This window comes from Methylobacterium organophilum (assembly GCF_022533465.1).
GTDB classification, from domain to species: domain Bacteria; phylum Pseudomonadota; class Alphaproteobacteria; order Rhizobiales; family Beijerinckiaceae; genus Methylobacterium; species Methylobacterium organophilum.
This window is the reverse complement of record NZ_CP092848.1, coordinates 1,177,501-1,289,827: the sequence shown is the minus strand read 5'-3', so window position 1 is coordinate 1,289,827 and position 112,327 is coordinate 1,177,501. Positions and strand designations below refer to the sequence as shown.

The window sequence follows — 112,327 nt, the reverse complement described above, 5'->3', positions numbered from 1 at the left end:
GCCTGCCGGTGCACGTCGGTGAGCATCACGTCCGGCTCGGCCTCGGTGAAGAAGCCGCCGCCGCGCACGGGGGGCAGCTGGGCCGGGTCGCCGAGCACCAGCACCGGCTTCTCGAAGGAGAGAAGGTCGTTGCCGAGATCGGCATCGACCATCGAGCATTCGTCGATGACGATGAGGTCGGCCTTGGCCGCCGGGCCGGAGCGGTTGAGGGTAAAGGTCGGGCCGCCCTCGTCCGCCTCCCGCGTGCGGTAGATCAGGCTGTGGATCGTGGCCGCGTCCGGGCAGCCGCGGGCACGCATCACCGAGGCGGCCTTGCCGGTGAAGGCGCCGAACACCGTCGCGCCCTCGAAATCCTCGGCGATGCGGCGGGCCAGCGTGGTCTTGCCGGTGCCGGCATAGCCGAACAGGCGGAAGACCTGCTCGCCGCCGCCCTTCATCCAGGCGGCGATGGCCTTCAGCGCCGCCTCCTGCTGGGGGGCGAAGCCGTCCATCACGGCCAGCGGACGGTCGGGGGCAGGGAGGACAGGATCGAGGCGACGTTGCCGCCGGTCTTCAGGCCGAAGATGGTGCCGCGGTCGTAGAGCAGATTGAACTCCACGTAGCGCCCGCGCCGCACCTGCTGCTCCAGCCGGTCGGCCTCCGTCCAGGCGGTGGCGAGGTTGCGCCAGACGATCTCGGGATAGGCCTTGAGGAAGGCCTCGCCCACGTCGCGGGTGAAGGCGAGGTCGGCATTCGGGTCGCCGGTCCAGTGATAGTCGTAGAAGATGCCGCCGATGCCCCGGGGCTCCTTGCGGTGCGGCAGGTAGAAGTACTCGTCGCACCAAGCCTTGTAGAGCCCGTAATCGGCAGCCGGGGCATGGGCCTCGCAGGCCGCACGCATCGCCGCGTGGAAGATCTGCGTGTCCGCATCCTCCTGGTTGCGCCGGCGGTCGAGCACGGGGGTGAGGTCTGCCCCGCCGCCGAACCAGGTCTTGGTGGTGACGACGAAGCGGGTGTTCATGTGCACGGTGGGCACATGCGGGTTCCAGGGGTGGACGATCAGCGAGATGCCGGTGGCGAAGAAGCGCGGATCCTCCGCCGCGCCCGGCATCTGCGCCCGGAATTCGGGGGCGAACTCGCCGTGCACGGTGGAGATGTGCACCCCCGCCTTCTCGAAGACCCGGCCCTTCAGCATGGACATGACGCCGCCGCCCCCGGGTGCGCCGCTATGGTCGGTGCGCTCCCAGGGCGTCTTCACGAAGCTGCCCGCCTCCTTCGGCGCGTCCGGGTGGAACGGCCCGGCGGCCTGGTCCTCCAGGGTCTCCAGGGCGGTCACGATCCGGTCGCGCAGGGTCGCGAACCAGGAGGCAGCCTCGCTCTTCAGGGCCGCGAGATCGTCCGCGGCGAGCGGCGCGACGTCGCCGAAGCGGGTCGCGTTGGGATGCGTCTTGGAAGGCTGCGTCATGGCCCAGGCTTTCCCATCAAGGGGGGAGGCCGTCAATTCGCCGTCACGCCGGACCACCGATCTGCCGCAGGGCCTCGCCCAGGATCATCGCCGCGCAGACCGCGACGTTGAGCGAGCGCATCCCTTCGCGGATCGGCACGACCACGCGCGCGTCGGCCGCCGCATGCACCGCCTCGGGCACCCCGGCCGATTCGCGCCCGACCATCAGGCAATCCCCGTCCCGGAAGCCGAAGCCCGTATAGGACGACGAACCCTTGGTCGTGGCGAGCACCAGGCGGAGCCCGGCCCCGCGCCGCCACTCCTCGAAGGCCGCCCAGGAGCGATGCCGGGTGATGGCGACATGGTCGAGATAATCGAGCCCCGAGCGGCGCAGGTGCCGGTCGGACACATCGAAGCCCGCGGGCTCGATGATCTCGACGGCGATGCCTAGGCAGGCGGCCATGCGCAGCATGGTGCCGGTGTTCTGGGGAATGTCGGGCTGGTAGAGGGCGAGGCGCAGCATCGCCCGGGGAATAGCGCGATCGGCGGCGCCGGAGGAGGGCTTCCTCCGTCGGCCTCCGCCCGATCCGTCCCCGCTCCACGGCGTGGGACTGCCTCGCCCGGAACGCAGCACATCAATCTGCTAGGAACAGGATCGCCTTGATCCTGCGCGCCGTGAAAGGCGTGGAGCATCTCGGCTTAAGCAGCAAATGCAACAAGGAGTGGAATCATCAACTTGACGGCTCCCCAATTGGGGACAGCCGATGATATCGTACGTTCGTGCTCTACGAACTGTGCTCGGACTTCCTCATCTACGTTCAAGCCATTGGACCGGCTTGGTATAGCGTCCTTGCCTTGTCGGTTCCGTTCGTCGTGAACAAGGCGCTTAATAGCTCGGAGCGTTATCGTAAGTGGGCAAGCAATCTTGCTCTTCCCGCTGTCCATCGGGCAATATTTTTCGGGCTGTTGCTTGTAGGTATGTTTTGGGCTGGATTCATCGCTTGGAGAGATGAGCGCACAGCTAGAATCAAAGCAGAATCAATTTACTCCGACCTAGTTGCAAGAGAAAGATCGGCAATCTTACCTGTCTCCCGCCTTGAAGCCAGGATAATTGGTCAGTCTACGATCCCCAACGCCCTCGATATTGAGCTACGAAATAGCGGCACTATACCTGCCGAGATATACTTATCCGTACTCACACTGCAGTATGTAGACGAAATCCCCACATCAGAAAACTCTACTTCGGTGATGAGATCAATTGAAAATTTCATCATGAAGACAACCCTGAAGGATGGGGCGGAAATGCAAATACTGCCAAATCATTGGCAAAAATATACATCAAAAATAAAATACAAAGATGGAACCGCAGAGGAAGATGGCGCGCACTATCAAAAATTTTTAACCGGAAGTAGTCGTGTTTTCTTAGGACTAGCAGCCTTGTTCAAGGACGAATCCCTATTGATAAAAAATCAATATAGACTTGTAAAATATTGTGCCTATTACCAAAATGGCGATTTCTCAAACTACTTTCTTTGTCCAGGAGAAAATAAGACAATAATCATAAATAGGTAATTTTGGCATATATATTTTAGTATCTCACTCCCTCTGCTCCAATTCGGTCTTTCATGGTTTCTTCGGGCAGGTCAGATCGCTGATTAGGGTCTCTGCCAGAACCACCTTCACGCGGGTTTGTCCTTGTCGCTTATGCCCAGCGCCGCCCAGATGCGCGCGAAGGCGTCCTGGACAGCGACGACCCGACCCACTTCGGCCTCGGCGATTCCCTCTGTTAGAACCTTATCGAGGGCGCGAAGCTTCGCCTCCCGATCCCGTTCGACCAGATATTGTCCCCTGACGAGATCCCGGATGTATTCGCTCGGCGTCGCTAAGGTGCCCTTAACGCACCTTGGCGCTCACAGAGTGAGCAAGCTCGAGGGTGAGGGCGATGGTCATCTGACCGCCAGGTTATCGGCCTGATCAGGCCCCGCGCGTCTCTCAAGTACCGTACAGCGATCGTGACTGTTTGACAGTGCGGGTCCCCGGGAGGCCTTGCTCTGGCGGCAGGTCCACGGGGAGCGGGCAGCGGGACCGAAGCGCCTCTCGTCCCCATGCGCCGGGCGGGAGGCTCCGCGGCATTGTCCCCGGTTGGTCGGGGCGCGGATCGACTTATGTGAAGGCGGGTCGCCCCCTGAGTCGCTCCCCCCGAGACACGTGTGGTCCCCATGTTCCTCGACTGGCTCGAGCGCCGCATCGACCTGTTCGCGCCCTTCGACGACCGGGCGATGCCGCCCCGGACGGTGCTGGGCTTCGCCGCCTTCTACCTGCAGCCGATCCGCGGCGCCCTGCTGTTCCTGTTCCTGGTCGCGGTGGCCGCGGGTTCGGTGGAGGCCTCGCTCTACCTGCTGATGCGCTGGTTCATCGACCTGATGAACACCACCGACCGGACGCGCCTGCTCGCCGAGCACGGCACGGCCCTGGCGCTCGCCGCCGGCCTGCTGATCGTGGTGCGCCCCCTCACGATCTGGCTGCACGAGGTCGCCTCGAACCAGCTCTTGGTGCCGCAATCCACCAACCAGATCCGCTGGCGCACCCATCTCTACACGCTCGGCCACGCCCTCTCGTATTTCCAGGCGGATTTCGCCGGGCGGCTCGCCAACCGCGTGGTGCAGGTGGGCCCGGCGGTGCGCGAGCTCGCGGTCGTGTTCATCGACACGCTGCTCTATGTGGCGATCTACGCCGTCACCGCGATCGGGCTGTTCTCCTCGATCTCGGGCTGGCTCGCCCTGCCGGTGCTGGTCTGGGTCGGGGCCTATGCGGCGCTCACCGCCTGGTTCGTGCCCCGCGCCCGCACGCGCTCGCACAAGACGGCCGAGACCCGCTCGACCCTGATCGGCCGGGTGGTCGACACCTACACCAACATCCTCACCGTGAAGCTCTTCGCCCGCGACCGCGAGGAGCGCGCCGCCGTGCGCGACGCCCTGGAGACGCATAACCGGGCCTATCTCCGCCAGTTCCGGCTGGTGACGCTGACGACGAGCCTGCTCGGCCTGCTCAACAGCCTGCTGATCCTCTCCACCGCCGCGGCCTGCCTGACGCTCTGGCAGCGGGAAGCCATGACCACGGGGGAGGCGGCGGCCGGCCTCGCCCTGATCCTGCGCCTGATGGCGATGTCGGGCTGGGTGATGCAGACGATCCGCGGCGTGTTCGAGAATGTCGGCGTGATCCAGGAGAGCATGCAGACCATCGCCCGGCCCCACGCCCTGGTCGATGCGGAAGGGGCCGGCACGCTCCGGGTGAGCGGCGGCGAGATCCGCTTCGACAAGGTCGATTTCCATTACGGCCGGGGCGACGCCAGCATCATCGAGAACCTCTCGTTCCGCATCCAGGCCGGCGAGAAGGTCGGGCTCGTGGGCGTCAGCGGCGCCGGCAAGACCACGATCACCGCCCTGCTCCTGCGCCTGCACGACCTCGAGGGCGGGCGCATCACCATCGACGGGCAGGACATCGCCGGTGTCAGCCAGGAATCCCTGCGCGGCGCCATCGCCGTGGTCACGCAGGACACCTCGCTGCTGCACCGCTCGATCCGCGACAACATCGCCTATGGCCGCCCCGACGCGACCGATGCCGAGATCGAGCGCGCGGCCCGGCTCGCCGAGGCCGACGGCTTCATCCGCAGCCTCGTCGACCACCAGGGGCGGCGGGGCTACGAGGCGCATGTGGGCGAGCGCGGGGTGAAGCTCTCCGGCGGCCAGCGCCAGCGCATCGCCATCGCCCGCGTGATCCTCAAGGACGCGCCGATCCTGATCCTGGACGAGGCCACCTCCGCCCTCGACAGCCAGGTGGAGGCGGCGATCCAGGACAGCCTCGACACGCTGATGCAGGGCAAGACCGTGCTCGCCATCGCCCACCGCCTCTCGACCATCGCGGCCCTCGACCGGCTGATCGTGATCGACCGCGGGCGGATCGTGGAGGAGGGCAGCCATGCCGAGCTGATCCGCCGGGGCGGGCTTTACGCCGCCCTGTGGCACCGGCAATCGGGGGGCTTTCTCGGCTCCGAAACCCCGGGCGAAGGCTTCGAGGCCGGCTCCGAGGCCGCCCCCTCGTAGCCTCGGAGCGGCCGGCAACCAGGAACCTTCCCATGACGACCCCGTACCTCGCGGAGCCGGCCAGCCTGCGCCCCGGCCGCCGGACACCCTGGCGCGCCGAGTTGCGCGCGACCCTGGCCCTCGCCGCGCCGCTGGTGCTGACCAACCTGGCCCAGCTCGGGCTCACCGCCTCCAACACGGTGCTGCTCGGGCGGCTCGGCGCCGAGCCCCTGGCCGCGGGGGCGCTCGCCACGGGCCTGTTCACCCTGCTCCTGATCGGCGGGATCGGGCTCACCTCCGCGGTGCTGCCTTTGGTCGCGGAGGCCGCGGGCGGCGACGGCGACGCGGCCGGGATCCGGCGGACGGTCCGGGCCGGCTTCTGGGCGGCGGCCCTGTTCACGGCCCCGCTGATGCCGGTGCTGTGGCAGGCCGAGCCGATCCTCCTGCGGATCGGCCAGGACCCGGCCGTGGCGCGGGATGCGGGCGCTTACTTGCGCGTCCTGCAATGGTGGATGGCGCCGGCCCTGCTGTTCATGGTGCTGCGCGGCTTCCTCTCCGCCCTGCAGCGGCCGGCCTGGCCGATGGCGGTGAGCTTCGCCGCCCTGCCGGTCAATCTCGGCCTCGGGCTGTTCCTGGCCTTCGGGCCGCCGCAGCTCGGCATCGTCGGCGTCGGGCTCGCCACCACGCTCACGGAATGCGGCTCCTTCGCGGCCCTGGCCCTCGTGGTCTCCCTCGATCCGCAGCTCGCCCGCTACCGCCTGTTCGCCGGCCTGTGGCGGCCGGATCGCGCGCGCCTGCGCCACCTCCTCGGGCTCGGCCTGCCCATGGCGGCCACGGGGCTCGCCGAGGCGGGCCTGTTCGAATCGGCAGCGATCATGGTCGGCGTGTTCGGCGCGACGCAGCTCGCCGCCCATGCCGTCACCATCCAGATCGCCGCCTGCTGCTTCATGGTGCCGAACGGGGTGGGGCAGGCCGCCTCCGTCCGGGTCGGCCGCGCCCTCGGGGCCGGCGACCGCGCCGCCCTGCGCCGGGCCGGCGCCGTGGCGCTGGCCCTCGGGCTCGCCTTCATGGCCCTGTGCGCCCTGGCGCAGGTGACGATCCCCGAGAGGCTGATCGGCCTGTTCCTCGATGCGGACGCGCCGGGTGCGGCGGCGGTGCTGCCGGTCGCGGTCTCCTTCCTGGCGATCTCCGCGGTGTTCGCCATGGCCGACGGCACCCAGACCGTGGCGCTCGGGGCGCTGCGCGGCCTGCAGGACACCCGGGTGCCGATGCTGATCGCGCTGGCCGGCTACTGGGGCGTCGGCGTGCCCGCCGGCGCCCTCCTGGCCTGGGGCGCGGGCCTCGAGGGCCGGGGCATCTGGATGGGCTTCTGCGCCGGCCTCCTCGTGGTCTCGGTGCTGCTCGTCGCCCGCTGGCGGCGGCTCAGCCGGTCGGAAGCGGGGCTACGCGCGGACGCCTGACAACCCGGAACAATCCTGCCGGTTTTGCTGTCGCACCGCACCCTCTCAGTCTGGACACATTCGTATCTGGCATGGCAGACACGCCACACAAACAGACAAGCAGGCGGGTTCACCCCCCGCTTCGCAGTGCGAAAGGGTGCTCGGCGGCATCCGCCGTCGTGAAAGGCCGATCGTCACGGACGTGACGCGCACGATCCTGCCCGTTCGATTCGGCAGGACAATGCAGGTGCGTCCGGGCGGTCCGAAGCGACTGGGGAGTCGAAACTTGGCGAACAGCTCGGCCACCGCCACGCCCGAAGCCGTCGACGGCGGCAAACGCGATTTCCTGTTCCTGGCGACCGGCGCCGGCCTCGCCGTGGGCGCGGGCGCCGTCGCCTGGCCGCTCGTCGCCTCCATGTCCCCCGATGCCGCGACCATCGCGGCCGGCGCCCCGATCGAGGTCGATCTCGCGCCGATCAGCGACGGCCAGATCGTCAACGTGTTCTGGCGCGGCAAGTTGATCTTCGTGCGCAAGCTGACGGAGAAGGAGATCACGGACATGAAGGCCGTGCCCCTCTCCGAGATGATCGACCCCGCCCCCTTCGACAAGCGGGTGAAGGCCGGCCACGACCAGTGGCTCGTGGCCTACGGCAACTGCACCCATCTCGGCTGCGTGCCGATCGGCCATTCCGGCAATTACGAGGGCTGGGCCTGCCCCTGCCACGGCTCGCAGTTCGATGCGGTCGGCCGCGTGCGCCGCGGCCCGGCGCCGATCAACCTGCCGATCCCGCCCTACGCCTTCGAAACCGACACCAAGCTGAAGATCGGCGAGGAGGGCGGCAAGGCGGCCGCCTGAGGACCCCGAACGACGCGACAGACAGAGGCGGGTAGCCCAGGAGCAGCGCACCCCATGAGCAGCGCACACGCGACCTCGACCTACATCCCGAAGAGCCGTCTCGCGAAATGGTTCGAGTCGCGCCTGCCCCTGGTCGGGCTGGTGCACTCGTCCTTCATCGCCTACCCGGTGCCGCGCAACCTCAACTATTTCTGGACCTTCGGCGCCATCCTCTCGGCCTTCCTCGGGATCCAGATCGTCACCGGCGTCTGGCTGGCGATGCATTACGATCCGAGCGCCGCCAACGCCTTCGAGAGCGTCGAGCACATCATGCGCGACGTGAATTACGGCTGGCTGCTGCGCTACGCCCACGCCAACGGCGCGTCGATGTTCTTCGTCGCCGTCTACGTGCACATCTTCCGGGCGCTCTATTACGGGTCCTACAAGGCCCCGCGCGAGGTGCTCTATCTGCTCGGCGTCATCATCTACCTGCTGATGATGGCCACCGCCTTCCTCGGCTACACCCTGCCCTGGGGCCAGATGAGCTTCTGGGGCGCCACCGTCATCACCAATATCCTGGCGGCGATCCCGGTGGTGGGCGACACCATCCAGAGCCTGCTCTGGGGCGGCTACTCGGTCGGCAACCCGACCATCAACCGCTTCTTCTCGCTGCACTACCTGCTGCCCTGGATGATCGCCGGCGTCGTCGTGCTCCACATCTGGGCGCTGCACGTCACCGGCCAGAACAACCCGGCGGGCATCCCGATCAAGTCGAGCAAGGACGCGGTGCCCTTCACCCCCTACGCGACCATCAAGGACGTGTTCGCGACGGTGGCGTTCTTCATCCTGTTCGCCTGGTTCATCTTCTTCCAGCCGAACTATCTCGGCCACGCCGACAACTACGTCCCGGCCAACCCGGCCGTCACCCCCGCCCATATCGTGCCGGAATGGTACTTCCTGCCCTTCTACGCGATCCTGCGCGCGGTGCCGGACAAGCTCGGCGGCGTGGTGCTGATGTTCGGCGCGGTGATCATCCTCGCCTTCGCCCCCTGGCTCGACACCTCGCGGGTGCGCTCGACGAATTACCGCCCGGTCTACAAGGTGTTCTTCTGGGTGTTCGTCTTCAACGCCATCCTGCTCGGCTGGCTCGGCGCCAAGCCGCCGGAGGGCGCCTACGTGCTCGTCTCGCGCATCTGCACCGTCTACTACTTCGCCCACTTCCTGATCGTGATGCCCCTGGTCGGCCTGTTCGAGACGCCGGATCCGGTGCCGGGCTCGATCCTCGAGAGCGTGACCGGACCGGGCAAGCAGGTGAGCGGGTCGGGCCTTCCGGCGGGCGCGGCCGCCGAGCCGGCGAAGAAGGGCTGAGGGTGAGGATGATGCGTATCGGACATCTCGCCGCCGCCGCCCTGCTCGCCGCAGGCCTCGGTCTCTCCTTCGGCCTCGCCCCGGCGCGGGCCGAGGAGGGCCACGGCGCCAACCCGCCCCGGGAGCACTGGAGCTTCGCCGGCGTGTTCGGCCGCTTCGACCAGGCCCAGCTCCAGCGCGGCTTCCAGATCTACAAGGAAGTCTGCTCCAACTGCCACGCGATGAAGCTCGTCGCCTTCCGCAACCTCGCGGAGGAGGGAGGCCCGGGCTTCTCCGAGGGCCAGGTCAAGGCGCTGGCCGAGACCTACAAGCTCAAGGAGCTGAACGACAACGGCGAGGAGGTCGAGCGCCCGGCCCGCCCGGCGGACCGCTTCCCGCCGCCCTTCCCGAACGACAAGGCGGCCGCCGCCGCCAATGGCGGCAAGACCCCGCCGGACTTCTCGGTGCTGGCCAAGGCCCGCACCTTCGAACGCGGCTTCCCCTGGTTCCTGGTCGATGTGCTGCCCTTCGTCGGCTATTCGGAGCAGGGGGTCGACTACATCCACGCCCTGCTCACCGGCTACGAGGAGCCCCCGAAGGGCTTCGAGATGCCGGCCAGCGGCCACTACAACAAGTGGTACCCGGGCCACATCATCGCCATGCCCCCGCCGATCTCGGACGGGCAGGTGGAATACCCGAAGAACGACAAGGGCCAGCCGGTGGTGCCGGAGACCGTCGAGCAGTACTCGCACGACGTCGCCGCCTTCATGGCCTGGGCGGCCGAGCCGCACATGATGGCCCGCAAGGCCCTCGGCTTCCGGGTGATCCTGTTCCTGATCCTCCTGGCGGGCCTGCTCTATTACGTGAAGAAGCAGATCTGGAAGAAGGTCGGCGGCGAGGTGCACGGGCTCCAGCCGGAGCTGCACAAGGCCTATTGAGGCCCGCGCCCCGCACATCGACGATCGATCGGCAACGGGCCCCGCGCGGGCCCGTTCGCTTGCGCGGCGGCGCGTCCGGCGCCAGAAGGTCCCCACCCGATCCGGGCCTTCCCCTCGGGAGGGCGGATCCGGGCTTCGCTCAGGCGCCGCGCGGGCCGGGCAGATGCGGGATCGAGAGGTCCCCGATGACGCGGAAGGATCAGGCATGACGGCAGCGGTTCTCGGCGTGATGGGCGGCTCCGGCGTCTACGAGCTGCCCGGTCTCGAGGACGTGCGCGAGGCGCGCATCGAGTCCCCCTGGGGCGAGCCCTCCGACGCCCTGCGCATCGGCCGGATCGGCGCGACCAAGGTGGTGTTCCTGGCCCGCCACGGCCGCGGCCACCGCCTCTCGCCCTCGGGCATCAACTACCGGGCCAATATCGACGTCCTGAAGCGGGCCGGGGTCACCGACCTCGTCGCGCTCTCCGCCTGCGGCTCCTTCCGCAACGAGCTGCATCCCGGCCTGTTCGTCCTCGTCGACCAGTTCGTCGACCGCACGGTGGGGCGCCCTTCCTCCTTCTTCGGGAATGGCTGCGTCGCCCATGTCTCCTTCGCGCATCCCGTCGGGCCGGGGCTGCAGCGGCGCATCCTGGCCGCCGCCGAGGCCGAGGAGATCCCGGTCCACAAGGGCGGCACCTATGTCTGCATGGAGGGGCCGCAATTCTCCACGGTCGCCGAGTCGAAGGCCTACAAGGCGCAGGGCTTCGACGTGATCGGCATGACCAACATGCCCGAGGCCAAGCTCGCCCGCGAGGCGGAGATCACCTATGCCACCATCGCCATGGTGACGGACTACGATTGCTGGCACCCGAACCACGACGTGGTCGACGTGGCCGCGGTGATCGCGGTGGCCCGCGCCAATGCGGACAAGGCCGCCCGCCTCGTCGCCCGCGTCGCCCGCGACTTCCCCGCCGAGCGCGAGGATTGCCCCGCCGGCTCCCACCGGGCCCTCGACGGCGCGATCATGACCGCCGCCGGCGCCCGCGACCCGGAGCTGCTCGCCAAGCTCGACGCGGTGGCCGGGCGGGTGCTGAAGGCCTGACCCGGCCCGCCGGGCGCTACCCGGCCTTCAGCGCCAGCGTCCGGTCGGGCTCCCGGCCGAAGCCCCGGATCGCCATGCGTGCCCCCTCCACCGTGACGAAGGCATAGGCGGAGGTGGTCGGCGTATCGACCATGCCGTGCAGATTCACGAAATGGACGCCGCCGGCCTCGCCGTAATTGCCGGCATGGTTGTGCCCGCAGAAATAGGCCAGCACGTGGGGCTGGGCGGTCAGCAGGCTCACGACCCGCTCCGAATCCCACAGATTGTGGGGATTGGCCGGATAGACCGGGTAATGGCCCATCACGATCACCCGCTCGCCGCGTCTGGCCGCGGCCGCGAGCGTCTCGCCGAGCCAGGCGAATTGCCGGTCGCTCAAGGAGCCGTTCCAGGGCTTGGCGTTCTCCGCCCCCGCCTCGGCGAGCTTGCGCAGGCGCTCGGCGGCGAGCTCCCGGCGCGGATCGCCCGGGGGCGGGGCGAAGAGCGAGACCTCGTTGCCGTCGAGGACGACGAAGCGGAGGCCGCCGACCGCGAAGTCGTAGTAGCTGCGTTCGAGCCCGAGCAGGGTCATCGCCGCGTTCAGCTCCTCGGCGGCGACGGAGAAATCGTGGTTGCCGAGGAGGAAGACCTTGTCGTGGCGCAGGCGGCCATAGACCTGCAGGATCGGATCGAAGCTCGCCCGGTCGCGGTCGATCACGTCGCCGAGGGTCGCCACGAAGCGCAGGTCCTGCCCGTTGAAGGCGTCGACGGCCTCGCGCAGCTTCCACAGGCTCTCGGAATAGTAGCGGTTCAGGGGCAGGTTGGGCGGCGCGGGGGCGTATTGCGGATCGGCGACGAGGCCGAAGCGCACCGGCCCCTCCGCCGCCGCGGCCGGGCCGGGATAGGACGCCGCCAGCATCGCCGCGCCCGCGGACAGGATGGACCTGCGCGACACCATTCCGCTCCTCCGGTTTTCCGCGGCGCGCCGCGCCCGGAACGGGCGACACTCGCCGCCCGCCGTGACCGCCCTGTGACGATCCCGGCGCGGACACCCTTCCCCCCGCCCGGGAAAGCGCTCTAAAAGGCGGACCCGGCCGAAAAGGCCGCCCGTTGGTCCCGAAGGCTCCGAGTTCATCCGATGCGTGCCGCCAGCATCAGCCGCAAGACGGCGGAAACCGACGTCGCCGTCTCGATCGCCCTCGACGGCACGGGCAAGGCCAGCATCGACACGGGCGTCGGCTTCCTCGACCACATGCTGGAGCTGCTCGCCCGGCACGCCCTGTTCGATCTCGACGTGAAGGTCGAGGGCGACCTGCATGTCGACCAGCACCACACCACGGAGGATGCGGGCATCGCCCTGGGCCAGGCCTTCGCCAAGGCGCTCGGGGACAAGCGCGGCATCGCCCGCTACGCCGACCTCCACCTGCCCATGGACGAGACGCTCTCCCGCGTCGCCATCGACATCTCGGGCCGGCCCTTCCTGGTGTTCCGCACCCAGTTCCGCGTCGAGAAGATCGGCCAGTTCGACACCGAGCTCGTGCGCGAGTGGTTCCAGGCCTTCGCCATGAATGCCGGCATCACCCTCCACGTGGAGACGCTCTACGGCGAGAACGCCCACCACATCGCCGAGAGCTGCTTCAAGGGCCTCGCCCGGGCCCTGCGCGCGGCGGTGGCCGTCGACCCCCGCGAGGAAGGCCGCGTGCCCTCGACCAAGGGATCGCTCTGATGGGCCTCCGGATGCGCACCTACACCCTGCACCTGCCCGAGGGGGCCTTGCGCGGCGATGCCCGGGCCCTGGACCGCGCCCACATGGTGCCGGACGGCTTCTCCTGGCCGGCCTTCGCCTTCACGGCCCTGTGGTTCTTCTTCCACCGGCTCTGGCTCGCCGGCGCCCTCGTCCTCGCCTTCCTGGTGGCCCTGGCGGTCGGCGGGCGCCTGCTCGGCCTCACCCCCTGGGCGGGTATCCTGGTCAGCCTGCTCGCCGCGATTCTGATCGGGCTCGAGGCCGCGAGCCTGCGCCGCTGGACCTATGCCCGGAACGGCCGCCCGGCCCGGGACGCGGTGATCGCGGCCTCGTCCGAGGAGGCCGAGGCCAAGGCCGTCGCCCGCTGGCTCGATCCCGCCGGCACCGGCATCCCGGTCACCGTGCGCCCCGCCGCCCGGCGGCGCGACGAGGAGGTGATCGGCCTGTTTCCCGCCAGCGAGGGTTCGCGGTGAGCACGCAGACCGTCGCGATCATCGATTACGGCTCGGGCAACCTGCATTCGGCCACCAAGGCCTTCGAGCGGGCGGCCCGGGAGGCGGGGCTCGACGGCACCCGCATCCGCGTCACCGACGAGCCCGAGGTCGTGGCCGCGGCCGACCGCATCGTCCTGCCGGGCGTCGGCGCCTATGCCGATTGCCGGCGCGGCCTCGACGCGGTCTCCGGCATGGTCGAGGCGATGACGGAGGCCGCGCAGCGCCGCGGTCGCCCCTTCCTCGGCATCTGCGTCGGCATGCAGCTGATGGCGAGCCGCGGCCTCGAATACGAGACCACGGAGGGCCTTGGCTGGATCCCCGGCGACGTGGCCCCCATCACCCCCGCCGATCCCGCCCTCAAGATCCCGCATATGGGCTGGAACACCCTGCGCCTCGACCGGGAGCAGGCCCTGTTCGAGGGGATCCCGACCGGCGAGGACGGCCTGCATGCCTATTTCGTGCACAGCTTCGCCCTCGTGCCGCAGAACCCGCAGGACGTCGTGGCCCATGCCGATTACGGCGGCCCCGTCACGGCGGCGGTGGCCCGCGACAACCTGGCGGGCATGCAGTTCCACCCGGAGAAGAGCCAGCGCCTCGGCCTTGCGCTCATCGCCAACTTTTTGCGCTGGCGGCCCTGAGGCGAGGGAGCCGACACTGGCTCCGATTCGGTCCGCAACCTGAAGGTATCTCGACCCGTGATCCTGTTTCCGGCGATCGACCTCAAGGAGGGGCGCTGCGTCCGCCTCGTCCAGGGCGACATGGCCCAGGCCAAGGTGTTCAACGACGATCCGGCCGCGCAAGGCGAGGCGTTCGAGCGGCAGGGGTTTTCCTGGCTGCACGTGGTGGATCTCGACGGCGCCTTCGCCGGTGCCCCGCGCAACGCCGCCGCGGTGGACGCGATCCTCGCCCGGGTGCGCCTGCCGGTGCAGCTCGGCGGCGGCATCCGCGAGATGCGCACGCTGGAAGCCTGGCTGGAGAAGGGCGTGAGCCGCGTCATCATCGGCACCGCCGCCGTGCGCGACCCCGCCTTCGTGCACGAGGCGGCCCGGCGCCATCCCGGCCGCATCGCGGTCGGCATCGACGCCAAGGACGGGCTCGTGGCGGTGGAGGGCTGGGCCCAGACCTCCAGCATGACCGCGGAGGATCTCGGCCGCCGCTTCGAGGATGCGGGCGTGGCCGCCATCATCTACACCGACATCGCCCGGGACGGCATCCTGAAGGGGCTCAACATCGAGATGACCCTGGCCCTCGCCGAGGCGGTCTCGATCCCCGTCATCGCCTCGGGGGGCCTCGCCTCGATCGACGACGTGCACCGGCTGCTCGAGCCCGATTGCGCCAAGCTCGCCGGCGCCATCACGGGCCGCGCCCTCTATGACGGGCGCATCGACCCGAAGGAGGCCCTCGACGCCATCGCCCAGGCGGCCAAGCGCCTCGCTTCGTGATCGCCGACGCCCGAGGGACCTCCGTTGCTCAAGACCCGCATCATCCCCTGCCTCGACGTCAAGGACGGCCGCGTGGTCAAGGGCGTGCAGTTCCTGGAACTGCGCGACGCCGGCGATCCGGTGGAATCGGCCAAGGCCTATGATGCGGCCGGGGCCGACGAGCTCTGCTTCCTCGACATCACCGCGAGCCACGAGGACCGCGGCACCCTGCTCGACGTGGTGAGCCGCACCGCAGAGGCCTGCTTTATGCCGCTCACGGTCGGGGGCGGGGTGCGCACCGTCGCCGACGTGCGCACGCTCCTGCTCGCGGGCGCCGACAAGGTCGGCATCAACACCGCCGCGGTGAACAACCCGGACGTGGTCGCGGCGGCGGCGGAAAAGTTCGGCGACCAGTGCATCGTCGTCGCCATCGACGCCAAGCGCGTCTCGGGGTCGGGCGAGACGCCGCGCTGGGAGATCTTCACCCATGGCGGCCGCAAGCCGACGGGGATCGACGCGGTCGCCTTCGCCCGGATGATCACCGAGCGCGGGGCGGGCGAACTGCTCGTGACCTCCATGGACAAGGACGGCACGCGCTCGGGCTACGACATCGCGCTCACCCGGGCGATCGCCGACGCGGTGCGGGTGCCGGTGATCGCCTCCGGCGGCGTCGGCGGCCTCGACGACCTCGTGGCCGGGGTGCGCGACGGGGGCGCCAGCGCCGTGCTCGCCGCCTCGATCTTCCATTTCGGGCAGCACAGCATCGGCGAGGCCAAGGCCCACATGGCCGCGGCCGGGCTGGCCATGCGGCTCGACCCGTAACCCACGGACCGCAACGCTCAGGCCCGAGGCGATAGGATGGACCGTCGTCGTCAATTCGGCCCCTTGACCCGGGCCACGGGCCTCATCAGGGTCCTGAGCCGGCAGCACGCCTCCGCGTGCCCATCTGCGCGGATGGCATGACTCGCTACACCCTGAACGACCTCGCCGCCCTGATCGATCGCCGGGCCCAGTCGCCCGCCGACGAATCCTATACGGCCAAGCTCCTCGCCGCCGCCCCCGTGAAGCCCGCCAAGAAGCTCGGCGAGGAGGCGGTGGAAGCGGCCATCGCCGCGGTGCAGGGCGACCGCAAGAACCTCGTTCTGGAGGCGGCGGACGTGCTCTACCACCTCCTCGTGGTGCTCAAGGCGGGCGGCGTCACCCTCGACGAGGTGATGGCGGAGCTGGAGCGGCGCACGGCCCAGAGCGGTCTCGCCGAGAAAGCCGCGCGGAGGGGCACATGATCGGGGCCCCGATCCCGGAGACGGGCGTCGCGCCGGGCGATGCCCAGAATCCGGTGACGGGGGAAGGCCCGAGCGGCCTCTCGCCCTACCGCATCTTCGCCCGGGAGGAATGGGCGCAGCTGCGCGCCGACACGCCCCTGACCCTCACCGTCGACGACATCACCCGGCTGCAATCGATCAACGACCCGATCTCCATCGAGGAGGTCGTGGCGATCTACCTGCCGCTCTCGCGCCTGCTCTCCCTCTACGTCGCGGCGACGCAGGGCCTGTTCAAGGCGACCCAGCGCTTCCTCCTGGCCGAGCGCGAGGCCAAGGTCCCCTACATCATCGGTCTGGCCGGCTCGGTCGCGGTGGGCAAATCGACCACCGCCCGCGTGCTCAAGGCCCTGCTCGCCCGCTGGCCGAACACGCCGAAGGTCGACCTCATCACCACCGACGGCTTCCTCTACCCCAATGCCGAGCTCCAGCGCATGGGCGCGATGGAGCGCAAGGGCTTTCCCGAGAGCTACGACAGCACGGCGCTCCTGCGCTTCCTCTCCGACATCAAGGCCGGCCATCGCCGGGTCTCGGCGCCGGTCTATTCCCACCTCGTCTACGACGTGGTGCCGGGCGAGGAGCAGGTGATCGAATCGCCCGACATCCTGATCGTCGAGGGACTGAACGTGCTGCAGCCCGCCCGCCTGCCCCGGGACGGTACGGCGATCCCCTTCGTCTCCGACTTCTTCGACTTCTCGATCTATCTCGACGGGCACGAGGACGACCTGCACCGCTGGTACGTCACGCGCTTCCTGAAGCTGCGCCAGACCGCCTTCCGCGACCCGCTCTCCTATTTCCGCAAATACGCGGAGATCGGCGAGGAGGAGGCCCTGGACACCGCCGACCACCTCTGGACCACGATCAACCTGCCCAACCTGCGCGACAACATCCTGCCGACCCGCCAGCGGGCCAGCCTGATCCTCGCCAAGGGCGCGAGCCACCGCATCGAGAGCGTGGCCCTGCGGCGGTTGTGAGGAGGGGCCGCCAGGCCATCGTCATCGCGACCGCCGCGTCGCCCTACGGAATTTCCATCGGCACGGCCTTCTCGCTGGATCGGCGAATGGATGTCAGGGTTCGTCGCCGGATCAGGCCGCTGACCGGACGGATGAGATACCAGTAGGGCGTGAAACGAGCCCGGGCACCGGCATCGACACAGACGACCCGTGTCTCGGTCGAGAGCCGGCAGAGGCCTTGCCCTCTCGGCTCCACGGCGAAATTGAGCACGAGCTTGGCAATCCCCGGCTGATCGAGCGCCCGGAACGCGCTTCCACTTGCGATGGGCGTGAGGTCGAAATCGGACCGCCAGAAACGCCCGGCCAGTCCGTAGACGATCTCCTCGTCGTTGCTGTCCAGCAGGGTAAAGGTGTCGAGCCCGAAGGCGCGCCGATCCGTCAGGGGCCGCGGCGAGACACGCCGACCGATCCGCAGGGGCAGTTCTCGCAGGCCCATCATGGCTTTGAAGAACGGATCGGTCTCGGTGCGATAGGAGCGCGCGGCCAGTAGGATGGTCCGGGGAGGGGCTTCGATCTCGAGACTGTGCCGTTCGCGAAATTGCGGATGGGGCAGGTAGGTGTCGATCAGCGCCATCACGACTCTCGATGGGAGGGGAGCGGGATCCTTACGGGGGCATCCCCTCCTGCAGCCAGTGTTTCATGCCCCTGCGCAGATGGCTGTGTCAGGCGCGCGCCCTCCGACCGAAACCATCTTCTGCCGCCGCGGGCACATTGGCCGCGGCATAGCAGACGTTTCTCTCGAACGGCTCGGCTTGCCCGCAAATCGCCGCGGCCTGCCCTGGGGATGCCACAAGCGCAGCCGTGTTTGCGCCACATCTGTCAACGAGCTTTCGACCTGTGAAGACCGGGGGCAACGGTCACAACAGGGTGAGTCGGGAGACGATGCAGGGCCGCGCGATCGGATCGACGCAGACCGCCTCCGCCATGGGCGGACGCACCAGGCCGCAGGCGCGGCGCGACGTGATCGCGCTGGGTGGCGGCATCGGCAGGCTCCACGGCAACCGCGCCGCGCTCCTGCGCTCGATCCTGTCGATGACGCTCCTGGCCGGCGGCCTGAGCGCGGTCCTTCTCAATGCGGGCACCGATCTCGGCCGGGCCGAGGCCTCGACGACCCATCTGGCCGAGATCTCGATGCCCAGGCCCCGCCTCCAGGCGCTCGCGCCGGAGGCGCCCAAGCCCGTGGTCCTGAAGGCCTCCGCCAGCTTCGCCGCCGTGCACGACCTCGACACCGAGCTCGGCGCGGGCACCGTCGACCGGGTCTCCTACGACTTCCTCCTGTCGCAGACCTCCACCGGCGACCCGAACGACATCCTCGAATTCGGGCCGATGAAGATCCGCCGCCACCTCGTGCAGAAGATCGTGCGGGCGGCGCAGGAGGTGCAGACCGATCCGGTGCTGCTGATGGCGGTGGCCGACAAGGAATCGAGCTTCATCACCGCGGTCCAGGCCAAGACCTCCTCGGCCACGGGCCTCTACCAGTTCATCGAGCGGACCTGGCTGAGCGTGGTGCGGGATTTCGGCGCCCAGCACGGGCTCGCCGCCGAGGCCGCCCTCGTCACCAGCGACGCCAACGACAAGCCGGTGATCGCGGATCCGGGCGAGCGCGCCCGGGTGCTGGAGCTGCGCCGCGACCCCTATCTCTCCGCCGTGATGGCCGGCGAGATGCTCAAGCGCGACGCCGCCCGCATCGCGCTCACCATCGGCCGCGAGCTGACGCTCGGCGAGATCTACCTCGCCCACTTCCTCGGCCCGGACGATGCCGAGCAGTTCCTCGCCACCGTGGTCGACAAGCCGAAATCCGCCGCCGCGGCCCTGCTGCCGGGGCCGGCCAAGGCCAACCGCTCGATCTTCTTCGGGGCCGCCGTCGGCCGCGGCCGTCACCGCAAGCCGGTCAGCCTCTCCGTCGCCCAGGTCCACGAGAAATTCGAGGCGATGATGAGCGCCCGCGGCGACCGCTACCGCGACGTCACCACGGTGGCCGGCATCACCCCGAAGGACGTGCTCGCCTATGCCGATGCCGCCGCCGTGCGGGCCGAGTGAGCCGGGCCTCGAACGCCCGACTTGGCTAGTGAACAAGCCGTGAAACGGCCGCCGTCCCGCAACTGACGGCGTCCTGCCGACTTTTTAAGAGGCATCCCGCGTCCTGCGGGGCCTCGCATGTCGGAGGAACCCGGTGCTGAAAGCCAACGGCACGCCACCCGATCACCCCGTCCAGGCCGCCGGCGGCGACCCGCTGCTGCCGGGCCTGCGCCTCGACCAGATCGGCCAGGCGCTGGCCTCCTTCTACGACGATCTCGTCGCCGAGGGCGTGCCCGAGCACCTCGCGGTGCTGGTGCGCCGGGTCAAGCAGGCGGGCGCACGGGTGCCGGGGCAAGAGACGCGCCTCGCCATCGTCGTGGAGGACGAGCCGGAGATCCGTGCGCTGGCCGAGGGCCTGCTGGCGGAGACCGAGCTCGCGGTGATCGGCTGCGACACCGCCGAGAAGGCCCTGGCCGTGCTGCAGGAGCGCGGCGCCCATGTCGCCCTCGTCTTCGCCGATATCCGCCTCGCCGGCGCCATGGACGGGATCCAGCTCGCCCGGGCGGTGGCGACCCTGTGGCCGCGGGCGCGTTTGGTGGTCACCTCGGGCGCGGCCCACGAGCGCCGCGACGAGATCCCGGACCAGGCCGTGTTCATCCCGAAACCCTGGCGGGCGGACGACATCCTCGGCGAGGCCGAGCGCGCCGCCCGGGAGTCCGCACCCCTCATCGCCTGAGGCGGACGATTGTATTCCCGCCCCGATCGGGACTAGCTGCGAGCATTCGTGGCGCGCATCGTCACGGCTCCGTGCGGCCTCACACGACGACGCGGTGACGAAACAGGCGATAGGCGTGGAACCGCGTGCCGACGGTCACGCTTGTATAGCAAAGATTATTGCACAGGTAGGCAGACCATGAAGTCCCTGGCCTCTGTTCTCGCCGGCGCGATCGGCGCGTGTCTTCTTGCGACCACTGCGGCTCAGGCCGTCCCCTACGACCCCTTCGCCGGCAACGACGCCGACGATTACTACGCAGAGGATGGCGGCCAGGGCGGCTGGCCCGTCCAGGGCCCCTATGGCGGCCAGGGCGGCTATTACGGGCAGGGCCAGCAGGCTTCGCCCCAGGCCCAGGTCGCGCCGATCCCGCGGGAGGTCGTCGCCTTCGACGGCAACTACGCCCCGGGCACCATCGTGGTCTCCACCGCCGAGCGGCGCCTGTATTTCGTGATGCCGGGCGGCCGGGCGATGCGCTACGGCGTCGGCGTCGGCCGGCCGGGCTTCACCTGGTCGGGGGTGAACAAGATCACCGCCAAGAAGGAATGGCCGTCCTGGACGCCGCCCAAGGCCATGCTCGCCCGCCGCCCCGACCTGCCGCGCTACATGGCCGGCGGCATCGAGAACCCGCTCGGCGCCCGCGCCATGTATATCGGCAATTCCGAATACCGGATCCACGGCTCCAACGAGCCGGACACGATCGGCCAGGCCGTCTCCTCGGGCTGCATCCGCATGACCAACGACGACGTGACCGATCTCTACGAGCGCGTGAGGATCGGCGCCAAGGTCGTCGTGCTGAACTGAGGCCCTGAGGTTCCTTTAGAAAAAGAGCCGCGCCGGGCGCAGGGCCCGGCGCGGCTCTGTCACGGGCCGGCTCAGGGCACCACGCGCCCGACCGCGGTCTGCGGGCCGCTCAGCGGCGCGACCGGCGTCTCGCAATAGCAGCGGGCGCCGAGGGGGCGCGGGCCGGGGAGGGGGCAGGAGAAGGGCTGCAGCCCGGTCAGGCCGTTCTGCACCGCGTCGCAATTGAGCCCGGTCGCGCGGTAGCGCGGCGGGGGCGCGTAGCGGCGGGGCGGCGGCGCGTCGTAGGGATCGCGATACTCGCGGTAATAGCCGCGCGGGGGCGGCGGGTCGTCGTAGTACTGGGCTTGCGCGGCCTGGGAAGCGAAAACGGCGGACAGGGCCGCGATCGCCAGGCCGAAGCGAGAGGCTGATCGCATCGGGATCGATCTCCTTCGTGTCGAGCCGCGCCTCGTAGCGCGGACAGGGGTGAACGGCTAGGCCGGGTCGATCCCGATCCCGTGCGCGACGCCGGATCGGTGCCGGCGGCACCGGATCATCAGTCGTCGAAATCGTCGTGGTGAGGGTGGTGGTGACGGTGCCGCCGCTCGAAGAAGGCGGGGCGGTCGTCGTCGTGATGGTGGTGACGGCGGACCATCACGTGGTCGTGGTCGCCGTGGTGATCGCGCCGGATCTCCTCGTGATGGTGATGGCGCGGGCCGAATTCGAAGTCCTGGGCCGCGGCCGCCAGCGGGCTCAGCAGGCAGGCCGCGGCGGCGAGGGCGACGAGAGACCTTTTCATGCGGATTCTCCCCGGGATCGGATCGGGGGAGGCTGGGTCGGCGGCCGTGAACCCGCCCTGAAGGCGCCGTTCAGTGATCCCGCGGCTTGTGAGGCACCGCCCGAGTGCCCATAAGAGGCGCGATGAGCAGGGCGCGACGCCAGCGGGCCTTCGGAGCCGGAACGGGATGGAGGGCCATGGCCCTCCGTGCCCTCGCGCTCGTCCTCGCCCTGGCCATCGCCGCGCCGATGACGGGGCTCGCCCAAGACATCGCCTTTCACCAGGACCTCGCCTTTCATGAGGGCCATGCCCACGGGCAGGGCCTGGTGACGGCGGAAGCCGGCCCGGCCGAGAGCCCTTCCGTCGATCCCGGCATCGCCTCCCACGCCCATTGCGGCTGCCATCTCGTCGCGACCCTCGATTCCGGCGGCACGGTGCCGATGCCCGCCGCCACCCGCCGCTATGCGACCGCGGCGATCCTGGAGCCGGCCTCGGCCGATCCGGTCTTGCCCGCCCGGCCACCCCGCGCCTGACGCCGGCGCGCTTCGGCGCGCATCCGGTCCGCAGGCCGTCCCGGCGGCGGATCCGCCCATCCCTCCCGATCCCAGGGGCCGCCCGGCATCCCCCGTTCCGCCGCGGCTGGCCCCGTCGTGAGTGCGGCTCATGCGCATCGTCAACACCCTGATCCTGTCCCTGTCCCTCCTCGCCGCCGGCCTTGCCCTCGGGAGCACGGTCCCGGCCGTGTCCGAACGCGTCCGCGCCAGTCTCGGCTTCGAGACAGGCGGGACGCCGCCGATGCCCGCCGCGTCCGGCCCGAACCCGGATGCCGCGCGGCACGAGGTTTCCGCGGACGGCCACAGCCAGGCCGGGCACGTCCACTCAGAAACCGAGGGCGAGGAGGGGCATGTCAGGATGACGCCCGAGCAGGTCGAGGCCCAGGATATCCGGGTGGCGAGGGCCGAGGGCGGGGTGCTCGCCCGGCACATCCTCGTGCCCGGCACGATCACGCCGGATGCCGACCGGATCGCCCGGGTGCCGGCCCGGGTCGTGGGCACCGTCGCCGAGATGCGCAAGCGCCTGGGCGACGCCGTGACCAAGGACGAGGTCGTCGCCGTCCTCGACAGCCGCGAGGTGGCCGATGCCAAGAGCGAATACCTGACCGCCTCCGTGAAGGCCGAGCTGGAGAAGACGAATTTCGAGCGGCAGCAAGCGCTCTGGGACAAGCGCATCTCGGCCGAATCCACCTTCCTCAACGCCAAGGCCGTCTTTTCGGAAGCGACCCTGCGCCAGGACCTCGCCCGGCAGAAGCTCTCCGCCCTCGGCCTGAACGCGGCGGAGGTGGCCAAGCTCGCCAAGCAGGACGAGACCACGCCGAACAGCTCGACCCTGCGCCAGTACGAGCTGCGCGCGCCGCTCACCGGCCGAATCGTCGAGCGCAAGGTCGATGTCGGCACCGCGGTCGGCAAGGAGGGCGACCCGGCCGATCTCTACACCGTGGCCGATCTCTCCACCGTCTGGATCGAACTCTCGGTGCCGACCGCCGACCTCGTCCACGTGAAGGAGGGGGCGAACGTCACCGTGACCCCGCGCCAGGAGGGATCGGGCCGCCACGAGCAGGGAAAGGTAATCTTCGTGAGCCCCCTGCTCAACGCCGAGACCCGGGCCGCCCGGGTCGTGGTCGCCCTGCCCAACGGCGACATGGCCTGGCGCCCCGGCACCTACGTTACCGCCGAGGTCGAGATCGCGCAGGACAGGGTGCCGGTGCGGGTGCCGAAATCCGCCCTGCAGAGCATCGAGGGGAAGCGGGTCGTCTTCGTGCGCACGGAGGAGGGTTTCGAGAGGCGCGCGGTCGAACTCGGACGCTCGGACGACGACGCCTTCGAGGTCGCCGCCGGATTGAAGCCGGGCGAGGACATCGCCGTGGCCAACACCTTCCTCCTCAAGGCCGAGCTCGGAAAGAGCGAAGCCGGCCACGCCCATTGAGGAGAGGCGCCATGATCGGCCGCATCCTCGACGTCTCGGTCCACCAGCGCTGGCTGGTGCTGCTGCTCTCCCTGCTCGCCGCGGCCTTCGGCGGCTACGCGGTGACGAAGCTCCCCATCGACGCGGTGCCGGACATCACCAACAACCAGGTGCAGATCAACACGGTCGCGCCCTCGCTCTCGCCGGTCGATATCGAGAAGCAGGTGACCTACCCGGTCGAGACCGCTTTGGCCGGCATCAAGGGGCTCGAATACACCCGCTCGCTCTCGCGCAACGGCTTCTCGCAGGTCACCGCCGTCTTCGCGGAGAAGCTCGACATCTATTTCGCCCGCCAGCAGGTCGCCGAGCGCCTCGCCCAGGTGAAGCAGGATCTGCCCCCCGGCGCCGAGCCCAGCATGGGCCCGATCTCGACGGGCCTCGGCGAGATCTACATGTGGTCGATCCACTACGCGAAGCCCGGGGAGCGTCGGGTCTCGTCCGAGGGCCAGCCCGGCTGGCAGGCCGACGGCAGCTACCTGACGCCGGAGGGCCAGCGCTTGAGGACGGCGCTGGAACAGACCGCCTATCTGCGCACGGTGCAGGACTGGATCATCCGGCCGCAGATCAGGACCGTGCCCGGCGTGGCCGGGGTCGACGGCATCGGCGGCTTCGAGAAGCAGTACCACGTCCAGCCCGACCCCAATAAGCTCGCCTCCCTCGACCTGTCCTTCAGCGACGTCGCCCGGGCGCTCGAGGCCAACAACGCCAACCAGGGCGCGCGCTACCTGGAGGATAACGGCGAGGGCTATGTCGTGCGCGCCGCCGGCCGCCTGGAGAGTATGGCGGCGATCGCCGACGTGGTCGTGGCGACCCGCGGCGGCGTGCCGGTGCGCATCCGCGACATCGCCGAGGTCCGGATCGGGCGCGACCTGCGCACGGGCTCGGGCAGCGAGGACGGCCAGGAGGTCGTGATCGGCACGGCCCTGATGCTGATCGGCGAGAACAGCCGCATTGTCGCCGCCGCGGTCGATGCGCGCATGGAGCAGATCCGCAAAAGCCTGCCGCCGGGCATCGAGGTCCAGACCGTCCTCGACCGGACCCGCCTCGTCGAGGCGACCATCCGCACGGTGGTGAAGAACCTGTCCGAGGGCGCGGCCCTCGTCATCGTCATCCTGTTCCTGCTGCTCGGCAATGTCCGCGCGGCCCTCATCACCGCGCTGGTCATCCCCGTGGCCATGCTGATGACGCTGACCGGCATGGTCGAGGCGAGGATCTCGGCCAACCTCATGTCCCTCGGCGCCCTCGATTTCGGGCTCATCGTCGACGGCGCCGTCATCATCACCGAGAACGCCCTGCGCCATCTCGCGGAGAAGCAACAGGAATACGGACGCAGGCTCGCGACCGAGGAACGCCTCGCGACGGTGCGGGCCTCCGCCGAGGAGATGATCAAGCCCTCCCTCTACGGGCAGGCGATCATCATCCTGGTCTACGTGCCGCTCCTCACCTTCACGGGGGTCGAGGGCAAGATGTTCCAGCCGATGGCGCTCACCGTCATCATCGCACTGGCCGCCGCCTTCGTCCTGTCCCTGACCTTCGTGCCGGCCCTGATCGCGATCGCCATCACCGGGCGGGTCACCGAGACCGACAACCCGATCGTCCGGGGGCTGAAAGCCGCTTACCGGCCGGTGCTGGAAGCGGCCCTGCGGAGGCCCTTCGCCTTCATCGGGGGGGCGTTGTTCCTGCTCCTCGGCGCCGGCCTGCTTTTCACGCGGCTCGGTACAGAGTTCATCCCCCAGCTCGACGAGAAGAGCATCGCCCTCAACGCGACCCGGATTCCCTCGACCTCCTTGACCCAGTCGCAGGCGATGCAGCTCAAGGTGGAGAAGGTGGTCTCGACCTTCCCGCAGGTGGCCTATGTCTTCTCGAAGACCGGCACCGCCGAGGTCGCGACCGACCCGATGCCGCCCAATTCCTCCGACACCTTCGTCATCCTGAAGCCGCAGGGGGACTGGCCGGATCCGAGCCTGTCCAAGGCCGAGCTGCAGGAGCAGATCGAGGCGGCGGTCGAGAGGCTCGCGGGCAACACTTACGAGTTCTCCCAGCCGATCCAGCTGCGCTTCAACGAGCTGCTCGCCGGCACCCGGGGCGATCTCGCCGTGAAGGTGTTCGGCGAGGAATTCGCGCCGATGCTGAAGACGGCCAACCGGATCGCGGCCCTGCTCAAGGGCATCCCCGGCGCCGAGGACGTGAAGGTCGAGCAGATCGCCGGCCTGCCCTTTCTGGAGATCGGGATCGACCGGGCGGAGGCGGCCCGTTACGGGCTCAGCATTGGCGCCGTCCAGGAGGTGATCGGCGCGGCGATCGGTGGCCGGAATGCCGGTGTTGTCTTCGAAGGTGACCGGCGCTTTCCCATCGTCGTGCGCTTGACCGATGAGGTCCGCGAGGACCGGGAAGCGCTCGAGAACATCCCCGTCCCGCTTCCCCCCGGGCCGAACGGGCGTGCGGCTTCCGTGCTGCTGAAGCAGGTGGCAAGCTTCTCGGTGACGGAGGGCCCGAACCAGATCAGCCGCGAGAACGGGAAACGCCGGGTGGTCGTCACCGCCAATGTGCGCGGACGCGACATCGGCTCCCTGGTGGCGGAGGCGCAAGCCAAGGTGGCCAGAGAGATCGCGTTGCCCCCTGGCTCCTATGTGACCTGGGGCGGGCAGTTCGAGAATCTTGCCTCGGCCAAGCAGCGCCTCATGGTCGTGGTGCCGGTCTGCTTCTTCCTGATCTTCCTGCTGCTCATCTCGGCGCTGGGATCGGCCCGGGACGCTCTCCTCGTGTTCAGTGCCGTGCCCTTGGCCCTGACGGGGGGCATCCTCGCCCTGTGGCTGCGCGGCATGCCGGTCTCGGTGCCGGCCGCTGTCGGCTTCATCGCGCTCTCGGGCGTGGCCGTTCTGAACGGCCTGGTGATGCTGACCTTCATCAAGCAGCTGATCGCGGAGGGCCGACCGAAGCGGGAGGCGATCCTGGAAGGAGCCATGACCCGGCTGCGACCGGTCGCCATGACGGCGCTGGTCGCCTCCCTCGGCTTCGTGCCCATGGCGCTCGCCACGGAGACCGGCGCCGAGATCCAGCGGCCGCTTGCCACCGTGGTGATCGGCGGCTTGATCAGCGCCACCCTGCTGACCCTGGTGGTGTTGCCCGCCCTCTATGCCCGGTTCGGCCGGGCGGAGACGGTACCGACCGAGGGCTCCACGGAGCGGATGCCGAGCTCCCTCGAACCTGCCGAATAGGCCGAACGAAGCTCGGTCCGCGACCGGCTCAGCGGAATTCGGGCTTCACCACCACGAGGATCACGATCAGGATCATCAACAGGGTCGGGACCTCGTTGACGATCCGGAAGAAGCGGCCGTCATGCCGGTTCGCATCTCGGGCGAAGTCCTTGCGCAGCCGGGCAAGCCAGCCATGCACGCCGCTGAGCACCAGGACCAGAGCGAATTTCCCCTGGAGCCAGCCCGTCTGGTAATATCCGCTCCAGAATGCAATGGTCAGTCCCGACAGCCACGTGACGATCATGGCCGGCGTCATGATGAAGCGCAGGAGACGATATTCCATCGTCTTGAACAGTTCGGACTGTTTGGCGTCCGTTGCGCTCAGACCTGCGTGATAGACGAAGAGGCGCGGCAGATAGAGCATGCCGGCCATCCACGAAATCACGGCGATGACGTGGAGGGCTTTGATCCAGGGATAGAGATCGGGCATCGCTCAGCCGCGCCGGATCCGGGCGAGCATCTGCTCGACATGCGCCACCGGAGTCTGCGGCAGGATGCCGTGGCCGAGATTGAAGATGTGCGGCTTGCCCGCGACCGCCTCCAGGATTTCGTCCACCGCTCGGTCGAGGGCCTCGCCGCCGGCGATGAGGATGTCGGGATGGAGGTTGCCCTGGGTCACGGCACCGGCCGGTAGGGTCCGGCGAAGCTGGTCGAGGGCGATCGACCAGTCGACGCCGACGACATCCGCGCCGGTCTCGGCCAGGACACGGGCATGGCCGTCGAGGCCGCTGCCGCGGGCGAAGACCACGATCCTGGCCTCGGGCCGTTCGGCCCGGATACCCTCGATCATCCGCCGGATCGGCGTGAAGGACCATTCGCTCAGGGCATCGCCTGCCACGCCGGTGGCATCGGGCAGCATGCCGGCATGGGATTCGAAGATCTGGACGATGTCGGCACCGGCCTCGAATTGTCGGAGCAGATAGCGGGCCTGAACCGTGACCAGCCGATCAATCAGGTCCTTGACGAGTGCCGGTTGCATCGCCGCCAGCGTTCGCGCCGGCAGCTGGTCGGCGCTGCCGCCGCCATTGATCATGTAGCTCGCCACGGTCCAGGGCGCGCCGCAGAAGCCGAACAGGGTGGTCTGCCGCGGCAGAGCGGCTCGGATCAGGCTCACCGCTTCGAAGACCGGTGCGAGATGTCCCAGCACGCCGGGATTCTCGGCATCGCGCAATTGCGCGAAGGCTTCGCCGTCGCGGATCGGCTCGAGCTTCGGTCCTTCCCCTTCGACGAAGGTCACCGCCTGGCCGAGGGCATGAGGAACGACGAGAATGTCGGAGAACAGGATCGACGCATCGAAGCCGAAACGACGGATCGGCTGCAGCGTCACTTCGGTGGCAAGCTTCGGAGTATAGCAGAGATCGAGAAACGACCCGGCCTGGGCGCGTGTCTGCCGATATTCCGGCAGGTAGCGACCAGCCTGACGCATGAGCCAGACCGGAGGTGCCACGAAGCTCTTTCCGGAGAGGACATCCAAGACGACTTTCTCGGATGAAGGGTTGCTCGTCATCTTGAAAATAAAACCCTTCTTCCTGTCTTTACTTGGTTTTCTTCGGTTCGACTTGAAGGTGCTCGCCAACCGGATTCGAACACACCCCTATCTTACATAGAAAATGAGAGAATCGAGGTTTTTTTCTTTTTCTAGAGGCTGAGTCCTGCGGATCCAACGTTGTCCACAGGATGCCCCCACGGCGTCGCGATTAACCGGGCTTTAACGGGTCCCGTCTAACTTTTCGATTCATGACGGGGTGGCAGGTCCTTAGCGGGCCAAACACCACCGTGGCGCAGTCTCGTGCTGCGTTTTGCAAAGCGGCTCGTTCTCACGAGGCCGTCGGGACGCCGTTGTGGACGAATCGGTTTCCGATTCACAGCCCCAAACCCAGTCTGCATCCGCTGTCCGAATCCATCCCCAAGCTGCCGGTGCTTCCGAGACCGTGATTCCGGTCGGATCTCCGCCTTTCAAAGCGGCCGTGAATCCTTCGCAGCCGATTGTTGCAAATGTGGAAGTCGGCGAAAAAACGGATACGCTATCACCGCCGATGGTGGTTGGATCGTGATAAACGATCAAGTGATCTTCCGATCTTCGCCACATTTGACCGGACGCATTACCGTCATATCGTAGGCGAGATAAGTCAACGATGGGAAGGGCAGCGCCCAGAAATGAAAAAGGCCACTCAGTCGAGCGGCCTTCTGAATGTTATCGTCGATATCTTAAAAACGGCTAGGAAATTTTCGATCTAATTCTTTGAAGGCCTGCCTCCGCCAGATTTAGATGTTCTTCTCTTGCCGTACAAAGGTAGTTGAGAACGCGCGCTCCGACGTTCTGAGCGAGCCAGTCCTGCGCCGAAGATCCGTCGTACGGCTTCAGCGAGATGCTCTCATCGTCGATCGCGTAGATCTTGTAGCCGTACTCATCAAGGATCGCATGGCAGGCAGCGAATTTTTCGACACCTTGGATTTCGAGGAAAAGCGTCGGAAGCCCCCGGAGCGTATTTCTTGCTCCGGCGAGCACGATGTCCTCCAAGCCCTCCACGTCGATCTTCAGCAAATCCGGATCAGGGATTCCTTGCTGTGTCAGGATCACATCGAGAGGGGCCGCCGTCACCACTTCCGTCCTGACCGCGACATCGGCGGCGTTCTCGCTGTATCCTGCGAGAGAGGCGCCGGTATCAAGCACGTCCGGTCCCCAGGCGACCCGCAGCGTTAGCGTACCCACTACGTTCGACACTGCGAAAGGGCATACCTTGAGTTTCGGATAACAGCCATTGGCGACGAGGTTGGTGAACAGCCGCGCCCGCGTCGCCGGGTTAGGCTCTACCGCCAGAACGGTGGCTTCCGGAGCGGCGAGCTGGGCTAGGATCCCGTAGAGGCCGGTGAAGGCGCCGACATCCGCGACGGCTCTCGCGGTGCGCGCGATCTTGAGCCAAGCCGCCACGCTCGCGGCCTCATAGCTGTCGGGGCCGTAGGCATGGTAGACCATGGCCACGCCATCATCATTGGTCGATAGCATCGTAAAATCGATGTGATCAACAGAGCAGGCTACCCAACCAAAGTATGGGCGCTCTGCTCTGAACCTATGACCATCGACATCATGCTGGCTTGCTGGTCGATATTGATAGCCCGGCTGCCGCCATGGTCTCGCAGCCAACGAGGCATCGTTCAGCGAATTGAGCCACCCGGCTCGCGTCCCATCGAGATGCATCCCATGCCCCGCTCTTGCGTCGAGGCACCAATAAATCAGAGGTAGTTGTCGGAGCAAGACATCAATTTAAGATTGCATCCCGCTCACGAGACGCCCAAAGCATACACCGGATTGCCGGAGCGCGATCGCAATCTGGGCTGCGCCGCCTCACCAGGTGCCGGTTCACGACCTGGGACTGACTGCCGCTCGCCGGCATTCCGATCATGATCCTCGGCGTGATCGCGCACACCATTGACCGGCCGGTCGGGTGGCTGCCGTAACGATTTACGCCCAAGCGGTCGGCACCTCGGCGACCTGCGTCGTGTAACGGGGCGAGCACATCTCGAACTTCATCGACCACCTGCAAGCGCGATCCAGCCCGGCCTGGGCCGGCACGACGGTGCCACGGTCCCAGCGTGCGTTGCAGGCGTCCAGCGCCGCCATCATCCCGCACATCCTGCGGCACACCGCGGCGACATGGCTCATGCTCAACGGGACCGACCTGTGGGAAGCCGCCGGCTATCTCGGCATGACCACGAGACGCTCGAGCATGTCTACGGCCATCACCACCCGGACCACCAGAAGCAGGCCGCGGCGAACATCGTGCGGAAGATCGGATGAAGCCCGGTCCACGGGCTGAAGCGGTCCACCAATCGGTCCACGCTTAGAGCAAGGGCGCTTGGCTTAACCGGCAAGTATCGAGAAGATCTCGGGAATCTTGGTCGGAGTGGCAGGATTTGAACCTGCGACCCCCACGTCCCGAACGGGGGGACGTGCGCCTGACGGGCTCTCTACAAGGCGGGTTTCCGCAGCGTAGCAACCCCCTTCATCGTCTTTCTCCGTCGCCCGTCGTCGTCCGCGATCCGTGGCCCGCGAGCCCCAATCTGTGGCCGACCTGTGGCCGGGAACATGGGGGGAACGCCGTATCCCGTTCCAGGTCACGCCGCGGGAGGGAGCCGCTGGCAATGGTACGTGAACCATGGGCCCGATCCTCCGGTGGGCGGCCGGGACGCGGTTAGTCCCCAGGTAAGGTGCGGGGCCCGAGGTTGCGCGTGACGCAATCCACAGGGGACCCACAGGATGCCCACCCGCTACGAGATCGCCGACGCCGTATTCGCGGCCCTGACCGACCGGGACAAGCAGCACCTCGCCGAGGCCGTCGCGGCGGCCGCCCTCTCGGAGGACGGGGACTGCAGGGACACGTTCTACATCAACCTTTCGAACGCCGGGGTCCCGACCCCCGGCCGCGTCGGCGAGCCCGTCACCGAAGACGACCTCCGCCTGGCCTGCCTCTACCTGGCGGACGCGAAGGCTGACCACACCACCGAAGATGTCGACTGGTTCTGCCTGCTGAGAGACGCGTTCGGCAACGCCAACATCGAGCGTTTCCAGGCGCTCTACGCCGAGATCCCCCTCGGTGCGGACCACTACGCCGCGTCCCAGCGCTAGGAGGTCGCCATGCACCCCGCCCCCTACCGCAAGCAGCGCGGCGTCTACGACACGTACATCTGGTACGCCCGTGCCGCCCGGCACGCTCCGGGCGTGAGTCCCGAGCGCGTGGCGGCGATCGCCGACGACTCAGCCGCCTTGTCCGGCCGGTTCCGGCTCGTGCTGCCTCACGACACCGCGTGCGCCTTCTACCTCCGGGAGGACCTCGAAGCGCGGATCGCCGCCTTCGAGGCCGAGGGCATCGACTGGCATGAGGGCGTCGACTAGCCCTCGTCGAGTACGGTCGTCGATCCTGCCGGGCAGAGCCTTAGGCTGCCGACCATGCCCTCGACGGTCGCGCCTTCCGGCGGGGTGAACTCGCCCGCATCGATCGCGGCCTGCAGGAACTGCCGCAGGCACTCCGCAACCCAGGGCGCAGGCTCGGCCCTGGGGGCGGTCTCGATCACGGGGTGAACGTCGGCCAGCTTGACGGACCAAGACCCGTCGGCGGCGTCCTCGACGCCCGTGACCGTGCCCTGCAGCCTCTGGACAGCCAGCCATGCCGGGGGCGGCTGGAGCGCCACCCGCCCGAGGTGCATCCTGCCCGTGGACAGGGCGAACGTACCATCGCCGTTCGGCGTCAGGGTTGCCTTCGTCACGCCCGGTTCTCCATCAGTTCCCACCGTGGCATCGCCCCGCTGAGCTCCACCAGCCCTAGGGCCATGAGGGACAGCTGCAGGATCGGGCCATCGATGGGATCGGTCGGGGGCTTGGGCTCCCACAGCCCCAACAGGCATTCCTTCCCGTCGAGGCGCAACATCGACAGGTCCATGAGCTCGACGTCGGCCTCGTGGGCGAACACCGTCGCCGTGGCCCGAAGCTCCCCCTCCTTCTGCACCACACGGCACCGCACGACGCCGCCCAGGTGCAGCTTGCATACGTCTATCGACAAGGGGCCCTCGGTCCGCGCCGGGACCCCGACCTCCTTGGTGCTCCTGTAGATCCGTCTCTCGGTCATGGTCAGCCCTTCCGCGTCGGGGTGGTGGCGTCGCGAAGTCGCGCGAGCTCGTGGTCGGCGCGCTCCAGCGTGAAGATCACGCCGGTGATCAGGACGGCTGCTGAGAGGACGACGACCATCCCGCAGCAAACCCACAAGGTGAGCTCGCCCATGGTCAGGCCGCCTCCCTCGCGAGGAGGCCGTGGCTCTCCAGGACGACGAGAACCCCGCCGGCGAGCTGGCGATCGTCAAGCCGATCGGCGCGCCCGCGGGCGAGGACCTCCTGCACCAGCGGCGCGGGCCCCGGCGGGGTGAGCGCCTGCCCGAACAGGCCGACCTCGATCGCCGGGCGATCGGCCTCGGGGAGATCGGCGAGCGCGGCCGCGACCGAGTCGTAGACGATGACCGCAGGGCGCATCAGGTTCGAGACGCCCACCGCCGCAAAGGCGGCGACGGCGTCGGGCTCCTCGCACCGCGCCTCGACGACCCGGCGCTTGAACGCCACCTGCGCCGGCCGCGGCAGTCGGTAGAGATCCCACGCTGCCCGGTGCCGCTCTGCCTCGCTCGCCATCGCCTCGCCCCTCCGATGCCTCTTCGGCCGAGGGTACCACCGCCGAACGATTCGCGACGGGACGGGGGCGGCCCCCGACGCCCAGGGATATCTTCACCACGGCCGGCGGATCCCCTTGCCGCGGGAGTCCCCGCCTGCCACGTTGGCTGCCTCACCGAAGGGATCGCCCCCGTGAACGCTCGCACCTTGAAACGGATAGCCCGCACCGCCTGAGCCCTGCTCGGCGCCCGCCCGCGTGCCCCCGTTCCAGCGAGCCTTCCCGTGACCGATGACATCCTTCGCCGTGCGCGCCGCCGTGCCCGCATCGAGACCTACCGCGATTCCGAGGCCCGGCACCGGCGCGCCATGGCGATCCCGCCGACGCGGACGCCGACCCTCGACGAGTTCCTGACCGGCGCGCAGCCGATCGACGGCAGCCCGGTCGAGGACGCGCGCGTCTGGGCCCGCGAGGTCCTGCACTCCCCGGCAGCCCCGTCGTTCCCCGACGACCTGCACGTTGCGATCTCCAGGCTCGGCCTGGAGCCGACGGCCGACCGCGCGGTCGCGGTCGAGGGCCTCGCCCTCGCGCAGATCCGGGCCGTGTTCCCGGATCTGACGGCCGAGGATGCCTACGGCGAGATCGCCGACCGGGCGACGCTCTACGCCGCGCTGCTCGGCGATCCCGAGGCCGCCGGGCGCGCCGTCGCGATCGCGCACGCCTACGTCTACGAGCACCTCCACACGGGGCTGCACGATCCCGTGCCGCTGCGCGAAGCGTTCGTCACGCTCCTGCACGTTGCCTCGCTCTGCTCCCGCGACCTGCCGGCTGTTCCGGTGGCGCATGACCTGCAGGCGGACTTTCGCCTCGGCCGGGGCAACTCTCGACAGCTCCTGGAGGCGATCGCCGACGTCACCCACCAGCCGGAGGAGCTCCCGGCCCCGGCCGCCCCGGTCGCGCCGCAGGCCCCCGCGCCGACGGCGGGCGCGGGCCCGGACGGCGACCTCGATCTGGGCGACATCCTGGAGCGGGCGCACGCCCCCAGCCGGGTCGTCCTCCCGGCGGAGCTGGAGGTGAAGAAGCCGCCGGCCCCGGCGCGGGCCCTGATCGGCAAGGCCCTGCCCCTCCATCCGATGCCCGACCTCGCGCATCTCGGAGAGCGGCTCACGGCGCGCAGGCCGTGGCTCGTGCCCCAGATCTCGCGCGTGCTCGGGACGCTCGCCGGCCGGCTCACCGCGGGCACGCCCAACATCCTGTTCGTCGGCCCGCCGAGGACCGGGAAGACGGAGCTCGCCCGGGATCTCGCAGAAGGCATGGGGGTGCCCCACCTCGTCTATGGCTGCGCAGGGGTCTCGGACTCCAGTATTTCCGGAACGTCCAAGCAATGGTCTACTGCACGTCTCTCAGTATTCACGCAACTGCTCGTGGATCATCAGAGCGGGGACGGCATCGTCGTCCTGGATGAACTCGACAAGTCCGCGCCTCCCGGCGGGCACAACGGCGACCTCAGGTCCGCGATCGTGGCCATCGGGGAGACCGCTGCCCGCCGCCGGTACTTTGACCTCGGGGTCGATGGGATCGTGGACGTTTCGGGCATCTCCCTGATCGCCACAGGCAACGACGTGACGCAGCTCCGGGGGCCGCTGCTCGACCGCTTCACCGTGGTGGAGATCCCGCCTCCGCGCCGGCAGGACCTGCCGGTCGTTGCCCGCGGGATCCTGGTGAGCATGCGTGCGGAGCTGGCCGACGGGCGGTGGCTCGCGGACCTCGACGCGTCGGAGATCGAGAGCCTCGGCTCGTGGCGGGGTGGCTCGATCCGGCCGCTCCGCAGGGCGGTGGAGCGCCTCGTCGCCCTTCGCGCAGACCGTCGCTTCGCCCATTAGGGAGGCTTGGCCGTGACCGCGACCGACATCCGCCTCCTCCGCGAATCCGTGGAAACCGCGGTCCTCGACGAGCGCGTCGAGCCGACCCTTGCCACCGGTGTCTACGCCTACATCGCGGCGCTCCTGCGCCTCGTTGAAGACGGCGACCGAGAGCCCGGGCGCGCCCTGCGCGAGGCCCGCTCGGCCGTCGGCTTCCTCAATGCCGTCCCCCGCCTGCCCCCCGCCCGCCCGCGTACCTGGAGGCCATCATGACGACCCGAGACCGCCGCGCCGCCCGAGAGCTGCGCGGATACCTGGAACGCCTGTACGGGCCTCAGACCAACCTTGTCGTCGTCCCCGGCGCGGCGGAGGGCTTCGGGCGCGTGGTGCTGCTCGCCGAGAACGTCGCCGTCACCCGCCCGGATCCGACGGACGGCCAGACCTACTCGGCGACCTCGTTCGATCACTACGCGCCCGGCTTCGTCGCCGTCGTCGGCCGCCTCGCAGCGCACCTCGTCGCGATCCGGTCGGCTCGGTACGCGCCCGGCGGCGGCCTCGTGCCGGCATGCCCGCAAGACGGCGCGGAGGACCTCCGCCACGCCTACGGCGCGCTCTTCCCCGAAGGCACAGTCGAGCTCGACGTCCCGTGGCAAGAGCTCGCCCGCGCCGTCGCCGAGGAGCTCAGCGCAGCAGGCCTCCTCGACGGGCTGGAGAGCGCTCAAGTCAAGTCGAAGTTCGCAAGCCTCAGGTGGTATTTCAGCAGTATTCCCAAGAAGTCTAAGGCTGAGGTCAACTACCTCCTCAGAGCTGCCACCGACCTCTCGATGGTCGTCTGCGAGCGATGCGGCGCCCCAGGCGAGCACCGTCCGAGGCCCTGGCACGTCATCGCCTGCGACGCCTGCGACAGCCTCTGGGAGCGAAGTCGGCGCGGCGGCGGTGGCTGACGTGTACCGACACCGCGGCCGGGCGGCCTGGAGCGTGCGCGAGGGTGGCCGGGTCGTCGGGCATCGCGAGGCCGTCTGCCTCGTCGACGTCGTCCTGGTGGCGTCGGAGGCCGGCCGCCTCTGGTGCCTGCGCCGGGGCCAGCGCGAGGTCGTGGCTTGGGCGCGGGGCGAGCTCGCCGACCTGGCGCGCCCGGTGAGCGCGGAGCGGCTGCGGTACGGGCTCGACCGGCCCGGCTTTCGCGCCGGGGACGGGGAGAGGCCGGTCACCCGGGCGCGGGCGGCGTGGTTCGAGGCAGACGGAACGGCGTGGATCGAGGGAGGGACGTGATGCGGATCTGGTGCCTGTCCGACCTCCACGTCGACTACTCCGCGTTCGCCTAGCCGGACCCGCCGGAGCACGACGTACTCGTCGCCGCTGGGGACGTTTGCGAGCGGCTGCCCCGCGCGCTGCGCTGGCTCCGCGAGACCGCGCCGACCGACAGGCCGATCGCCTACGTGCCCGGCAATCATGACGCCTGGAGACTGCGTTGGCCGCGCGACCTCGGCGCTGCGCACGAGGACGCCCAGGCCCTGGGCATCGAGCTCCTCGCGTCCGGCGAGGCCGTCATGCTGGCCGGGACGCGGTTCGTCGGGGCCACGCTCTGGACGGATTTCCGGCTCCGGCCGGACGTCGAGCTCGCGGCCCGGGCCGAGTACGACCACGGCAGCCTTCGCGACCATCAGCGGATCACCTCGACGCGCGGCGGCCACTACAGGAGGTGGCTCGCCCGCGACGCAGCGGGGATTCACGCGGAGCATCGGGCCGCGATCGAGGCCGAGCTCGCCCGGCCGCATGCCAGCCCGACCGTGGTGGCGACCCATCATGCCCCGCACCCGGCTAGCCTCCTCCATGGGCGGTGGACGGATTACTCCGACGGCGCCTACGCCTCGGACGCCTCGGCCCTGATGGAAGGCCCCGGCGCGCCGGCGCTCTGGCTGCACGGGCACACGCACGCCTCGCGGGACTACCGCGTTGGCGGCACGCGCGTCGTCTCGAATCCGCGCGGCTACGGCGACGAGAATGCCCGCTGGTTCGATCCCCGGCTGGTGGTGGAGATCCCCAATGCGTAGCCAACTCGTCCTGATCGCCGTGCTCGCGGCCGGGCCCGCCCTAGCGAGGGGCGTGCCCTGGCCTGCCGACGGTGTCTACTGCGGCCCCGCGGACACGATGGCGATCGTCGTCGACGGCGGCGGCATCGGCGTGGACGGCCTCGGCTGCCGCGGCGGGCGGATCCGCCGGGGCCGGTATGTCGCGGAGCTCTGCTACGCCAACGGCGGCTCGACCGTGGCCTACGACACCGACCTGCGCCTGCGACGGGACGGGACGCTCCTGCATGACGGTGGGATCTACCGCCGGCGGGATCGGGGGCCGTGCCCCTAAGCTTGGGTCCCCGCCCCGGCGCGGGTGCTGGCCGTCAGGGCGGCGAAGGCCGCCCGGGTCTCCTCGGGTGGCCGGCAGCCGCTGCGCCCCGGCAGAAGTGCTCCGAGAGGCCGGCCAACCCGAGGCCGGTAATGACGGGGTGCCACGTCCTGAAGCCGCGGAGATCGCGGGCGCCGCGATCGGGGCTCTGCAGGACCCAGCCCGCCCTCACGCCCTCCCGGGTGCATCGGAGGCGCTCGCGGGAGCCGAACCGGGTTAGGTAGCCGATCGCCACGAGGTGCTCGATCACCACGGCCCGCTCGACCCGCAGGATCACGGCGACTTCGGACGCCGTGTGGCAGCCCTCCGATGCCGCCATCCGCTCCTGCGCCAGGACCGCCGGGCGCTGGGCGTCCAGCTTCCCGTGGGCCTCGGATAGGGCGACCTTTGTCACCTGCCGGGCCCGGGTCTCGGACGCGAGGAGCTTGCTCGTGTCTTCCAGGTGGGCATGCGTCAGGGCGTGCGCCTTGCGCTCCTTGTCGAGCACCGCGATGAGCTGCGTCGTGATGAGGGCGAGCTGGCTCGGGTCGCGGACGTCAATTGCGGCCGGGGCGGGCGCCGGCTGCGGCGCGACCCCGTAGCTGCCCGTCCGGCGGAGCTGGGGAGGGCCCCAACGTGACGAAGCCCGCCATGGCGAACCGAGACGGGCTTCAGATGTGTGCTGCACATCGCCTCGCTGAAGGCCTGCGGAATTTGCCGCGCCCCCATGCGGGGAACAAGGCCGTCAGCGCCCGGAGGCCTCGCGGTAGAGGCGGGCCTCGGTCGCGAGGTCGAGGGGGGCGAGCCGACCGGGACGGGCCGCGATCCGCGAGGATGCCCGACGGGAGGCGCGGCGGGCCGAGGCGGTCTCCGAGGCCACGTGGCCGAGGATGGCGGTCGCTCGGGCATCGTCGGCCGCGGTGCGGCGGCGGACCGGGGCGGTGACGGGCGCAAGGTCGTCGAGGGGCAGGTCCTCGCGGATCTCGTACTCGACCCCGCCCCGCTCGACGACCCGGAGGATTGACCAGCGCGCGGTGGCGGTGCGGTACTCCGAGTAGAACGGGGTGTACCGGGTCTCGACCACCTCGCCGGCAGGGATCGGATTGGGCCGCCGGGGAGCCGCCGGGGAGGCAGGGTCCTCGATCGGGCCGGGGGCCACTATACGCTGTGACTCATCGTGGACAGGAACCGCAGACGCATCGGCGGTGACGACCGCCTCAGCCGAATCCGCGGGGGTGGCCGAGGCAGCGACGGCAGGCTCCGCTTCGGCGAGCTGGGCCCGGCGATGCTCCTCCGACCCCGCGACCATCGGACCGCTGGCCCACATAAGCGCCAGCATCGGGACCCCGTTCTCGGCGATGTCGGCCTCAGCCTCTCGCAGGGCCTCGTAGATGCTGGCGCGGCTACGGCGCAGCGTCGAGGCGCACTCCGCGGCCGTCAGGCCTTGCTGCCTCAGCGACCAGGCGAAGCGGCCGAGCGCGAGCCGCTCCTCTGCCTGCCTCGCCCGCGTCGCACGGTCCGGGGCGCGGGCGTCCCGGCTGTCGCGCTGGCGCTCGGCGGCGGAGCGGCCAGCCCGCGAGCCGTCCGGGCGCAGGACGAGCAGAGCCGCGGCGTCCGCCTCGTCCTGCGATATCCCCAGGTCGCTGACGATGCGGGCGTAGCTCCAGTCGTAGAAGGCCGGGCGGTCCTTCCCTTCGTACTCGCGCCGCTCGCCGGCCGCGGCGGCGTGCATGCCAGCCTCGACGCCCGAGAAGGCCGAGGCGAGCTCGCGCTCCGGCAGGCCACACAGGGGAGCTAAGCGCTCGGCCCACATCTCCGCGTCGCCGCCCTCGATCTGCGAGATCGCCGTGGCGGCGACGACGGCCCACCGCATGCGCACGCCCACGTCGAGGCGGCTACGATGGTCGAGGAGCGCCAGGAGGTCGTCGAGGATCAGCCTCCACTTGTTGCCCGTGGGCGGGCGCTTGGTGCGGCGAGCGGCCGGGGTGGCGACCGGTGCCGAGGCCTGCTCGGCCGACCGCTGCTCGCGGATCGCGCGCATTTCGGCCCGGCTGTAGGGGCAGACGGCGTCGGCCCAAGCGTCGAACGAGACTGACTTCACGTCCGCACTTGCGGCGGGCCAGGCCCGGCGCGCCATCGTGCCCGTCTTCGGGTTAATGGAGCCCCACACCCGGAGGACGCGGGCGACGTCGCAGCAGCCGCGGTCGAGGCCGAGTCCCTGCAGCAGCTGCCAGAGCGGGTGCATGCGCGCCTGCCACTCAGCCACGCGCGGATCGATGCCCCTGCGGATCGGCAGGTTGCCCGCGTCGTCGAGGCGGGGGCCGCGCAAGCTCTTCATGGCGCGCTGCCAGCGGTGGAGGGCCTGGCCGGAGAGGCTGTCGAACCGCCAAACGAGGTGAAGGCCGCGCCCGCTGAAGGTGAACCACGACGGCCGCGGGATCCCGAGTTGATCGAGGGCGATCAGCACCATTGCGACCACCTCTTCGGGCGTGAGGTGCGCGAATGGAAGGCCATCACGGGCGTAGTCGAGGTCGAGAAAGCCGGAGCCGATGCTCGCGACGCGGGCGCTGTTGCGGCGGCCGACGAAGCGGGCCTGGCTGACGAACTGCACCTCCGCCTCGGCGACCTGCCGGTCAACGGACCGCGAGCTCGGCGTGATCATGCCCTCGTCCCAGCCACCGTCGGCCGTCTGGCGCGCGGTCGCGACCCGCCCGCGCGACCCCGGGGGGTGCAGCAGGGCGATGTGGGCCCTGGTCAAGGCCTGCCGGTCGGCGAGGGAGGGGAGGGGCGAAATGGGGGGCATCGTTCAGCGAGGGATCCGGGTGTCCGCGGGGCAGCACTCCCGAGAACAAAGGGAGGGTATGTGCGTCGCTCGATAAGATCAAACGGCCGCGCTCTCCGTGCTCACTACCGAGACGCCTTCCGAGGGAGACGCCACCCGGGGCGGGGCGCGCCTCCTCCGATCGGAGCGTCCCAGCGACGAAGCGGCGAGCCCGATCCAGGGCTGCCCGGTGCCCTGGATCGGGAAACGCTCCCCTCGGCACGGTGGCCCGCGGGGAAGCCGGCGAGGTGCGCTGGGTCGACGAGCCCGAGACGCACCAGCCAAGGCACATAGAAGTGCCCGAGCTCCGAGTAGGCGATGTAGTTGAAGTACGGCGGATCGGTCAGCACGAGGTCGACTGAGCCGGCCGGCACGTGCCCGAGGTCGCCGGCGTCGCAGCAGCGGATGTCCCAGAGCCGAGGCTCGTGCAGGGGACCGCCACGGCGGGGCCCGCCGAGGCCGGGGCTTCAAGGGAGGCCGCGAGACTGCGCGCCGCCCAGGCACACGGGCCTGCCCCGGAAGGCCCGAAGCAAAGGTATCACCGCTGTCGCGCCGATCAAGTGCGGGCGCGGGATGGGTTCCCGCCTGGCACCCCATAAGAATGCTAAGTCCGGTGGGATGCACCCTATAGACCAGTCGAGTCACGGCCCGTGCACCCCATAAGCATGCGAAGTCAGGGCTCGTGGATCGCAAAAGGCCGTAATGCCCAAGGCCACGCCATCACAGGTCGGACGGACGCGGTACGCCGTGCAGGTCCATGAGGTCGCCCAAGCCGTCGACCGTGACGTCGAGCAGGGCGGCGGCGCGGCGCACGGACAGCTCACCCTGCGCGATGCCGGCCGCCACGACCTTCAGGTACGGCTCGCCGAAGGCCGGCGGCCGGTGCCGCTCCTTGGTGCCGGACGTGCCGTTATTGACCAGAAGGTCGTCGTCGTAGCCGCGGGCGACGTCCCGATCGATCCGCCCGAGATCGACCATGCGCCACTTCAAGGCCCTGGCCGACACGCCGAGCGCAGTGGCGGTGGCGTTGAGCCAATCGGGGTCGGTCACCGGCCCGTCGACGTTCTGGAACAACCTCGCCGGCATCAACACCGCCGAGGCGAATTTTTCAGCCATCGTCTCGACGCGCCGCTGGATCTTGCCAGACCCCTCGCCGTCGTCGAGGCGCTCCGGAGGCATCGCGTCCCAAGTCAGCACGTGGAAGAGCTCATGGGCCAGGTCGTAATTTCGTCGGCCTGGTGTTTCCCGTCGATTCACCAGGACCGCGCCGAGGTCGCGTAATAGGCAGGCTGCCCCCGAGATCCCCGGTGGGGCGTCCACCATCAGGACCAGGATCCTCATCCGGTCCTGCATGGCCCGCGGGAGGTCGGCCGAGGGTACGTCGCCGAGTTCGAGGTAGTCCGCGACGGCCTCCCCAGCGAGCATCGCCTCCTCGTAGCTGTTCGCTCGCGTCAGGGTCAGGCGATGGGCGATCGGCGAGAGCATCCCGCCCGTCGCCACTTTGAGGACGCGGTAGGCGCCGATCCACTCGCCCGCTTTTCTCTCGAAGGCGTCGAGATCCGACAGGGGGACATCGGTGCGACGCCAAGAGAAGCGTGCCTCTCCCGCGATGAGGAACGGGTTCGTGAAGTAGTCCACCGACACGTCGAAGGCGGCCACTGCCTTCACGAGCTCCTCGGCGCTCACCTTGCGGTGCCCGGCCTCGATCTGCGCCACGGTCTGGCGATTCTCGAAGCCGAGAGCTCGCGACAGTTCCTCCTGCGACATGCCCCGCCCTTCGCGGAGCGCCCTCAGTCGGGTGCCGATCGATGCCGCCATACTCGTCCCCTTCACTCGACCTCCATCTTGCACATCCGCACTTTGCAAGATATTAACGCAACCCACGAGGTTGCTCACTCACCTTTGTGAACCGTAGCAGCATCCTCGGACCGGGAGCCATGCATCAGGGCGTCCCGGCCGTCCCGGCGCCAACGGCGCCGGACCGCGGACCGAACCTGGCGCTCCCTGGGCCGGCGACAGGCTCTGCCGGACTCGCTGACGTGGACCTCGATCATGGCAACAAACCCTCCCTCCGGCGACGGACACCGCAACGGTGCCGTCCGCGACCGCTCCCAGTCCTACAATCCGAAGACGGAGACATGGACGAAGCGCGACACCGGGACCGGCCGCTTCATGGACGGCAAGAAGGACGGCACGCCCTTCAAGGGCGTGCGAAGGGAGCGCTGACGCTCTCTGCGGCGGGCTCATCGGCGCGGTGAGCCCGCAGCTCGATGGAAGTAGCCGCGCCATCCCTGACGACGTCTGGCGGAAGCTCGACAGGAGAACCCAATGAGCAAGGACCAGGACCGCACCGTCTACAAGCATGAGGACGGCTGGGCGAACAAGCGCAACGGAGCGTCCAGACCTGCGAGCGTGCATGCGACGCAGCGCGAGGCGATCGAGGCAGCCAAAGAGAACCTGATCAATCAGGGCGGGGGCGAGCTGACAACCATGGGCGTCAACGGGCGCATCCGCAGCAAAGACACGATCGCCCCGGGAAACGATCCGTATCCACCGCGAGACAAAGAGCACTGAAACGGGCGCGCCGATCAGACGGACCCGAGATCCCAACCCATCTCGAAGGCAGATCGCGCGATGCCCAAGAACATCGTAGTCTTCTCGGACGGCACCGGGCAGGACGGCGGCGTCCGGCCCGAGCAGCACGTCAGCAACGTCTACAAGATGTACCGGGTGTGCAAGGTCGGGCCGGAGAGCGGCATCGACCCGGCAGAGCAGGTTGCCTTCTACGATCCGGGGCTTGGCACCGACATCGGCGCCACGGCGCTGACGGCACCCGTCCGATTCCTGCAGAAGATGGCGGCCTCCCTCTCGGGGCGCGGCATCACTACGAACATCGCGGACTGCTACCGCTTCATCATCGACCACTACGAGCCGGGTGACCGCATCTACCTGATCGGCTTCAGCCGTGGCGCCTACACGGTTCGGTGCGTGGCGAACCTGCTGATGTACTGCGGTGTCCCGACCAGGGGCGACGGCGTGCCGCTCCTGCGCTACCGCAAGATGACGCGCGACATCGCCCGCGAGGCCGTCGATACGGTTCTGGAGCACGGCGCCGGGCACCCCCGCAAGGATTTCGATGCGGAGCGGCACGAGCTCGCTCGCCGCTTCCGTGAGCGTTATGGCTCGACCCATCCGGACGGCACGGCGAAGTCCAACGTCGAGCCCTACTTCATCGGCACCTTCGACACCGTGGCGGCGCTGGGCGTCGCCGGCCCGAAGCGCACGCTGATCAAGGCCGGGCTCGTCGCGGCGGTGGCCATCCCGCTGGCCATCGCGATCGCGGTGGTCTCCGCCGTCGTCGGGGGCCTCGCCTACCTCTTCGACCGCTCCTTCTGGTGGGCGGACCTGAGCACCTCCGCGGTGCTCGTGACGACTTCGGCGATCGCCGCCCTGGCGGTGCGCCGTCACTTCCTCGCTGCGAAAACCAAGACGATCACCGACTGGCCGACGAAGGGCCAAAGCCGGAGCCATGTCGCCGAGTGGAAGGGAGAAAACTTCGACCGGTATCTAAGCGCCCAGGTCGGCTACGCGCGCGCGGCCATCGCCATCGACGAGCGGCGCAAGGACTTCGACCGCGTGAAGTGGGGGCCCACCGAGGTGCCGCCCCCGCGCGAACCGGGGGCGCCCGACCAGTTTCGGCAGTTCTGGTTCGCCGGCAACCACTCGGACATCGGCGGCAGCTACGACGAGACCGAATCCCGCCTGTCCGACATCGCGCTGAAGTGGATGTTGGAGCAGGCCATCGGGGTCCCGAACGGCCTCAAGGTCGACGGGATGCCGCCGGTCGCCGACGCACGCCGCCCGATCGAGGTGACGCAGATCCCGAGGCTGCAGCTGCATCCCTCGGCGGCCGGTGTCCAGCATTGCGAGATCGCCGGCATGCGCGACACGATCGCCGCGCGCGTCTCGGCCTCCTGGATCCCGGGCTTCGTGCGCCGCTGGGCCGAGGGCAAGAGCTGGGAGGCTAAGGACCGGGAGATCAAGCCGGACGCGACCGTGCACCCCAGCGTCGCCGAACGTTTCGCGCTGCCCTCCGTCGTGCAGTGCGACGGCGTCGCGCCCTACCGGCCGGCCGCACTCGCCAAGCACGTCGACTACCAGGGCTGGTACGCCTCGCGCGTACCCCTAGCCGCACCGCCCGAAGCCTCGCGGCCCGCCGCGATCGCTTCCTGAAGACCCATCGGCAGGAGCAAGCGAGCGGCTGCTCGAAAACCGCCTTCGTAGCCTCAGGAAGTGCAGATGGCCCTCAAAGAACACGCTACACCAAGCGAACCGGGGGCTGATGTTGCCGGCGGTCCGGATGACCGCGCCCAGGACGCGGGGACACTGCATCTGCCTGCCATCCGCTTCGAGGAGAAGCGCCGTATTGGTCGGAGGTTCTGCCTTCTCGTCCCGGCTTCCGACCGTGCCGTGGAGCGCGTGTCCACTCTGAGGATCTCATCGAAGCGCGACGTGACCTTGCACCACCTATTGAGCGGCGAGGTGGTCGCGGTCGCGGACAAGCGCCTGTCGAGCATCCCGGCAGGTGTGACCGGCGTGCTCCTGCAGGAACCAGGACGTGCAGCCCGATGGCAGTGGCATCGCCGGCTGGCGGAGTTCACCGCCCGGTTCGAGCACGATCCGGTTTCCGTCGCCGGCAACATCGAGGCTTCGTGGCGTGGCGCGTTTCGGTTCAAGACCGAGGTCGCCGACGGGAACGGACAGGTTGCAAGGGGCGATGAGGGGCTCCGCCCGCCGCAGATCGGCGCGCTGCACGCCATCGGCATGCACTGGAGCGTCTTCGCCACGGAACCGGCGACGGTCGTCATGCCAACTGGGACCGGCAAGACGGAGACGATGCTCTGCGCCGTGGTGAACTACAGGCAAGGCCCCACCCTTGTGGGCGTACCGTCGGATGCGCTTCGGTGGCAAACCGCGAGGAAGTTCGAGAGCCTCGGGCTGCTCAGGACGCTCGGGCTGATCGACGAGGACATCCATAATCCGGTGGTCGCCGTCATCACCCGCGAACCTGCCTCCGAGGAAGACCTCGAACTCCTGCGGGGCTGCAACGTGTTGATCGGCGTCATGGCCTCGATGACGGGAGCCACCACGCAGCCGCTGTTCCCGGACATCGCCGCGATGACGAGTTCACTCTTCATCGACGAAGCTCATCATGTCCCGGCCGACACCTGGAGCGCCTTCCGCGCCCACTTTACGAACCACCGTGTCGTGCAGTTCACGGCGACACCATTCAGGCAGGACGGCAAGCTCGTCGATGGCCGCGTCATCTTCAGCTATCCTCTCTCCGCCGCCCAGAGGGATGGATATTTCAAACCGATCAGGTTCGTGTCGGTGTTCCAGGTCGACCCCGAGATGGCTGACGGAGAGATGGCCGCCGAAGCGTTGAACGCGCTCCGAGCCGACTTGGCGGCGGGACGGAACCACCTCCTCATGGCCCGGTGTGCCGGGATCCCGAGGGGCGACGGCCTTCTCGGCCTATACCGGCGCCTTGCACCCGAGATGCGTCCGATCCTCGTCCATTCCGAAATGCCCGACGCCGAGATCGACCGCCGCTTGGCCGACCTGCGTGCCGGGACGAGCCGCATCGTCGTTTGCGTCAACATGCTCGGCGAGGGATTCGACCTGCCGGAGCTCAAGGTCGCCGTGCTCCACGACCTGCACAAAAGCCTTCCGGTCCTGCTCCAGTTCACGGGGCGTTTCACGCGCAGCTCGGGCCAGCACATCGGCGACGCGACCGTCGTTGCCAACATCGCGGATCCGAAGGTCTCTTCGAAGCTCGAAAGGCTCTACAGCGAGAGCGCCGACTGGAACCAGTTGCTGAGCGAGGCGAGCTCCAACGCGGCCCGCGAGCATGCGGAGCTGATCGAGTTCCTACGCAACTCGGAAGCCCTGGTCCCGGAAGAAAATCTCGACGGCCTCCGGATCTCAAAGAATCTCCTGAAGCCGAAGTTCAGCACCATCGCCTACAGGTGCGAGAAGTTTACGCCGAAATCTTTCCACGAGGGCATCCCGGACAAGACCATCGTCCATGCCGCTTGGTACAATCCGGCGTCGTCGCTGTTGTTCTTCGTAACGAGGAAGGAGGAACGCGTTCGGTGGACCAGGAGCAAGAAGCTCTCGGACCGCCAGTGGGACCTCTACGTCCTGTACCACGACGAGGAAACAGGGCTGCTTCACGTGAACTCGTCCGATAAGGACAGCATGCACGAGGGATTGGCCACGGCCGTCGGGGCGACAGCTCGCATCTCCGGCGAGGATACCTTCCGCTCGCTCGGCGGCATCAACAGGCTGATCTTCAACAACATCGGCTTGCGGAAGCACGGGCGCCGGAACATGAGCTTCGCCATGTACACGGGCGCCGAGGTGCGATCCGCCCTGACCATGACGGAAACCACGGGTGCCACCAAGTCGAACCTCGATGGCCGGGGGTGGGAGGGCGGCGCCGTCGTCTCCCCGGGCTGCTCGGCCAAAGGCCGAGTGTGGTCCAAGGCGCAAGGCACCATTCCGCAATGGGTGAAGTGGTGCCGGCCGGTCGGTAAGAAGCTGATCGATCCCACCGTCAATGTCGACAGGATCATCCAGAACGTGTTGATCCCCCAGGTCGTGGACGGAGCCTTCCCGGCCGAGCAGGTCCTCTCGGTCGAATGGCCCGCCGAGACTTTGAAGACTTCCGACGAGCGCATCCTCATCATGAAGAACGGCATCGAGGTGCCGATGGCCTATTGTGAGTGGGAGCACGAGCCGGATGCGTCCACGCCAGACCGGATCGCGTTCCGGCTCCTATCCGCCGGCGGCGAGCTTAACGAGGGTATCGCGCTGGAACTCGATGCCGAGAAGGGCTACCGCTTCACCGGCCCGGATCACGTCCGGATCAGGCAGGGCCGCCTCGACATGGCGCTGCTCGACTATCTCTACGACTACCCGCTGGTCGTCCGCTACGTCAGCCTCAAAGAACTCGAAGGCGACCTCCTCTACGAGCAGACCAACACGGCACCTGCCCGGATCGAGGAGCGCCAGCTCCAGCCGTGGAACTGGGTCGGCGTCGACATCCACGTCGAGTCAACCTGGAAGAAGGGTGTCGAGAGGCCGAAGTCGATTCAGTCACGCGTCGCGGCGCACTACGTCGGCGAGGACTTCGAGGTCGTCTTCAACGACGACGACGCCGGGGAGGCTGCGGACCTCATCTGCTTGAATGAGACCGAGGAGAGCATCCGGCTGATCCTGGTCCACTGCAAATACTCTGGGAAACGCGATCCGGGAGAGCGGGTCAAGGACGTCGTCGAGGTATCCTCCCAGGCCATTCGATCCGCATCCTGGCGCGGCAACTTCGAGCGATTGCATCGGCATATGGTCACCCGCTCAAAGCTGTCCGGAAGCGGCAACGCGACACGCTCGCGCTTCGTCAAGGGTTCGATGCAGAGGCTCTCCGATATCGCCAAGGCCGCTCGGATGAAGGCGGTCGAGATGGAGATCGTCATCGTGCAACCCGGTATCATGCGCTCAAACCTCACCGACGATCAAGCCATGGTTCTCGGCTCCGCCTCAGCCTACCTGCGGCAAACCATCGACGTGGATCTGGCCGTCGTGTGCTCGGCCTAGCTACTTGGCGTCGTGGAAGATGATGCCGGTTACAAAGCGCTCGCCCGAGCGCACCCGGCTGACCCCATGGCGCAGGTTGACCCGGTAGGTGCCGCGGGTCCCCTGGACCGGGCGGGTATGGACGGCGAAGACCACACCCTCGCCCTGTCGCAGGGACACGACCTCGGCCCGCGACTGCATCCGCGGACGCTGCTCGGTCAGGACGAACTCGCCGCCGGTGAAGTCCCGGCTTGGCTCGGAGAGCAGGATGGCGACCTGCAGCGGGAAGACGTGCTCCCCGTAGAGGTCTTGGTGCAGGCAGTTGTAGTCGCCCGGCCCGTACTTCAGGAGCAGCGGGGTCGGCCGAGTCTGGCCGGCCTCGTGGCAGCGGGCGAGGAAGGCCTCATGCCCCGCCGGGTATCGGACGTCGATGCCCATCGCCTCGTTCCAGCGGTTCGCGAGCGGAACGAGCCGCTCGTAGAGCGCTGGCCGTAGGTGGGCGACCGGGTCGGGCAGCGGGTGGGAATAGTATTTGTACTCGCCCCGCCCGAAGCCGTGGCGGGCCATGACGATCCGGCTCCGGAAGCGGGCGTCGTCGTCGTAGAGCCCGCGCAGGGCGGCGCAGTCCCCGGCATCGAGGAGGGGGCCGGTGGCCGCGCAGCCGACAGCGTCGAGGTCGACCTCGATGCGAGGCCAGTCCAGTTCCTTGATGCCGTCGTTGCGGGCCTCACGCCGCGTGGTCGCCGCGCTCATCGGGTCACCCCCTCGCGGGCGAGCAGGTCGCGCTTGCGCTCGACCCCCCAGCGGTAGCCGGACAGGGATCCGTCCGAACGCACGACCCGGTGGCAGGGGATGGCGACCGCCAGCCGATTGGCGCCGCAGGCCTGGGCTACGGCCCGCACGGCGGCGGGCTCGCCGATGGCGCGGGCGATGTCGGCATAGGTCGCCGTAGATCCGACCGGGATGGCCCGCAGGGCCGCCCAGACCCGCTGCTGGAAGGCGGTGCCGCCGATGTCGAGCGGCAGGTCGAGGCCGCGGCCGGGCGCCTCGACGAAGCCGATGACCTCCGCCACCCAGCGCTCGAACGCCTCGTCCCCGCCGGAGAGCTCCGCCTTCGGGAAGCGGTCCTGGAGGTCACGGGCCAGGGCGTCGGGGTCGTCCCCAAGCAGGATCGCGCAGACGCCCTTGTCGGTCGCCGCGACCAGGATGGAGCCGAGCGAGCACTCGGCGGCCGCGAAGCGGATGCGGGTGCCAACGCCGCCCTTGCGATACGCCGTCGGGGTCATGCCGAGCCGCTCGGACGACTTGGCATAGAAGCGGCTGGAGGAGTTGTAGCCGGCCTCGAAGACCGCCTCGGTGACGGAACCGGCCTCCTGCAGCCCCGATGCGACCCGGCCCGCCAGACGGGCTTCGGCATAAGCCTTGGGCGTGATGCCCGTGACCTTGCGGAAGACGCGATGGAAGTGGAACGGGCTCATACCGGCCGCCCGGGCGAGGTCGTCCAGCGCCGGCATCGTCTCGGCCCCCTCGATCAGGCGGCAGGCGCGGGCGACGGCCTCGGCCTGGCGCTCGGCCAGGGCGGGCTCGTTCGGGCGGCAGCGCTTGCACGGACGGAACCCGGCGGCCTCGGCCTCCGCGCAAGTCGCGTGGAAGGCAACGTTCTCGGGCCGGGCCGGGCGCGCCGGGCAGCTCGGGCGACAGTACACCCCGGTCGTGCGCACCGAGTAGACGAAGCTGCCGTCGGCCTGGGCGTCACGGGCCTTGAGCGCGGCCCACTTGGCGTCGTCCTCGGCCGGCGGGGCGACGGGTATCTGCGTCTCGCGGGCGAGTTCGGCGGTCTGCATCGTGGCATCTCCCTGATGGCTCGGATGGGGCATCCCTCGGCGCCCGCTCATGGAGACACCTTTGTGCGGGCTTCCCTGGGCCCGCACCCCGCTCCTTGCTCCGGAATCGTTTTTGTCGTTCGCCGGGTTTTTGGTGGCCGGGATGGGGACGGCTCGGATCGGGCGGCATCGTGCGCCCAGAGGTGCAGCACGGCGTAGGACCGCCACGGTCGCCAAGCCATCGACCGCGCTTCCAGGGTCTTCGCGGTCGGCCGCCCCGCCTCGTCCTCGAGGGCGCGCAGCAGGCCGATGTCGCCCGTGGGCAAGGCGTCCGACTCCCGCAGGGCCCTCATGGCGACGTAGTGGGCCGTCCAGTCGCCGATCCCGCGCAGCGCCTTCAGGCGGGTGGTGGCTGCGGCGAGACCCTGACCCGGATCGAACAGGTCCGGCTCCGCGAGGACGGCCGCGGCGACCGCCCGGACGGCGGCCCCGCGGGCGCGGGGTATGTTGAGGGCGAGCGAGACGTCCGCATCGACGAGCGCGGCGGGTGACGGGAAGACGTGGGTCAGGCCCGCCTCGGTCAGCTCCACCTCCGACGCCAGCGGCGTGCCGAAGACCGCGACCAGCCTGCCGGCGAGCCGCGTCGCGGCGGCCACCGAGACCTGCTGGCCGAGGATCGCGCGGACCGCAAGCTCGAACCCGTCCCAGGCCCCGGGCACCCGCATGCCGGGACGGGCCGCCACGAGCCCGGCCATGAACGGATCGGCCGAGAGCGCCGTCCCGATCTCCTCGGGGTCGGCGTCGAGGTCGAACAGCCGCCCGGCTCGGTCGGCGGCATCGTGGAACGGCCCCACGATCGTGAGGGCGAGGGCATCGTCGCCCGCGCGCTCGACCCTGACGACGCCGTGCGTCTCGCCCGAGGCGACGGTGCGGGTGTAGAGACCAGGGCGCACGACCTCCACGCCCGGGATGGCGCGGGCGGAGAGATAGGCGTGCAGCCCGTCCCAGTCGAAAGGCGCCTTGAACGGGAGCCGGAGCACCGCGGTCGCATCGGGCTGCATGTCTGTGTCGCTTGGCAACGGCCGACCCGGCGTTTTCAGGTGTTTTCAGGTGGCGCTGGCGGCGAGCGCCCGTACGTGCGCCGCCGTGGAGCGCGCGAGCGCGTCGAGGACGTAGCCGCCCTCCAGCATCGAGACGATGCGTCCGCCGCATCGGCGATGGGCGACCTCGGCGATTTGGCTGGTCACCCAGGCGAAATCGTCCTCGCCCAGCTGCAGGCCGCCGAGCGGGTCGCCCTCGTGCGCGTCGAAGCCGGCGGAGACCAGGACGAGGTCTGGCCGGAAGGCATCGAGGGCCGGCAGGATGCGGCCCGTCCAGGCAGCCCGGAATGTCTTGCTTCCGTCGCCCTCGGCCAACGGCGCGTTCCAGACGTTGCCGACCCCCGTCTCCGAAGCCGCGCCCGTTCCCGGAAACCATGGCATCCGATGTGTCGAGCCATAGAAGAGGTTGGGGGTGGACCAGAAGATCGCCTGGGTGCCGTTGCCGTGATGGACGTCGAAGTCGACGACGGCGACGCGCTCCGCGCCGTGGGTTGCCTTCGCATGCAGGGCCGCGATGGCCGTGGCGTTGAACAGGCAGAAGCCCATGGCCCGCTCGCGCTCGGCATGATGTCCGGGAGGCCTGACCTGGCAGAAGGCGTTCGCGACGCCGGAGCCGCGGTCCAAGACCGCGTCGACCGCGCGCAAGCCCGCCCCGACCGCCCGCAGCGCCGCTTCCCAGGCTCCCGCCGAGACGACCGTGTCGGCATCGAGGTGGACCGGGCCGGCGGAGGCGCTCGCCGCCGCGGCTCGGACGCGGTCGAGATGGGCCCGGGCGTGCGCGCGCAGGATGGCGGCCTCGGCGTCGTCCCGCAGCGGTGCCTCCTCGCGCCTCAGGCCGGTGAAGTCCGGTCCCGCCAGCGCCTCGTCGATGGCGCGCATCCGGCTTGGCCGCTCGGGATTGCCGAGGCCGGTCTCATGCCGTGCGAAAGTCGAGTGGGTGACGAGCAGCGTATGCCCGGTCGAGGACACCGCGGTCCTCCCAGCGCCGGCCGCGGCCAGGGCGGCAGCACCCGCCACGAAGACCCGACGGGTCGTTCGGCAAGGGACGGGCGGGCTCACAGGGCTGGTGTCTTGCCGGCGTCGCAAGCCCCGGTCCGGCGGCCGGCCTGGACCTCGGTCATGGTCATGTTCTTGCCGCCCATCTGCATGGCGATGCGGCCGCGGAAGGAGGACGGCGCCAGCAGATAGCGCGCGCTCGCGTGCGCCGAGTTTTTGCCCTCGCAGGCGATGTCGAAGGTGAGCTCGTTCCCGTCCTGGCGGACGTTCGAGACCGGGCACCGGGCCAGCGGGTTGTTGTCGCTCAGCACCGCGATGCCGTGGTTGTTGCCGTTCGCCTCCGAGGTGAGGCAGAGCCGCACCACTTTCTTGCCGGTCATGTCTTCCAGGTGCGGGAGTTCGAGCTTCACCTCGACCTCGTAGGCGCCCCCTTCCAGCACGGCAGGTTCCGCCGCGAAGGCCGGCCCCGCGAGCAACGCGGCCAGGGAGCAGCCAACTCGGATCGACGGCATCGGAACCTCCCGTTTCGAGGACCAGAGCACGGTCGAGCCCGCGAGGCACCCCGGTTCTTGCTCCCGCATCCGCCAGAGCAGCGGCCGCCTGCATCCGAGTTCGGGCGCAAGAACCGAGGTGCGGCGTTTCCGGGGGCGACAAACCTCCGCGACGACCCGATGGCCGGCATCCCGGCACGGGACCGAACGCAATCGAAGAGGAGCCTCGCATGCCGAAGGAGCAGCAGAACAAGGACGTGGTCGGTCGCTGGTTCAAAGAATACTGGGGCAATCCGTGCTGGAGCGACGATCCCTCTCCGGTAGGTCAGCGGTACGGTCGGGCCAGCTCCAGCCGCGCTTCCGCCCCATCGAGCCGATCTTCCGACCGCGCGACGATCTCCCGCATTCCCGCGATCTCCTCCTCGGCCGCGTCGAGGCGATCAAGCGCTTCGGTGAGGATCTCCTCGCCCGCCCGCAACGTGGCCGCCATGTTCTCGCGGTCACGGGTCAGCCGCGCCGCTGCCTCGGCCTGCGCCGCCGCCCAGAACTCGCCCGCGATCTTCGCCAGCGCCGCCTGGAGCGGCACGGGAAGCGTCTTCACCTTCAGCGCGGGGGCGTAAATTCCGCTTGGCCTTCCACTCGGCCAGGACCGGCCCGACCTCGCGATTCGAGCCACCCTTCGCCAGGAGCGGATCACGTTCCGCGGCGAGACCCTCTTGCCGTCCGCATCGCAGGCAACACAACGCTCAATCAGGAGCAGCGCAATCTCGCCTGACCGGACGGCCTCGACCGGACCCGCGGCAAATTTGATCCACGTTCACAATCCGTTTTGATTTGCGCACCCTCGCCCTTGCAAGCGTCACCGTGAGGTTGCAGCATGCCGGGATAAAGCGTCGGATCAATCCGATCTTGCGGGGGCCGTAGGATGTTTCCGGGGGGGAGGCACAAGGGCCGGGAACTCGATCGGATGATGGCCGACAAGGCCATTGCCGCTGCTCGGCGCGCCCACCTACTCTCGCGCAAAGCGAAGCCGGAAGATGTGCAGCCCTGCGAAATCTCCGCCCCTGCAGCGCCGGAGGGTTGCGATCAGGGTGACGTGACCGAGAGCGAGGCCTCAGTCCTACCATCCGCCGATACGACGGTCCCGCTGACACTTGCGCCGGTTCCCAGGCCCCGCCTTACCATTGAGCCTACTACCATCGCGAGAGCGCGTTTCAAGGTTGATGCTGGTGCCGTAGAGGCCACGCATCTACTCCACGTGCTTCTGGCGACCGCGCTAGCCACCGAGATCGACAAGCCGATCTGCATCGTTCTGCCATCGACGGATCAGGTTCCCGAGACCGTCGGCCTTATGGCGGCCATCGAGTGTCTCGCGGTGGATCTGCAGAGCAGCCGCCTCGCCTTCAGGGAAAGACTGCGTCCGGGCAAGCGCGTCCGCTTGCATCCGGGCGGCGAGGTATTCGAACTCGATGCCATCAACGCGGATGGGTCTCTGCGACTGCGGATGACGGACAAGGCCACCTACAAGTCCAACGGCACCCGCTACGCTTCAGCCGACCGGGCTTTCTGGTTCGAGCCGACCACGCGCCACCAGCCGCTCGGGACTCAGCACACGAAGTTCGTCGCTCCTCTGCCAGACCAGTTGGATATGCTCCTGGGCAGCCAGCTCTTTGCCAACACCGGCCTCGTTAGGAACAGGGTCATCCTAGCGGGCACGAGGAAGGTTTTCGAGCGCACGCTCGCATCCCTTCCCCTGGTCAGCGCCGAAGGTCCCGCATTGATGCCCGTCAGGCGAGTCCTTTCGTTCGGCGGGTTGGATGCCGCGGGCAAGGCCTACGTGCTCGAACCATCCGGCTCCGCCGGTCAGCCCATGGTCGCCATCGAGAGGGAACTGCTCGACCTCGAACGTGCCTGTCTCGCCGAGGACGTCGAAGCCGGATCCAGGATCGTTCTCACCGACCGTCTCGATATGATCCTCAGGGATCTCAGCTTGGCTGGGCGGATCGCCGAGCGGCAGCGGCTCATCCTGTTCGTCGAGGCTCGCAGGCGCTCGGAGATCGCGTTCCTGGCGGACAAGGGATGGATGGTCTGGGAGCCGACCGCCCACGAGATCATCGGGGCCGGCCCGTCGGACCTCCGCATTGGCTGCAACGGCATCGATGGCTCCCTCCGGGCGGCTGCCGGTGAGACGCTGAGAACGCCGGGTTTCCTCTCCTGCCGCTCGCAGACGCTCAGGCGTGCGGATGCGGCTCTCGCGCGTCTGGGGCTGCAGCTGGGGGACGAGTCGGTCGAGGAAGAGGAATGGGTGGAAGACTTGCTGTCGGGCGCCCAGGATCTCTTCTTCTCCTGCGCGAACTGGTTGACGGTGCCCGAGGACGCTGAACTCGATGGCACCGTTGCCGCGGCGGATCGGATCAGGCGCGCCGCCGATCGCATCGGAGCGAGGCTGGGCCCGGCAGGTGCTGGCGCCGCGGTCGAGTTCGCGGACGCCGTCGACAATTTCCGCTCGCTGGCCGTCCGCGGCAGCCTTACCGCGAAGGGCAGCGAGCTGATTCGTCTGGCCCGAACGGCCAGTGAGAGCACGTACGGACAGATCTTCGTCACCGGGAATCGTCAGGGTCGCGAGCGGGCCGATGCCTTCTTCAGGCGCCACGATCTGGATACGCGCTGCGTGGCCGTGCGCGAGCTGGCGCAAGAGGGTGACAGGGCATCGATCGTCGCGTTCTCGGTCATGCGTCGGGATCTCTTCGAGCGCCTCGTCGACCCGTGGCCTTCGGCGAACACGCTGTTCCTCGGATACGAGTTCGAGACCGAGTGCTACCGGCGCCGCCTTGGCCGACGGGATGCCCTGCGCCGGGCCATGCGGCTCGATGCCGAGAGCCGCACCCGTCTCACGAGCCTCGCCGGAGCGAGGTTCCCGGAGCCGATCCACGAGCCCTCGGCGGAGCCGCTCGCGCCGGCTGACCTGGATCACCTCGACGGGTTCGATCGCGCGACCAGGGAATGGAGCTGGGTGCGGCGGATCACCATCCCGGCACCGTCGCATGGGGAAGAGACCTGCGAGGCCCGCATCGTCCGCTTCGCGGGCCGCTCGTGGTCGGCCATGACGGCCGAGCATGAGGTTACACTGCTCGTTCCTGACGAGGGTGGGCAGGCCACCGTCCGCGAGGCGCACGTCGCTGACCTCGTGTCGGGCAACCGGATCGTGGTCCGGGAAGGCGGCGACCGCGACGTGATCCGCCTGCTGGCGCAGGACATCAAGGGCGAGAAGGGCTACGAGGCCCTGCGGCAGCATTCAGGTCTGTGGCGCCGCGTTCTGCGCGCGGCATCCATCGATCACGCAGCCATCCATCGCAGGCTGGAACTCGTCGGCGTACGCCGGAATCCGGCGACCATCCGCGCCTGGCTGCACAATTCGGCCCTGATCGGTCCCCGATCGGTCGACGATGTCGATGCGATCGCGCGCGCGTTCCCGGACCAGGCGATCAAGCCCGCCGCGTGGAAGGCGTGCACGGATGCGATCGCGGAGCTGAGGGCACTCCATCAGACGGCCGGATCCAGGCTCACCGATCTGCTTTCCCGCCGCTGCGGCAAGATGCTGCTCGAACCCTCCGACACGGAACTGGCCATCGATCTCGGCATCGGCACCGTCTGGGTGCTTGAGGTGGCGAGCCTGGAGGACGAGACGCGCGAGTGTCCGGCCTCTTACGTCAACCGCATCCACTGGCAGGATCCCGCCTGGAAGTCGGGCCTCCTCACGTCGCAGTTGCGCGCCAGGGCCGCCTGACATGGCCGTAATGGTGCCCCGGCACGTCGATGCATCCATCGTCGCGTCCGAGAGACGCGTATTCGAGGCGCTGCGTTCCGCGTCGTCGAGCGACGGCTGGACTGTCCTCCACTCCCTTGGGCTTTCGAGCGCCTGGACGGGTGAGTTCGGCGAAATCGACTTCGTCGTCCTGATCCCAGGTCTCGGCATCGTCTGCATCGAGGTCAAAGGCGGGGGCGTCTCCGTCGCGGACGGCGTCTGGACCACCCGCAACCGGTACGGCGCGACGGAGCGGTTGAAGCGCAGTCCCTACCGCCAAGCCCAGGAAGGCCAGTGGAAGCTGCTGGCCACGCTCAAGGCGAAGTTCGGGGCCGGTTCGCAGGAGGCGCGCTGCCCGGTTGGGTGGCTCGTCGTGTTCCCCGATGTCACGAGCCCGCCGCTTACCCCCGAGGCGACCCGGGACGAGGTCATCGCCCGGGACGAACTCGATGGCGACATCGGACCCCGCATCCGGTCCACGCCCTCGCTCGCGAAACTCGCTGGCCGCACGGATCTTGTCGCGCCGAGTGCCGCGACCTGTTCGCGGATGCTGTCGTTCCTCCGCCCGGACTTCGAGCGGGTGCCATCCCCGGCATCCGAGCACTGGGACACCGAGGAGCGTCTGAAGATCCTGACGGAGGAGCAGTTCGAGGCCCTCGACAACGTTTCCGACAACCCGGTCTGCCTTCTGCGCGGTGCCGCCGGAACAGGGAAGACCCTGATCGGCATCGAGCAGGCCCGCAGGGTCGCCCAGACCGGGGGCAGCGTCCTTGTCGCATGCTTCAACGGAGGGCTGGGTGGGTGGCTGCAGGATGCGACCGCCGGTTTCGAACCGGGGCGCGTCGTGGCCGGCCACCTGCATGGCCTGCTCCGAGAACGTATCGCGCGATCTTCCTTTGCCGAGGATCTGCGACAGGCCGAGGAGACCGGAACCTCCGGGGACGAACTGTACGGACGCCTCTACTATGAGCTTGGTGCGCTCGCCGTCGAGGAAAGCGGGGAACGCTTCGACGTCATCGTCTTCGATGAGGTGCAGGACCTGCCGTCGCCGCGGCTCGCCGAGTTGCTGAAGGCATGGTCGCACGCCGCCGGGGGCACGCGGATCCTCCTGCTCGGCGACTTCACGAGACAGGCTCTCTACACGGGCTCGTCCGACGCATCGCTGGAACTCCTGAGGGCGTCGCTTGGCGATGTCGCCGTCTTCAATCTCCGCCTCAACTGCAGGAACACGCGCCGGATCGCGATGCAGACGGGCGTCCTCAGCGGCTTCGGGGAGCAGCGACTGAGCGACCGGCAGCCGGAAGGCGAGCAGGTCAGCCTGCAGTTCCATGCCGACCGCGCCTCCGGCCTCGCGAAACTCGAAGCGGTCGTGCGGCAGCTTCGCGAGAGCGGCATCAAGGCCGCCGACGTGGTCATCCTGGGAGCGCGGCGCAGGGAAAACTCGCTTCTGTCGGGCGTCTCCTCCATCGGCGGCTGGCCCGTCAGGGACGTCCACGCTCCCGGGCAGGGGGTCGCCTACGCGACCGCCCACGCGTTCAAGGGCCTTGAGCGGAAGGTCGTCATCGTCGTCGACGCCGACGCCGACGCCCGCGACGAGGACGAATCGGACGCGATTCTCTACGTTGCCATGTCGCGGGCACGCCTGCGGCTGTTCATCCTCGCTCCCGAGACGTCGCGTCCCGTGATGGAGAAGAGGATGACGGATGCCGTCCTCGCCACCCTTGCACAGAAGGCATCATGACCGGTCGCAGCGTCGGCACGACCCGCGAGGTGCGGGACTTCATCATCGACAGCCTCCGTCGGGAGCTGATCGGACCGGCGCCGGGCTACCCGCTCATGCAGGTCGATCTCTCCGCCGACCGCAAGCGCCATGGCCAGGAGATCCTTCGGCCCCAGGACCCGCCCCGCTATCGCTACTCCGCCGGCATCCTGTTCCCCGCCGGAGTGAACTTCTCGGCGACGCTGGATGCCGGCGAAGAGGCCGCGGATGTCGAGGAGGCCACCGCCGTCGGCGAGGACGGCGTGGGCGGCAGCGCGGCCGACGCCGGCGTCGACGACCAGCCCGAGATCGAGGCGACGTCAAGCGAGGACCGCACGCCCGACACGGACGTGGAGGTCGATCCCACCTCGACCTTCCTGCCCAGCACCATGGGTGTCAGCTTCCTGGCGGATGTCAGCGGGGGGATCCGCGTCAGGGCATCCTGGGGCACCTATCACAAGGAGGCCGTTCCCGGCTTTCCGAGCTTCAAGAAGGACGGATCGGCGGCCGAGCTCTGGTTCCGGACCCCGGACGAGAAGTCAGAGGATTATCGGCTTGAGGAGCTGGCCGGTCGCGCGACCCGCATCCGGCTGCCGCGCAGGCGCGTCTCTCGGCCGGAGCTTGCCGGGGAGCTCACCATCGATGTGGTCAGTCGCCCGGCCGGGGGAAACGAGAGGCTGGTGACCGTTACCCTGGTCAACGTCGCCCAGGGGTCCCGCCCCATCAACGAGAAGTGCTTCTTCCAGTGCGCCCTCTCGGTGGAGCCGCTGCCGGGAACCACCATCCTCGCCTATCCGGGCAGGCCATCCTCGATGCAGGACGCCGAGGAAGCCTCCCTGAGCCTGCTCTACCGCCATCGGCCGACCTACGCGGTCGGGCATGGCTGCGCCGCCGACTGGGATGTGGGCGGCGAGGGCACGCCGATCCGCATCAGAAGCGAGACGCTGCCGGTCTTCGAACAGGCACCGGTGCTGCCGCTTGAGGACGCGCCGGGCGTGGAGCTTTCGATGCGCAGGCTCGCGGAAGCCTCCCGGGCGGATGTCTCCGCCTCCTGCCGCGCCATGGCGGACGCGTACGAGGCCTGGATCGACGAGCGGGAGCGCGAGCTTGCGGCGGATGCCGGGCTGGCCGACGAGCCGGAGCTGAAGGATCGGGGGGAGGAGCACCTCCGGGAATGCCGGGACTGCCTGGGGCGGATCCGGAAAGGCGTCGATCTGCTCGACGACGACCCGGACGCCTTCGAAGCATTCCAGCTCATGAACATGGCCATGGTGCGCCAGCGGGCGCACTACGCCCTGTCGTCCGAGGACGACAAGCGGCGCAAGTGGGTCAAGGGAGCCGGTGGCCAGGAGCCGACGGCTCCCTATCCCGCGCCCGCCTACCCCTACGAGACGCGATGGCGGCCCTTCCAGCTCGCCTTCGTCCTGATGAACGTTCGCTCGTTCGTCGAGCCCGGGCACGAGGAGCGCAGCCTCGTCGACGTCATCTGGTTCCCGACGGGCGGCGGGAAGACCGAGGCCTACCTTGGCCTCACGGCGCTCGTGATCCTGCTCCGCAGGCTACGCGACCCAGCCGACGCGGGCACCACCGTCCTCATGCGCTACACGCTGCGGCTGCTGACCACGCAGCAGTTCCAGCGGGCGGCATCGCTGATCTGTGCGCTCGAACTCGTCCGCCGAGGCAGCCCGAAGCGTTTCGGTGACCTGCCCATCACCATCGGACTGTGGCTGGGTTCGTCGGTGACCCCGAACAGGGACACCGCCGCCTGCGTGGCGTTCGGCAAGCTGACCTCCGAGGGCGGCGACAATCCCTTCGTCATCCTGTCCTGCCCGTGGTGCGGGATCGACATGGGTCCGCACGACTACGACGGCGACACCCGCGTCTTCGGCTACCGCCGCGAGAAGAGGCCAGGCGGGGACGAGCACGTCAGCTTCCGCTGCGAGGACCCCGGCTGCGCCTTCTCGACGGCGGATGGGCTGCCCCTGGAGGTCGTGGACGAGGGCATCTATCGGGAGCCCCCGACGCTGCTGATCGGCACTGTCGACAAGTTCGCGATGATGCCGTGGAGCCCCGAGGCACGGCATCTTTTCGGCATCGACAACAAGAATGCGGTCACGCCCCCCGAGCTGGTGATCCAGGACGAGCTGCACCTCATCTCCGGACCGCTCGGTTCCATGGTCGGCCACTACGAGACCGTGATCGACGAGTTCACGACCCGCGTATCCGACGGGGTTCGCATCCCGGCGAAGATCGTGGCGTCTACGGCGACGATCGCACGCGCCGGACAGCAGGTGAAAGCCGTCTACGGTCGCGACGCCAAGCTCTTTCCGCCCCAGGGGCTCAAGGCGGGGGAATCGTTCTTCGCGCGCGAAGGATCCGGGCAGGCTGGCCGCACCTACGTCGGCGTCCTCGCCACGGCCGTCCCCTCGCACGTCACGGCCCAGGTCCGCACCCTGGCGACCCTTCTCCAGGCTCCCGCGCTGGTGGAGGCTGCGACCGGCCTCGACGGGCTCGTCGATCCGTACTGGTCGCTCGTCGTCTATTTCAACAGCCTGCGGGAGCTCGGCCGGGCCTCCACGCTCGTGCAGGCCGACATCCGCGAGTACCTGAACGCGGTCTGGGACCGGATCGGGCTCTCCTTCGAGGCCACCTACGGCGGCCCGGATCAGAGGCGCTTCATCAACAACTTCGACGAACTCACGAGCCGAATGCGCAGCAGCGACATCCCCGGCGTGCTGCAGAAGCTCTTCACGGCGAAGCCGTCCAGCGAGACCGTCGATCTCTGCTACGCGACCAACATGATCCAGGTCGGCCTGGACGTGCCGCGCCTCAGCATCATGTCGATCGTCGGTCAGCCGAAGGGGGCATCGGAATACATCCAGGCTTCGAGCCGTGTCGGCCGCGGACGCGACAAGCCGGGGCTCGTCATCACCAACTTCAACCCGTTCAAGCCTCGCGACCGGTCCCATTTCGAGAGCTTCAGACCGTTCCACGAGAACGCCTACCGGCACGTGGAGCCGACCAGCGTTACCCCCTTCTCGATCCCGGTCTGCGAGCGTGCCATCCACGCCCTGGCCGTGGCCGTCGTGCGCTTCCGCTACCCGCAGCACCGCGACAGGCCGAACCTGGGGCTGTCGGACGCCGAACGGAAGGCGGTGACCGCCATCGTCATGGACAGGGTGGCACTGGTGGATCCCGATGAGGTTTCGAGGGCGCGCGCCACCCTCGACCGGTTCCTCGACGACTGGCAGCGCCGGAAACCCCAGAACTACGGAAAGGTGTCCGAGATCCCGGATGACCCGCTGATCTATCCGGCGGGCAAGGTGCTTCCGCAGAACCTCAACCACCTCATCGGAACGGTCAAGGCGACCGCCACGTCGATGCGGAACGTCGATGCGGACTGCGAGGCCACCCCTGTTCCGGTCTATGCAAGCGGGAGCGTCTGATGAAGTCCGGGTTCAGGGGACGCTTCGGCAAGGGCGGGGCGAAGCGCACCCCGGCGCAGCCCCGCAAGCCGCCGCGGCGCCGTCCCGTGCGCAGGGCGCAGGTCATCAGCCCCTTCGGGATCGGCGCGATCAACGACTTCAGGAACGACGAGGCCCTGATGTGCGCGGGCCTGGACCAGTGGTTCCCGGACGGGGCCGGGCCGGATCCGGCTCTCGTCGTGAACGAGGAGCGGCTGGAGGCCCGCCTCGGATGCAGCCACTTCAGGAAACCTCCGGATTTCGGGGAGGGCGAGGGCAGCCCGAAGGTCAAGATCCCTCACGTCCGCTTCCCGCTGTGGCACTACTGCCCGCGATGCTTCCGCATGGGCAAGACGACGATCTTCGGCGGCCAGCCGCAATGCACGCATTGCAAGAGCAAGGCCGGTCACGGCAGGCGAATGATCCCCGTTCGCATCGTGGCCATCTGTGAGCACGGGCATATAGAGGACTTCCCGTTCCAGAACTGGATCGGCTGCGCCTGCAGCGACGCCGATCGCAAGCTGTTCTTCAAGGCGGGCAGGAGCGCCGCCAGCCTCGCCGGCATCAAGATCAGCTGCGACAACTGCAAGAAGAACCGCTCCCTGGCGGGTTCCTTCGACAAGGATGCCCTGACGGGCTACAAGCAGTGCGGAGGCGCCCAGCCCTGGCTCGGCCGCGAGACCGGCGTGACAACGTGTGGGCAGGCCCTGCAGACGGTCCAGCGGGGCGGGGCGAACGTCTACTTCCCCCTCGTCACCAGCTCGATCTACATCCCGCCGACGCGGACCGCCGAGAGCGACCTCATCGCCCGCGTTCTCGACAATCCAACCGTTTGGCGCACCCTCAGCGGCGTCACCGTCGACGGGAAGGTGCCGAAGGACGTATGCACGGCGATCGCAGGCGTCTACCAAGTCGATGCCGACGCTCTCGGCAAGGCCGTGGAAGCCCGCTTGGCGGGCTCGGCTGCCCTGGTGGTGGCGACGACCGAGGAGGAGTTCCGCAAGCAGGAATACGATGTCCTCAGGAGCGGCGGCGGGAAGCCCCAGGACGACCTGTTTGTGGAACGCATCGAGGGCAGCCGCTACGGCTGGCTGGGCCGGTTCGTCGCCGGCATCGGTCTCGTCCGCAAGCTGCGCGAGACGCGGGTGCATGTCGGGTTCTCGCGGCTCATGCCGCAAACGGACCGCAGCGATCCCGCCGTCCAGCCCCTTAGGATCGCCGACGCCATCGATTGGCTTCCGGCGATCGAGGTGCGTGGCGAGGGGATCTTTGTCGAGCTGAGAGCCGACGCGATCGAGGACTGGCTGAGGGACGGCGTCGCCGGTAAGCGGATCAAGCCGCTCGTTGGCGGGTACAACCGCAAGCGCGTCGAGAGAAGGCTTTCGTCACGGCCGGTCGACGCGCGGTTCATCATGATCCAGACGCTCGCCCATGCCCTCATCAAGGAGCTGACGTTCACCTGCGGCTACGGCTCGTCGTCCCTCCGCGAGCGCCTGTACTGCAGCATCGAGAACCCCAAGCAGCCGATGAACGGGTTCCTGATCTACACGGCTTCCGGCGATTCCGAAGGCACTCTGGGGGGCCTCGTCGCACAGGCGGCGCCCGGACGCTTCGAGACGCTGGTTCACGACGCGCTCGCCAGGGCATCGTGGTGCTCGAACGACCCGGTCTGCATGGAAAGCCCGGACGGCGGGGCATTCTCGTCCAATCTCGCAGCCTGCCACAGCTGCGTGCTGCTGCCGGAGACGAGCTGCGAGGAGGGAAACAGGCTGCTCGACCGGGCGCTGCTGGCCGGCACCTTCGACGATCCCGATGTCGGTTTCTTCCGCAATCTCGATTTCTCCTGGGCGCAGTGAGCCGCGCGCCACCCGACGGTGAGGCGCCGAAAAGGCTTCATCGCGGCGACATCATGAGCCCCGAAACCCGGAGTGCGGTGATGTCGCGCATCCGGGGAAAGGGGACGAAGCCGGAGACAATTATCCAGACCGGCCTGGAGGCGAAGGGGGTCGCATTCGAGATGCATGCTCGCGACCTGCCGGGGCGGCCCGACTTCGTGATGCGGGAGCAGCGGGTCGCGGTCTTCGTGGACGGCGACTTCTGGCACGGACACCGGTTTGCCGATTGGCGCCTGAAACTCTCGGAAAAATGGGAGGCCAAGATCGCGGCAAATATCGCTCGCGACCGCCGCAACAGGGCCGCTCTCAGGAAGGCCGGCTGGTCGGTGGTTCGGGTCTGGGAGCATCAAGTCAAGGCATCGCCTTCGCGCTGTGTACGCCGCATCGTCGCGGCGTGTGTGCGGACCCGCCAAGCACCGGCTCCTCCCGAGGCCCCTTAACCATCAGCCAAGATCCACAGGAGCTGTTTCCTTCAGGTGTTGTTCGTTGGCAGCCGACCTAGCAGCTTGGCCGGTGTAGCTTGGCAGAATCGTGGGCGGAGCGTGGGGGAGTGGCGGTGGTTCGGACGGTTGATCTGTTCTGCGGCGGGGGCCTGAGCAGCTGGGGAGCCAGCATGGCCGGCGCCGAGATCGTGGCCGCCGTCGATGGCTGGGACGTCGCCGCGCGCACCTTCAAGCGCAACTTCCCGCATGCACGGGTCGTCAACAAGCTCCTTTCCATGGATGCGGGCCCCGAAATCCTCGGCCAAGATATCGGCAAGATCGACCTGCTCATCGCGTCTCCCGAATGCACCAACCATTCGATCGCGAAGGGGAACAAGCCCCGTGACGAGGAAAGCCGGCGCTCGGGAAACTTCGTCGTCGAATTTCTTCGGAAGATGGGCAGCTCCGCGCCTCGTTGGGTCGTCCTGGAGAACGTCACGCCGCTCCGGAACTGGGAAGGCTATGACGGGCTGCTGGGTGGCCTGAGGGGGCTCGGCTACGATGCGGAGCCGGTGGTGATCGACGCTTCCGAGTATGGCGTGCCGCAGGCGCGCAAGCGGCTCTTCGTGATCTGCGATCGGGAAGCCAAGCCCCGATTGCCCGAGCGGACGCATGTCGTGCCTGTCACGGCCCGTACCTTCATCCGGCCATTCGGAACCTGGAAGGCGGGGCCGCTCTTCACCCCTAGACGGTCGGAGAACACGCTGGCCAGGGCCCAGGCCGGTATCGCCGCAATCGGGGAAGGGAAGGATTTCCTCGTAATCTACTACGGGTCCGACAAGGCCGGGGGCTGGCAGTCCCTCGACCGGACGCTGCGGACGATCACGACGCTCGACCGGTTCGGACTCGTGCAGTGGCACGAGGGGCAGCCGACCTTGCGTATGCTCCAGGTCCCGGAACTCCGTGACGCGATGGGGTTGGCACCGCGCAAGCCGGCCCGCGGACCCAGCGCCAACTTCAAGCTCATCGAGGGCAACCGACGCGACCAAATCCGCATCATCGGCAACGGCGTGGCCGCGCCGGTCATGACCGCCATCGTGCGCGCCCTGACTGCGGATGTTTCAGCCTTGGTTCCGGCCGTTGAGCCGGTCGCCCTGGCGGCCTGATCCACGATCCTCGCCGGCAGCCCATCGGGACTGCGTTCCTGCCCTGCCTAGCGACCGGTGGGGCGGCACGCCGCCCCGTGAGAGTATGTGGGCCATGGTTATCAGGCCCCCGATGCGGCGCGTCCGGAGGCTTGCAATCGGGCCGCCCCTTCCCAGGGGACCGGCTGTTCCGGCCGAGGCAGGCTTGGCAGAACGTTTCCGTTGCAGGGCGGCCCCGTGACGGCGATACCCGCCTCACGTTACCGAGCGAACCCCGCAAGCGGAGGCTCGGCACGCGGCGGCACTCCGGGGTTCAGTCGACGGTATGCTCGTGCGCGCGTATCATGGCGGTGGCTCCCGGAAGGCGCCGACCCCGTCCTGGACGGGACGCCGGCGGAATTTCGGGCCCGGTGACCCGATGAGGACAGCCTCCGCCCGTCCCGGCGCCCCGTCATGCGGCGGGGATGGGATCCCGCGGGAACGTCGGATCGCGGCGCCCAACCCCCTCGGCGACCCGACCGCGCGAGGTGCGGCTGGGCGCCGGCACGCGACCGGGTGGCGGCCCGGGGACCATGCCCTAGACCGGGAAGAACCCCTTCCGCCCGCCCGACCCCTGGCGTCCGACGAACGTCGTCACCCGTGCGTCGGCGTCGAGGCCGATGGGTGGGGCGTCGTTCTCGATGACGATGAATTGTGCCTCGTCCGCGTTTTCGATCAGGAACCGGTAGAAGTGCTCGTTGAGGCGGCTCTCCGCGACCTGCCTCTCGTCCTCGGCGGGCGCGCCGTGCCTAGAGAGGGAATCGCGGTAGCTGAGCAGAGGGCTGTCGAGGGCGATGACGCCCTGATGCGGGAGTTCCTTCGACCGGCAGTAGAGCATCACGCCGGTCTGGAAGGCGGCGTTCATTAGGGCGCGGACGCCCTTGCCGTTGGCGCGCCGGTTCTCGCCGTAGATGAGGATGTCGTGGCTGCCTGGGTCGAACGACAGCCTGAGCTCGCCGATCGGCTAAGGTGGGCGTGCATAATGCCCGGCCGCACGGCTTTGCCTGGGCGGAACCTCGGTGCCGGGGAGGATCTCTCACGGATCCGGAGGGACCGGAGGGAGCGATTTCCTAAAGTCGTCGCGGTCGTCCGAGCCTCCCGCAGCCGCATAGGGATCGAGCATGTCCGCGTAGTGGCCCAACATGGCCGAGGCGAAGGCCTCGGCTTGGCCCCTCTCGGTTCGCAAATGCTCGTCGAGTGCGAGGATCGATCCATGCGCGATCTCGGACCGGTACCCGTAGATGCGACTCACGAGCTGCTTCAGCGTGGTCCCGTCGCTGATCATCACATGAGCCCGCGGTAGCTTCATCAGTCTCGCGGACAGCTCCAGGATGCCGGGCTCTTGCAGTCCGCCGGAGAGGACGTCGAGCGCGATCGCCATGTCCACGAGGGCCTCGAAGTCCGCGTCGGCCATGCAACCGCGTCCGAACCAGTGCAGCGCGTTGACGAAGCGTTCCGACAGCTCGGGACATGGTACGAGCTTGGGATCCGGACTGAGGGTAACGGCGATGCGCGCTCCAGCTGCTGCGAGGAACGCCGCGTTCGAGCCGACGATGTTCGCCGCCATGCCCGGAGGACCCGACAAGCCCCCCCAATTGATCGAGCCCCCGTGGGCGAGATCCTCGCCGTCGCGCTGGCTCAGACGGTCGACGCCGCCGGGAGGGCCATGATCGGCGGCAAGCCGGATGCGGGCATTGTCGGGCGGCGCCACCAGCAGACGAAGGACGTTGAGGGCGGCACGGGCGGCGGTCCGCGCCCGGCGGTAGGCCTCCGCCTTCTCGAACCCTTCAAGGGTGACGCAAGCGACCCATTGGTCGGGGCGAACCGACCGCGCGACGGATCGGATTGCGACGGGAACGTCGGGCGAGACGGGCGTCCCATTCCAGATGCCGAGGACGCCGTCCATCCAGCTGGATCGCTGACCACGGCGCCGCTCGACCTCATCGATCCACGTTTCGGGCGACCGGAAGCTCACGGGACCGATGTCGAAATCCGGCACCTGTTGGCGTGTGAAGAGCCACACCGGGAAATAGTGGGTGATGCGACCCTTCCCACGGCCTAGGCGCTCCCGATACCGCTTCTTGTAGGTCGCCCAGTTGGCGTCGGCATCGGTTCCGGCCGCAAGTTCGTTGAGCAGCTCGCCGAGCGTCGACGCGGCTTGGAGGCGGGCGGTATCGACAGAGGTCGTCCGTTGCAGGGCCGCGTCGTTCGCCAGGGTCTGGTCGGCGATCTCGGCGAGTGCCGCCATCGCGCTTTCGCTCGTGCGGTAGGAGCCCATCTCGTCGCCGGCGGCGATGCTCGGGCCGAAGGGAGCCCCCGGCCTTTCCTGGCGCCACGCGTCGATCGACGCTTGGTTCATCGTCAGGGTCTCCCGGAGAGCCGTTTCGAGAAGGTCCTTCAGCTTGGGCATATCTTATCCGATCCGGTCGCGCCGCGGCCGTATATGGCGTCCGGCCTTCCGCTGGGCGATACCACGCCCGTTCGAGCGGTTGTCGGTTCACCCGACGGCGGGCTGCCGTGCGCCCCCTGTGCGCCCGTGAAAATAAACAAACGTCCAGGATACGCGCCCCGGTCACGCCCCGGGCGCCCCTGGTCACGCCGTCGGCCGTGACCGGTCGTAGATCCTTGCGTCGCCCTCCTGCATGTTCCTCCTGTCGCCACCGGAGGATCCCTATGACTGTGCCCCCCCGCACCCTCGACGAGGCCGAGCGCGTCGCTCGGCAGCGCGCGCAGCGTCGTGACCGCAAGCGCGCCGAGCGAGAGCGCCTAGCCGAAGCCGGGCGTCCGCTCCCGACAGCGGTCGAGCGGGCCGTCGTCGACGCCCTGCGCGCGTGCCTGCTCTCCGCCCAACCCGGTCAGCGGCTGGAAACGGCGATTCTGCCCCATGTCCTGCTGCGCGTGGCCGCGCAGATGCTGCGCCGCCGCGTCCTCGAAGCGCACGAGTCCGGCGCGGAGCCGCTCGTCTACACCGCCGAGGGCGTGTCGGCCGCCCTGCAGGCTCGGCTCCTGACGCTCCCGAGGCGCCCTGCCAAGCCGGCCAAAGCCGCCTGAGGGCCCGGAAGCCCACTGCGAGAAACCCGATTCATTCCGGGCAGCAGGCGTTACTAAGTATAGGAGTAACGTACACGTCTTCCCGGGCCGAAAACCCTCGCCTAGACCGGTCGCGTGTTTACTTCCGGCCAGGGATAGCTCGCGAAAGGTCCGGCCGCGCAGTTGACGGCCGAATCCGCCCAGGCCCAACTTCAGGGCACACCCAGCCGCCGGAGCCATCCCATGTCGCACCACGCAGCCCACATCACCGCGGACGTCGCCGGGCGCCTCGGCCAGGGGATGCTGATGGGCCACTTTGCGCTTCAGGATGCGATGCGCACGGTGAAGCGGGCCCAGCGCGACGATCGCCATGCCGTGGTCCGGCTCGCCGATAGGCTCGACGAAGTCCGCGACGCCGAGGCCGCCGCCCTCAACCGGGCCGCCCGGGCTGAGGCCGAGCTTGCTCACGCCCGGCAGCAGATCCGCGAGCTTGAGATCCTCCTCGATCGTCAGACCCGGCTCGTCCAGGGATTTCGGGAGATCTGCGGCGTCTGACGCCCTCGGGGGCACCCCAATAGAAAAGACCCGGCGGGGAGCTTCCGGTGGGTCTTCGTCGTTTCGGAGAGGGCCCGGGCTCAGCCGAATGACGGCCGGGGCGTCGGGCGCGGGCCCCGGATCGGGACGACCTGCCCGCCCTCCTCAGGCCCCTCCGGCGGGCGGCGGGACGTGCCCCTCTGCATCATGGCTTCGGCCTCGCCCTTGCTGCCCCGCAGGTTAGCCTTCGCCTTCGCGAGCATCTCCGCCATGTCGAGCTCGCCCGCGTTGGCGGCCTGGGCCTGCCGGGCGACCGTAGAGAGGACCGGCGGCAGGCCGGGCAGGAGGTCGGACTTCGCCTCGGCCTTTAGGTGCCGGTCCAGGGCGTAGCTCGGGGCGTCGACGACGGCCTTCAGCTGAGCGGGCGACAGGCTCTCCAACCAAGCGGTCACAGGAGGCGTTAGGCCATCCGCGTGGATCGCGTGCAAGGGGCCGCCGCGGCTCAGGAGCGAGCTGGCCGCGCCCTGCAGCTTGATCCCCACCAAGCAAGCGTCGCGAAGCCCATCGTGGGCCGCCTGGTACTCGGGGTCGACCCGGTGGCCCCGATTGTCGTCTCTCGCCACTGCGCCGTCGGCGACTTGCCGGGCGGTCACCGGCGCGGTGGGCAGGAGCGCGCCGAGCGTCCGGCCCACGACCCCGGCGGCGCCTTCGAGCGCGGTGCCGGTGGCGATCACGGTGCCAGCGCCGACCGTGGCGGCGCCCCGGCCGACGGCGGCCGCGCCCTTGCCGGCGGCCTTCGCGGCCTTCCGGGCGGGGCTGAGGTCGTCCCAAAGCATGGAGGCCGCCTCGCTTACGGCGGAGGAGGCGGCGCGCCCGGCCGAGCGCAGGTGGCTGACGCCTTCGAGGGTCAACTCGCCGATCGAGGCGAACAGGGCGGAGAGGTAGGCGAGGAAGCGAGCGAACATTGCGGGGGTCCCAGGCGGCCGAGGAAGGGGAGGTGTGCCGCGACCGGAGATTCCGTCCGCGGCATGAAAGTAACCAGTGACCGGTCACGCGCCCCCTCAACACCCGAGGCGGTCGCGCAGCTTGCGAGGGAGCTGGGCGCGGTGCGGATAGACGAGCCTCCGGGCGTGCGCCGCCTGCAGCACGTCGAGCGAATCAGAAGCGGCAAGCCGATGCCCTGCGGCCGACGTGACAGCGCTCCAGCCCACGCCGTTCCGGTCGCGGCACCGGTCGTCGTCGAGGCCTGACAGCCACCGGCACGCCGCGAGCAGGTCCTCCCGGACGTCGGCCTCTTGCACGGCCGCGAGGTCCTCCTGGCCGGCCGGCTCCGCGAGCCGGCGATCCACGGCGGCGACGACGTCTCGCGCCTCGTGCAGGAGGGCGCGCGCGAATCGGTGTTGGCCCGGCGAGAGCTTGGCGGCGCCCGCGAATCCCTCCGCTAGAGCCGCCTTGTCCCGGAACGCCCACCGGTGGCGAGCGAGCGCTTCTTCCAGGTCGGCTTGCACCGCCGCGAGGGCCTCCGCGTCGACGGGGCGGCGGGCCACCTCGCGCGCCTCGGCAGCCGCGAGCTCGGCCCGGGTAACCCTCTCCCACGCGGAGAGCCGCATCGACAGCCGGGGTTCCGACGGCGCCCGCGCGAGGTCCCATGTCACAAGGCTGCCGCGGACGTCGAATCCGGCTTCGCGCATCCCGCTTCGGCACCGGTCCCACGCCGCGGTCGCGAGCGGCGTGCGTGCGGCGACCCAGCGCCCTTCGGGCCCGAGGCGCCATGCGAGATCGAGGAACGGGGACGGGGACGGGGCGATCGTATCCATCGAGACCTCCTAAAGCACCGGAGAAGTGCTTTCGTGCTTTCAGCTTGCGTCCGCTCCGGTGCTCATCGTTACAAACTCTTTGTAACGATGAATTCTGCTGCGTTGATGCATTGAACCATTTGACACCACCAGACTTCAAGCTACCTTTGGTTCGCGAGTAGTCGCCAACCCACCCCCGAGGACCCGATGAGCTCTTCGAGCGCCCCCGTGCGCGCGGTCGATCCCCCGCGCCTTGTCACCGACGACGACGTGCGCGCCCGCCTGCGCCAGGCCGTCGCGCGCGCCGGCACGCAGCGCGCCGCCGCGGCCGCCCTCGGGCTAGACCCGGCGGTCGTGTCCGCGGTGCTGACCGGCCGGCGCGCCCCGACCGGGCCTGTGTGCCGCGCTGTCGGCGTCGAGCGCCGGCTGGTGGCCATGGGAGGTCACGATGCGTGACACGCTCAGCTCGATCGACCGCAACGTCTACGTCACCCCGGATCCGGTGGCGGTCGCGAAACTCTTCGAGAGCCACGGGGCAGAGGCGGCAGAGAGCCGCTGGCACTGGATCGAGCCCCGGACACTCGCAGGCCTGGCTCGCATCGGCCGGTCCCTGCAGGGGCAGGGGCCGACCACGCGGCGAGAGCGGTCGACGACGGCCCTGGAGGAGGCGATCGCCGTCGAGGCGGCCTACGCCCTCGGCAGCGCAGCGGCCGGGGAGCGGGCTGCCGGGATACGGAACAACGCGATCCTCCCCGTCGCGCAGGAGCGCGGCCTCGTCGACGTGCCCCGCTGCTCCTCGGAAGCTCGCGGTCTTGCCGTCAGCCTGACCAGCCGGGCCGGCCGCGGCGACCTCGCCGCCGCCGCGCGAATCGAGGCGCTCCGCGATCACGAGCGGGCCGTCGCCGACGTCCTGCGCATCGCCCTGGGGCTCGTCCCCGAGCAGCCGCCCCGCGGTCGCTACGTCCTGCCAGAGCCGTCCGCCGAGCTCGCCGATGCCCTCGGCGAGTGCCAGCGCGAGGCCGTCATCGCCGTGTTCCCGGCTCTCGCCGGCGCCCCGTTCGATCCCGCTCCCGCCGCCCCCGAGGAGGAGCCCGCCGCCATGCCGGAGACCGAGACCACGCCGGACGCCCGCCGGGGGCGCGAGCGCCGCGTTCCCGGCGACGCCGAGATCCGCGCCGCCCACGCCGAGACGCCGCGCGCGCCGGAACTCGCGGTCCGCTGGGGGGTGTCGACGGCCGCCGTCTACACGCACCTGCGCCGACTCGGGCTCACGCGGCCCCGGCGCATCGAGGCCGTCGGCGAGTTCCTGCCGGAGGCGCCGCCCTCCGACCTGCCGCAGACGAACGTCGTCCCGTTCCTTGCGCCCGTTGCCGCCGATTCGCGCGATGAGGACGAGGGCGGGCTGTCGCTCTACTGCGAGCCGGACCCGGACGGTGTCGCGTTCCGCGGTCGGCTCGACGTCGAGGGCTTGGCCCTGGCGGTCGAGCTCGCCCGGCGGACCGGGTTGGCCCCGCAGGCGGCGATCTCGTGGGTCCGGGCCGACCTCGCCGAGGCCGCCCTCGCCAACGGGAGGGTCGCCTGATGACCAGGACCGCGGCGCTGGAGGATCTCCTGTGACCCGGCGCGGATCCCTCCGCGCCGCCATCGAGCGCCTGCCCCTGCGCCTGCAGACCGTCGAGCGGGACGGCGACCTCGTCCGCGACCGCATCGAGCCGGGGCGCCCCGTCCGCGTCTACCGCGTCCGGATCTTCCGGAGCGGCCTCGTCTACGTGCCCGTCAGCCTGCCAGGAGCCCGCCCTTGAGCCGTCCCGATCACGCCTCCATCGACGCCGCTGTCCTCGATGCTCGCGATGCCCTTGCCAACCCCCCGGCCGAGCGACCCCGCAGGCTCTCGATGTTCGCCGCTTATGCGAGCCGCCTCGTCATCGTGACGCAGCCCCGCCCCGGCGAGCACCCCCTCGCGGCGGAGGGACGCGAGCTGCGCGCTCGGCTGCTGAATGCGTTCGAGCGGGACCTCGACGGTCAGCGAACCGAGCGTGCTGCGGAGATCGAGGGGCACCGCCGACGGAACGCGTCCTGGCTGCGCGGCGGTAGTTAAAAATCGACATCCCGGGTTAAAAATCTTCAACCCAACCCTTGACAGCAGGCCGCATGGTTAATAATTTGTAACCAGAGCCGAGGGAATGGTCCCCCGGCCCCGAGGACCCCGAGATGACGCAGAACTCCTACTCCGCCGAGCGCAACCTGGAGATCGCCCGCCAGCGCCTGGAGGGCAGCGCCCGGATTATCGCCCGCCTCGACGCCAAGGGCCGCCCCGTCCCCCCGGCGTTCCTCGCCGCTCAGGCCGAGGCGATGGCTCAGATCACCAGGTTCGAGCTGGAGATCCGCCGCCGCTGAGCGGACCCGCCGGGGGCTTCGGCCCCCGGCCTCTCCACCAGCCGCCCCCGCGCCGGGGCGGCTCGTCGAGGGGCCGATACCGACAACCGCCCGAACCCTCCGGGCAGGACTGGGAGCAGCATCATGAGCAGCAAGACCGACACCGCCGTCAGCTTCTTCATCGCCGTCCCCGGCGACGACCAGGCGAGCGGGATCTTCGGCATCGGCACGAGCCACGACGCGGCGGTGCAGGACGCCTACGCGCAGTCCAACAGCCGCCCGCCGGCCGTGATCGCCAACGACGACGGCACCTGGCACGTCTCGACCGACACCTGCGAGGACAACCAGTTCTCCGACGAGTCCGAGGCGCGCAGCTACGCCATCCAGAAGGGCTTCATCGGCCGCGAGTGCACCGAGCGCCTCTACCGCCACATCGAGGCGAACGGCTGCGACGCCAGCCGCTTCCGCTGGACGAAGACCCCGGCGGGCCTCGACGACCTCGACATCGACCAGGAGCAGCTCGACGCGGCGGTCGCCGAGGTCGAGGCGGGCTTCGAGGGCAACACGTCGCAGGGCGAGTGGAGGGCGGAGACGGCCCTGGCCGACGCCCACGACTACGTGGATGCCTACGTCGTGGACGACGAAGTCGTCGACGGGGAGCTGCGCGAGGCCCTGGCCGAAGGCACGCAGCTGCGCACGGCGGCCGACGTGGCGGTGCGCGACCTGATCCTGGCCGAGATCTCCGAGCGCGAGGCGGCCTGATGCCGGCGCCGGGGGCTCCCGCCCCCGGCCCCTCCACCAGCTGCCCTCGCAGGGCGGCTTGTCGAGGGGCTTCCACCGCCACCGCCCGAACCCTCCGGGCTTGCACAAGGGATCGAGTCATGGACGCCGAAACCGCCGTCGCCGCCCTCCTGGCGGTCAACGTCTACGCCGTCGAGCACGACGAGCTCGCCGGGATCCTGGCGCCCCTCGTCGGCGCCCTGCCGCCCCCGCGCGACTGGAGCGAGGACGACGAGTGGACCGCCTCCGAGGAGGCGCAGGCCGCCGCGCGCCGGTTCGTCGAGACGCACGGGGCCAAGGACCGCGAGCGCGATCCCTGGCTGGCGCTGGAGGAGCGGCGCCGCCGGCTCGGCGACATGCAGCTCCGCCACCGCGAGGTCACCGTCGTGGCGGCGCTCGGCGAGCTCCCCGGCTACAAAGCCTTCGCCCGGGCCTGGTACGACGACGTCGGCGGGCCGCGGGTCTCGCTCTGGCGCGTCGCCGACTCCGCTGACCTCACCTTGCCCCTCCTGACGCTCGCCGCCGGGACGACGCGCCGCGAGGCGCAGATCGCGATCGCGGCGTGGGAGGCCGGCTACCAGCGCGGCAAGCGCGAGGGGGTCGCCGGGATCCGCCGGGGGGTCAGGGAGCTGCTCCTGCCCGAGGATGACACGGCCGACCACGAGTACGAGAACCACATCCTGCCCTCGCGCGCCTACGAGCTCTGAGATGACCCGCACTCGCCCCGACATCCCGGCTCCCGGCACCGACGCGGCGAAGGAGCGCCGCGCCGCGAAGGTCGACTTGAGCGGCCTCGACGATCTCCAGCGGCAGGTCCGTGACGTCGTCATCCGCACCGGCGAGGCGGCGTACGGGCCGCGCTGGCAGTCCGACATGGCGCAGGCCCTGGGCCGGGCGCCGCAGCAAGTCGCGTCATGGGTCTCCGGCAAGAAGCCGGTCCCGCCCGCGGTCTTCTTCGAGCTCGGGCCGATCGCGCACGACCTCGCCGACGAGCTGGAGCGCCGCGCCGCCGCGATTCGCGCGGCTTGGCCGCCGCGATCGGCGTTCGCGCCGCCGGCCGAGGTCGAGGCCGCGGCCGCCGCGGCGCCGGCCCCGGAGCCGGAGGCGCCCGCGACGCCCGAGCCGCCGCCGCGCACCCTCGCGGAGCAGGGCCTACATCGCGCGAATCCTTGCCGAGCTCTGCGAGGACGAGGAGCCCATTACCCCCGGCCGCGCCGGCAAGACCGAGGGGGCGTGAGATGGCCCGTGCACCCAAGCCCCCCCGCGCGCGCCAGATCTCGATCTGGGACATCCTCGGCGACCCGGGCCCCATGCGGCGGCCCGAGACGCCGGACCCCTTGCCCGCCCCGCCCGCGCCGAGGGTCACATGGAGCGAGGCGCTCAAGCTCCTGGTCGAGGCCGGCCTGACGGAGGAGTGGCGGCACTGGAACAGCTCCCTGGGCTGCCTCCAGGACCCCGACGCCCCCGATTGGCCCCGCTCCATCGGGGCGCCGGTGATGCTCGTGAAGGAGGACGACGGGACGGCGGCGCTGTTGCTGAGCACCCCCGCGACCGGCGATTTCCCGTCCGTCCGCCGGGTGGAGGCGGTGACGGGGCTGAAGGCGGTGTGGCGCGGCGGGTATCGGCCGGACGGGGCTTCGCTCGGCCAGTGGCAGCACGCCAACGACCTCGCCACCGACGAGGGGTGGCAGCAACTCGTCGGGTTGATGGAGTACACGACGCTGGACTTGGTGAAGCAGATCCTCGCGGAGCCGCAGCCCTGGCGCTTCCTGGATCGCCGGAACTTAGCCGCGCTGAAGGCCGCCCTCGGCATCGAGGACGCCGCCCCCTGCGACGGGGGCACCCCGCCGGAGGAGACGGCGGCTAGGGCGCCAGCGTGCCCAGGGCGTCGACGTCCTCGGTCGCCGCCGGCCGATCGTCGCCGCCGGTCAGGCGATCGTACGCGCCCCACGAGCACGCCTGTTCGATGCGGCCCGTGAGACAGAGCCGAGCGTGGAATCGCGTCAAGCTCAGGACACGCAGCGTGTCCGTCATGTAGAGGCCGCCGGGGGCGGGCACCGGCTGGAAGCCGAGGCCGCCCTCCAGGACGCGGCGAGCCTGGTCGGGCTCGTCCGCGTAGGCGTAAACGAGCAGGCCGGCCCGGCGCCGGATCTCCTTAGTCGACGGGAGCTTGATCGCGATCCCGACGGGCTCGTACCGCTCCTTGCCCTTCTCTTCGTAGATCCGTTCCGCGAGCAGGGCCTTCACCGCGTCCTTGCCGAGGCCGTACGTTCCCTCCTCCAGGATCTCGGTCGCGGCCTCGGTGAGACGGTGCTGCTGGTAGATTGGCGACGTGGACAGCTCGCGCCAGTCCTCAAAGAGCGACAGGCGGGCTGGCTCCTTGAACTCGATGCGCTCAGGGCCGCGGCGCTCCCGCCAGTTGCGCCTAGTCTCGTCCACCGTGTCCTCGACCCCGAAAGTCTTCGCCTCGCATCGCTTGTACAGCCGCATCGCTCTCCTCCTCAGAGAGCCCTATCGCGGCCGCCCTTATCGCCTCGTCTACGCCGCCTCCGCCAGCGCGGCCGCCGCGGCGTCCCCGGCCTCCCGGGCGGCCGTCTCCGCGAGGACCTCTAGGATCTCGGACAGCCGCACGGGCCTGAAGTCCCAGACGTCGACGCCGACGTCGCACGACCGCGAGGTCGCCGGCAGGGACCCGTGCGAATGCCCGTAGAGGTGGATGTCGCCCCTGTGCCGATAGGGCCAAGTCCGATGCCCGTAGTGGGACAGCCAGACGCCCTGGGGGCGCGGCATGCCGGGATCCTGCACGTGAACCTGGCAGGCCTGGACGGGTGGGGCCGCCCACGGGAGCCTGAGGCCCTGCTGCTCATGATTGCCCACGATCAGGAACTTGCGGCCTCGCAGCTGGTCGAAGACTTGCCTCGCGTAGGAATGCCCCCCGCCGTAGGCGAAGTCACCGAGATGCCAGACGATGTCCTCGTCGCGAACTCGGTCGTTCCAGCGCGAAATAAGGTATTCGTCATGCGCCTCGATTGAGGGGAACGGTCGCGGTCGGTCCATTCGACTGGACAGAATCCCGCGATGGCCGAAATGTGTATCCGATACGAACCATGTGACGGCCATGACGGCCTCCGAATGCATGGGGAAACGCGAGCCGGCCGGGGACTTCCAGGCGGCGGTGGCAGGCCTCAGGCCAAGCGTTTCCGTATGCGGAGGGCGGTCGTCATGCGGGGGAGCCTCGCCGATCGCCGGGCCGGCGGCAAGCCGGGATTCGCGCCGCGGTTACCGGATCCCTGGCCGCGTGGCCCGCGCCCAGGACGCCTAGGGGAACGACTGTTAACTAGGGACCCACGGCGCACTTCCGCCGGCCACGGTTTCAGGCAAGGATCGGGTCATGCCGACCTGGATATTCGATTTCGGTCCGATGTTTGAGGACCGCCCCCGCCTTGCGGCTGACGCGCACGAGGACGCGCCGCTCGACCTGGAGACGGCCTGCTGGCTCCCGGAGCTGTGCCAGCCGGACGAGCTATTCGGCCGGGTGCCGCTCTGGACCGCTGCCGCGCTGCGCGGGGCGCACGAGCGGGGGGAGCTCGTCGTTGAGTGGCACGGTCGGCGGATGTTCGTGACGAAGCGGCTCGTCCGCGAGTGGAGAGAGAGATGCCGGACGACGCCCCGAAGCCCAAGCGCCCCCGAGCGTCCCGAGCCGCCTCGAAGCCCCGCACCCTCGGCAAGACCGGCCGAGGCAACCCCTACCTCTGGTGGCGCCCCGGCCGATCCGACGCCGACGGCGTCGACCGCACCGGCCGCTGGTGGATCGTTCACCGCGGCAAGCAAGTCCGAAGCACTGGCTGCGGTCATGGCAAGGATCAGGAACGCGAAGCGCTCCGGGCGCTAGACGACTACACGGCCACGCTCTCCGTCGTCGCCCCCGACGAGACCGGGGGCGCCCGGAAGAACCGGCCGGCGCGCGAGGTCCTCGTGGCCGAGGTCCTCGACCGATACCTCACCGCCAGGAAGGGCCGGATCGACCCGGCGACCGGCGAGCTCAAGGGCGGGGTCGCCCGGCACAACGAGCTCGCCCAGCGGATCGAGACGCTCCTAGGGTGGTGGGGCACGCGAACCCTCGACCAGGTCGACAGCTCGACCTGCGCCCAATACGTCGCCTCGCGCGTCGGCACGCCCTGGAAGGCGCACGCCCGCGCCGGGCTCGACCGCAACGGCGAGCCCCGGACCGGCGACGGCAAGCCGCTGCGCCGGGGCCACTCGAAGCCGGCGAAGAAGCGGGTCGTCTCCGAGGGCGGCGCCCGGCGCGAGCTGGAGGACCTCCGGGCGGCGATCAACCTCGCGGCGAAGGACGCCCTGACCCGCGACACGGTCCACGTGACCCTGCCCCCCAAGGGCGAGGAGCGCGACCGCTGGCTGACCGTGCCGGAGGCCGCGCGAATCGTCCGGGGCGCCTGGCGCAAGCGCGAGGTCCAGACGGTCCACGCGGGTCCGAGGAAGGGCGAGCGCGTCATCGGCCGCCGCGTCGGCCAGCACCTGGCGCGCTTCGTCATCGTGGCCCTGCGCACCGGCACGCGCTCGGGCCCGATCTGCAACGCGAGCTTCGTGCGAGAGGTCGGCAAGGCCTGGATGGAGCTCAAGACCGAGACCACGGTGGAGGAGCGCGTCGAGACCCGGACGATCGAGGGCGAGGTGTTCGAGCGCCGGGTCCAGGTCCCCGTGATCAAGCGGGTTGCGATCTTCCACCGGAAGGCGATCGCGGTGGAGGCCAAGAAGAACAAGCAGGCCCCGACGGTCCGGATGCCCGACTCCCTCGTCAACCATCTCTGGCGCTGGCATCACAAGCTCGGGCAGCGCTACGTCGTCGAGTGGCAGGGCAAGCCGGTCGGGTCAACGAAGCGGTCGTTCGCGAACCTGTGCTTCGACCTCGGCTTCGGCGACGACGTCGTCCGGCACTCGCTCCGGCACACGGCCGTGACCTGGGGCATGCAGGCGGGCGTGGATATCTGGGAGCTGGCCGGCTACGTCGGCATGACCGTCGAGATGATCGAGAAGCGGTACGGCCACCACTCCGACGCCCACATGGAAGGCGCCCGGAAGGCGCTCGGGGGGCGGGGGCGGAAGCGGGCTGCCTGAAGGGCCGCGAACCCGTGGCCGGAAGGTCCGATTAGCGGGTTCTTGCACCAACCTGTGGCCGAACCTGTGGCCGGCCTCCTGGGCTGGGTCTCGGGAAGACGCACTCTCCTAGGGGAGAATGGTCGGAGTGGCAGGATTTGAACCTGCGACCCCCACGTCCCGAACGTGGTGCGCTACCAGACTGCGCTACACTCCGAAGCTGGGCCCCAGGGGGCCAGCGGGTCGGCTTATAGCGAGGGGGCTTTCCGGCTGCAAGTGAAACCGGCGATTCCTTTTCGCCTACTCAGGAACGGCGTTCCGGCAGGGCGCGGAACCAGCCAGCTGGCAGGGTGCGGTGTTGCAGGGAGGCACCGGACGCCTCGATCGCGACCGCACCAGGATGCCGCGCATCCGCATGGGCGTCGTGCAGGCTCCAGGCGGTGGCGTCCGTTCCCGGGCTCGCCAGGGCCAGGAGACGCGGCACGGCGGGCGGGAGGCTCACGCTGATCCGCTCGAGCCCGAAGCCGATCCCGATTCCGAGGGCCTTCAGCACGGCTTCCTTGCGCGTCCAGGCCCCGTAGAAGGCATCTTCCTTCGCGGATTCGGGAAGCCTTCGAAAGACCTCCCGTTCGCTTACCGACAGAATGCGGCAGGCGAACTCGGCCAGATCCGGAATCGGGCGGATGCCTTCGACATCGACGCCGATCCGATGGCTCGGGCTCACGGCGATCAGCGCATGGGATCCGGAATGGGTGAGGTTGAACTGCAACCGGCCCTGCCAGGGCGGCGCGAGATCCGGCTTGCCATTCACGTCCCGCGGAAAGGCGAGAACGTGGGGCGGACAGTCCAAGGCGGCGCCGAGGATCAGGCGCAGGGCCGCCCGGCTGCCGACGGAGCGGTCATGGTCCTCCCGCCGATGGAAGCGGTCCGCCTGCCCGCGCTCCGCCTCGTCCAGGAGGTCGCGGCAGGCGGCGCGACCCGCGGCGTCGAGATCGATCGGGACGCGCCAGACCACCGGTCCGGCGACGGGGCCGGGACGCGCCTCGATCCAGGGCGAGGGCGCGATCACGCCGCGCGGAAGGATTGCGTGATCCGCTCGAGGGACGGCAGCTTGCGGATCGGGCCGATCGCCGACAGGGTCGGCAGGCCCGCCAGCATCTGGCGGCCGGCCTCCCGCACCGCCTCGACACCGGCGGCATCGACCTTGGCGATGATCTCCTGCGCGGGGATGATGCGGCCCCAGGCGAGGAGATGGCGGGCATTGCGCTCGATCCGGCCGCCCGGCGTCTCCAGGGCGGAGAGCAGGGAGACCTTGAGCTGGGCCTTGGCCCGGGCGAGCTCTTCCGCGTCGAGCTGCTCCGTCGCCGCACGGGTCGCTGCGATGGTGACCTCGACGAGCTCCGGCAGGTCCTCGGCCGAGGTGCCTGCCCCGATGCCGAACAGGCCGCAATCGGAGAAGGGCCAGTGGAAGGCCTGGATCTCGTAGGCGAGGCCGCGGGTCTCGCGCACCTCGTGCCAGAGCCGCGAGGTCAGGCCACCGCCGAGCACCTGGCTGAACAGGTGCAGGGCGTAATAGCCCTCGTCCCGGAAGGAGAGGCCCGGCAGGCCGATGACGAGGTTGGCCTGTTCCAGCTTGCGGAGCAGACGCCGCTCGCCGCCGCGATAGAGGCCGGCCTCCATCTCCGGCGCCGCGGCGGGGGCGAGATGGCCGAAGGACTTTTCCGCCGCGGCGACGATGGCCTCGTGCTCCACGGCGCCGGCGGCGGCGAGCACCATCCGGCCCGGCACGTATTCGCGGGCGAGGTAGCCCTCGATCGCGGCCCGGTCGAAACCCGAGATCGTCTCCGGCGTGCCGAGGATCGGCCGGCCCACGGCCTGGCCGGGGAAGGCGGCTTCCGTGAAGGCCTCGTAGACCACATCGTCGGGCGTGTCCTCGATCGCGGCGTATTCCTGCAGGATCACGCTCTTCTCGCGGGCGAGCTCGCCGGCATCGAAGGTCGAGCAGGTCAGGATATCGCCGATCACGTCGAGGGCGACCTCGACATCCTCGCCGAGCACCCGGGCAGTGTAGCTCGTGCTCTCGGTGCTCGTGGCGGCGTTGATCTCGCCGCCCACATTCTCGATGTCCTCCGCAATCCGCCGGGCGGAGCGGGTCTGCGTGCCCTTGAAGGCCATGTGCTCGATGAGATGGCTCAGGCCATGCTCCTCGGGCCGCTCGTTGCGCGAGCCCACGCCGACCCAGACGCCGAGGGTGGCGGTGGCCACCCCCGGGATCGCCTCGGTGGCGACGGTGAGCCCGTTGGCGAGGCGGCTGACGCGCAGGCCCGGCGAGGCGCCGAAGGTCGAGAAATGCTGGTTCATACCGGGCTGCCCCGCGTGATCCGTGCCCGCTCGCGGATGAATCGCTCCACCGCCGACTGGTCGTTGGCGAGGTTCGCGACCGTCTCCGGCCGGTCCATCAGGTCGGCGAGATGCGGCGGCAGGACGGGACGGCCGCCGCCGGTGGCCTGCGAGACCGCGTCCGGGAACTTGGCCGGATGCGCGGTGGCCAGAGCCACCACGGGGGTCTTCGGGTCCTTCTGCAGGAGCTTGCGCCCGGCCCGCACGCCGATGGCGCTGTGGGGATCGAGCACCACCCCCGTCTTCCGGTAGGTGCCGGCGATCTCGTCGACCACGTCGGGCTCGTGCACGGCGGCGGCGTCGAACTCGCTGCGCACGCTGCGCAGGACCGCCGCGTCGAGGTGGAAACCGCCCGACTGCTTCAGGCCCGCCATCAGCCGGCCGAGCGCGGCGGCGTCGCGGCCGAGGGCCTCGAACAGCAGCCGCTCGAAATTCGAGGAGATCTGGATGTCCATCGAGGGCGAGGTCGTCGCCTGCACGCCGCGGATCTCGTAGGCGCCGTGCTCCAGCGTCCGGGCCAGGATGTCGTTGGCATTGGTGCCGATCATCAGTCGCTCGACCGGCAGGCCCATGCGCTTGGCGACCCAGCCGGCGAGGATGTCGCCGAAATTGCCCGTCGGCACCGCGAAGGAGACCGGGCGATGGGGCGCGCCGAGGCTGACGGCGCTCGTGAAGTAATAGACCGCCTGCGCCGCGACCCGGGCCCAGTTGATCGAGTTGACGCCGGAGAGCCGGACCGAATCGGCGAAATCCGCGTGCTGGAACATCGCCTTCACGAGGTTCTGGCAATCGTCGAAATTGCCGTCGATGGCGATGGCGTGCACGTTCGGCGAGACGATCGTGGTCATCTGCTTGCGCTGCACGTCCGAGACGCGGCCATGCGGGAACAGGATGAACACGTCGACCTGGTCGAGGCCCTTGAAGGCCTCCACCGCGGCGCTGCCGGTATCGCCCGAGGTGGCGCCGACGATGGTGGCGCGGGCGCCGCGCTGGCGCAGGACATGGTCCATCAGCCGCCCGAGCAACTGCATCGCCACGTCCTTGAAGGCGAGCGTCGGGCCGTGGAAGAGCTCGAGCAGGAAGAGATTGTCGTCGAGTTGCGTCAGCGGGCAGATCGCCGGGTGCCGGAAGGTGCCGTAGGCGGCCTCGATCATCCCGTCGAGATCCGCATCCGCGATCTCGCCGTCGATCAGCGGGCGCAGGACGCGCTTGGCGGCGTCGGCGTAGCGGATGCCGGCGAGATCGGCGATCTCCGCTTTCGACATCACCGGCCAGCTCTCGGGCACGTAGAGACCGCCGTCACGGGCGAGGCCGGCGAGAAGGGCGTCGGAAAAGCTCAAGGGCGCGGCGGCGCCGCGGGTCGAGACGTGCAGCAAGGATGCCTCCGGGAAGGCGCCCCCTCTACACGATGACGAAACGCGTGTCGAAGCGGAGCCGAAGATGTCGTTCGCGCGAAGATCAGGTGTTGCTGCCGGGCGCCTTGCGCAGCTGGCATCCGGTGATGCGCCATTGCCCGTCCGTCTGCTTCTGCAGGGAATAGACGGCGAGCCAGTCGATGCCGTTCTCGTCCTGCAGGCTCAGGCCCTGCGTGATTTCGTCCTCGCCCGTGTCCTCGCTGCCGGCAAAGCTGTAGCTGCGCGGGCGCAGCACCGCGGGATAGCCCTTCTCGACCATGGCGAGGAAGGTTTCGGGAGAGGGGAACAGGGTGCGGATCTGGGGCGCGGCCTGATCATAGGCGGTGGCCGGGTCGTTCCGGCGGAAGGCCTCGATCTGCCGCGCGATGGTGCCCCGCGCCGCCTGCCGGTCGGCCTCGTCGGCCGCGAGGCCCGCGGCGGGCATCAGGAGCGTCAGGAGGACGCCCGAGAGGACGATGCGCATGGTCCGCCGTCTCCTGCCGAAGGCCGACGATATCGCGGCAAATCTCACGCCACCGCATCCCACGTTTCGGTGATCGGCTTTCCCTCCTGCGACAGCCGCGCCCGCAGCACCACGTCCCCCGGCGGCAACGGATGGGGCGGACGGTACTCGGCATAGAGCCGCCAGCCCCCCGTCTGGGGCACCCGCTCGCAGAAGGGTTCGAGGAAGGCACCGGCGCTCGCCCAGAGCGAAACCGCGATCGGGCTCATCGGATCCTGCGGCAGATCCGGCCCCTCGAAATCGATCGCGTAGAGCCGGCGCTCCGGGCTCGGCGGGTTGGTCGGGCGCAGGCGCTCGGCGGAGCCGACCCGCGTCGAGACCACCCGGGCGAGGGAGCGCGGCAGGTCCGCATCCGGCCCGTCGCCGACGGTGGCGAGCGTGTAGGCGAGGTCGATCGAGCGGCCCGCCGTCACCGGCGCCTCGGGGACGAAGGCGGCCACGATGTTGTCGATCGCCTCGTCCCGCGAAGGGATCTCGTAGAGCTGCACCGAGCCGACGCCGAGGCTCTCCTTCTCCGGGGCGATCCAGATTCCCGGCCGGTCCTCGTGCCGGGCCTGCACGTCGAGATAGGCGGCGAAGTGCCGCTCCCGCTGCATCAGGCCGAAGCCCTGGCAGGGTGCGGCCCGGAAGGCGGAGATCTGCGGGGCGGCTCGGCCGTTGACGAGGGGCCGCCAGAGGCGATCGCCCGGACTCGCGACGCAGAGCCCGTCGGAATCGTGCACCTGGGGCCGGAAATCGTCGAAACCCTGGGCGCCCCGGGCGCCCGCACCGTTCTGCCCGTGCAGGAACATGCTGGTCAGCGGGGCGAGGCCGAGCCGGGGAATGCTGCGGCGGGGGTGAAGCGAGGCAGCGACGGTGATCTGCGTCTCCTCGCCCGGGCTCACCGTGAAGCGATAGGCGCCGGTCAGGCTCGGGCCGTCGAGGAGGGCCAGGATCGTGAGCCGCGTCTCCTCCGCCGCAGGCTCGAGGATGCGGAATTCGGTGAAGTCCGGAAACTCCTCCTCGCCCGGCCCGCCCGTGTTCACGGCGACCCCGCGGCAGGACAGACCGTAGACCTGCCTCCTGCCGCGCAGGCGGAAATACGAGGCGCCGAGGAAGACCAGGAATTCCTCCCGCACCTGCGGTGCCCCGGCGTCGAAGCCGAAGCTCAGGCGGAAGCCGGCATAGCCGAGGGCGGCCGGGTAGGAGCGCCCCTTCAGCGAGGGGCCGAGATCGAACAGGTCGGAGGCGTAGTCGAGCGCCTGCACCCCGCCCTCCCGCTTCTGCAGGAGAAGCGCGACGCGCTTCCTCTGGAGGAAGCCCCGATGGAACGGCTGCAATCCGAAGCGGCCGAGCAGGAGCGTCTTCTCCGGCCGGAAGCCGATCGCCTGATACTGGTCGTAGGTGAGCGCACCCAGCTCGGCGGGCAGGTCGTCGGCCGCCGGCCGGTAGGGTTGCGCCGCCAGCGCCTTCGCCCGCTCGACGAGGGCCGGGTAGTCGAGGACGGCCTGATCCGGGCCCTGCGGTGACAGCCTGGCCGGGTCCGGTGCCGATTCGGTGGCCTGCGCCATTGTTCTGGTCGCATTCAGATCTAGGCTAATAGGAACAATAACACCGGCCGACGTGCCGAACGCTGCCCGCATCACCGACCGCCGCGTCAGCGCGGTCGATTCGAACCCCTCGTCGCGCCTGCCCATCCGTCCCCCTGCCGCGGGGCCGGGCGACCCCGATTGGCCCCGTTCGAGTGCCCCGCCCCATGTCCCTGCCAGACATGCCTCTTTCGAAAGTGTCGCACGAGGCCCCCTCCGTCGAGGCCCCTCTTCGGGGTACGGCTGGCCTCGCCGCCTCCCCCGTGCTGTCCCCCGGAACGCCGCCGCGCCTGTTCCTGCGCCGGCTCGCTTTGGCCCTGCCGACCCTGGCGATGGCCGCCGCCATCCCGGCCCTGGCCCTCGCCGCCTACGGCCTGCCGGAGACCTGGCTCGGGCGAAGCGTGCTCGGCCTCTTCGCCCTGCTGATGGCGTGGCAATCCTTCACCGCGTGGCAATATCTCTACGGGCTCATCGCCGCCCTGATGGGCGAGCGTCTGCTCTCCCCCCTGGAGATCCGCGCCCGCACCGTCCCCGCCGGCGCGAGCGGGCGCAGCCGCACCGCGGCCGTGGTGGCGATCCATGCCGAGGATCCCGTGGCCGTCTTCGCCGCGATTCGGGTGATGGCGCGCTCCCTGCGGCAGGCCGGCGGCGACGGCTCCGACATCGACCTCTTCGTCCTGTCCGACACTCGCGAGGGGGCGATCAGCGCCGTCGAGGAGCACGAATATGCCCGGGCCAAAGCCTGGGCGGAGCGCGAGGGCTACGGCCTACCGCGCATCCGCTATCGCCGCCGCGCCCAGAACACCGGCCGCAAGGCGGGCAACGTCGCCGAGTTCTGCGCGACCTACGGGCACGATTACGATTTCATGATCGTGCTCGACGCCGACAGCCTGATGACCGGGGCCGCCATGCGCCGCCTCGCCCGGCTGATGGAGGAGAACCCGAAGGTCGGCCTGATCCAGACCGTGTCCTACGCGGCCGGCCGCGACACCCTGTTCGCCCGCATCCAGCAATTCGCCGTGCGCCTCTACGCGCCGCTCTCGCTGCGCTGCCTGGAGACCTGGCAGGGGCCGGACGGCTCCTATTGGGGCCACAACGCGATCCTGCGCATCGCCGCCTTCGCGCAGAACGCCGAATTGCCGGTGCTGCCCGGCAAGGCGCCGCTCGGCGGCGAGATCCTCTGCCACGACATCGTGGAAGGCGCCCTGCTGCGCCGGGCCGGCTGGGAGGTGCGCCTGCTGCCGGAGATGGGCGGCACCTGGGAGGAGATGCCGACGAACCTCGTCGACCTGCTCGGGCGCGAGCGGCGCTGGTGCCAGGGCAACCTGCAGCACCTGCGCGTCCTCTCCTTGCGCGGGCTGAAGGCGGCGAGCCGCTGGCATCTCGGCGTCGGCATCCTGGGCTACCTGATCTATCCGCTCTGGGCCGCCTTCCTGGCACTCGGCACCCTGCAGGCGGCGCGCAGCGGCGATCTCGGCCTGCTCGGCTACGGCCTCACCGGAAACACGCCGGCCTCGCTCACGCTCGCCACCCTGGTGGTTGCGGTGATGGCCCTGCCGAAGCTCCTCAGCCTCGGCTGGGTGCTCGCTTCGCCCGAGCGCCGGCAGGCCTTCGGCGGCACGGGCTCGCTCCTGGCCAGCGCGGCCCTGGAGCAGGCGGCCTGGGTGATCCTCTGGCCGGTGATGACGCTGTTCGCGGCCGGCGCGGTGGTCTCGACCTTCCTCGGCCGGGTGGTGCGCTGGGATGCCCAGACCCGGGACGACCGCCGGGTGCCCTGGGCCGAAGCCTTCCGCCTGCAATCGGACGCGGTCGCTGCCGGCATCGTGCTGGCGCTCGTCCTCGCCTTCGCGCGGGACAGCCTCCTCGCCCTCTGGATGGCGCCCGTCGCCTTCGCCCTGATCACCAGCCCGGTCCAGAGCGTGCTCACCAGCAGCCCGCAGCTCGGGCGCCTGTCCAAGGCCTGGCGGCTCTTCCTCACCGAGGACGACACGGCCCAGGCCCCCGAACTCGCCGCCCTCCACCGCAGCCGGCTGCCCGCTCCGGGCCCGGTCCAGGCGGGCTGGAGGCCGGGCGGCATCGAGGCCGGCAGCCGCTCGAGCTGACGAGGCGGCGCCTTCGAACCGGCCGCCCGTCCGAGGCCGGTTCGGTCAGCCCGAGCGGGCCGCGGCGACCCTCCCGCGCGGGCGGCGCGAGGGAGACGGCCTATTTCTGATCGAGCACCTTGAGGGGGTCGGTGCGCTGGCGCGGGGAGGGCTCGGCGGTGAGTTTGCTGTCGCTGCTCCGGCCGGTCGCCGCGCCCTTCCGGGCGGCGTCGCCCGCGGTGGCGGGGGAATCCCCGGCCGGCTGCGTGGGCACGGTGCCGCTGGCGAGCTCCAGGCAGGTCACCGTCTCGACATAGGACGGGAAGCCGCCGGCCTGGGACTGCTTCGAGCATTGCAGCTTGGCCGCGGGGGTATAGTCGTTCCAGCGCCTTTTCAGCTCGTCATGGGCCGCCCGCTCGGAGCGCAGGCAGCCATCGACGCTGGCATTGTCGCTGAGGCTGACCTCCGCCTTGCTGGCCGATTTGCAGGTCGCTTCGATGTCGAGCTTCGGCGGCCCGTCCTCGGCGAGGGCGGGCAAGGCGCCCCCGATCAGCCCGAAGGCGAGGGTGAGGCGGGCGAGGGGTCGGGCGGTCGGCGTCATCGGCGGGCTCCGTCTCCGGGCGATCGAAACCCGGCCTGTCTTCCCGACAACGCCGGAACGGCCCGACCGGAGCCGGAGGCCCCGAAATTTCCCGTGAGGCTCCCCGCGGCGTCTCAGGAACCGTGGGCCTGGCGCAGGGCCGCATCCAGATCGGCATGGAGGTCGTCCACCGACTCGATGCCGGCCGAGAGGCGCAGCAGGTCCGGCGGGCAGGGCGTGCCCGGTCCCTCCACCGAGGCCCGGTGCTCGATCAGGCTCTCGACGCCGCCCAGCGAGGTCGCCCGCTTCCACAGCCGCACCCCCGCCGCCGTGGCGATGGCCGCCGCCTCGCCCCCCGCGACGCGGATCGAGAGCATGAAGCCGAAGCCCCCCTCCATCTGGCGCGCGGCGACCGCATGGCCGGGATGGCCGGGCAGGCCGGGATAGAGCACGGCGGCGACATGGGGGTGCCGGCTGAAGCGCTCGGCGAGTTCGGCGGCGTTGCGCGCCTGGGCGCTCGCCCGCAGGTGCAGGGTGCGGAGCGAGCGCGTGAGCAGATAGGCCTCGAACGGTCCGAGGATCGCGCCCCATTGCGAGCGGATATTGGCGAGCCGCTCCCAGAAGGCGTCGGGCTTGGCGGCGGCGAGCACGCCGGCCACCACGTCGGAATGCCCGTTCAGGATCTTGGTGGCCGAATGCATCACGAGGTCGGCCCCGTGCTCCAGGGGCCGGGTATGGACCGGCGAGGCCGCGGTCGAATCGACCGCGAGGCGGGCGCCGGCCGCATGCGCGATCGCCGCGGCCGCGGCGATGTCGGTCACCGTCCAGAGCGGATTGCCCGGCGTCTCGATCCAGACGAGCTTGGTCCGGCCCGGCCGGATCGCCGCGCGGATCGCCTCCGGATCGGTGGCGTCGACGAGGTCGAGGTCGAAGGTCAGGCGCGGGGCCTCCCGCAGCAGCCAGCGCCGCAGGCCCCAATACATCACCTTCGGCGCGATCACGTGGTCGCCCGGCTCCAGGGCGGAGAACACCGCCGTCGCCGCGGCCATGCCGGAGCCGAACAGCATCGCCCCGGCGCGGGCGCCCTCCAGCATCGCGATCACGGCCTCCGCCTCGCGCACCGTGGCGTTGTCGGGCCGGGCATAGGTGTAGCCCGAGGAATAGGCGTTGTCGGGGTCGCGCAGGAAGGTCGTGGCGAGGTGGAGCGGCGGCACCACGCCCCGGGTCGTGGGATCGATCCGCCCGAGGGCCTGCACCGCCTGCGAGCGCGCGGAGAAGGCCGGCGGGGTCGGCGATGCATCCCGATCGGTGGGCGACGAGTTGGAGGTCATGGCGGTCCCGTCCTGGCCTGAGGGCGGCTTGCCCCTTGCGGGAAGCGCCGGGCGCGCGCAAGGCGGAGCTGGTCCCGGCAGGATGCATGACGAGCGGCATGAGCGACGCGACGGCGATTCCCGAGAAACCGGCCCTGCCGCCATGGCCGCGGCTCCTCGCGGCGATCCTGCCCGTGGCGCTGACGGCGCTGCTGGGCAGCCTCGCCACGGGCTCGAACATCGAGGGCTGGTACGCCACCCTGAACAAGCCCGCCTTCACCCCGCCGAACGGGGTGTTCCCCGTGGCCTGGACGATCCTCTACGCGATGATCGCCGTGGCGCTCTGGCGGCTGCTCGGGGCGCGGCCGGCCTTCGGGCCGGCGCGGCGGGGCTGGCAGCTGGCGCTGGCGGCCTTCCTGGCCCAGCTCGCCCTCAACGCCGCCTGGACGCCGGTCTTCTTCGCCGCCCACGCCCTCGGGACCGGGCTGGTGGTCGCCCTCGCCATGCTGGTGATGGCGCTCTGGACGATCCGCCTGTCCTGGCGCTTCGACCGGCTGGCGGCCGGGCTGCTCGTGCCCTACGCCGCCTGGGTCGCCTTCGCGAGCCTGCTGAACGGCGTCATCTGGCGGATGAACTGAGGCGCCTTCAGGATTCCATCACCCGGTCCGAGCCGCCCAGGGCGGAAAGGGTCATGCTGTCCGCGCCGATCTCGGCGGCGTCGTAGCCGAGGATCAGGGCGAGCTGCTCGCGGGCGCGCCAGACGCGGCTCTTCACCGTGCCGACCCGGCACTGCATCACCTCCGCCGCCTCCTCGTAGCTGAGGTTCTCGATGGCGACGAGGATCAGCGCCTGCTGCATCGAGGGCGACAGGCGCTCCAGGGCGAGCCGGGCATCCTTGAGATCGACGTAGCCGGATTGCTCGGGCACCGTGGCGATGCGCTCGGCGAGGTCGCCGTCGCTGTCGGAGAGCTCCCGGTTGTCCTTGCGGTGATGCGAGTAGAACGCGTTCCGCATGATCGTGAACAGCCAGGCGCCGAGATTGGTCCCGGTCGCAAAACGGGTCCGCGAGCGCCAGGCGCGCAGCAGCGTGTCCTGGACGAGGTCGTCGGCCAGCGTCGGGTTCTTGGCCAGGGACATGGCGAAGTTGTGCAGCCGCGGCACCATCTCCAGGAACTCGGCGCGGAAGGCCGCCTCGTCATGCGCGCCCTGCGCGTCGAGCGCCTTCGCGAGCCGCTCCATCAGCTCGGCGAAACGGTCGCCGGTCTCCGCGGAGGCGTCGCGCCGGTAGGTCTCCGCCAGGAGCTGGCCGAGATGCAGACGGACGCCGTGGGGAAGGACGGGAGCCGCGTCGTCGTCGGCGACGGGTTCGACGAGGGAAGCGTTGCCGGACATGTATCCCGTAACGTGTCGACGGCCGGAGAGGCCGTCAGTCACGGGGAAGTGTGAACCCCCGGCACCGGAGATGCTCCAACATGGATTAGAGGGGCCCGGAATCCCGCAGGGCGCATGCGGGATTTCCGGGGTAATCCCATGCCCCGGCGCGTCGATCGGACGCGCCTCGGCGGGGCGGCTCAGCCGAGCTTGGCCAGGAGGCCCTCGGCCAGCTCGTTGCCCTGGGTGAAGACGTAATCGACCTTCCGCACGGTCACGGAATGCGCGCCCGCCTGGGCCAGCTCTTCGGAGAGGGCGAAGGCGGCATCGGCCTGGCAGTGCAGGATCAGCTCCCGGGCCCCGGCCTCCGGCGCCCCGTAGGGCGGCGCGGCCCCGTGCCGGGCGGCGATTCCGGCGAGGTCGACGGCCTCCCCCTCGGGCAGCCCCGCCCGGATCTCCCGGGTGGTGCGGGCCCGTTCCTCGGCGGCGATGCGGCCGAGGACGCGGCGCAGGGCCTCCCGCGCGGTCGGGCTCCAGGCCGCCTTCAGGGAGGCGACGAGATTGGCCTCGGAGCGCAGGATCACGCCGTCGTCGAGGATCTTGAGGGCGTTGGCGGCCAGCGTCGCCCCGGTCGTGGTGATGTCGACGATGATCTCGGCCGAGCCCGCCGCCGGCGCGCCCTCGGTGGCGCCCAGGCTCTCGACGATGCGGTAATCGACGATGCCCGCCTCGGCGAAGAAGCGCCGGGTCAGGTTCACGTATTTCGTGGCGATGCGCAGGCGGCGGCCCTGGCGCAGGCGCATCTCGCTGGCGACCTCGTCGAGATCGGCCATGGCCCGCACGTCGATCCAGGCCTGCGGCACGGCGACCACCACCGTCGCCTGGCCGAAGCCCAGGGGCGTCAGCAGTTCGACGGCCTCGGCGCTCTCCGGCAGGGTCTCGCGGATCAGGTCCTCGCCGGTCACGCCGAGATGGGCGGCGCCGCTGGCGAGCTGCGCCGCGATCTCGGAGGCCGAGAGGAAGCGCACTTCGACGTTGTCCACGCCGACGAGCTTGCCGCGGTAGTCGCGGGCGCCGCCGCTCTGGGCGAGCTTCAGCCCGGCGCGGCCGAAAAAGGCGGTGGCGTTCTCCTGCAGCCGGCCCTTCGAGGGCACGGCGAGGACGAGGGGGCTGTCGTCTTGCGGCATCGTCATGCTCACGCGCTCGGCCTCAGGCGCTCTGGACGCAGCGGGTGAGCCAGAAGGCGCAGCCCACCGCCGGCAGGGGCTCGGCACTGCCGAGATGCTGGAGCAGGCCGTCGTAGCGGCCGCCGCCGACGAGGGGCGCCGAGCCCCCGGCCCGCGTCGCCTCGAAGATGAAGCCGGTATAGTAGTCGAGGTTGCGGGCGAAGCTGCCGGCATAGCGGAAGCGCTCGATCGGCAGGCCGCGGGCGGCCATGAAGCCGGTGCGCTCCTCGAACAGGGCCAAGGCCGCCTCCAGCCCGGCATCGGCCAGCCCCGCCTCGCGGGTAAGGCCGCGCAGGTCGGCCAGGGCCCGGTCGGGATCGCCGGCGATGGCGCAGAAGCGCTCGATCAGCCCCCGGTTGTCCTCGTTCAGCCCGGCGCCGCCCTGCGCCTGCATCGCCGCCTTGGCGAGGAAGCGCTCCGCGATCTCGCCGGCGCTGCGGCCGCCGACCCGGGAGATGCCGGCGATGGAGAGCACGTCTTCCACGAAGGCGCGCACGCCCTTGGGGTCCTGCCCCTGGATCGCCGCGAGCAGGCCCGCATGCGGGTCCTCGGCCCCCGCCGCATTGGCGAGCCCGGCGATGGGCCGCCCGGCGGCGATCGCCCGCAGGGTCCGCCGCTTGGCGACGGGGGGCACCTTCAGCGCGTCGAGGAAGGCCTGGGTCAGGCCCATGTCGCCGAAGCGGATGGCGGCATCGCTCACCCCGAGGAGCTCCAGCCCCTCCAGGGCGAGGCCCAGCACTTCCGCATCGGCGGCGGGGGTGTCGGTGCGGCCGATCGATTCGATGCCCGCCTGCACGAACTCGTCGGATTCCCCCGCCGCGAGGCGGAAGACCGGGCCGAGATAGCTGTAATCGGCGGCCTGCCCGGGGCGGCTCGCCTGGTGGTGCCGACAGACGGGGATCGTGAATTCCGGCCGCAGGCACAGCTCGGCCCCGGCCGCGTCCTGGGTCACGAAGATGCGGCGGCGGATATCCTCGCCCGACAATTCCAGGAAGGGCTCGACCGGCTGCAGCACCGGCGGCGCGACGAGGGCATAGCCGGACGCGACGAGATGCCGGGACAGATGCCCGTAGCGCTCCGTCTCGAGCCCGCCGGTCGCTATCGCCTCAGGTCGCGTCATCGTCCTTTCCCGGGCGCGGGACGCGCCTCTCGTCTCGAATTCCGCCGGGTTCGCCGGCGGCCAGCTTTATCCGGGCCGGCGCGGTCTGGCGACGCCGGCCACGTGCCGGGGATTACGCAGAAAATCCTTACCAGACCAGCCGCTCGGTCACCGCATCGGGATGCACCGGCTGCCGGGCCAGCCACTCGGCCACGTCGCCCAGGCTCTGATGGTCGAGGGAGACGCCGAGCTCCTCCGCATGGATGCCGCGGGCCACGAGCAGGGAGGGGATGCCGGCCCCCGCGGCCCCGGCGATGTCGGTGCGGATCGCGTCGCCGATCGCCAGGATCCGGGCGGTGTCCGGGGCCACGCCGCCGTCGAGATCCGCCGCCATGGCGAGGGCCGCCGCGTAGACGGGGGCATAGGGCTTGCCGGCATAGGTGACCGCGCCGCCGATCTCGGCATAGGCCGCGGCGATCAGGCCGGCGCAGGGGATGAGCCTCTTGCGCCGCTCGACCACGAGGTCGGGATTGGCGCAGATCATCGGCACGCCCCGGGCGTGGAGGCGGGCGAGGCTGTCGCGGTAATCCTCCGCCGTCTCGGTGTCGTCGTCGAACAGGCCGGTGCAGACCACGAGATCGGCCGCCTCCTCCCCGACCAGGGTGAGGTCGAGTCCCTCGAAGATCGGCCGGTCCCGGTCGGGGCCGAGATGGTAGACCCGGGCCGCGGGATGCGCGGCGATGAGCCGGCGGGTGAGGTCGCCCGAGGTCAGGATGGCGTCGTAGGCCTCCCGCGGCACGCCGTAGCCGTCGAGGATTGTTTGCACGCCGGGCCAGGGCCGCGGGGCGTTGGAGACGAGGATGACCCGGCGCGCCCGGGACCCTTCGAGGCCGCGGAAGCGGATCAGGGCCTCGCCCGCCGCCCGGTGGCCGACCGTGCCGTCATGCAGCACGCCCCAGACGTCGCACAGGATCAGGTCGTAATCGGCGGCGATCGCCGAGAGGTGCGGGATCGTCGGGACGGGCCTGTCGGGCGCCTTGCCTGCCATGGCGGATGGGGACCTTCGCAGCGGAGCCGCGCGGGACGCGCGCGGCCGTTCTTCGCGGCCCGGGTAGGGGTTGGGCGCCGGGAAATCAACGCGAGGCGGGATTTTGGGGTGGTTTCGAGGGCCGTAGCTCTCCTCGCCCCTGGGCGAGGGAGACCGCGCGTGAGCGCAGTGGAGTGGATGCCTCGGGCGCGCGGCCGGGAATTGCGGCGGCGGCCCCCTCCGCCGGCTTCCTGGCCCCTCCCCCCCAAGGGGTGAGGAAAGGCCGCCGCGGAAAGCTCACACCGCCCGGCGCAGGAAGTCGCGGAAGGGGCGGCGCTGGGGTTGCGGGTCCGGCGGGGGCTCGGGCGGGGAGGGGGGCGTCGGGGCCTCCGGGGCCAGCACCTCGGCCCGCACCGCCCGCGGCGGCGCGAAGACGCCGCCCTGGGCGAGCGGCAGGTCGAGGTCGATCAGGTTCGGCACGTCCGTCTCGCGCTCGACCTGGGTGGCCACGACCCGGATCCCGGCCCGGCCGAGCGCCGCGACGAGGTCCTCCACGGCGATGTCCGGGCTCGCCATCCGCTCCGGCGGCCGCAGGAGCAGGGCGGCGGGCACCTTGACCTGGGACAGGCCCCGGGCGGCGAGCGCGTTGGACTCGAAGGAGAGATCCACCGGCCGGTCGAGGGCGAAGCCGATCCTGCCCCGCAGCTCGGCGAGGGCGGCGGCCTGCTCCGCGTCCAGGGTGCGCCAGCTCGCCTGGGGCAGGGCCACGATCACCTGGGGCGGCATGCCTTCCCCGTCGGAGACCAGCCGGCCGAGGCTGCGCAGGAAGCCGGGCTCGAACAGGGAGAAGGGCGAGAGGGCGTAGGTCACCGCCGCCTGGCTGCCCCGCTTCTGCAGGTGGCGGGCGATGGTGCCGACGCGCTGGAGCATGCGCCGGTCGAGGGCGGTGGTGCGGCCGTAGCGCTCCAGCACCGGCAGGAAGACCTCCGGCGGCAGGGCCTCGCCGTTCAGCGTCACCCGGGCCAGCGCCTCGTAGCCGACGACCTTGCGCTGGGGCAGGGTGACGACGGGCTGGAGATAGACGTCGAGCCCGTCCGCGTCGAAGGCCTCGACCAGGGCGGCCTCCTTGGCCGGGTCCCGGACCGGCTCGCGCGGGGGCGGCTCGCGCAAGGACGGCCCCCGCGACGGCCCCCGCAGGGGATCCGGCGCGAAAGGCGGCGCGGGGGGCAGCCGGAGGGCGGGGGGCTCGAGGCGGGTCTCGGCCGGTGGTGCGAGCGTCGCCGGCGGCTCCGGGGCCGGCGTCACCACCACGGGGGCGGGCGGGGGCGCGGGCCGGGTCTTGAGCCGGTCGATCTCCTGCTCCTGCGCGGAGACGACATTGGCGAGCTCGCGCACGATGCCGCTCAGGAGGCCGATCTCGGCGGTGATCTCGTCGACGCCCTTGCGCAGGGCCTTCGCGTCCGCCTCGGCTTCGGCCTTCGCCTCGGATTCCGTCGGCGGCGGGGCGGCGCGGCCCGGCTCCCGGCGCTCGCGCACCAGGGCGGCGATCACGGTCTCGAGCTTCAGGAAGCGCTGCGACACCACGTCGAGCTCGCTCGACAGCTTCTCGTGGGCCGCGGCGAAGCGGTTCGCCCGGCGATGCTGCAGCAGGGCGGCGAAGGCGGAGGCCAGGCCGAGGGCGTAGGCGCCGACGATCGGCTCCAGGATCGCGACCGGCGCGAGGACGGAGAGCCCGAACAGGCTGATCGCCCACAGGCGCCCGCGCGGGCCGATCGTCCGGGCTTTCTGGCTCTTCACCTTCGTAACGAGGGGGCTCTTCGCATGCGGGATCCGGCCCGGCCCTCGAGCCTTGCGGACGGGGTCATCTTTCGCCGAGCGGACAGGCGCCCGCAAGGCGAGCGAGGGACCGGGACCGGGATATCAACGGGTGTGATGCGGAAACGCGCCGGTCTCCCATGACGGGGGATCCCGGGACGGCCCTTGCGGGTCGCGCCGAGATGGACGAGATGTCGCCCGCGACACGGAGACCAGCATGGACGGCAACCGCAGCGAGCTCCTCATGGCGGTGGAGGGCATGACCTGCGCGGGATGCGCCGAGGCCGTGCGCCGCACGATCCGCCGCCTCGACCCCGGGGCGGAGGTCCGCGTCGACCTCGAAACGGGCCGGGTCAGCGCGCTGACCGGGGCGCGGGGCGAGGAGGTCGCGCGGGCCCTGACCGGGGCCGGCTACGCCGCCACGGCGATCGCGGGCTGAGGCCGGCCATGCTTCTCGACGCTTCCATGCCCGGCCCGCGCAACGATCTCGACGCGTGGTGGATGCCCTTCACCGCCAACCGCGCCTTCAAGCAGGCGCCGCGGATGCTCGCGGGCGCCGAGGGGATGCATTACCGGACCGCGGACGGGCGCCGGATCCTCGACGGGATCGCCGGACTCTGGTGCTGCAATGCCGGGCACAACCGCGCGCCGATCACGGCGGCGATCCGCGACCAGGCCGGGCGGCTCGACTACGCGCCGCCCTTCCAGTTCGGGCATGCGGGCGCCTTCGCCCTCGCCAGCCGCCTCGGAGCCCTGGCCCCGGCCGACCTCGACAACGTCTTCTTCTGCAATTCCGGCTCCGAGGCCGCCGACACCGCCCTCAAAATCGCCCTCGCCTACCGCCACACCCGCGGTGAGGGCGGCCGGACGCGGTTCGTCGGGCGCGAGCGCGGCTATCACGGGGTCGGCTTCGGCGGCATCGCGGTCGGCGGACTCGCCAACAACCGCAAGGTCTTCGGCCCCGGCCTTCCGGGCGTCGACCACCTGCCCCACACCTACGACCGGGCGCACCAGGCCTTCACCAAGGGCGAGCCGGATTGGGGCGCCCACCTCGCCGACGACCTCGAACGGATCGTGGCCCTCCACGACGCCTCGACCCTCTGCGCCGTGATCGTCGAGCCGATGGCGGGCTCGACCGGCGTGCTGCCGCCGCCCAAGGGCTACCTGCAGCGCCTGCGCGCGCTCTGCGACCGGCACGGCCTGCTGCTCATCTTCGACGAGGTCATCACCGGTTTCGGCCGGCTGGGGCATGCCTTCGCCGCCGAGCGCTACGGCGTGGTGCCGGACATGATCACCTTCGCCAAGGGCGTCACCTCGGGCACGGTGCCCCTCGGCGGCGTGATCGTGCGCAAGGACATCTACGCGACGCTGATGCAGGGGCCGGCGGAGGCGGTCGAGCTCTTCCACGGCTACACCTATTCCGGCCACCCGCTCGCCTGCGCGGCGGGGCTCGCCACTCTCGACCTCTACCGGGACGAGGGCCTGTTCGAGCGGGCCCGGGCGCTGGAGCCGGTCTTCGCGGAGGCGGTGATGTCCCTGCGCGCGATCCCGGAGGTGCTCGACATCCGCACCGTGGGCCTCGCCGCGGGCATCGATCTCGCGCCCCTGCAAGGAGGCGGCAGCCGGGCCTATGCCGCCATGGTCGCGGCCTTCCGGGACCAGGATCTCGTCCTGCGCGCGGCCGGCGACACGATCGCCCTGAGCCCGCCGCTGATCGCGAGCGAGGCGGAGCTCGGGGACCTGGCGGAGAGGACGGCGCGGGCGATCCGGGCGGTCGGCGAAAAAATTTAATTTCGCATTTTCATTGAAAAAATCCGACGCGCTTTTTCCCGCGCCCTCCCGCAAACTGGGCGCATCGGTTTATCTCGGCGGTACGACGGCGTAGGGCTTTCGCCCTGCTGACGCGGCTCCGCGGATGGCGACAGGGACCGGCCCGGCAGGCCGGTCCTCCAAGAAACGACGGTGAGAGAAATGCCCTCAGATATCGAGATCGCCCGCGCGGCGACCCTGAAGCCGATCGCGGACGTCGCACGGAAGATCGGCATTCCGGACGAGGCGCTTCACAATTACGGCAAGCACATCGCCAAGATCGACCACGACTTCATCAAGTCGCTGGAAGGCAAGCCGGACGGCAAGCTCGTGCTCGTCACCGCGATCTCCCCGACGCCGGCGGGCGAGGGCAAGACCACGACCACGGTGGGCCTCGGCGACGCGCTCAACCGCATCGGCAAGAAGACCGTGATGTGCCTGCGCGAGCCCTCGCTCGGCCCCTGCTTCGGCATGAAGGGCGGCGCGGCCGGCGGCGGCAAGGCGCAGGTCGTGCCGATGGAGCAGATCAACCTGCACTTCACCGGCGACTTCCACGCCATCACCTCGGCGCATTCGCTGGCCGCGGCGCTGATCGACAACCACATCTACTGGGCCAACGAGCTCAACATCGACGTGCGCCGCATCCACTGGCGCCGCGTGGTCGACATGAACGACCGGGCCCTGCGCGCCATCAACCAGTCCCTCGGCGGCGTCGCCAACGGCTTCCCCCGCGAGGACGGATTCGACATCACCGTCGCCTCCGAGGTGATGGCGGTGTTCTGCCTCGCCAAGGATCTCGCGGATCTCGAGGAGCGCCTCGGCCGCATCGTCATTGCCGAGACCCGCGACCGCAAGCCGGTGACGCTGGCCCAGGTGAAGGCGACCGGCGCCATGACGGTGCTGCTCAAGGACGCCCTGCAGCCGAACCTCGTGCAGACCCTGGAGGGCAACCCGGCCCTCATCCATGGCGGCCCCTTCGCCAACATCGCCCATGGCTGCAACTCGGTGATCGCGACCCGCAGCGGCCTCAAGCTCGCCGATTACGTGGTGACCGAAGCCGGCTTCGGCGCGGATCTGGGCGCGGAGAAGTTCATCGACATCAAGTGCCGCCAGACGGGCCTCAAGCCCTCGGCGGTGGTGATCGTGGCCACCGTGCGCGCCCTCAAGATGCATGGCGGCGTCGACAAGAAGAGCCTCGGCTCCGAGAACCTGGAGGCCCTGGAGAAGGGCTTCGCCAATCTGGAGCGGCACGTGCAGAACGTGCGCAGCTTCGGCCTGCCGGTCGTCGTCGGCGTGAACCATTTCTACCAGGACACCGATGCCGAGCATGCCCGGCTGAAGGAGCTCTGCCGCGACAATCTCCAGGTCGAGGCGATCACCTGCAAGCACTGGGCGGAGGGCGGCGCCGGCGCCGAGGACCTGGCTCACGCCGTAGTGAAGCTCGCCGAGGGCGAGCAGAAGCCGCTGAGCTTCGTCTACGAGACCGAGTCGAAGCTGACCGACAAGATCAAGGCCATCGCGACGAAGCTCTACGGCGCCGCCGACATCCAGATCGAGTCGAAGGCCGCGGGCAAGCTCGCCGGCTTCGAGAAGGACGGCTACGGCAACCTGCCGGTCTGCATGGCCAAGACGCAGTACTCGTTCTCGACGGATCCGAGCCTGATGGGCGCGCCCTCGGGCCACATCATCGCCGTGCGCGATGTGCGCCTCTCGGCCGGCGCCGGCTTCGTGGTGGTGATCTGCGGTGAGATCATGACCATGCCGGGCCTGCCCAAGGTCCCGGCGGCCGACAATATCCGCCTCGACGCCAACGGCCAGATCGACGGCCTGTTCTAGGCGTCGCGGCGATCCCGAAAGGAAAGGGGCGGCTCCACCGGGAGCCGCCCCTTTCGCGTTTTTGGCCCTGACGTGCGGTCAGCCGCCGAAGCGGGCGTCGAGCTCGGCCGAGTGGGCATGCTCGCCGGCGATGTAGGGCAGCGCCTCGTTGGCGAACTGGCGGCCCTGGGCGCTGTCGCCGGAGCGCGAATAGGCGTCGTAGAGGGCGAGCGTGCGCGCATCCGAGCGGGCCTGCTGGGCGACATAGGTCCGGTCGAAGGCGCGCGCCGAGGGCGCCGACTTCAGGCGCTCGATCCTGGCCTGGCCCTCGGGGCCGATCGCCACCCGGCGCCCCGGCTCGCCCGGGCTGTTGTCGATCAGGCCGACGCCCCCGAGCACGCCGCCGACGATGCCCGTGGTGACGTTGGCCGCGAGCGTGACCGGGGCGAGCACCACGCCGACCGGGTTGTCGAGGCGAGTCGGAATGCCCTGCTGATCGGCGACGACGGTGCCGCCCGCGCTCAGCGAGGTGCCCGGCGGCAGCAGCGCGTCGGTGGTCGCGGTCCGATGCTCGATAACCCGGCGCGCGTAGTTGCGGACCTGCGGGTTGCGGGAGCGCTCCAGGGCGATGCGGCTCGACTCGATGCTCAACGCGTCCGAGCGCAGGGCGGCGGTGCGGAACTCGGGGGTCCGCGTCGCGGCGGCCCCGTCGAGACCGGGCTGCGGGGCGATCCGCACCGCCAGCGGGTCCTGGGCGAGGGCGGGCGTCGCCAGCACGGCCGAGAGGCCGAGGGCTGCCAGGGCAAGGGACTTCTTCATGGAGGACTTCTCTCTCGAGGCTGATCTCACGAGGTGAATGGCGCGGCCCGGACGCATCGGAATGCCGCGGGCCGTCCTCGCCTCAATCCCCACGCTTCCAGGCTGTTCCGAAGCTCCCGAGACCGTGATGCCGCACCCTGTGCGCGTATAGGGCTCGAACGATCTCGTCCTTTCCTGCACAGGAACGCGGACAGGCTGTTCTTCTTGGAGACGCGTGGAAAAAGAAAACCCGTCCTGCGCGGATATTGCTAGTTTTCTCGCGACGGTCCGGGAGAAGAGCGATGTCGATCAGGCTCTATACTTACCGGGAGTCGGGAAACAGCTACAAGGTCCGCCTGCTCCTGGCTTTCCTCGGCCTGACGGTGGAGGAGGTCGAGATCGACTTTCCCGGCCGCGAGCAGCACGGGCCGGCCTTCCTCGCGATCAATCCCCGCGGCGAGGTGCCCGTCCTGATCGACGGGGACCGCACGTTCACGGATTCCGCGGCGATCCTTGTCCATCTCGCGGACAAGCATGCGGGGCGGACCTGGTGGTCCCGCGAGGCAGCCGAGCAGGCCGAGATCGTCGACTGGCTCGCCTTTGCCGCGAGCTGGATCCAGCACGGGGTCTTCACCGCCCGGGCGATCCTGTCCTTCCAGGGACCCCATGACGGCTTCGGCATCTGGGGCAACGCGAACACCCTGGCGGAAGCGACGGCCCGGGGCGTCAAGTCCCTCCAGATCCTCGAAGCCGCCCTGGAAACCCGCGCCTGGCTTGCCGCCGGACGTCCCACCATCGCGGATCTCGCGGTGTTTCCCTACGTGGCGCTCGCGCCCATGGGCGACATCTCCCTGGAGCCTTTCCCGGCGGTCCGGGCCTGGATCGCTCGCCTGCGGGCGCGCCCCGGCTTCATCCCGATCGCGGGCCTCGACGACCCGCTCTATCGTCGGCGCCCGCGGGAAGCGGCCTGAGGGCGACCTCCCTCAGTGGAAGAAGGGCAGGGCGTGGGGCGCGAACAGCCCGAATCCGGCCAGGGCGAGGCCCGCCACGCCGAGCAGGCCGCCGCCGATGGCGAGTGCGGCGATGCCGGTGATGACCTCCGCCGAGGCCAGGACGATGCCGATCTGGAAGGCGGCCGAGGCGATCTCGTAATGGTGGTAGCGCTCCAGCGCGAGGTCGCGGCGCTCGCCCGAGGCCCGGGCCTTCTCGGCGAGTTCCTTGCGGCCCTCGCCGGTGGCCGGCTCGGAATCCCAGCGGGCCAACGTCTTGGCCCAGTCCGCGCGCTTGGCGGCGATCGCCGCCGGATCCGTGCCCGGCGGCAGCAGCGCCACCAGTTCGTCCACCGTCTTCACCACGGTCGAGCGGATCGTGCGGGCCTGGAAATAGGCCCATTGGTTCGAGGCCTCGACATTGGCGCCGAGCGCCTCGGTCTGTGCGCTCTTGGCGAGCGTCTCAGCGCCCGCCAGGAAGAGGGCCAGGATGGAGATCAGCAGCGCCACGCGCTTGTTCGACCCCTCGACCGCTCCGTGTCCGCCCGACATCCGATTTTCATCCCGTTCCGATTCGTCGCGGGGCGTAGACAGCCGATCCCGGCGGCCAAGGCAATCGCGATCGAACGCGATTGACCCGGAGCGCCCGCGACCGAGATGTCTTGCCCTGAGGGCAAAGCGGGGGAGCGGATCACGATGCGGCTTCAGGTTCTCGGCTGCGGCGACGCGTTCGGCTCCGGCGGCCGCTTCAACACCTGCTTCCACGTCACGGCTTCGGGGACCTGCTTCCTCGTCGATTGCGGCGCCTCCTCGCTCATCGCGATCCGCCGCTACGGCGTCGACCCGAACGGCATCGACACGGTCTTCGTCACCCATCTCCACGGCGATCATTTCGGCGGGCTGCCCTGGCTGATTCTCGACGGGCAGCTCGTCAGCCGGCGCGCGACGCCGCTGACCATCGTCGGGCCGGAGGGGATCCAGGCGCGCCTGGAAGCGGCGATGGAGGCGCTGTTTCCGGGATCGAGCAAAGCGGAACGGGCCTTTCCCGTGGTCGTGACGGAGATCGCGGAGGGCCGGCCGGTCACGGCCTCCGGCTTCACGGCCCATGCCTTTTCCGTGCGCCATCCCTCCGGGGCGCCCTCCCATGCCCTGCGCATCGAGGGGGAGGGCAGGGTGCTCGCCTATACCGGCGACACGGAATGGGTCGACGCGCTGATCGCGGCCGGGCGCGAGGCCGACCTGCTGATCGCCGAGGGCTACACGATCGAGCGGCCGGTGAAGTTCCATCTCGACTGGGCGACGCTGAAGGCGCGCCTGCCCGAGATCGCTCCCCGGCGCCTGATGCTCACCCATATGAGCGTCGAGATGATCGCCCATCCCCCCGAGGGCTACATCGCCGCGGAGGACGGTCTAGTGATCGCCCTCTGACCGGCGCGCGCCGCCGCGATGCGGTGGGTATGACATCTGTTGACACAGGTCCGATCCGGGAACACGAAGCGTCATGGCCGCCCGTCAGTCGCGCAACGTCTCGCTCACCCCCGAGCTGGAGGGGTTCATCGCCGACTGCCTCGGCTCCGGCGACTACGCCAATGCCAGCGAGGTGGTGCGGGCGGGCCTGCGGGCCCTGCGCGACGGGACCGGGCGCCGGCCCGCGCCCAAGGGCTGGCCGGTGGCGGGCGGCGAATGCGGCGCGCTGATCCGGGCCAGGGACTGGAGCGCGACGCCACTCGGGCCGGTCGACGGCTGGTCCCTGGAGATGCGCGCGACGGTGGCCAACATCGTCAACTCGCCGGTGGCCAAGGTGCTGATGTGGGGCCCCGATCACATCATGCTCTACAACGACGCCTATGCCGCCATCGCCGGGCCGAAGCATCCGCGCGCCCTCGGTGAGCGCGCCCAGGAGATCTGGCCGGAGATCTGGGACTGGAACCGGGCGATGCTCGAGGCGGGCTATCGCGGCGAGCTCTCCTCCTTCCACGACCACGTCATGGTGCTCGACCATGGCGGCCGCTCGCAGACCTTCATCCTCGACCTGTTCTACACCCCCGTCTACGAGGCCGATGGCAGCATCGGCGGCGTGATGTGCACCGTCGTCGACAACAGCGCCCGCGTCGAAGCGGAGCGCCGGCTGGCGGCGAACGAGGCGGAGCTTCGCCGCCTCACCGACGCGCTGCCGATGCTCGTGGCCTATGTCGACCGCAACCACGTCTACCGCTTCGCCAACGCGGCCTATCGGGACTGGCTCGGCGTCGATCCCCGGACCATGATCGGGCGGCCGGTGCGCGAGATCGTCGGCGAGGATTTCTACGCCGACCGCAAGCCCTCCCTCGACCGTGCCCTGGCCGGCGAGGCCTTCGCCAGCGAGACGACGATCCCCTATCACGACGGCCGGCCCCGCCGGGCGGAGCTGCGCTACGTGCCGCATATCGAGCCGGACGGCTCCGTGCCGGGCGTGCACATCCTCGGCATCGACATCGAGGAGCGGGCGCGGCGCGAGGCGGCGCTCGCCGCCAGCGACCGGCGCTTCCGCACGGCGATCGATGCCGTGCACGGCGTCCTCTGGACCAACAGCGCCGACGGCCGCATGACCGGCGAGCAGCCGGGCTGGGCCGCTCTGACCGGCCAGAGCCGGGAGGAGTACCAGGGCTTCGGCTGGGCTCAGGCCGTGCATCCGGACGATGCGGCCGAATCCGTGCGGAGCTGGAACGCGGCGGTCGCCGCCAAGGCCATGTATGTCCACGAGCACCGGGTTCGCCATCACGGCGGGACCTGGCGCACCTTCGCGATCCGCGCCCTGCCGATCCTCGACCAGGCCGGGCGGATCGTCGAATGGGTCGGCGTCCATACCGACATCACCCATCAGCGTGCGGCGGAGGCCGCCCTGCGGGAGCAGGCGGAGGATCTCGCCCGCCAGGTGCGCCATCGCCAGCGGGCCGAGGAGCAGCTGCGCCAGCTCAACGAGACGCTGGAGGCCCGGGTCATCGCCGAGATCGACGAGCGCCGTCAGGCAGAGGCCAAGCTCGTCCAGGCCCAGAAGATGGAGACCATCGGCAAGCTCACCGGCGGCGTCGCCCACGACTTCAACAACCTGCTCCAGGTCGTCTCCGGCAACCTCCAGCTCCTCGCCAAGGACATCGCCGGCAACGACCGGGCCGAGCGGCGCGTCGCCAACGCCATGGCGGGCGTGTCGCGCGGGGCCAAGCTCGCGAGCCAGCTCCTCGCCTTCGGCCGGCGCCAGCCCCTCGAACCCAAGGTCGTCAACGTCACCCGCTTCGTCCAGGGCATGGACGAGATGCTGCGCCGGGCGATCGGCGAGGCGATCGAGATCGAGACCGTCTTCGCCGGCGGCCTGTGGAACACCTTCATCGATCCCGGCCAGATCGAGAACGCGCTCCTCAACCTCGCCATCAACGCCCGCGACGCGATGGACGGGCGCGGCAAGCTGACGATCGAGCTCGCCAACGCGCATCTCGACGACGCCTATGCCCGCACCCACGACGAGGTGATGCCGGGCCAGTACGTGATGCTCGCCGTCTCCGACACGGGCTGCGGCATGAGCCCGGAGATCGTGGCCAAGGTGTTCGAGCCGTTCTTCACCACCAAGGCGGAGGGCAAGGGTTCGGGCCTCGGGCTCTCGATGGTCTACGGCTTCGTCAAGCAGTCGGGCGGCCACGTGAAGATCTATTCCGAGGTCGGCCACGGCACCACGATCCGGCTCTACCTGCCGCGCGCGATGGAATCCGAGGATGTCGAGGTGGCGGTCGATACCGGCCCGGTCGCGGGCGGCACCGAGACCGTGCTCGTCGTCGAGGACGATCCGGAGGTGCGGGCCACCGTGGTCGAGATGCTGTCGGATCTCGGCTACCGCGTGCTCAAGGCCGTGGACGCGACGAGCGCGCTCAGCGTGATCGAGAGCGGCATCCCGATCGACCTGCTCTTCACGGACGTGGTGATGCCGGGCGCCCTGAAATCCCCGGAGCTCGCCCGCAAGGCCCGCGAGCGCCTGCCCGACATCGCCGTGCTCTTCACCTCCGGCTACACCGAGAACTCGATCGTCCATGGCGGCCGGCTCGATGCGGGCGTCGAGCTGCTCTCGAAGCCCTATACCCGCGAGGCGCTTGCCCGGAAGTTCCGCCACGTGCTCGCCAACCAGCGCCAGCGCGGGGTGGCCGCCTCGGCGAAGCCCGCTGCCGCCACGCCCAAGGCGGTCTCCAGGACGGCGTCCAAGGCGCCGGTCCCGGTCGCCGGCGGTCGGCCGACGGTGCTGCTCGTCGAGGATGACGACCTCATCCGCATGAACACCGCCGAGATGCTGCAGGATGCCGGCTACGTCGTGGTGGATGCCGGCAGCGCGGAGGAGGCCATGGCGGCCCTTCAGACGGCGCCGGTCGACGTGCTCGTCACCGACGTGAACCTGCCGGGTGCCTCCGGCCCCGAACTCGCGGCCCGGGCGCGGGCGATGCGGCCATCCGCGGTCGTCGTCTATGCCACCGGCGACACCAACGCGGTCAGGGGCGAGACGGGGGCGAACCTGCTGGCCAAGCCCTACGATGCCGAGACCTTGCTCGCCGTCCTGAATACGGCCCGGCAGGGGATGCCGTCCGCCTCGGAGGGCGCCTCCGAAGCCGATCCGGCCCTGGACGAGAAGGCCTGACGGCGCGTCGGCTTTTCACGTGAAAAATGCTTAACGACATTCCGCGCTAAGGGCGGCCCTGCTCCTCAGTGACAAGGGCGGGCGGCTCGCGACCTCTGGACGCGCGTCGCTCCGTGCGGTTTTGCACCCGCATTTCCCAGGGAGCGGGGCAAGGGCATAAGGAATCGTCCAAAATCCGGATGAACGCCCTTCCGCGCGGCGCCGGCCGGCGACATACCGGGACGGTCTCCGGAACCGATCCGCGCGAAGCCGGTCTCGTTGGCATGAAGCCGGCTCCACGCGGCGCGGCGGGACGCCCTGCGGCAGCTGCCCGTGCCCGAAGGAGAGCCCGTGCCCCACGCGACCGAACTCATCTCCATCATCGCGCTGGGTTTGGTCTGTGCCTTCCTGTTCGGGATGGCCGCGCAGTTCCTGCGCCTGCCGCCGCTGGTCGGCTATCTGCTCGCCGGCATCGCCATCGGCCCCTTCACCCCCGGCTATGTCGGCGATGCCGAGCTGGCGCAGCAGCTAGCCGAGATCGGCGTGATCCTGCTGATGTTCGGCGTGGGGCTGCATTTCTCGATCAAGGACCTGATGGCGGTGCGGACCATCGCCCTTCCCGGCGCCATCGTGCAGATCGCCGCGGCGACCGCCATGGGCGGAGGGCTGGCGCTGAGCTGGGGCTGGAGCCTCGGGGCGGGACTCGTCTTCGGCCTCGCCCTTTCGGTGGCGAGCACCGTCGTGCTGCTGCGGGCGCTGGAGGAGCAGGGCCTGCTCGACAGCGACAAGGGCCGCATCGCCGTGGGCTGGCTCATCGTCGAGGATCTCGCGATGGTGCTGGCGCTGGTGCTGCTGCCGGCCCTGGCCCCGGGCCTCGGCGGCGCGGCCGATGCGGGGGGCGGCCATGGCGGCGCCGCCGCGAGCCTCGCCCATCTCATCGCCGACCTTTCCGGAAAGGACATCGGCGACAGCCTCTGGCTCACCCTGGGCCTCACGGTGGTGAAGGTCGGCATCTTCGTCACGGTGATGCTGGTCGGCGGCCGCCGCTTCGTCCCCTGGATCCTGGAGAAGGCGGCCCGGACCGGCTCGCGGGAATTGTTCACCCTCGCCGTGCTGGCCCTGGCGCTCGGCATCGCCTTCGGCTCGGCGGAGCTGTTCGGCGTCTCCTTCGCGCTGGGCGCCTTCTTCGCCGGCATGGTGCTCGCCGAATCCGATCTCAGCCACCAGGCCGCCGCCGATTCGCTGCCCCTGCAGGACGCCTTCGCCGTCCTGTTCTTCGTCTCCGTCGGCATGCTGTTCGATCCCGGCATCCTCCTGCGGGAGCCGCTCTCGGTGCTCGCCGTGCTCGGGGTGATCGTGCTGGGCAAGTCGGTGGCGGCGATCGCGATCGTGCTGGCCTTCGGCCATCCGGTCGGCACGGCGCTCACCATCGCCGCGAGCCTCGCCCAGATCGGCGAGTTCTCCTTCATCCTGGTCAGCCTCGGCATCACCCTGAAGCTGCTGCCGGTGGAGGGGCGTGACCTCGTGCTCGGCGGCGCGCTGCTCTCGATCACCCTGAACCCGCTCTTCTTCGCGCTCGCCGCCCGGGTGACCCGCTATCTCGGGGAGCATCCGGATCTCGCCACCCGGTTCGAGCGGCGGCGCGGCGCGCCCATCGAGATCCGCAGCGACCGGGTCCGCCACCGGGACCATGCCGTCATCGTCGGCTATGGCCGCGTCGGCAGCGCCATCGCCAATGCCCTGCGCGACTGGGAGCTGCCCTTCGTCGTCGTCGAGCGCGACCGACGCCGCATCATGGAATTGCGGGCGGCGGGCATCCCGGCGGTGTTCGGCGACGCCACCGCCCCGGGCATCCTCGACGCCGCCGAGATCGGCACCGCCCGCCTCCTCGTCGTCGCCAACCCGGAGGCGCATCAGGGCCGCCGCCTCCTGGAGATCGCCCGCGACGCCAATCCCCACATCGATACCCTGGTGCGCACCCACAGCGACGCGGAGCGGCGCAAGCTGGAGGAGGCGCGGGCCGGCCTCGTGCTGATGGGCGAGCGCGAACTCGCCCTGGGCATGATGCGCTACGCCCTGCGCAGCCTCGGCATCCGCGAGGGCGAGGCCCGGATCTTCGTCGATTCGAGTCGTTCGGAAAGTCAGGTCGCCCCGTCGAGCGGCCCCGAGCAGGGCGCTCCGGAGCTGCGCCCGCACCGGGAAGAGGCGGCCGAGTGAGCCTGCGGAGCCGCTGAGGGAAAGGCCGCGTGCGAAACGGCTTGCCAGGCCATCGAAACGGACATAAAGATATCTTTATGTCTAAGGAGAACGACAGCGCCCCCTCGACCGTCCGCTTCCCCGAAGCGCTCGGCGTGCTGCGCGCCGCCGCGGAGGAGACGCGCCTGCGCATCCTGGCGCTGCTCGCCGAGGGCGAACTCTCCGTCTCCGACCTCACCGACATCCTCGGCCAGTCGCAGCCGCGGATCTCGCGCCATCTCAAGCTGCTGGTCGAGGCGGGGCTGATCGAGCGCCACCGGGAGGGGGCCTGGGCCTTCTTCCGCATGCGCGAGGGCGGCGGCCTCGTCGAGCCGCTGATCGCCCGGCTGGAGACCGCGCAGCCGCCGCTCTCGGAGGACCGGGCCCGGCTCGACGCCGTGCGAGCCCAGCGGGCGGAGGCCGCGCAGGCCTTCTTCGCCCGGCTCGCGCCGAAATGGGACGGGCTGCGCTCGCTCCACGTGCCGGAGGCCATCGTGGAGGCCGCGGTCCTCGACCTGCTCGGTCCCCGGCCGGTCGGCAGCCTGATCGATCTCGGCACCGGCACCGGCAAGATGCTGGCTCTGCTCGCCCCGCGGGCGGCCCGGGCGACGGGCCTCGATTCGAGCCACGCCATGCTCTCCGTCGCCCGGGCCAACCTGGAACAGGCGGGGCTCTCCCGGATCGAGCTGCGCCAGGGCGACATCCACGCCCCGCCCTTCGGCCGGGGCAGCTTCGACCTCGTGGTGGTGCATCAGGTGCTGCATTACCTCGACGACCCGGCCCGGGCCCTGCGCGAGGCGCGCCGCCTCGTGGCGCCGGGCGGCCGGCTCCTCGTCGTCGATTTCGCGCCCCACACCCTGGAGCATCTGCGCGAGGACCAGGCCCATCGCCGCCTCGGCTTCGCGCCGGACCAGATCACCGGCTGGCTCATCGAAGCCGGCCTCGCCTCCGTCGCCCACCGCGACATCGCGCCGAGCGACGGCACCGAACTGCCCCTGACCGTGACCCTCTGGCTCGCCGAGGATGCCGTTTCACCGGCCGAGGCCGCCGCGGACCGCCCCCGGGCGGTCGCCTGAACCCGATTTCGATTCGTCTGAACCGATCGACATAGAGGACGACCCCATGCCCACCGCCTCCCGTCACCGCGCCAGCCGCGACGGCTACCGCCCGATCCGCGTCTCCATCGAGTTCTTCCCGCCGAAGACCGACGAGATGGAGAAGATCCTGTGGTCGTCGATCGAGCGCCTCGCGCCGCTGCAGCCGAACTTCGTCTCGGTGACCTACGGCGCCGGCGGCTCCACCCGCGAGCGCACGCACAACACCGTCGCCCGCATGGTGAAGGAGACGAGCCTCAAGCCCGCCGCCCACCTCACCTGCGTGAACGCCACGCGGGAGGAGATCGACGCGGTGGTCCGGTCCTACTGGGATGCGGGCGTGCGCCACATCGTGGCCCTGCGCGGCGACCCGGCCGAGGGCGTCGGGCATACCTACCGGCCTCATCCCGGCGGCTACGCCACCACCGCCGACCTCGTGGCCGGCATCAAGCGCATCGGCGACTTCAAGGTCTCGGTTTCGGCCTATCCCGAGAAGCACCCGGAGGCCGCCTCCCTGGAGGCCGATATCGACGCCCTGAAGGCCAAGGTCGATGCCGGCGCCGACCAGGCGATCACCCAGTTCTTCTTCGAGAACGACATCTATCTGCGCTACCTCGACAAGGTGCGCGCGGCCGGCATCGAGATCCCGATCATCCCGGGCATCCTGCCGGTGCAGAACTTCAAGCAGGCGGCGAACTTCGCCCGCCGCACCGGCGCCTCGGTGCCCTACTGGCTCGCCGCCCGGTTCGAGGGGCTCGACGACGACGTGGAGACCCGCCGCCTCGTCGCCGCGGCGGTCGCCGCCGAGCAGGTGATCGACCTCGTCGATGCCGGCATCAGCGACTTCCACTTCTACTCGATGAACCGCTCGGACCTCGTCTACGCCATCTGCCACATCCTCGGCCTGCGCTCGCAGGCGCCGAAGGTGGCGGCGGCAAAGGCGGCGTGAGGGGGCTGCGTCCTTGCGGGTCGGAACCGATCCGGTCCAGGGAGGCGCCACGCGGCCCCGGGACGAGCGGAATGGCTCTACTTGCGGGCGCCCGAAATGCGGTCGAAACGGCCGACCGAGGCATCCCCTCGGTTCGCACATCTGACAGATAGAGACCCGTCCGGATCCGGACATCCGCCACGCGGCTCCGGGATCACTGCGAGATAGCAAGAATGACCGACTTCTCCCCCGTCGACGGCACCGAGATCGAACGTGCGCTCCGCCAGCGCGCCTCGGAAAAGATCCTCGTCCTCGACGGGGCGATGGGCACGGTGATCCAGCGGCTGACATTCACCGAGGAGGATTTCCGGGGTGAGCGGTTCAAGGATCACGGCCACGATCAGAAGGGCAACAACGACCTCCTGATCCTGACCCAGCCCGATGCGATCCGGCAGATCCACCTCGACTATTTCCTCGCCGGCGCCGATGTCTGCGAGACCAACACCTTCTCCGGCACCACGATCGCCCAGGCCGATTACGGCATGGAATCGATCATCCACGAGCTGAACGCGCAGGGCGCCCGCCTCGCCCGCGAGGCGGCCAAGCTCGCCGAGGCGAAAGACGGCCGCCGCCGCTTCGTGGCCGGCGCCATCGGACCGACGAACCGCACGTTGTCGATCTCGCCGGACGTCAACAATCCCGGCTACCGCGCCGTCACCTTCGACCAGGTGAAACAGGCCTACGTGGAACAGGTCCGCGGCCTGATCGATGGCGGCGCCGAGCTGATCCTGATCGAGACCATCTTCGACACGCTGAACGCCAAGGCGGCGGTGGCCGCCGCCTGGCAGGTCTTCGAGGAGACCGGCATCCGGCTGCCGATCCAGATCTCCGGCACGATCACCGACCTGTCGGGCCGCACCCTGTCGGGCCAGACGCCGGCCGCCTTCTGGAACTCCCTGCGCCATTCCGACCCGCTGACCTTCGGCCTGAACTGCGCCCTCGGTGCCCGGGAGATGCGCGGCCACATCGCCGAGCTGTCGCGCATCTGCGACACCCTGGTCTGCGCCTACCCGAATGCCGGCCTGCCCAACGAGTTCGGTCTCTACGACGAGAGCCCGGAGGCCATGGGCAAGCTCGTCGGCGAATTCGCCGAATCGGGCCTCGTCAACATGGTCGGCGGCTGCTGCGGCACCACGCCGGACCATATCCGCGCCATCGCCGAGGCCGTCGCCGACAAGAAGCCCCGCGCGATTCCCGAGATCCCGCGCCTGATGCGCCTGTCGGGCCTGGAGCCCTTCGTGCTCACGAAGGAGATCCCCTTCGTGAATGTGGGCGAGCGCACCAACGTCACCGGCTCGGCCAAGTTCAGGAAGCTCATCACCAACGGCGATTACGCCGCCGCCCTCGACGTCGCCCGCGATCAGGTCGCCGCCGGCGCCCAGGTCATCGACGTCAACATGGACGAGGGCCTGCTCGATTCGCAGAAGGCGATGGTCGAGTTCCTCAATCTGGTGGCCGCCGAGCCCGACATCGCCCGGGTGCCGGTGATGGTCGATTCCTCGAAGTTCGAGGTGATCGAGGCCGGCCTGAAATGCCTGCAGGGCAAGCCGATCGTGAACTCGATCTCCATGAAGGAGGGCATCGAGAAGTTCGTCCACGACGCCAAGGTCTGCCGCTCCTACGGCGCGGCGGTCGTCGTCATGGCCTTCGACGAGCAGGGCCAGGCCGATTCCTACGCGCGCAAGGTCGAGATCTGCACCCGCGCCTACAAGATCTTGACCGAAGAGGTCGGCTTCCCGCCGGAAGACATCATCTTCGATCCGAACATCTTCGCCGTCGCCACGGGGATCGAGGAGCACAATCCCTACGGCGTCGCCTTCATCGAGGCGACCCGCACCATCCGCGAGACCCTGCCCCACGCCCATATCTCGGGCGGCGTCTCGAACCTGTCCTTCGCCTTCCGCGGCAACGAGCCGGTGCGCGAGGCGATGCACGCGGTGTTCCTGTTCCACTGCATCAAGGCCGGCATGGACATGGGCATCGTCAATGCCGGCCAGCTCGCGGTCTATGACGAGATCCCGGCGGAGCTGCGCGACCTGTGCGAGGACGTGGTCCTCAACCGCCGCGAGGATGCCACCGAGCGCCTGCTGGAGGCGGCCGAGCGGTTCAAGACCGGCGCCTCGGCCCAGGCCAAGACCGCCGATCTCTCCTGGCGCGAGGCCCCGGTCGAGAAGCGCATCGAGCACGCCCTGGTCAACGGCATCACCGAATACATCATCGAGGACACCGAGGAGGCGCGGCGACAAGCCGAGCGTCCGCTCCACGTCATCGAGGGCCCGCTGATGGCCGGCATGAACGTGGTCGGCGACCTGTTCGGCTCCGGCAAGATGTTCCTGCCCCAGGTGGTGAAGTCGGCCCGCGTGATGAAGCAGGCGGTCGCCTACCTCGAGCCCTTCATGGAGGAGGAGAAGAAGGCCAATGGCGGCACCGGCCAGCGCCAGGCCGCCGGCAAGGTGCTGATGGCCACCGTGAAGGGCGATGTCCACGACATCGGCAAGAACATCGTCGGCGTCGTGCTCGCCTGCAACAACTACGAGATCATCGATCTCGGCGTGATGGTGCCGGCGGCCAAGATCCTGGAGACGGCCAAGCGCGAGAACGTCGATATCGTCGGCCTGTCCGGCCTCATCACCCCCTCCCTCGACGAGATGGTGCATGTGGCGAGCGAGATGGAGCGCGAGGGCTTCGACGTGCCGCTCCTGATCGGGGGCGCCACCACCAGCCGCGTGCACACGGCGGTGAAGATCCACCCGGCCTACGAGAAGGGCCAGGCGGTCTACGTGACCGATGCGAGCCGCGCCGTGGGCGTGGTCTCGAGCCTGATCTCGAAGGAGAGCCGCGGCGGCGTCATCGAGAACCTGCGCGCCGAGTACCGCAAGGTCGCCGACGCCCATGCCCGCTCGGAGGCCGACAAGCAGCGCCTGCCGCTGGCCAAGGCGCGGGCGAACAGCTTCAAGATCGACTGGTCGGGCTACGCGCCCAGGAAGCCGAGCTTCACCGGCACGCGGGTCTACGGCAGCTACGAGGTGGCCGACCTCGTCCCCTATATCGACTGGACGCCGTTCCTGCAGACCTACGAGTTCAAGGGCCGCTTCCCCGCGATCCTCGACGATCCCGAGCAGGGCCCGGCGGCGCGCGCCCTGTTCGAGGATGCGCAGGCCATGCTCAAGCAGATCGTGGAGGAGCGCTGGTTCAACCCGAAGGCGGTGATCGGCTTCTGGCCGGCCAATGCCGTCGGTGACGACATCGTGCTCTATACCGGCGAGAGCCGCGGCGAGGCGCTCGCCACCTTCCACGGCCTGCGCCAGCAGCTCTCCAAGCGCGACGGGCGCCCGAATACCTGCATCTCCGACTTCGTGGCGCCGGCCGGGACCGGCATCCCGGACTATGTCGGCGCCTTCGTGG

General features: G+C 69.8%; 105 protein-coding genes and 1 tRNA gene (2 of these 106 running past the window's edge). 61 read left to right on the top strand and 45 right to left on the bottom strand.

What is annotated here, in order from left to right; all coding sequences use genetic code 11:
- The 3 genes in view from MMB17_RS05930 to MMB17_RS05920 are tightly spaced (at most 43 nt apart) and all read right to left on the bottom strand, a layout consistent with a single transcriptional unit that may run on beyond the window.
- Positions 1–491: the beginning of an ATP-dependent DNA helicase gene (locus MMB17_RS05930; RefSeq protein ID WP_238309566.1), read on the bottom strand. Its footprint begins 613 nt before the window's first position; 491 of the gene's 1,104 nt are visible here — the first part of the coding sequence; the start codon lies at positions 489–491; its stop codon lies beyond the left edge, outside the window.
- A complete protein-coding gene (gene hemF, locus MMB17_RS05925) occupies positions 491–1,444 on the bottom strand; it encodes an oxygen-dependent coproporphyrinogen oxidase (RefSeq protein ID WP_241101418.1) in 954 nt (317 codons plus the stop codon). Before hemF ends, MMB17_RS05930 begins: the two co-directional genes overlap by 1 nt.
- Before the next feature lie 43 nt (positions 1,445–1,487).
- Entirely contained in the window at positions 1,488–1,946 is a 459-nt protein-coding gene (locus MMB17_RS05920) for a tRNA (cytidine(34)-2'-O)-methyltransferase (protein WP_241101417.1), read from the bottom strand.
- A gap of 257 nt (positions 1,947–2,203) precedes the next feature.
- On the opposite strand from MMB17_RS05920, the gene MMB17_RS05915 reads away from it, so the two are divergent.
- The 7 genes from MMB17_RS05915 to MMB17_RS05885 all read left to right on the top strand — a co-directional run bounded on the left by MMB17_RS05915 (position 2,204) and on the right by MMB17_RS05885 (position 11,145).
- Positions 2,204–2,995 (top strand): hypothetical protein, encoded by a 792-nt coding sequence (locus tag MMB17_RS05915; protein WP_241101416.1) that lies wholly within the window; start codon positions 2,204–2,206, stop codon positions 2,993–2,995.
- Positions 2,996–3,642: 647 nt separating this feature from the next.
- The gene (locus tag MMB17_RS05910; protein ID WP_241102129.1) at positions 3,643–5,526 is read left to right on the top strand and encodes an ABC transporter ATP-binding protein; all 1,884 of its coding nucleotides are present in this window, start codon (positions 3,643–3,645) and stop codon (positions 5,524–5,526) included.
- 32 nt (positions 5,527–5,558) lie between these two features.
- Positions 5,559–6,965, top strand: coding sequence for an MATE family efflux transporter (locus MMB17_RS05905; RefSeq protein ID WP_241101415.1), 1,407 nt, complete (start codon positions 5,559–5,561; stop codon positions 6,963–6,965).
- Positions 6,966–7,230: 265 nt separating this feature from the next.
- Entirely contained in the window at positions 7,231–7,800 is a 570-nt protein-coding gene (gene petA / locus MMB17_RS05900; protein ID WP_238309571.1) for a ubiquinol-cytochrome c reductase iron-sulfur subunit, read from the top strand.
- 54 nt (positions 7,801–7,854) lie between these two features.
- On the top strand, positions 7,855–9,147 hold the full coding sequence (locus MMB17_RS05895) for a cytochrome b (RefSeq protein ID WP_238309572.1): 1,293 nt from the start codon (positions 7,855–7,857) through the stop codon (positions 9,145–9,147).
- Positions 9,148–9,158: 11 nt separating this feature from the next.
- Complete coding sequence (locus tag MMB17_RS05890; RefSeq protein ID WP_238309655.1) at positions 9,159–10,064, top strand: cytochrome c1; 906 nt, start codon at positions 9,159–9,161, stop codon at positions 10,062–10,064.
- A 205-nt stretch (positions 10,065–10,269) separates the two neighbouring features.
- Entirely contained in the window at positions 10,270–11,145 is an 876-nt protein-coding gene (locus MMB17_RS05885) for an S-methyl-5'-thioadenosine phosphorylase (RefSeq protein ID WP_238309573.1), read from the top strand.
- Positions 11,146–11,161: 16 nt separating this feature from the next.
- Here MMB17_RS05885 and MMB17_RS05880 read toward each other — a convergent pair whose 3' ends face one another.
- Complete coding sequence (locus MMB17_RS05880) at positions 11,162–12,079, bottom strand: metallophosphoesterase (RefSeq protein ID WP_241101414.1); 918 nt, start codon at positions 12,077–12,079, stop codon at positions 11,162–11,164.
- Between the two features lie 180 nt (positions 12,080–12,259).
- Here MMB17_RS05880 and hisB point away from each other — a divergent pair, with 180 nt between their 5' ends.
- The 7 genes from hisB to coaA all read left to right on the top strand — a co-directional run bounded on the left by hisB (position 12,260) and on the right by coaA (position 17,073).
- Positions 12,260–12,847 carry an imidazoleglycerol-phosphate dehydratase HisB gene (gene hisB / locus MMB17_RS05875; protein ID WP_238309575.1) on the top strand — a complete coding sequence of 196 codons (588 nt, stop codon included), beginning with the start codon at positions 12,260–12,262 and terminating at the stop codon, positions 12,845–12,847.
- 11 nt (positions 12,848–12,858) lie between these two features.
- Positions 12,859–13,338: a DUF2628 domain-containing protein gene (locus tag MMB17_RS05870; protein ID WP_238309656.1), complete on the top strand. Its 480-nt coding sequence runs from the start codon at positions 12,859–12,861 to the stop codon at positions 13,336–13,338.
- Positions 13,335–13,997 carry an imidazole glycerol phosphate synthase subunit HisH gene (gene hisH / locus MMB17_RS05865; RefSeq protein ID WP_241101413.1) on the top strand — a complete coding sequence of 221 codons (663 nt, stop codon included), beginning with the start codon at positions 13,335–13,337 and terminating at the stop codon, positions 13,995–13,997. Before MMB17_RS05870 ends, hisH begins: the two co-directional genes overlap by 4 nt.
- Positions 13,998–14,054: 57 nt before the next feature.
- The gene (hisA, locus tag MMB17_RS05860; RefSeq protein WP_238309577.1) at positions 14,055–14,801 is read left to right on the top strand and encodes a 1-(5-phosphoribosyl)-5-[(5-phosphoribosylamino)methylideneamino]imidazole-4-carboxamide isomerase; all 747 of its coding nucleotides are present in this window, start codon (positions 14,055–14,057) and stop codon (positions 14,799–14,801) included.
- A gap of 24 nt (positions 14,802–14,825) precedes the next feature.
- Positions 14,826–15,602: an imidazole glycerol phosphate synthase subunit HisF gene (gene hisF / locus MMB17_RS05855; RefSeq protein WP_241101412.1), complete on the top strand. Its 777-nt coding sequence runs from the start codon at positions 14,826–14,828 to the stop codon at positions 15,600–15,602.
- Between the two features lie 137 nt (positions 15,603–15,739).
- Positions 15,740–16,063 carry a phosphoribosyl-ATP diphosphatase gene (locus MMB17_RS05850; RefSeq protein ID WP_238309579.1) on the top strand — a complete coding sequence of 108 codons (324 nt, stop codon included), beginning with the start codon at positions 15,740–15,742 and terminating at the stop codon, positions 16,061–16,063.
- A complete protein-coding gene (gene coaA / locus MMB17_RS05845; RefSeq protein ID WP_238309580.1) occupies positions 16,060–17,073 on the top strand; it encodes a type I pantothenate kinase in 1,014 nt (337 codons plus the stop codon). The genes MMB17_RS05850 and coaA overlap by 4 nt, the downstream gene beginning before the upstream one ends.
- A 43-nt stretch (positions 17,074–17,116) precedes the next feature.
- Here the strand turns inward: coaA and MMB17_RS05840 are convergent, their stop codons facing one another.
- The gene (locus MMB17_RS05840) at positions 17,117–17,686 is read right to left on the bottom strand and encodes a hypothetical protein (RefSeq protein WP_241101411.1); all 570 of its coding nucleotides are present in this window, start codon (positions 17,684–17,686) and stop codon (positions 17,117–17,119) included.
- Between the two features lie 308 nt (positions 17,687–17,994).
- On the opposite strand from MMB17_RS05840, the gene MMB17_RS05835 reads away from it, so the two are divergent.
- The 3 genes from MMB17_RS05835 to MMB17_RS05825 all read left to right on the top strand — a co-directional run bounded on the left by MMB17_RS05835 (position 17,995) and on the right by MMB17_RS05825 (position 20,707).
- Positions 17,995–19,152, top strand: a complete 1,158-nt coding sequence (locus MMB17_RS05835; protein WP_241101410.1) for a transglycosylase SLT domain-containing protein — start codon at positions 17,995–17,997, stop codon at positions 19,150–19,152.
- A 205-nt stretch (positions 19,153–19,357) separates the two neighbouring features.
- Positions 19,358–19,867: a response regulator gene (locus tag MMB17_RS05830; RefSeq protein ID WP_241102128.1), complete on the top strand. Its 510-nt coding sequence runs from the start codon at positions 19,358–19,360 to the stop codon at positions 19,865–19,867.
- A 177-nt stretch (positions 19,868–20,044) separates the two neighbouring features.
- Positions 20,045–20,707, top strand: a complete 663-nt coding sequence (locus MMB17_RS05825; RefSeq protein WP_241101409.1) for a L,D-transpeptidase — start codon at positions 20,045–20,047, stop codon at positions 20,705–20,707.
- Between the two features lie 71 nt (positions 20,708–20,778).
- Here the strand turns inward: MMB17_RS05825 and MMB17_RS05820 are convergent, their stop codons facing one another.
- Together MMB17_RS05820 and MMB17_RS05815 are read right to left on the bottom strand one after the other, a co-directional pair.
- Positions 20,779–21,123 (bottom strand): hypothetical protein, encoded by a 345-nt coding sequence (locus MMB17_RS05820; RefSeq protein ID WP_238309584.1) that lies wholly within the window; start codon positions 21,121–21,123, stop codon positions 20,779–20,781.
- A gap of 119 nt (positions 21,124–21,242) precedes the next feature.
- Complete coding sequence (locus MMB17_RS05815; RefSeq protein ID WP_241101408.1) at positions 21,243–21,485, bottom strand: hypothetical protein; 243 nt, start codon at positions 21,483–21,485, stop codon at positions 21,243–21,245.
- Positions 21,486–21,661: 176 nt separating this feature from the next.
- On the opposite strand from MMB17_RS05815, the gene MMB17_RS05810 reads away from it, so the two are divergent.
- From MMB17_RS05810 to MMB17_RS05800, 3 genes are all read left to right on the top strand, one after another.
- The gene (locus tag MMB17_RS05810; protein ID WP_241101407.1) at positions 21,662–21,997 is read left to right on the top strand and encodes a hypothetical protein; all 336 of its coding nucleotides are present in this window, start codon (positions 21,662–21,664) and stop codon (positions 21,995–21,997) included.
- A 130-nt stretch (positions 21,998–22,127) separates the two neighbouring features.
- A complete protein-coding gene (locus tag MMB17_RS05805; protein ID WP_241101406.1) occupies positions 22,128–23,447 on the top strand; it encodes an efflux RND transporter periplasmic adaptor subunit in 1,320 nt (439 codons plus the stop codon).
- Between the two features lie 11 nt (positions 23,448–23,458).
- A complete protein-coding gene (locus MMB17_RS05800; RefSeq protein ID WP_241101405.1) occupies positions 23,459–26,704 on the top strand; it encodes an efflux RND transporter permease subunit in 3,246 nt (1,081 codons plus the stop codon).
- A gap of 28 nt (positions 26,705–26,732) precedes the next feature.
- Here MMB17_RS05800 and hemJ read toward each other — a convergent pair whose 3' ends face one another.
- The 4 genes from hemJ to MMB17_RS05780 all read right to left on the bottom strand — a co-directional run bounded on the left by hemJ (position 26,733) and on the right by MMB17_RS05780 (position 30,368).
- Positions 26,733–27,173 carry a protoporphyrinogen oxidase HemJ gene (gene hemJ / locus MMB17_RS05795; protein ID WP_241101404.1) on the bottom strand — a complete coding sequence of 147 codons (441 nt, stop codon included), beginning with the start codon at positions 27,171–27,173 and terminating at the stop codon, positions 26,733–26,735.
- Between the two features lie 3 nt (positions 27,174–27,176).
- Entirely contained in the window at positions 27,177–28,319 is a 1,143-nt protein-coding gene (gene hemE, locus MMB17_RS05790) for a uroporphyrinogen decarboxylase (RefSeq protein ID WP_420847337.1), read from the bottom strand.
- A gap of 642 nt (positions 28,320–28,961) precedes the next feature.
- On the bottom strand, positions 28,962–29,720 hold the full coding sequence (locus MMB17_RS05785) for an FkbM family methyltransferase (RefSeq protein WP_241102126.1): 759 nt from the start codon (positions 29,718–29,720) through the stop codon (positions 28,962–28,964).
- Positions 29,721–30,206: 486 nt separating this feature from the next.
- Positions 30,207–30,368: a DUF4113 domain-containing protein gene (locus MMB17_RS05780; protein WP_338041769.1), complete on the bottom strand. Its 162-nt coding sequence runs from the start codon at positions 30,366–30,368 to the stop codon at positions 30,207–30,209.
- Positions 30,369–31,001: 633 nt separating this feature from the next.
- Between MMB17_RS05780 and MMB17_RS05770 the strand changes: the two genes are divergently transcribed.
- Positions 31,002–31,370 (top strand): hypothetical protein, encoded by a 369-nt coding sequence (locus tag MMB17_RS05770; protein WP_241101403.1) that lies wholly within the window; start codon positions 31,002–31,004, stop codon positions 31,368–31,370.
- Between the two features lie 9 nt (positions 31,371–31,379).
- A complete protein-coding gene (locus tag MMB17_RS05765) occupies positions 31,380–31,637 on the top strand; it encodes a hypothetical protein (protein WP_241101402.1) in 258 nt (85 codons plus the stop codon).
- Here the strand turns inward: MMB17_RS05765 and MMB17_RS05760 are convergent.
- The 4 genes from MMB17_RS05760 to MMB17_RS05745 all read right to left on the bottom strand — a co-directional run bounded on the left by MMB17_RS05760 (position 31,634) and on the right by MMB17_RS05745 (position 32,917).
- Positions 31,634–32,008, bottom strand: coding sequence for a hypothetical protein (locus tag MMB17_RS05760; RefSeq protein WP_241101401.1), 375 nt, complete (start codon positions 32,006–32,008; stop codon positions 31,634–31,636). The two genes, MMB17_RS05765 and MMB17_RS05760, sit on opposite strands and share 4 nt — an antisense overlap.
- Positions 32,005–32,301, bottom strand: coding sequence for a hypothetical protein (locus MMB17_RS05755; protein WP_241101400.1), 297 nt, complete (start codon positions 32,299–32,301; stop codon positions 32,005–32,007). Before MMB17_RS05755 ends, MMB17_RS05760 begins: the two co-directional genes overlap by 4 nt.
- A gap of 68 nt (positions 32,302–32,369) precedes the next feature.
- On the bottom strand, positions 32,370–32,519 hold the full coding sequence (locus MMB17_RS05750) for a hypothetical protein (RefSeq protein ID WP_241101399.1): 150 nt from the start codon (positions 32,517–32,519) through the stop codon (positions 32,370–32,372).
- A 2-nt stretch (positions 32,520–32,521) separates the two neighbouring features.
- Positions 32,522–32,917, bottom strand: a complete 396-nt coding sequence (locus MMB17_RS05745; protein WP_241101398.1) for a hypothetical protein — start codon at positions 32,915–32,917, stop codon at positions 32,522–32,524.
- A gap of 261 nt (positions 32,918–33,178) precedes the next feature.
- On the opposite strand from MMB17_RS05745, the gene MMB17_RS25215 reads away from it, so the two are divergent.
- The 6 genes from MMB17_RS25215 to MMB17_RS05715 all read left to right on the top strand — a co-directional run bounded on the left by MMB17_RS25215 (position 33,179) and on the right by MMB17_RS05715 (position 37,120).
- The gene (locus tag MMB17_RS25215; protein ID WP_276518057.1) at positions 33,179–34,777 is read left to right on the top strand and encodes an AAA family ATPase; all 1,599 of its coding nucleotides are present in this window, start codon (positions 33,179–33,181) and stop codon (positions 34,775–34,777) included.
- A gap of 12 nt (positions 34,778–34,789) precedes the next feature.
- A complete protein-coding gene (locus MMB17_RS05735; protein WP_241101397.1) occupies positions 34,790–35,029 on the top strand; it encodes a hypothetical protein in 240 nt (79 codons plus the stop codon).
- Positions 35,026–35,700, top strand: a complete 675-nt coding sequence (locus MMB17_RS05730) for a hypothetical protein (RefSeq protein ID WP_241101396.1) — start codon at positions 35,026–35,028, stop codon at positions 35,698–35,700. Before MMB17_RS05735 ends, MMB17_RS05730 begins: the two co-directional genes overlap by 4 nt.
- Positions 35,693–36,028 (top strand): hypothetical protein, encoded by a 336-nt coding sequence (locus tag MMB17_RS05725; RefSeq protein WP_241101395.1) that lies wholly within the window; start codon positions 35,693–35,695, stop codon positions 36,026–36,028. The genes MMB17_RS05730 and MMB17_RS05725 overlap by 8 nt, the downstream gene beginning before the upstream one ends.
- A 107-nt stretch (positions 36,029–36,135) precedes the next feature.
- The gene (locus MMB17_RS05720; RefSeq protein WP_338041788.1) at positions 36,136–36,810 is read left to right on the top strand and encodes a metallophosphoesterase; all 675 of its coding nucleotides are present in this window, start codon (positions 36,136–36,138) and stop codon (positions 36,808–36,810) included.
- Positions 36,803–37,120, top strand: a complete 318-nt coding sequence (locus MMB17_RS05715) for a hypothetical protein (RefSeq protein WP_241101394.1) — start codon at positions 36,803–36,805, stop codon at positions 37,118–37,120. Before MMB17_RS05720 ends, MMB17_RS05715 begins: the two co-directional genes overlap by 8 nt.
- Positions 37,121–37,154: 34 nt before the next feature.
- On the opposite strand, the gene MMB17_RS25210 is transcribed toward MMB17_RS05715, so the two are convergent.
- From MMB17_RS25210 to MMB17_RS05700, 3 genes are all read right to left on the bottom strand, one after another.
- Complete coding sequence (locus tag MMB17_RS25210) at positions 37,155–37,826, bottom strand: hypothetical protein (RefSeq protein ID WP_276518056.1); 672 nt, start codon at positions 37,824–37,826, stop codon at positions 37,155–37,157.
- Between the two features lie 57 nt (positions 37,827–37,883).
- Entirely contained in the window at positions 37,884–39,941 is a 2,058-nt protein-coding gene (locus tag MMB17_RS05705; RefSeq protein WP_241101393.1) for a hypothetical protein, read from the bottom strand.
- 738 nt (positions 39,942–40,679) lie between these two features.
- Positions 40,680–41,726 carry an ImmA/IrrE family metallo-endopeptidase gene (locus MMB17_RS05700; protein WP_241101392.1) on the bottom strand — a complete coding sequence of 349 codons (1,047 nt, stop codon included), beginning with the start codon at positions 41,724–41,726 and terminating at the stop codon, positions 40,680–40,682.
- A gap of 285 nt (positions 41,727–42,011) precedes the next feature.
- On the opposite strand from MMB17_RS05700, the gene MMB17_RS05695 reads away from it, so the two are divergent.
- The 4 genes from MMB17_RS05695 to MMB17_RS05680 all read left to right on the top strand — a co-directional run bounded on the left by MMB17_RS05695 (position 42,012) and on the right by MMB17_RS05680 (position 47,618).
- A complete protein-coding gene (locus MMB17_RS05695) occupies positions 42,012–42,185 on the top strand; it encodes a hypothetical protein (protein WP_241101391.1) in 174 nt (57 codons plus the stop codon).
- Between the two features lie 102 nt (positions 42,186–42,287).
- On the top strand, positions 42,288–42,533 hold the full coding sequence (locus MMB17_RS05690; protein WP_182568286.1) for a DUF2188 domain-containing protein: 246 nt from the start codon (positions 42,288–42,290) through the stop codon (positions 42,531–42,533).
- A gap of 60 nt (positions 42,534–42,593) precedes the next feature.
- Positions 42,594–44,192, top strand: a complete 1,599-nt coding sequence (locus tag MMB17_RS05685) for a DUF2235 domain-containing protein (RefSeq protein WP_241101390.1) — start codon at positions 42,594–42,596, stop codon at positions 44,190–44,192.
- Between the two features lie 66 nt (positions 44,193–44,258).
- On the top strand, positions 44,259–47,618 hold the full coding sequence (locus MMB17_RS05680; protein WP_241101389.1) for a DEAD/DEAH box helicase: 3,360 nt from the start codon (positions 44,259–44,261) through the stop codon (positions 47,616–47,618).
- On the opposite strand, the gene MMB17_RS05675 is transcribed toward MMB17_RS05680, so the two are convergent.
- The 6 genes from MMB17_RS05675 to MMB17_RS05650 all read right to left on the bottom strand — a co-directional run bounded on the left by MMB17_RS05675 (position 47,619) and on the right by MMB17_RS05650 (position 52,593).
- Positions 47,619–48,350: a 2OG-Fe(II) oxygenase gene (locus MMB17_RS05675; RefSeq protein ID WP_241101388.1), complete on the bottom strand. Its 732-nt coding sequence runs from the start codon at positions 48,348–48,350 to the stop codon at positions 47,619–47,621.
- A complete protein-coding gene (ada, locus tag MMB17_RS05670) occupies positions 48,347–49,441 on the bottom strand; it encodes a bifunctional DNA-binding transcriptional regulator/O6-methylguanine-DNA methyltransferase Ada (protein WP_241101387.1) in 1,095 nt (364 codons plus the stop codon). Before ada ends, MMB17_RS05675 begins: the two co-directional genes overlap by 4 nt.
- Positions 49,442–49,488: 47 nt before the next feature.
- Positions 49,489–50,481, bottom strand: a complete 993-nt coding sequence (locus MMB17_RS05665; protein WP_241101386.1) for a DNA-3-methyladenine glycosylase family protein — start codon at positions 50,479–50,481, stop codon at positions 49,489–49,491.
- Positions 50,482–50,526: 45 nt separating this feature from the next.
- Positions 50,527–51,489: a histone deacetylase family protein gene (locus MMB17_RS05660; protein ID WP_241101385.1), complete on the bottom strand. Its 963-nt coding sequence runs from the start codon at positions 51,487–51,489 to the stop codon at positions 50,527–50,529.
- Between the two features lie 86 nt (positions 51,490–51,575).
- Positions 51,576–52,028: a DUF3617 domain-containing protein gene (locus tag MMB17_RS05655; protein ID WP_241101384.1), complete on the bottom strand. Its 453-nt coding sequence runs from the start codon at positions 52,026–52,028 to the stop codon at positions 51,576–51,578.
- A 304-nt stretch (positions 52,029–52,332) separates the two neighbouring features.
- Entirely contained in the window at positions 52,333–52,593 is a 261-nt protein-coding gene (locus tag MMB17_RS05650) for a hypothetical protein (RefSeq protein ID WP_338041768.1), read from the bottom strand.
- A gap of 381 nt (positions 52,594–52,974) precedes the next feature.
- Between MMB17_RS05650 and MMB17_RS05645 the strand changes: the two genes are divergently transcribed.
- The 6 genes from MMB17_RS05645 to MMB17_RS05620 all read left to right on the top strand — a co-directional run bounded on the left by MMB17_RS05645 (position 52,975) and on the right by MMB17_RS05620 (position 64,518).
- Complete coding sequence (locus MMB17_RS05645; protein WP_241101382.1) at positions 52,975–55,794, top strand: DrmE family protein; 2,820 nt, start codon at positions 52,975–52,977, stop codon at positions 55,792–55,794.
- A gap of 1 nt (position 55,795) precedes the next feature.
- Positions 55,796–57,553: a nuclease-related domain-containing DEAD/DEAH box helicase gene (locus MMB17_RS05640; protein WP_241101381.1), complete on the top strand. Its 1,758-nt coding sequence runs from the start codon at positions 55,796–55,798 to the stop codon at positions 57,551–57,553.
- Positions 57,550–61,017, top strand: coding sequence for a helicase-related protein (locus MMB17_RS05635; RefSeq protein ID WP_241101380.1), 3,468 nt, complete (start codon positions 57,550–57,552; stop codon positions 61,015–61,017). Before MMB17_RS05640 ends, MMB17_RS05635 begins: the two co-directional genes overlap by 4 nt.
- Complete coding sequence (drmB, locus tag MMB17_RS05630; RefSeq protein ID WP_241101379.1) at positions 61,017–62,891, top strand: DUF1998 domain-containing protein; 1,875 nt, start codon at positions 61,017–61,019, stop codon at positions 62,889–62,891. Before MMB17_RS05635 ends, drmB begins: the two co-directional genes overlap by 1 nt.
- Positions 62,892–62,944: 53 nt before the next feature.
- Complete coding sequence (locus MMB17_RS05625; protein ID WP_241101378.1) at positions 62,945–63,370, top strand: very short patch repair endonuclease; 426 nt, start codon at positions 62,945–62,947, stop codon at positions 63,368–63,370.
- A 173-nt stretch (positions 63,371–63,543) separates the two neighbouring features.
- Positions 63,544–64,518, top strand: a complete 975-nt coding sequence (locus tag MMB17_RS05620; RefSeq protein ID WP_241101377.1) for a DNA cytosine methyltransferase — start codon at positions 63,544–63,546, stop codon at positions 64,516–64,518.
- Positions 64,519–65,074: 556 nt separating this feature from the next.
- Here MMB17_RS05620 and MMB17_RS05615 read toward each other — a convergent pair.
- Together MMB17_RS05615 and MMB17_RS05610 are read right to left on the bottom strand one after the other, a co-directional pair.
- Positions 65,075–65,401, bottom strand: coding sequence for a hypothetical protein (locus tag MMB17_RS05615; RefSeq protein WP_241101376.1), 327 nt, complete (start codon positions 65,399–65,401; stop codon positions 65,075–65,077).
- A gap of 171 nt (positions 65,402–65,572) precedes the next feature.
- Positions 65,573–66,946, bottom strand: coding sequence for a HEPN domain-containing protein (locus MMB17_RS05610; protein WP_241101375.1), 1,374 nt, complete (start codon positions 66,944–66,946; stop codon positions 65,573–65,575).
- 263 nt (positions 66,947–67,209) lie between these two features.
- On the opposite strand from MMB17_RS05610, the gene MMB17_RS05605 reads away from it, so the two are divergent.
- Positions 67,210–67,587, top strand: coding sequence for a hypothetical protein (locus MMB17_RS05605; protein ID WP_241101374.1), 378 nt, complete (start codon positions 67,210–67,212; stop codon positions 67,585–67,587).
- A gap of 222 nt (positions 67,588–67,809) precedes the next feature.
- Positions 67,810–68,121, top strand: a complete 312-nt coding sequence (locus tag MMB17_RS05600) for a hypothetical protein (RefSeq protein WP_241101373.1) — start codon at positions 67,810–67,812, stop codon at positions 68,119–68,121.
- A gap of 80 nt (positions 68,122–68,201) precedes the next feature.
- On the opposite strand, the gene MMB17_RS05595 is transcribed toward MMB17_RS05600, so the two are convergent.
- Both MMB17_RS05595 and MMB17_RS05590 read right to left on the bottom strand, forming a co-directional pair.
- Positions 68,202–69,065, bottom strand: a complete 864-nt coding sequence (locus MMB17_RS05595; RefSeq protein ID WP_241101372.1) for a hypothetical protein — start codon at positions 69,063–69,065, stop codon at positions 68,202–68,204.
- A 96-nt stretch (positions 69,066–69,161) separates the two neighbouring features.
- Positions 69,162–69,917: a hypothetical protein gene (locus tag MMB17_RS05590; protein ID WP_241101371.1), complete on the bottom strand. Its 756-nt coding sequence runs from the start codon at positions 69,915–69,917 to the stop codon at positions 69,162–69,164.
- A gap of 186 nt (positions 69,918–70,103) precedes the next feature.
- Here MMB17_RS05590 and MMB17_RS05585 point away from each other — a divergent pair, with 186 nt between their 5' ends.
- The 8 genes from MMB17_RS05585 to MMB17_RS05550 all read left to right on the top strand — a co-directional run bounded on the left by MMB17_RS05585 (position 70,104) and on the right by MMB17_RS05550 (position 75,031).
- Positions 70,104–70,352 carry a transcriptional regulator gene (locus MMB17_RS05585; RefSeq protein WP_241101370.1) on the top strand — a complete coding sequence of 83 codons (249 nt, stop codon included), beginning with the start codon at positions 70,104–70,106 and terminating at the stop codon, positions 70,350–70,352.
- On the top strand, positions 70,345–71,478 hold the full coding sequence (locus MMB17_RS05580; RefSeq protein ID WP_241101369.1) for a hypothetical protein: 1,134 nt from the start codon (positions 70,345–70,347) through the stop codon (positions 71,476–71,478). The genes MMB17_RS05585 and MMB17_RS05580 overlap by 8 nt, the downstream gene beginning before the upstream one ends.
- 31 nt (positions 71,479–71,509) lie before the next feature.
- Entirely contained in the window at positions 71,510–71,698 is a 189-nt protein-coding gene (locus tag MMB17_RS05575) for a hypothetical protein (RefSeq protein WP_241101368.1), read from the top strand.
- Positions 71,695–71,994, top strand: coding sequence for a hypothetical protein (locus MMB17_RS05570; RefSeq protein WP_241101367.1), 300 nt, complete (start codon positions 71,695–71,697; stop codon positions 71,992–71,994). Before MMB17_RS05575 ends, MMB17_RS05570 begins: the two co-directional genes overlap by 4 nt.
- 113 nt (positions 71,995–72,107) lie before the next feature.
- Positions 72,108–72,293: a hypothetical protein gene (locus MMB17_RS05565; protein WP_241101366.1), complete on the top strand. Its 186-nt coding sequence runs from the start codon at positions 72,108–72,110 to the stop codon at positions 72,291–72,293.
- Positions 72,294–72,416: 123 nt separating this feature from the next.
- Positions 72,417–73,034 carry a hypothetical protein gene (locus MMB17_RS05560; RefSeq protein ID WP_241101365.1) on the top strand — a complete coding sequence of 206 codons (618 nt, stop codon included), beginning with the start codon at positions 72,417–72,419 and terminating at the stop codon, positions 73,032–73,034.
- A 119-nt stretch (positions 73,035–73,153) separates the two neighbouring features.
- Positions 73,154–73,759 carry a hypothetical protein gene (locus MMB17_RS05555; protein WP_241101364.1) on the top strand — a complete coding sequence of 202 codons (606 nt, stop codon included), beginning with the start codon at positions 73,154–73,156 and terminating at the stop codon, positions 73,757–73,759.
- Positions 73,760–74,290: 531 nt separating this feature from the next.
- Positions 74,291–75,031: a hypothetical protein gene (locus MMB17_RS05550; RefSeq protein ID WP_241101363.1), complete on the top strand. Its 741-nt coding sequence runs from the start codon at positions 74,291–74,293 to the stop codon at positions 75,029–75,031.
- Here MMB17_RS05550 and MMB17_RS05545 read toward each other — a convergent pair.
- Both MMB17_RS05545 and MMB17_RS05540 read right to left on the bottom strand, forming a co-directional pair.
- On the bottom strand, positions 74,916–75,542 hold the full coding sequence (locus MMB17_RS05545; protein WP_241101362.1) for a hypothetical protein: 627 nt from the start codon (positions 75,540–75,542) through the stop codon (positions 74,916–74,918). The genes MMB17_RS05550 and MMB17_RS05545 overlap by 116 nt on opposite strands.
- 48 nt (positions 75,543–75,590) lie before the next feature.
- A complete protein-coding gene (locus tag MMB17_RS05540; RefSeq protein ID WP_241101361.1) occupies positions 75,591–76,109 on the bottom strand; it encodes a metallophosphoesterase in 519 nt (172 codons plus the stop codon).
- Between the two features lie 597 nt (positions 76,110–76,706).
- Between MMB17_RS05540 and MMB17_RS05535 the strand changes: the two genes are divergently transcribed.
- Positions 76,707–78,188 carry a site-specific integrase gene (locus MMB17_RS05535; protein WP_241101360.1) on the top strand — a complete coding sequence of 494 codons (1,482 nt, stop codon included), beginning with the start codon at positions 76,707–76,709 and terminating at the stop codon, positions 78,186–78,188.
- Positions 78,189–78,307: 119 nt separating this feature from the next.
- Here MMB17_RS05535 and MMB17_RS05530 read toward each other — a convergent pair.
- The 6 genes from MMB17_RS05530 to MMB17_RS05505 form a co-directional block, all read right to left on the bottom strand.
- Positions 78,308–78,384: transfer RNA gene (locus MMB17_RS05530), tRNA-Pro, on the bottom strand.
- 87 nt (positions 78,385–78,471) lie between these two features.
- Entirely contained in the window at positions 78,472–79,236 is a 765-nt protein-coding gene (locus tag MMB17_RS05525) for a 4'-phosphopantetheinyl transferase family protein (RefSeq protein ID WP_241101359.1), read from the bottom strand.
- Complete coding sequence (locus MMB17_RS05520; protein ID WP_241101358.1) at positions 79,233–80,528, bottom strand: M16 family metallopeptidase; 1,296 nt, start codon at positions 80,526–80,528, stop codon at positions 79,233–79,235. Before MMB17_RS05520 ends, MMB17_RS05525 begins: the two co-directional genes overlap by 4 nt.
- Entirely contained in the window at positions 80,525–81,943 is a 1,419-nt protein-coding gene (gene thrC, locus MMB17_RS05515; RefSeq protein ID WP_238309595.1) for a threonine synthase, read from the bottom strand. Before thrC ends, MMB17_RS05520 begins: the two co-directional genes overlap by 4 nt.
- A gap of 82 nt (positions 81,944–82,025) precedes the next feature.
- Positions 82,026–82,445, bottom strand: coding sequence for a DUF4864 domain-containing protein (locus tag MMB17_RS05510; protein WP_241101357.1), 420 nt, complete (start codon positions 82,443–82,445; stop codon positions 82,026–82,028).
- Positions 82,446–82,489: 44 nt separating this feature from the next.
- On the bottom strand, positions 82,490–84,034 hold the full coding sequence (locus MMB17_RS05505; RefSeq protein WP_420847335.1) for an OpgD/OpgG family glucan biosynthesis protein: 1,545 nt from the start codon (positions 84,032–84,034) through the stop codon (positions 82,490–82,492).
- A 215-nt stretch (positions 84,035–84,249) separates the two neighbouring features.
- Here MMB17_RS05505 and mdoH point away from each other — a divergent pair, with 215 nt between their 5' ends.
- The gene (gene mdoH / locus MMB17_RS05500) at positions 84,250–86,154 is read left to right on the top strand and encodes a glucans biosynthesis glucosyltransferase MdoH (protein ID WP_420847334.1); all 1,905 of its coding nucleotides are present in this window, start codon (positions 84,250–84,252) and stop codon (positions 86,152–86,154) included.
- A 100-nt stretch (positions 86,155–86,254) separates the two neighbouring features.
- Here mdoH and MMB17_RS05495 read toward each other — a convergent pair whose 3' ends face one another.
- Complete coding sequence (locus MMB17_RS05495) at positions 86,255–86,734, bottom strand: hypothetical protein (protein ID WP_241101354.1); 480 nt, start codon at positions 86,732–86,734, stop codon at positions 86,255–86,257.
- Positions 86,735–86,847: 113 nt separating this feature from the next.
- Positions 86,848–88,044: a trans-sulfuration enzyme family protein gene (locus tag MMB17_RS05490; protein ID WP_241101353.1), complete on the bottom strand. Its 1,197-nt coding sequence runs from the start codon at positions 88,042–88,044 to the stop codon at positions 86,848–86,850.
- A 98-nt stretch (positions 88,045–88,142) separates the two neighbouring features.
- On the opposite strand from MMB17_RS05490, the gene MMB17_RS05485 reads away from it, so the two are divergent.
- Positions 88,143–88,661 carry a TspO/MBR family protein gene (locus tag MMB17_RS05485; RefSeq protein ID WP_241101352.1) on the top strand — a complete coding sequence of 173 codons (519 nt, stop codon included), beginning with the start codon at positions 88,143–88,145 and terminating at the stop codon, positions 88,659–88,661.
- 7 nt (positions 88,662–88,668) lie between these two features.
- Here the strand turns inward: MMB17_RS05485 and MMB17_RS05480 are convergent, their stop codons facing one another.
- The 5 genes from MMB17_RS05480 to MMB17_RS05460 form a co-directional block, all read right to left on the bottom strand.
- Positions 88,669–89,415 carry a sigma-70 family RNA polymerase sigma factor gene (locus MMB17_RS05480; RefSeq protein WP_241101351.1) on the bottom strand — a complete coding sequence of 249 codons (747 nt, stop codon included), beginning with the start codon at positions 89,413–89,415 and terminating at the stop codon, positions 88,669–88,671.
- Positions 89,416–89,594: 179 nt separating this feature from the next.
- Positions 89,595–90,581 (bottom strand): ATP phosphoribosyltransferase, encoded by a 987-nt coding sequence (gene hisG / locus MMB17_RS05475; RefSeq protein WP_241102123.1) that lies wholly within the window; start codon positions 90,579–90,581, stop codon positions 89,595–89,597.
- A gap of 22 nt (positions 90,582–90,603) precedes the next feature.
- Entirely contained in the window at positions 90,604–91,740 is a 1,137-nt protein-coding gene (locus MMB17_RS05470; RefSeq protein ID WP_241101350.1) for an ATP phosphoribosyltransferase regulatory subunit, read from the bottom strand.
- 127 nt (positions 91,741–91,867) lie between these two features.
- Positions 91,868–92,767, bottom strand: coding sequence for a TIGR01459 family HAD-type hydrolase (locus MMB17_RS05465; protein WP_241101349.1), 900 nt, complete (start codon positions 92,765–92,767; stop codon positions 91,868–91,870).
- Positions 92,768–93,043: 276 nt separating this feature from the next.
- Positions 93,044–94,543 carry an EAL domain-containing protein gene (locus tag MMB17_RS05460; protein WP_241101348.1) on the bottom strand — a complete coding sequence of 500 codons (1,500 nt, stop codon included), beginning with the start codon at positions 94,541–94,543 and terminating at the stop codon, positions 93,044–93,046.
- Positions 94,544–94,778: 235 nt separating this feature from the next.
- Between MMB17_RS05460 and MMB17_RS05455 the strand changes: the two genes are divergently transcribed.
- The 3 genes from MMB17_RS05455 to MMB17_RS05445 all read left to right on the top strand — a co-directional run bounded on the left by MMB17_RS05455 (position 94,779) and on the right by MMB17_RS05445 (position 98,206).
- On the top strand, positions 94,779–95,000 hold the full coding sequence (locus MMB17_RS05455) for a heavy-metal-associated domain-containing protein (protein WP_241101347.1): 222 nt from the start codon (positions 94,779–94,781) through the stop codon (positions 94,998–95,000).
- Between the two features lie 8 nt (positions 95,001–95,008).
- A complete protein-coding gene (gene aptA / locus MMB17_RS05450; RefSeq protein ID WP_241101346.1) occupies positions 95,009–96,352 on the top strand; it encodes an omega-aminotransferase AptA in 1,344 nt (447 codons plus the stop codon).
- A 180-nt stretch (positions 96,353–96,532) separates the two neighbouring features.
- Complete coding sequence (locus tag MMB17_RS05445) at positions 96,533–98,206, top strand: formate--tetrahydrofolate ligase (RefSeq protein ID WP_241101345.1); 1,674 nt, start codon at positions 96,533–96,535, stop codon at positions 98,204–98,206.
- A gap of 78 nt (positions 98,207–98,284) precedes the next feature.
- Here the strand turns inward: MMB17_RS05445 and MMB17_RS05440 are convergent, their stop codons facing one another.
- Positions 98,285–99,004, bottom strand: coding sequence for a DUF4142 domain-containing protein (locus MMB17_RS05440; protein WP_241101344.1), 720 nt, complete (start codon positions 99,002–99,004; stop codon positions 98,285–98,287).
- 281 nt (positions 99,005–99,285) lie between these two features.
- Between MMB17_RS05440 and MMB17_RS05435 the strand changes: the two genes are divergently transcribed.
- Complete coding sequence (locus tag MMB17_RS05435) at positions 99,286–99,954, top strand: glutathione S-transferase family protein (protein ID WP_241101343.1); 669 nt, start codon at positions 99,286–99,288, stop codon at positions 99,952–99,954.
- Between the two features lie 12 nt (positions 99,955–99,966).
- Here the strand turns inward: MMB17_RS05435 and MMB17_RS05430 are convergent, their stop codons facing one another.
- Positions 99,967–100,524 (bottom strand): DUF4337 domain-containing protein, encoded by a 558-nt coding sequence (locus tag MMB17_RS05430; RefSeq protein WP_238309613.1) that lies wholly within the window; start codon positions 100,522–100,524, stop codon positions 99,967–99,969.
- 144 nt (positions 100,525–100,668) lie between these two features.
- Here MMB17_RS05430 and MMB17_RS05425 point away from each other — a divergent pair, with 144 nt between their 5' ends.
- From MMB17_RS05425 to metH, 6 genes are all read left to right on the top strand, one after another.
- On the top strand, positions 100,669–101,400 hold the full coding sequence (locus MMB17_RS05425) for an MBL fold metallo-hydrolase (protein ID WP_241101342.1): 732 nt from the start codon (positions 100,669–100,671) through the stop codon (positions 101,398–101,400).
- A 73-nt stretch (positions 101,401–101,473) separates the two neighbouring features.
- A complete protein-coding gene (locus MMB17_RS05420; RefSeq protein WP_241101341.1) occupies positions 101,474–104,626 on the top strand; it encodes a PAS domain-containing protein in 3,153 nt (1,050 codons plus the stop codon).
- Between the two features lie 330 nt (positions 104,627–104,956).
- Positions 104,957–106,822, top strand: coding sequence for a cation:proton antiporter domain-containing protein (locus MMB17_RS05415; RefSeq protein WP_241101340.1), 1,866 nt, complete (start codon positions 104,957–104,959; stop codon positions 106,820–106,822).
- Positions 106,823–106,899: 77 nt separating this feature from the next.
- Positions 106,900–107,916: an ArsR/SmtB family transcription factor gene (locus MMB17_RS05410; protein WP_238309617.1), complete on the top strand. Its 1,017-nt coding sequence runs from the start codon at positions 106,900–106,902 to the stop codon at positions 107,914–107,916.
- Between the two features lie 46 nt (positions 107,917–107,962).
- The gene (gene metF / locus MMB17_RS05405; RefSeq protein ID WP_238309618.1) at positions 107,963–108,883 is read left to right on the top strand and encodes a methylenetetrahydrofolate reductase [NAD(P)H]; all 921 of its coding nucleotides are present in this window, start codon (positions 107,963–107,965) and stop codon (positions 108,881–108,883) included.
- Between the two features lie 212 nt (positions 108,884–109,095).
- A protein-coding gene (metH, locus tag MMB17_RS05400) for a methionine synthase (RefSeq protein WP_241101339.1) crosses the window boundary here: on the top strand, positions 109,096–112,327 show its 5' portion. 518 nt of this gene lie beyond the right edge of the window; 3,232 of the gene's 3,750 nt are visible here — the first part of the coding sequence; its start codon is at positions 109,096–109,098; its stop codon lies beyond the right edge, outside the window.

Bases quoted from the DNA above. Each gene is read 5' to 3' on its own strand.
- MMB17_RS05715 (WP_241101394.1), top strand. From the start codon at position 36,803: ATGCGTAGCCAACTCGTCCTGATCGCCGTGCTCGCGGCCGGGCCCGCC.
- MMB17_RS05445 (WP_241101345.1), top strand. From the start codon at position 96,533: ATGCCCTCAGATATCGAGATCGCCCGCGCGGCGACCCTGAAGCCGATC.
- MMB17_RS05890 (WP_238309655.1), top strand. From the start codon at position 9,159: ATGCGTATCGGACATCTCGCCGCCGCCGCCCTGCTCGCCGCAGGCCTC.
- MMB17_RS05505 (WP_420847335.1), bottom strand. From the start codon at position 84,034: ATGGCGCAGGCCACCGAATCGGCACCGGACCCGGCCAGGCTGTCACCG.
- MMB17_RS05440 (WP_241101344.1), bottom strand. From the start codon at position 99,004: ATGAAGAAGTCCCTTGCCCTGGCAGCCCTCGGCCTCTCGGCCGTGCTG.
- MMB17_RS05835 (WP_241101410.1), top strand. From the start codon at position 17,995: ATGCAGGGCCGCGCGATCGGATCGACGCAGACCGCCTCCGCCATGGGC.
- MMB17_RS05410 (WP_238309617.1), top strand. From the start codon at position 106,900: ATGTCTAAGGAGAACGACAGCGCCCCCTCGACCGTCCGCTTCCCCGAA.
- MMB17_RS05880 (WP_241101414.1), bottom strand. From the start codon at position 12,079: ATGGTGTCGCGCAGGTCCATCCTGTCCGCGGGCGCGGCGATGCTGGCG.
- MMB17_RS05820 (WP_238309584.1), bottom strand. From the start codon at position 21,123: ATGCGATCAGCCTCTCGCTTCGGCCTGGCGATCGCGGCCCTGTCCGCC.
- MMB17_RS05730 (WP_241101396.1), top strand. From the start codon at position 35,026: ATGACGACCCGAGACCGCCGCGCCGCCCGAGAGCTGCGCGGATACCTG.
- MMB17_RS05635 (WP_241101380.1), top strand. From the start codon at position 57,550: ATGACCGGTCGCAGCGTCGGCACGACCCGCGAGGTGCGGGACTTCATC.
- hemJ (WP_241101404.1), bottom strand. From the start codon at position 27,173: ATGCCCGATCTCTATCCCTGGATCAAAGCCCTCCACGTCATCGCCGTG.
- MMB17_RS05905 (WP_241101415.1), top strand. From the start codon at position 5,559: ATGACGACCCCGTACCTCGCGGAGCCGGCCAGCCTGCGCCCCGGCCGC.
- MMB17_RS05590 (WP_241101371.1), bottom strand. From the start codon at position 69,917: ATGGATACGATCGCCCCGTCCCCGTCCCCGTTCCTCGATCTCGCATGG.
- MMB17_RS05750 (WP_241101399.1), bottom strand. From the start codon at position 32,519: ATGGGCGAGCTCACCTTGTGGGTTTGCTGCGGGATGGTCGTCGTCCTC.
- MMB17_RS05435 (WP_241101343.1), top strand. From the start codon at position 99,286: ATGTCGATCAGGCTCTATACTTACCGGGAGTCGGGAAACAGCTACAAG.
- MMB17_RS05870 (WP_238309656.1), top strand. From the start codon at position 12,859: ATGCGCACCTACACCCTGCACCTGCCCGAGGGGGCCTTGCGCGGCGAT.
- hisB (WP_238309575.1), top strand. From the start codon at position 12,260: ATGCGTGCCGCCAGCATCAGCCGCAAGACGGCGGAAACCGACGTCGCC.
- MMB17_RS05580 (WP_241101369.1), top strand. From the start codon at position 70,345: ATGCGTGACACGCTCAGCTCGATCGACCGCAACGTCTACGTCACCCCG.
- MMB17_RS05910 (WP_241102129.1), top strand. From the start codon at position 3,643: ATGTTCCTCGACTGGCTCGAGCGCCGCATCGACCTGTTCGCGCCCTTC.
- MMB17_RS05785 (WP_241102126.1), bottom strand. From the start codon at position 29,720: ATGGTCTACCATGCCTACGGCCCCGACAGCTATGAGGCCGCGAGCGTG.
- MMB17_RS05645 (WP_241101382.1), top strand. From the start codon at position 52,975: ATGATGGCCGACAAGGCCATTGCCGCTGCTCGGCGCGCCCACCTACTC.
- MMB17_RS05470 (WP_241101350.1), bottom strand. From the start codon at position 91,740: ATGACGCGACCTGAGGCGATAGCGACCGGCGGGCTCGAGACGGAGCGC.
- MMB17_RS05420 (WP_241101341.1), top strand. From the start codon at position 101,474: ATGGCCGCCCGTCAGTCGCGCAACGTCTCGCTCACCCCCGAGCTGGAG.
- MMB17_RS05625 (WP_241101378.1), top strand. From the start codon at position 62,945: ATGAGCCCCGAAACCCGGAGTGCGGTGATGTCGCGCATCCGGGGAAAG.
- MMB17_RS05690 (WP_182568286.1), top strand. From the start codon at position 42,288: ATGAGCAAGGACCAGGACCGCACCGTCTACAAGCATGAGGACGGCTGG.
- MMB17_RS05565 (WP_241101366.1), top strand. From the start codon at position 72,108: ATGACGCAGAACTCCTACTCCGCCGAGCGCAACCTGGAGATCGCCCGC.
- MMB17_RS05695 (WP_241101391.1), top strand. From the start codon at position 42,012: ATGGCAACAAACCCTCCCTCCGGCGACGGACACCGCAACGGTGCCGTC.
- MMB17_RS05520 (WP_241101358.1), bottom strand. From the start codon at position 80,528: ATGAACCAGCATTTCTCGACCTTCGGCGCCTCGCCGGGCCTGCGCGTC.
- MMB17_RS05895 (WP_238309572.1), top strand. From the start codon at position 7,855: ATGAGCAGCGCACACGCGACCTCGACCTACATCCCGAAGAGCCGTCTC.
- MMB17_RS05485 (WP_241101352.1), top strand. From the start codon at position 88,143: ATGAGCGACGCGACGGCGATTCCCGAGAAACCGGCCCTGCCGCCATGG.
- MMB17_RS05585 (WP_241101370.1), top strand. From the start codon at position 70,104: ATGAGCTCTTCGAGCGCCCCCGTGCGCGCGGTCGATCCCCCGCGCCTT.
- MMB17_RS05555 (WP_241101364.1), top strand. From the start codon at position 73,154: ATGGACGCCGAAACCGCCGTCGCCGCCCTCCTGGCGGTCAACGTCTAC.
- MMB17_RS05805 (WP_241101406.1), top strand. From the start codon at position 22,128: ATGCGCATCGTCAACACCCTGATCCTGTCCCTGTCCCTCCTCGCCGCC.
- MMB17_RS05770 (WP_241101403.1), top strand. From the start codon at position 31,002: ATGCCCACCCGCTACGAGATCGCCGACGCCGTATTCGCGGCCCTGACC.
- MMB17_RS05685 (WP_241101390.1), top strand. From the start codon at position 42,594: ATGCCCAAGAACATCGTAGTCTTCTCGGACGGCACCGGGCAGGACGGC.
- drmB (WP_241101379.1), top strand. From the start codon at position 61,017: ATGAAGTCCGGGTTCAGGGGACGCTTCGGCAAGGGCGGGGCGAAGCGC.
- MMB17_RS05490 (WP_241101353.1), bottom strand. From the start codon at position 88,044: ATGACCTCCAACTCGTCGCCCACCGATCGGGATGCATCGCCGACCCCG.
- MMB17_RS05560 (WP_241101365.1), top strand. From the start codon at position 72,417: ATGAGCAGCAAGACCGACACCGCCGTCAGCTTCTTCATCGCCGTCCCC.
- MMB17_RS05810 (WP_241101407.1), top strand. From the start codon at position 21,662: ATGGCCCTCCGTGCCCTCGCGCTCGTCCTCGCCCTGGCCATCGCCGCG.
- MMB17_RS05640 (WP_241101381.1), top strand. From the start codon at position 55,796: ATGGCCGTAATGGTGCCCCGGCACGTCGATGCATCCATCGTCGCGTCC.
- MMB17_RS05655 (WP_241101384.1), bottom strand. From the start codon at position 52,028: ATGCCGTCGATCCGAGTTGGCTGCTCCCTGGCCGCGTTGCTCGCGGGG.
- MMB17_RS05765 (WP_241101402.1), top strand. From the start codon at position 31,380: ATGCACCCCGCCCCCTACCGCAAGCAGCGCGGCGTCTACGACACGTAC.
- MMB17_RS05465 (WP_241101349.1), bottom strand. From the start codon at position 92,767: ATGGCAGGCAAGGCGCCCGACAGGCCCGTCCCGACGATCCCGCACCTC.
- MMB17_RS05705 (WP_241101393.1), bottom strand. From the start codon at position 39,941: ATGCCCCCCATTTCGCCCCTCCCCTCCCTCGCCGACCGGCAGGCCTTG.
- MMB17_RS05430 (WP_238309613.1), bottom strand. From the start codon at position 100,524: ATGTCGGGCGGACACGGAGCGGTCGAGGGGTCGAACAAGCGCGTGGCG.
- MMB17_RS05815 (WP_241101408.1), bottom strand. From the start codon at position 21,485: ATGAAAAGGTCTCTCGTCGCCCTCGCCGCCGCGGCCTGCCTGCTGAGC.
- MMB17_RS05780 (WP_338041769.1), bottom strand. From the start codon at position 30,368: ATGATGGCGGCGCTGGACGCCTGCAACGCACGCTGGGACCGTGGCACC.
- ada (WP_241101387.1), bottom strand. From the start codon at position 49,441: ATGCAGACCGCCGAACTCGCCCGCGAGACGCAGATACCCGTCGCCCCG.
- MMB17_RS05680 (WP_241101389.1), top strand. From the start codon at position 44,259: ATGGCCCTCAAAGAACACGCTACACCAAGCGAACCGGGGGCTGATGTT.
- MMB17_RS05540 (WP_241101361.1), bottom strand. From the start codon at position 76,109: ATGGACCGACCGCGACCGTTCCCCTCAATCGAGGCGCATGACGAATAC.
- MMB17_RS05425 (WP_241101342.1), top strand. From the start codon at position 100,669: ATGCGGCTTCAGGTTCTCGGCTGCGGCGACGCGTTCGGCTCCGGCGGC.
- MMB17_RS05825 (WP_241101409.1), top strand. From the start codon at position 20,045: ATGAAGTCCCTGGCCTCTGTTCTCGCCGGCGCGATCGGCGCGTGTCTT.
- MMB17_RS05535 (WP_241101360.1), top strand. From the start codon at position 76,707: ATGCCGGACGACGCCCCGAAGCCCAAGCGCCCCCGAGCGTCCCGAGCC.
- MMB17_RS05550 (WP_241101363.1), top strand. From the start codon at position 74,291: ATGGCCCGTGCACCCAAGCCCCCCCGCGCGCGCCAGATCTCGATCTGG.
- MMB17_RS05605 (WP_241101374.1), top strand. From the start codon at position 67,210: ATGACTGTGCCCCCCCGCACCCTCGACGAGGCCGAGCGCGTCGCTCGG.
- MMB17_RS05675 (WP_241101388.1), bottom strand. From the start codon at position 48,350: ATGAGCGCGGCGACCACGCGGCGTGAGGCCCGCAACGACGGCATCAAG.
- metF (WP_238309618.1), top strand. From the start codon at position 107,963: ATGCCCACCGCCTCCCGTCACCGCGCCAGCCGCGACGGCTACCGCCCG.
- aptA (WP_241101346.1), top strand. From the start codon at position 95,009: ATGCTTCTCGACGCTTCCATGCCCGGCCCGCGCAACGATCTCGACGCG.
- MMB17_RS05600 (WP_241101373.1), top strand. From the start codon at position 67,810: ATGTCGCACCACGCAGCCCACATCACCGCGGACGTCGCCGGGCGCCTC.
- MMB17_RS05800 (WP_241101405.1), top strand. From the start codon at position 23,459: ATGATCGGCCGCATCCTCGACGTCTCGGTCCACCAGCGCTGGCTGGTG.
- MMB17_RS05665 (WP_241101386.1), bottom strand. From the start codon at position 50,481: ATGCAGCCCGATGCGACCGCGGTGCTCCGGCTCCCGTTCAAGGCGCCT.
- coaA (WP_238309580.1), top strand. From the start codon at position 16,060: ATGATCGGGGCCCCGATCCCGGAGACGGGCGTCGCGCCGGGCGATGCC.
- MMB17_RS05850 (WP_238309579.1), top strand. From the start codon at position 15,740: ATGACTCGCTACACCCTGAACGACCTCGCCGCCCTGATCGATCGCCGG.
- MMB17_RS05885 (WP_238309573.1), top strand. From the start codon at position 10,270: ATGACGGCAGCGGTTCTCGGCGTGATGGGCGGCTCCGGCGTCTACGAG.
- MMB17_RS05595 (WP_241101372.1), bottom strand. From the start codon at position 69,065: ATGTTCGCTCGCTTCCTCGCCTACCTCTCCGCCCTGTTCGCCTCGATC.
- MMB17_RS05700 (WP_241101392.1), bottom strand. From the start codon at position 41,726: ATGTCGCAGGAGGAACTGTCGCGAGCTCTCGGCTTCGAGAATCGCCAG.
- MMB17_RS05840 (WP_241101411.1), bottom strand. From the start codon at position 17,686: ATGGCGCTGATCGACACCTACCTGCCCCATCCGCAATTTCGCGAACGG.
- MMB17_RS05615 (WP_241101376.1), bottom strand. From the start codon at position 65,401: ATGAACGCCGCCTTCCAGACCGGCGTGATGCTCTACTGCCGGTCGAAG.
- MMB17_RS05495 (WP_241101354.1), bottom strand. From the start codon at position 86,734: ATGACGCCGACCGCCCGACCCCTCGCCCGCCTCACCCTCGCCTTCGGG.
- MMB17_RS05610 (WP_241101375.1), bottom strand. From the start codon at position 66,946: ATGCCCAAGCTGAAGGACCTTCTCGAAACGGCTCTCCGGGAGACCCTG.
- MMB17_RS05545 (WP_241101362.1), bottom strand. From the start codon at position 75,542: ATGCGGCTGTACAAGCGATGCGAGGCGAAGACTTTCGGGGTCGAGGAC.
- MMB17_RS05510 (WP_241101357.1), bottom strand. From the start codon at position 82,445: ATGCGCATCGTCCTCTCGGGCGTCCTCCTGACGCTCCTGATGCCCGCC.
- hisG (WP_241102123.1), bottom strand. From the start codon at position 90,581: ATGCCGCAAGACGACAGCCCCCTCGTCCTCGCCGTGCCCTCGAAGGGC.
- MMB17_RS05620 (WP_241101377.1), top strand. From the start codon at position 63,544: ATGGCCGGCGCCGAGATCGTGGCCGCCGTCGATGGCTGGGACGTCGCC.
- MMB17_RS05920 (WP_241101417.1), bottom strand. From the start codon at position 1,946: ATGCTGCGCCTCGCCCTCTACCAGCCCGACATTCCCCAGAACACCGGC.
- hemF (WP_241101418.1), bottom strand. From the start codon at position 1,444: ATGACGCAGCCTTCCAAGACGCATCCCAACGCGACCCGCTTCGGCGAC.
- MMB17_RS05455 (WP_241101347.1), top strand. From the start codon at position 94,779: ATGGACGGCAACCGCAGCGAGCTCCTCATGGCGGTGGAGGGCATGACC.
- MMB17_RS05745 (WP_241101398.1), bottom strand. From the start codon at position 32,917: ATGGCGAGCGAGGCAGAGCGGCACCGGGCAGCGTGGGATCTCTACCGA.
- MMB17_RS05480 (WP_241101351.1), bottom strand. From the start codon at position 89,415: ATGTCCGGCAACGCTTCCCTCGTCGAACCCGTCGCCGACGACGACGCG.